Annotated in this window: 93 protein-coding genes, 1 tRNA gene and 2 pseudogenes (2 of these 96 only partly in view); 41 read left to right on the top strand and 55 right to left on the bottom strand. The window is 61.2% G+C overall.

Translation table 11 applies throughout. From position 1 onward, the window contains the following. The 8 genes from V9L13_RS18490 to betI all read right to left on the bottom strand — a co-directional run. A protein-coding gene (locus tag V9L13_RS18490; protein ID WP_226500930.1) for an NAD(P)/FAD-dependent oxidoreductase crosses the window boundary here: on the bottom strand, positions 1-337 show its 5' portion. It extends 842 nt beyond the left edge of the window; 337 of the gene's 1,179 nt are visible here — the first part of the coding sequence; it begins with the start codon at positions 335-337; its stop codon lies beyond the left edge, outside the window. Between the two features lie 152 nt (positions 338-489). Continuing rightward, positions 490-1,827, bottom strand: coding sequence for an ATP-dependent RNA helicase DbpA (gene dbpA / locus V9L13_RS18485; RefSeq protein ID WP_338802880.1), 1,338 nt, complete (start codon positions 1,825-1,827; stop codon positions 490-492). A gap of 281 nt (positions 1,828-2,108) precedes the next feature. Beyond that, the gene (gene mdtD / locus V9L13_RS18480) at positions 2,109-3,548 is read right to left on the bottom strand and encodes a multidrug transporter subunit MdtD (RefSeq protein ID WP_338800203.1); all 1,440 of its coding nucleotides are present in this window, start codon (positions 3,546-3,548) and stop codon (positions 2,109-2,111) included. 173 nt (positions 3,549-3,721) lie between these two features. Next, positions 3,722-5,059, bottom strand: a complete 1,338-nt coding sequence (locus V9L13_RS18475; RefSeq protein WP_103485212.1) for a TldD/PmbA family protein — start codon at positions 5,057-5,059, stop codon at positions 3,722-3,724. Further along, entirely contained in the window at positions 5,059-6,501 is a 1,443-nt protein-coding gene (locus V9L13_RS18470) for a TldD/PmbA family protein (protein ID WP_338800202.1), read from the bottom strand. Before V9L13_RS18470 ends, V9L13_RS18475 begins: the two co-directional genes overlap by 1 nt. Positions 6,502-6,772: 271 nt before the next feature. Beyond that, on the bottom strand, positions 6,773-8,476 hold the full coding sequence (betA, locus tag V9L13_RS18465) for a choline dehydrogenase (protein WP_338800201.1): 1,704 nt from the start codon (positions 8,474-8,476) through the stop codon (positions 6,773-6,775). Positions 8,477-8,654: 178 nt separating this feature from the next. After that, a complete protein-coding gene (gene betB / locus V9L13_RS18460; RefSeq protein WP_003228997.1) occupies positions 8,655-10,127 on the bottom strand; it encodes a betaine-aldehyde dehydrogenase in 1,473 nt (490 codons plus the stop codon). Between the two features lie 62 nt (positions 10,128-10,189). Next, the gene (gene betI / locus V9L13_RS18455) at positions 10,190-10,810 is read right to left on the bottom strand and encodes a transcriptional regulator BetI (RefSeq protein WP_007962648.1); all 621 of its coding nucleotides are present in this window, start codon (positions 10,808-10,810) and stop codon (positions 10,190-10,192) included. Between the two features lie 428 nt (positions 10,811-11,238). Here betI and betT point away from each other — a divergent pair, with 428 nt between their 5' ends. Then, a complete protein-coding gene (gene betT / locus V9L13_RS18450; RefSeq protein WP_338800200.1) occupies positions 11,239-13,236 on the top strand; it encodes a choline BCCT transporter BetT in 1,998 nt (665 codons plus the stop codon). Between the two features lie 202 nt (positions 13,237-13,438). On the opposite strand, the gene choV is transcribed toward betT, so the two are convergent. From choV to V9L13_RS18435, 3 genes are all read right to left on the bottom strand, one after another. After that, positions 13,439-14,617, bottom strand: a complete 1,179-nt coding sequence (choV, locus tag V9L13_RS18445; RefSeq protein ID WP_003228994.1) for a choline ABC transporter ATP-binding protein — start codon at positions 14,615-14,617, stop codon at positions 13,439-13,441. After that, positions 14,614-15,459 (bottom strand): choline ABC transporter permease subunit, encoded by an 846-nt coding sequence (gene choW / locus V9L13_RS18440; protein ID WP_003228993.1) that lies wholly within the window; start codon positions 15,457-15,459, stop codon positions 14,614-14,616. Before choW ends, choV begins: the two co-directional genes overlap by 4 nt. A 66-nt stretch (positions 15,460-15,525) precedes the next feature. After that, complete coding sequence (locus tag V9L13_RS18435; RefSeq protein ID WP_003228992.1) at positions 15,526-16,473, bottom strand: choline ABC transporter substrate-binding protein; 948 nt, start codon at positions 16,471-16,473, stop codon at positions 15,526-15,528. 434 nt (positions 16,474-16,907) lie between these two features. Here V9L13_RS18435 and V9L13_RS18430 point away from each other — a divergent pair, with 434 nt between their 5' ends. Together V9L13_RS18430 and V9L13_RS18425 are read left to right on the top strand one after the other, a co-directional pair. After that, on the top strand, positions 16,908-18,284 hold the full coding sequence (locus tag V9L13_RS18430) for an L-serine ammonia-lyase (protein WP_338800199.1): 1,377 nt from the start codon (positions 16,908-16,910) through the stop codon (positions 18,282-18,284). Positions 18,285-18,834: 550 nt separating this feature from the next. Further along, positions 18,835-19,938 carry a GlxA family transcriptional regulator gene (locus tag V9L13_RS18425; protein ID WP_201136384.1) on the top strand — a complete coding sequence of 368 codons (1,104 nt, stop codon included), beginning with the start codon at positions 18,835-18,837 and terminating at the stop codon, positions 19,936-19,938. A 153-nt stretch (positions 19,939-20,091) separates the two neighbouring features. Here V9L13_RS18425 and V9L13_RS18420 read toward each other — a convergent pair whose 3' ends face one another. The 6 genes from V9L13_RS18420 to V9L13_RS18395 form a co-directional block, all read right to left on the bottom strand. Beyond that, positions 20,092-20,355 (bottom strand): hypothetical protein, encoded by a 264-nt coding sequence (locus V9L13_RS18420; RefSeq protein ID WP_003228989.1) that lies wholly within the window; start codon positions 20,353-20,355, stop codon positions 20,092-20,094. Positions 20,356-20,695: 340 nt separating this feature from the next. Continuing rightward, complete coding sequence (locus V9L13_RS18415; protein WP_338800198.1) at positions 20,696-21,859, bottom strand: gamma-butyrobetaine dioxygenase; 1,164 nt, start codon at positions 21,857-21,859, stop codon at positions 20,696-20,698. A 23-nt stretch (positions 21,860-21,882) separates the two neighbouring features. Next, positions 21,883-22,359, bottom strand: coding sequence for a thioesterase family protein (locus V9L13_RS18410; protein ID WP_338800197.1), 477 nt, complete (start codon positions 22,357-22,359; stop codon positions 21,883-21,885). 223 nt (positions 22,360-22,582) lie between these two features. Next, positions 22,583-23,548, bottom strand: coding sequence for an L-carnitine dehydrogenase (locus tag V9L13_RS18405; RefSeq protein ID WP_338800196.1), 966 nt, complete (start codon positions 23,546-23,548; stop codon positions 22,583-22,585). A 226-nt stretch (positions 23,549-23,774) separates the two neighbouring features. Then, positions 23,775-24,662 carry a 3-keto-5-aminohexanoate cleavage protein gene (locus V9L13_RS18400; RefSeq protein ID WP_338800195.1) on the bottom strand — a complete coding sequence of 296 codons (888 nt, stop codon included), beginning with the start codon at positions 24,660-24,662 and terminating at the stop codon, positions 23,775-23,777. A 74-nt stretch (positions 24,663-24,736) separates the two neighbouring features. Further along, entirely contained in the window at positions 24,737-25,681 is a 945-nt protein-coding gene (locus V9L13_RS18395) for a choline ABC transporter substrate-binding protein (RefSeq protein WP_338800194.1), read from the bottom strand. 191 nt (positions 25,682-25,872) lie between these two features. Here V9L13_RS18395 and V9L13_RS18390 point away from each other — a divergent pair, with 191 nt between their 5' ends. Then, the gene (locus tag V9L13_RS18390; protein ID WP_103484865.1) at positions 25,873-26,817 is read left to right on the top strand and encodes a GlxA family transcriptional regulator; all 945 of its coding nucleotides are present in this window, start codon (positions 25,873-25,875) and stop codon (positions 26,815-26,817) included. Between the two features lie 136 nt (positions 26,818-26,953). On the opposite strand, the gene V9L13_RS18385 is transcribed toward V9L13_RS18390, so the two are convergent. From V9L13_RS18385 to V9L13_RS18375, 3 genes are all read right to left on the bottom strand, one after another. Continuing rightward, positions 26,954-27,370, bottom strand: a complete 417-nt coding sequence (locus V9L13_RS18385) for a DUF3010 family protein (protein ID WP_338800193.1) — start codon at positions 27,368-27,370, stop codon at positions 26,954-26,956. A 28-nt stretch (positions 27,371-27,398) separates the two neighbouring features. Then, positions 27,399-27,722 (bottom strand): helix-turn-helix domain-containing protein, encoded by a 324-nt coding sequence (locus tag V9L13_RS18380; protein ID WP_338800192.1) that lies wholly within the window; start codon positions 27,720-27,722, stop codon positions 27,399-27,401. A 103-nt stretch (positions 27,723-27,825) separates the two neighbouring features. Then, entirely contained in the window at positions 27,826-28,227 is a 402-nt protein-coding gene (locus V9L13_RS18375; protein ID WP_338800191.1) for a lysozyme inhibitor LprI family protein, read from the bottom strand. 234 nt (positions 28,228-28,461) lie between these two features. Between V9L13_RS18375 and V9L13_RS18370 the strand changes: the two genes are divergently transcribed. The 9 genes from V9L13_RS18370 (at position 28,462) to V9L13_RS18330 (ending at position 44,294) form a co-directional block, all read left to right on the top strand. Then, positions 28,462-29,439: a dipeptidase gene (locus tag V9L13_RS18370; RefSeq protein WP_338800190.1), complete on the top strand. Its 978-nt coding sequence runs from the start codon at positions 28,462-28,464 to the stop codon at positions 29,437-29,439. Positions 29,440-29,653: 214 nt separating this feature from the next. After that, a complete protein-coding gene (locus tag V9L13_RS18365) occupies positions 29,654-30,184 on the top strand; it encodes a DUF5943 domain-containing protein (protein WP_338800189.1) in 531 nt (176 codons plus the stop codon). A gap of 15 nt (positions 30,185-30,199) precedes the next feature. Beyond that, the gene (dgcA, locus tag V9L13_RS18360; protein WP_338800188.1) at positions 30,200-32,260 is read left to right on the top strand and encodes a dimethylglycine demethylation protein DgcA; all 2,061 of its coding nucleotides are present in this window, start codon (positions 30,200-30,202) and stop codon (positions 32,258-32,260) included. Positions 32,261-32,414: 154 nt separating this feature from the next. Then, positions 32,415-34,364 (top strand): dimethylglycine demethylation protein DgcB, encoded by a 1,950-nt coding sequence (gene dgcB, locus V9L13_RS18355; RefSeq protein WP_338800187.1) that lies wholly within the window; start codon positions 32,415-32,417, stop codon positions 34,362-34,364. Beyond that, complete coding sequence (locus V9L13_RS18350; RefSeq protein ID WP_338800186.1) at positions 34,364-35,584, top strand: electron transfer flavoprotein subunit alpha/FixB family protein; 1,221 nt, start codon at positions 34,364-34,366, stop codon at positions 35,582-35,584. Before dgcB ends, V9L13_RS18350 begins: the two co-directional genes overlap by 1 nt. A gap of 10 nt (positions 35,585-35,594) precedes the next feature. Next, the gene (locus V9L13_RS18345) at positions 35,595-36,365 is read left to right on the top strand and encodes an electron transfer flavoprotein subunit beta (protein WP_338800185.1); all 771 of its coding nucleotides are present in this window, start codon (positions 35,595-35,597) and stop codon (positions 36,363-36,365) included. Between the two features lie 1,128 nt (positions 36,366-37,493). After that, entirely contained in the window at positions 37,494-40,946 is a 3,453-nt protein-coding gene (locus V9L13_RS18340) for a GMC oxidoreductase (protein WP_338800184.1), read from the top strand. 209 nt (positions 40,947-41,155) lie between these two features. After that, positions 41,156-43,024, top strand: a complete 1,869-nt coding sequence (locus V9L13_RS18335) for a hypothetical protein (RefSeq protein ID WP_338800183.1) — start codon at positions 41,156-41,158, stop codon at positions 43,022-43,024. A 25-nt stretch (positions 43,025-43,049) separates the two neighbouring features. Continuing rightward, a complete protein-coding gene (locus V9L13_RS18330) occupies positions 43,050-44,294 on the top strand; it encodes a metallophosphoesterase (protein WP_338800182.1) in 1,245 nt (414 codons plus the stop codon). A 122-nt stretch (positions 44,295-44,416) separates the two neighbouring features. On the opposite strand, the gene gbcA is transcribed toward V9L13_RS18330, so the two are convergent. Beyond that, the gene (gbcA, locus tag V9L13_RS18325) at positions 44,417-45,712 is read right to left on the bottom strand and encodes a glycine-betaine demethylase subunit GbcA (RefSeq protein ID WP_122748161.1); all 1,296 of its coding nucleotides are present in this window, start codon (positions 45,710-45,712) and stop codon (positions 44,417-44,419) included. A 280-nt stretch (positions 45,713-45,992) separates the two neighbouring features. Between gbcA and gbcB the strand changes: the two genes are divergently transcribed. Both gbcB and V9L13_RS18315 read left to right on the top strand, forming a co-directional pair. Beyond that, a complete protein-coding gene (gene gbcB, locus V9L13_RS18320; RefSeq protein WP_103484824.1) occupies positions 45,993-47,093 on the top strand; it encodes a glycine-betaine demethylase subunit GbcB in 1,101 nt (366 codons plus the stop codon). A gap of 19 nt (positions 47,094-47,112) precedes the next feature. Further along, positions 47,113-47,202 (top strand): annotated as a pseudogene (locus V9L13_RS18315) (metal ABC transporter ATP-binding protein); the annotation flags it as partial. 12 nt (positions 47,203-47,214) lie between these two features. Here the strand turns inward: V9L13_RS18315 and V9L13_RS18310 are convergent. Continuing rightward, positions 47,215-48,039: an NAD(P)-dependent oxidoreductase gene (locus tag V9L13_RS18310; protein ID WP_338800181.1), complete on the bottom strand. Its 825-nt coding sequence runs from the start codon at positions 48,037-48,039 to the stop codon at positions 47,215-47,217. A gap of 262 nt (positions 48,040-48,301) precedes the next feature. Further along, positions 48,302-49,342 carry a low specificity L-threonine aldolase gene (locus V9L13_RS18305; protein WP_003228968.1) on the bottom strand — a complete coding sequence of 347 codons (1,041 nt, stop codon included), beginning with the start codon at positions 49,340-49,342 and terminating at the stop codon, positions 48,302-48,304. Between the two features lie 126 nt (positions 49,343-49,468). Between V9L13_RS18305 and V9L13_RS18300 the strand changes: the two genes are divergently transcribed. The 8 genes from V9L13_RS18300 to fdhA all read left to right on the top strand — a co-directional run bounded on the left by V9L13_RS18300 (position 49,469) and on the right by fdhA (position 59,645). Next, on the top strand, positions 49,469-50,179 hold the full coding sequence (locus V9L13_RS18300; RefSeq protein ID WP_338800180.1) for a TraX family protein: 711 nt from the start codon (positions 49,469-49,471) through the stop codon (positions 50,177-50,179). 272 nt (positions 50,180-50,451) lie between these two features. Further along, positions 50,452-51,705 carry a serine hydroxymethyltransferase gene (gene glyA, locus V9L13_RS18295; protein WP_003228965.1) on the top strand — a complete coding sequence of 418 codons (1,254 nt, stop codon included), beginning with the start codon at positions 50,452-50,454 and terminating at the stop codon, positions 51,703-51,705. A gap of 20 nt (positions 51,706-51,725) precedes the next feature. Then, positions 51,726-52,976, top strand: a complete 1,251-nt coding sequence (locus tag V9L13_RS18290) for a sarcosine oxidase subunit beta (protein ID WP_003206307.1) — start codon at positions 51,726-51,728, stop codon at positions 52,974-52,976. A 14-nt stretch (positions 52,977-52,990) separates the two neighbouring features. Continuing rightward, on the top strand, positions 52,991-53,320 hold the full coding sequence (locus tag V9L13_RS18285) for a sarcosine oxidase subunit delta (protein ID WP_003228964.1): 330 nt from the start codon (positions 52,991-52,993) through the stop codon (positions 53,318-53,320). Next, positions 53,317-56,334, top strand: coding sequence for a sarcosine oxidase subunit alpha (locus tag V9L13_RS18280; protein WP_338800179.1), 3,018 nt, complete (start codon positions 53,317-53,319; stop codon positions 56,332-56,334). Before V9L13_RS18285 ends, V9L13_RS18280 begins: the two co-directional genes overlap by 4 nt. Before the next feature lie 194 nt (positions 56,335-56,528). Next, positions 56,529-57,161: a sarcosine oxidase subunit gamma family protein gene (gene soxG, locus V9L13_RS18275; protein ID WP_034155013.1), complete on the top strand. Its 633-nt coding sequence runs from the start codon at positions 56,529-56,531 to the stop codon at positions 57,159-57,161. Between the two features lie 221 nt (positions 57,162-57,382). Then, complete coding sequence (purU, locus tag V9L13_RS18270; protein WP_003228959.1) at positions 57,383-58,240, top strand: formyltetrahydrofolate deformylase; 858 nt, start codon at positions 57,383-57,385, stop codon at positions 58,238-58,240. Between the two features lie 205 nt (positions 58,241-58,445). Next, complete coding sequence (gene fdhA, locus V9L13_RS18265; RefSeq protein WP_027610665.1) at positions 58,446-59,645, top strand: formaldehyde dehydrogenase, glutathione-independent; 1,200 nt, start codon at positions 58,446-58,448, stop codon at positions 59,643-59,645. Between the two features lie 215 nt (positions 59,646-59,860). Here fdhA and V9L13_RS18260 read toward each other — a convergent pair whose 3' ends face one another. Together V9L13_RS18260 and V9L13_RS18255 are read right to left on the bottom strand one after the other, a co-directional pair. Next, positions 59,861-60,535 (bottom strand): anti-sigma factor, encoded by a 675-nt coding sequence (locus V9L13_RS18260; protein ID WP_338800178.1) that lies wholly within the window; start codon positions 60,533-60,535, stop codon positions 59,861-59,863. Continuing rightward, positions 60,532-61,167, bottom strand: coding sequence for a sigma-70 family RNA polymerase sigma factor (locus V9L13_RS18255; protein WP_338800177.1), 636 nt, complete (start codon positions 61,165-61,167; stop codon positions 60,532-60,534). The genes V9L13_RS18260 and V9L13_RS18255 overlap by 4 nt, the downstream gene beginning before the upstream one ends. 148 nt (positions 61,168-61,315) lie before the next feature. On the opposite strand from V9L13_RS18255, the gene V9L13_RS18250 reads away from it, so the two are divergent. After that, positions 61,316-61,873 carry a DUF2780 domain-containing protein gene (locus V9L13_RS18250; protein WP_338800176.1) on the top strand — a complete coding sequence of 186 codons (558 nt, stop codon included), beginning with the start codon at positions 61,316-61,318 and terminating at the stop codon, positions 61,871-61,873. Between the two features lies 1 nt (position 61,874). Here V9L13_RS18250 and V9L13_RS18245 read toward each other — a convergent pair whose 3' ends face one another. Then, a complete protein-coding gene (locus V9L13_RS18245; RefSeq protein ID WP_338800175.1) occupies positions 61,875-62,762 on the bottom strand; it encodes an acyltransferase in 888 nt (295 codons plus the stop codon). Positions 62,763-63,072: 310 nt separating this feature from the next. Between V9L13_RS18245 and V9L13_RS18240 the strand changes: the two genes are divergently transcribed. The 4 genes from V9L13_RS18240 to creD all read left to right on the top strand — a co-directional run bounded on the left by V9L13_RS18240 (position 63,073) and on the right by creD (position 67,319). Next, positions 63,073-63,579 (top strand): ATP-dependent zinc protease, encoded by a 507-nt coding sequence (locus V9L13_RS18240; protein ID WP_103486433.1) that lies wholly within the window; start codon positions 63,073-63,075, stop codon positions 63,577-63,579. Positions 63,580-63,647: 68 nt separating this feature from the next. Then, positions 63,648-64,328 (top strand): two-component system response regulator CreB, encoded by a 681-nt coding sequence (creB, locus tag V9L13_RS18235; protein WP_338800174.1) that lies wholly within the window; start codon positions 63,648-63,650, stop codon positions 64,326-64,328. After that, the gene (gene creC, locus V9L13_RS18230) at positions 64,328-65,746 is read left to right on the top strand and encodes a two-component system sensor histidine kinase CreC (RefSeq protein WP_338800173.1); all 1,419 of its coding nucleotides are present in this window, start codon (positions 64,328-64,330) and stop codon (positions 65,744-65,746) included. The genes creB and creC overlap by 1 nt, the downstream gene beginning before the upstream one ends. Positions 65,747-65,948: 202 nt before the next feature. After that, on the top strand, positions 65,949-67,319 hold the full coding sequence (gene creD, locus V9L13_RS18225) for a cell envelope integrity protein CreD (RefSeq protein ID WP_338800172.1): 1,371 nt from the start codon (positions 65,949-65,951) through the stop codon (positions 67,317-67,319). Between the two features lie 172 nt (positions 67,320-67,491). On the opposite strand, the gene V9L13_RS18220 is transcribed toward creD, so the two are convergent. From V9L13_RS18220 to V9L13_RS18185, 8 genes are all read right to left on the bottom strand, one after another. After that, positions 67,492-68,121, bottom strand: a complete 630-nt coding sequence (locus V9L13_RS18220) for a glutathione S-transferase (protein WP_338800171.1) — start codon at positions 68,119-68,121, stop codon at positions 67,492-67,494. A gap of 193 nt (positions 68,122-68,314) precedes the next feature. Beyond that, positions 68,315-68,494, bottom strand: a complete 180-nt coding sequence (locus V9L13_RS18215; protein ID WP_338800170.1) for a hypothetical protein — start codon at positions 68,492-68,494, stop codon at positions 68,315-68,317. Then, the gene (locus V9L13_RS18210; protein WP_338800169.1) at positions 68,491-69,615 is read right to left on the bottom strand and encodes a PepSY domain-containing protein; all 1,125 of its coding nucleotides are present in this window, start codon (positions 69,613-69,615) and stop codon (positions 68,491-68,493) included. The genes V9L13_RS18215 and V9L13_RS18210 overlap by 4 nt, the downstream gene beginning before the upstream one ends. Before the next feature lie 75 nt (positions 69,616-69,690). After that, a complete protein-coding gene (locus V9L13_RS18205) occupies positions 69,691-72,117 on the bottom strand; it encodes a TonB-dependent siderophore receptor (RefSeq protein WP_338800168.1) in 2,427 nt (808 codons plus the stop codon). Positions 72,118-72,360: 243 nt separating this feature from the next. Further along, a complete protein-coding gene (locus tag V9L13_RS18200) occupies positions 72,361-73,332 on the bottom strand; it encodes a FecR family protein (protein ID WP_338800167.1) in 972 nt (323 codons plus the stop codon). Then, positions 73,329-73,847, bottom strand: coding sequence for an RNA polymerase sigma factor (locus tag V9L13_RS18195; protein WP_226500998.1), 519 nt, complete (start codon positions 73,845-73,847; stop codon positions 73,329-73,331). Before V9L13_RS18195 ends, V9L13_RS18200 begins: the two co-directional genes overlap by 4 nt. Positions 73,848-74,053: 206 nt before the next feature. Next, positions 74,054-74,761, bottom strand: coding sequence for a 3'-5' exonuclease (locus V9L13_RS18190; RefSeq protein WP_338800166.1), 708 nt, complete (start codon positions 74,759-74,761; stop codon positions 74,054-74,056). Further along, on the bottom strand, positions 74,758-76,692 hold the full coding sequence (locus tag V9L13_RS18185; protein WP_315975171.1) for a DUF294 nucleotidyltransferase-like domain-containing protein: 1,935 nt from the start codon (positions 76,690-76,692) through the stop codon (positions 74,758-74,760). Before V9L13_RS18185 ends, V9L13_RS18190 begins: the two co-directional genes overlap by 4 nt. Positions 76,693-76,951: 259 nt before the next feature. Between V9L13_RS18185 and V9L13_RS18180 the strand changes: the two genes are divergently transcribed. Then, positions 76,952-77,398: a response regulator gene (locus V9L13_RS18180; RefSeq protein ID WP_007966541.1), complete on the top strand. Its 447-nt coding sequence runs from the start codon at positions 76,952-76,954 to the stop codon at positions 77,396-77,398. 239 nt (positions 77,399-77,637) lie between these two features. Here the strand turns inward: V9L13_RS18180 and V9L13_RS18175 are convergent, their stop codons facing one another. Continuing rightward, positions 77,638-79,815, bottom strand: a complete 2,178-nt coding sequence (locus V9L13_RS18175; protein ID WP_338800165.1) for a malate synthase G — start codon at positions 79,813-79,815, stop codon at positions 77,638-77,640. Positions 79,816-80,421: 606 nt separating this feature from the next. Between V9L13_RS18175 and V9L13_RS18170 the strand changes: the two genes are divergently transcribed. Next, positions 80,422-80,940, top strand: coding sequence for a glycine cleavage system protein R (locus V9L13_RS18170; RefSeq protein WP_003228919.1), 519 nt, complete (start codon positions 80,422-80,424; stop codon positions 80,938-80,940). A 222-nt stretch (positions 80,941-81,162) separates the two neighbouring features. Here V9L13_RS18170 and rarD read toward each other — a convergent pair whose 3' ends face one another. The 5 genes from rarD to V9L13_RS18145 form a co-directional block, all read right to left on the bottom strand. Continuing rightward, entirely contained in the window at positions 81,163-82,050 is an 888-nt protein-coding gene (gene rarD, locus V9L13_RS18165; protein ID WP_003228916.1) for an EamA family transporter RarD, read from the bottom strand. A 192-nt stretch (positions 82,051-82,242) separates the two neighbouring features. After that, positions 82,243-83,217: a serine/threonine protein kinase gene (locus tag V9L13_RS18160; protein ID WP_027610685.1), complete on the bottom strand. Its 975-nt coding sequence runs from the start codon at positions 83,215-83,217 to the stop codon at positions 82,243-82,245. Between the two features lie 209 nt (positions 83,218-83,426). Then, entirely contained in the window at positions 83,427-85,328 is a 1,902-nt protein-coding gene (locus tag V9L13_RS18155) for a PhoX family phosphatase (RefSeq protein WP_338800164.1), read from the bottom strand. A 71-nt stretch (positions 85,329-85,399) separates the two neighbouring features. Then, positions 85,400-86,164 (bottom strand): TOBE domain-containing protein, encoded by a 765-nt coding sequence (locus tag V9L13_RS18150; protein ID WP_338800163.1) that lies wholly within the window; start codon positions 86,162-86,164, stop codon positions 85,400-85,402. 190 nt (positions 86,165-86,354) lie between these two features. Beyond that, a complete protein-coding gene (locus V9L13_RS18145) occupies positions 86,355-87,089 on the bottom strand; it encodes a ComF family protein (RefSeq protein ID WP_338800162.1) in 735 nt (244 codons plus the stop codon). Between the two features lie 91 nt (positions 87,090-87,180). Between V9L13_RS18145 and bioB the strand changes: the two genes are divergently transcribed. The 9 genes from bioB to V9L13_RS18100 all read left to right on the top strand — a co-directional run bounded on the left by bioB (position 87,181) and on the right by V9L13_RS18100 (position 97,704). After that, positions 87,181-88,236 carry a biotin synthase BioB gene (gene bioB, locus V9L13_RS18140; protein ID WP_103486447.1) on the top strand — a complete coding sequence of 352 codons (1,056 nt, stop codon included), beginning with the start codon at positions 87,181-87,183 and terminating at the stop codon, positions 88,234-88,236. 146 nt (positions 88,237-88,382) lie between these two features. After that, the gene (gene bioF, locus V9L13_RS18135) at positions 88,383-89,561 is read left to right on the top strand and encodes an 8-amino-7-oxononanoate synthase (protein ID WP_338800161.1); all 1,179 of its coding nucleotides are present in this window, start codon (positions 88,383-88,385) and stop codon (positions 89,559-89,561) included. Continuing rightward, positions 89,554-90,285 carry an alpha/beta fold hydrolase gene (locus V9L13_RS18130; protein WP_338800160.1) on the top strand — a complete coding sequence of 244 codons (732 nt, stop codon included), beginning with the start codon at positions 89,554-89,556 and terminating at the stop codon, positions 90,283-90,285. Before bioF ends, V9L13_RS18130 begins: the two co-directional genes overlap by 8 nt. After that, entirely contained in the window at positions 90,278-91,090 is an 813-nt protein-coding gene (gene bioC, locus V9L13_RS18125) for a malonyl-ACP O-methyltransferase BioC (RefSeq protein ID WP_338800159.1), read from the top strand. The genes V9L13_RS18130 and bioC overlap by 8 nt, the downstream gene beginning before the upstream one ends. Next, positions 91,087-91,767, top strand: a complete 681-nt coding sequence (gene bioD / locus V9L13_RS18120) for a dethiobiotin synthase (protein WP_003228900.1) — start codon at positions 91,087-91,089, stop codon at positions 91,765-91,767. The genes bioC and bioD overlap by 4 nt, the downstream gene beginning before the upstream one ends. A 109-nt stretch (positions 91,768-91,876) precedes the next feature. After that, positions 91,877-92,173: a hypothetical protein gene (locus V9L13_RS18115; RefSeq protein WP_041069983.1), complete on the top strand. Its 297-nt coding sequence runs from the start codon at positions 91,877-91,879 to the stop codon at positions 92,171-92,173. A gap of 276 nt (positions 92,174-92,449) precedes the next feature. Then, positions 92,450-94,255 carry a phenylacyl-CoA dehydrogenase gene (locus V9L13_RS18110; RefSeq protein WP_338800158.1) on the top strand — a complete coding sequence of 602 codons (1,806 nt, stop codon included), beginning with the start codon at positions 92,450-92,452 and terminating at the stop codon, positions 94,253-94,255. A 192-nt stretch (positions 94,256-94,447) separates the two neighbouring features. Further along, the gene (locus V9L13_RS18105; protein ID WP_338800157.1) at positions 94,448-95,737 is read left to right on the top strand and encodes a GGDEF domain-containing protein; all 1,290 of its coding nucleotides are present in this window, start codon (positions 94,448-94,450) and stop codon (positions 95,735-95,737) included. Between the two features lie 188 nt (positions 95,738-95,925). Continuing rightward, positions 95,926-97,704 carry an acyl-CoA dehydrogenase C-terminal domain-containing protein gene (locus V9L13_RS18100; RefSeq protein WP_027610696.1) on the top strand — a complete coding sequence of 593 codons (1,779 nt, stop codon included), beginning with the start codon at positions 95,926-95,928 and terminating at the stop codon, positions 97,702-97,704. A gap of 227 nt (positions 97,705-97,931) precedes the next feature. Here the strand turns inward: V9L13_RS18100 and V9L13_RS18095 are convergent, their stop codons facing one another. Continuing rightward, positions 97,932-98,861: a LysR family transcriptional regulator gene (locus V9L13_RS18095; protein WP_045122656.1), complete on the bottom strand. Its 930-nt coding sequence runs from the start codon at positions 98,859-98,861 to the stop codon at positions 97,932-97,934. Positions 98,862-99,030: 169 nt separating this feature from the next. Here V9L13_RS18095 and V9L13_RS18090 point away from each other — a divergent pair, with 169 nt between their 5' ends. Then, the gene (locus V9L13_RS18090; RefSeq protein ID WP_338800156.1) at positions 99,031-100,314 is read left to right on the top strand and encodes an aminotransferase class III-fold pyridoxal phosphate-dependent enzyme; all 1,284 of its coding nucleotides are present in this window, start codon (positions 99,031-99,033) and stop codon (positions 100,312-100,314) included. Between the two features lie 196 nt (positions 100,315-100,510). Further along, positions 100,511-100,669, top strand: a complete 159-nt coding sequence (locus V9L13_RS18085) for a YqaE/Pmp3 family membrane protein (protein ID WP_003228885.1) — start codon at positions 100,511-100,513, stop codon at positions 100,667-100,669. Between the two features lie 133 nt (positions 100,670-100,802). Here the strand turns inward: V9L13_RS18085 and V9L13_RS18080 are convergent, their stop codons facing one another. The 14 genes and pseudogenes from V9L13_RS18080 to V9L13_RS18015 all read right to left on the bottom strand — a co-directional run. Beyond that, positions 100,803-102,614, bottom strand: coding sequence for a S9 family peptidase (locus V9L13_RS18080; protein ID WP_338800155.1), 1,812 nt, complete (start codon positions 102,612-102,614; stop codon positions 100,803-100,805). Continuing rightward, complete coding sequence (gene pqqE / locus V9L13_RS18075; protein ID WP_134787479.1) at positions 102,580-103,752, bottom strand: pyrroloquinoline quinone biosynthesis protein PqqE; 1,173 nt, start codon at positions 103,750-103,752, stop codon at positions 102,580-102,582. Before pqqE ends, V9L13_RS18080 begins: the two co-directional genes overlap by 35 nt. Then, positions 103,724-103,999 (bottom strand): pyrroloquinoline quinone biosynthesis peptide chaperone PqqD, encoded by a 276-nt coding sequence (gene pqqD, locus V9L13_RS18070; protein WP_003228880.1) that lies wholly within the window; start codon positions 103,997-103,999, stop codon positions 103,724-103,726. The genes pqqE and pqqD overlap by 29 nt, the downstream gene beginning before the upstream one ends. Further along, on the bottom strand, positions 103,996-104,748 hold the full coding sequence (gene pqqC / locus V9L13_RS18065) for a pyrroloquinoline-quinone synthase PqqC (RefSeq protein ID WP_096796665.1): 753 nt from the start codon (positions 104,746-104,748) through the stop codon (positions 103,996-103,998). Before pqqC ends, pqqD begins: the two co-directional genes overlap by 4 nt. A gap of 136 nt (positions 104,749-104,884) precedes the next feature. Then, positions 104,885-105,796: a pyrroloquinoline quinone biosynthesis protein PqqB gene (gene pqqB / locus V9L13_RS18060; protein ID WP_103520389.1), complete on the bottom strand. Its 912-nt coding sequence runs from the start codon at positions 105,794-105,796 to the stop codon at positions 104,885-104,887. 81 nt (positions 105,797-105,877) lie between these two features. Then, the gene (gene pqqA, locus V9L13_RS18055; RefSeq protein ID WP_003422658.1) at positions 105,878-105,952 is read right to left on the bottom strand and encodes a pyrroloquinoline quinone precursor peptide PqqA; all 75 of its coding nucleotides are present in this window, start codon (positions 105,950-105,952) and stop codon (positions 105,878-105,880) included. 158 nt (positions 105,953-106,110) lie between these two features. Continuing rightward, complete coding sequence (pqqF, locus tag V9L13_RS18050; protein WP_338800154.1) at positions 106,111-108,528, bottom strand: pyrroloquinoline quinone biosynthesis protein PqqF; 2,418 nt, start codon at positions 108,526-108,528, stop codon at positions 106,111-106,113. A 48-nt stretch (positions 108,529-108,576) separates the two neighbouring features. Next, a complete protein-coding gene (locus V9L13_RS18045) occupies positions 108,577-109,371 on the bottom strand; it encodes a carbon-nitrogen hydrolase family protein (RefSeq protein ID WP_338800153.1) in 795 nt (264 codons plus the stop codon). A 12-nt stretch (positions 109,372-109,383) separates the two neighbouring features. Next, positions 109,384-111,066 carry an FAD-dependent oxidoreductase gene (locus tag V9L13_RS18040; RefSeq protein WP_338800152.1) on the bottom strand — a complete coding sequence of 561 codons (1,683 nt, stop codon included), beginning with the start codon at positions 111,064-111,066 and terminating at the stop codon, positions 109,384-109,386. Positions 111,067-111,409: 343 nt separating this feature from the next. Continuing rightward, positions 111,410-111,871 carry an Lrp/AsnC family transcriptional regulator gene (locus tag V9L13_RS18035; RefSeq protein ID WP_007966501.1) on the bottom strand — a complete coding sequence of 154 codons (462 nt, stop codon included), beginning with the start codon at positions 111,869-111,871 and terminating at the stop codon, positions 111,410-111,412. A 178-nt stretch (positions 111,872-112,049) separates the two neighbouring features. Further along, positions 112,050-112,461, bottom strand: a pseudogene (locus tag V9L13_RS18030) (hypothetical protein). After that, positions 112,448-113,053: a nucleotidyltransferase domain-containing protein gene (locus V9L13_RS18025; RefSeq protein ID WP_338800151.1), complete on the bottom strand. Its 606-nt coding sequence runs from the start codon at positions 113,051-113,053 to the stop codon at positions 112,448-112,450. The pseudogene V9L13_RS18030 and the gene V9L13_RS18025 overlap by 14 nt, the downstream one beginning before the upstream one ends. 310 nt (positions 113,054-113,363) lie before the next feature. Then, positions 113,364-113,440 (bottom strand) — tRNA-Ile (locus V9L13_RS18020). Between the two features lie 15 nt (positions 113,441-113,455). After that, on the bottom strand, positions 113,456-115,343 hold the 3' portion of the coding sequence (locus V9L13_RS18015) for an EAL domain-containing protein (protein ID WP_338800150.1). Its footprint extends 1,859 nt past the window's final position; the window shows 1,888 of its 3,747 coding nt (coding positions 1,860-3,747); its start codon lies beyond the right edge, outside the window — the gene reads right to left on this strand; it ends in the stop codon at positions 113,456-113,458.

Below are 115,343 nucleotides of genomic sequence, written 5' to 3'. Positions count from 1 at the left end.
TGCCGAGGATGTCGCTGGATTTGTTATCGCAGAACAGCTGGCCGAGTTTCTTCTCGTGGTACGGCACGCCGTGCTTGGCGACCATACCGATGAAATCCCACTGGGTGTAGCGCGCCAGTGCCGATTTGCAGAAATGCGGATTGTGCGAGAGGAAATTGCTCGGCTCGGTGTACATGTTGGTGAAATTGCAGCGGCCACCACCGGACATCAGGATTTTCTTGCCGGCCTTGTTCGCGTGGTCGAGCAGCAACACCTGACGCCCACGCCCGGCGGCGGTCAGTGCACACATCAACCCTGCGGCGCCAGCGCCAATGATCACGACTTCGGTAGAGCGCAAAACGGTGTCCTCTTGGTGGGTCGCTACAAAACAAACTGTGGGAGCGGACGTGCTCGCGAAAGCGGTGTGTCATTCAACCTGATGTCGACTGACAGATTGCATTCGCGAGCAAGCCCGCTCCCACAGGGGATCTTCTTTGGGTGGAAGATCGCTTACAAAACCCGCACGCGCAACGAACGGCCCTTGATCTTGCCGTTGTTCAAGCGCTGCAGTGCCTGCATGACCACGGTGCGTTCAACCGCCACATACGATTGGAAGTCGAAGATCGCGATCTTGCCCACTTGGGCGCCCGGGATGCCGGCGTCGCCGGTCAGTGCGCCGAGGATGTCGCCCGGCCGCACTTTGTCTTTACGCCCGCCGGCGATGCACAGCGTGCTCATCGGTGGCTGCAGCGGGGCGCCGCCCTGGGACTTGAGGTTGTCGACCTGATCCCAGTTCAACGGGGCTTTCTGCAGCTGTTCGATGGCTTGCGCGCGATGCGCTTCGGACGGCGCAACGAGGCTGACCGCGATGCCTTTCTCGCCGGCACGACCGGTACGGCCAACGCGGTGAATGTGGATTTCCGAGTCACGGGCCAGCTCGACGTTGATCACCATGTCCAGCGCATCGATGTCCAGACCACGGGCGGCCACGTCGGTGGCGACCAGGACCGACGTACTGCGGTTGGCGAACATCGCCAGCACCTGGTCGCGGTCACGCTGTTCCAGATCGCCATGCAGGCCGACGGCGGAGATGCCTTTGGCGGTCAGGTGATCGACGGTTTCCTGCACCTGCTGCTTGGTGAAGCAGAACGCCACGCAGGAGTCCGGGCGGAAGTGGTGCAGAACTTTGGTCACTGCGCTCATGCGCTCTTCCGGAGAAATTTCGTAGAAGCGCTGCTCGATCTGCGTGTCGTCATGGAACGCTTCGGCTTTCACCGTTTGCGGATCGCGCATGAATTTCGACGCCAGTTGCTTGATGCCCACCGGGTAGGTGGCGGAGAACAGCAGGGTCTGACGGCGTGCCGGAGTCTTTTCGATGATGTCTTCGATGGCGTCGTAGAAGCCCATGTCGAGCATGCGGTCGGCTTCGTCGAGGATCAGCGTGTTCAGACCGTCGAGCACCAGCGAACCCTTGCGCAGGTGCTGCTGGATACGTCCCGGGGTGCCGACGATGATGTGCGCGCCGTGCTCCAGCGAAGCGATCTGCGGGCCGAACGACACGCCGCCGCACAGGGTCAGGACCTTGATGTTGTCCTCGGCACGGGCCAGACGCCGGACTTCCTTGGCGACCTGGTCGGCCAGCTCACGGGTTGGGCAGATCACCAGCGCCTGGCAACCGAAGTAGCGCGGGTTGATCGGGTTTAGCAGGCCGATGCCGAACGCGGCGGTCTTGCCGCTGCCGGTCTTGGCCTGGGCGATCAGGTCCATCCCCTTGAGGATCACCGGCAAGCTCTGCGCCTGGATCGGCGTCATCTGGGCATAACCGAGGGATTCGAGGTTAGCCAGCATGGCGGCGGACAGCGGCAGAGTATTAAAAGCGGTGGCGATGGTGGTCACGGGACTGGCCTGCAAAACAAAATGTCGCGCAGTGTAGCAGCCCCGTGCCACTTTCCTCGAAAGTTCTGGACGAACAGTGACTAAAACCCGAGGCAAGGTGATTTATCTGTGGCGAGGGAGCTTGCTCCCGCTGGGGCGCGAAGCGGCCCCGCTCTTCAACTCAAAAAGCGGGGGGACTGCTGCGCAGTCCAGCGGGAGCAAGCTCCCTCGCCACAAAGGCCTTCGCTGTTTGGTCAGTGTTCGATGTGTTCATCCGGATGTTCATCCGGGCGTTTGACCCGGCGGCCGTCTTCTTTCGACAGTTGCGAGAAGATCGTCGCCGCCAGCATCGCCATCACTCCGACCGTGACAAACGTCAGCTGGAATGCGCCCAACACGGTTTCGACGCCGTCGTTGCCGATCTCCGCCGTGAAGCCGCCAAGCAGCGCACCGGCGCAGGCCACCCCCAGACTCAACGACAATTGCGCCACCACCGACAGCAAGCTGTTGCCGCTGCTGGCGCTGGCGTCGTCGAGGTCGATCAGGGTCACCGTGTTCATCGCGGTGAACTGCAGCGAGTTGATTGCGCCGAGAATCGCCAGCAGGCACAGCAGCAGCCAGTACGGCGTCTGCTCGCTGACCAGGCCCATGCTCGCCAGCATGATCCCCAGCGCCAGGGTGTTGCCGGTGAGCACGATGCGATAGCCAAGACGTTCGATCAACGGTCGCGCCACCCACTTGGCGATCATTGCCGCCGCCGCCAGTGGCAGCATGCTCATCCCGGCTTGCGCCGGTGAATAACCCAGCGCCACTTGCAGCAGCAACGGCACCAGAAACGGCAGGGCACCGCTGCCCAGACGGGCGAACAGGTTGCCGATGATCCCGACCGCAAAGGTCCGGGTCTTGAACAGCGTTGGCGAGAACAGTGGATTTTCGACACGCCCGGCACGCAGCCAGTAAGCCGCCAGACAGGCCAGCCCGCCGAACAGCAGCAACATCACCCGCAGGTGCGGCAAGTGCAGTTCGCCCAGGCCTTCCATGGCGATGGTGATCAGGATCATCGCCGCGCCGAACAGCAGGAAACCGAGGCTATCGAAACGCGTGCGCTCGGTGCCGCGCAGGTCGGGAATGAATTTCCACACCGCGTAGCAACCGATGAGGCCGACCGGCAGGTTGATCAGAAAGATCCAGTGCCACGTCAGGTATTGCACCATCCAGCCGCCCATGGTCGGGCCGATCAGCGGGCCGAGCAGGCCGGGAATGGTGATGAACCCCATGATCCGCACCAGTTCCGAACGCGGGTAGGCGCGCAGCACCACCAGCCGCCCGACGGGCAACATCAGCGCACCACCGAGGCCCTGAATGACCCGCGCGCCGACCAGCATGGTCAGGCTGCTCGATAACGCGCAGAGCAGTGAGCCGAAACTGAACAGCAGGATCGCGCCGAAGAAGATTTTCTTGGTGCCGAAGCGGTCGGCGATCCAGCCCGAGGCCGGAATCAGCAAGGCCACGGTGAGCATGTAGGCGATGACCACGCCTTGCATGCGCAACGGGTTTTCGGCCAGATCCTTGGCCATGGCCGGCAGGGCGGTGTTGAGGATGGTCCCGTCGAGGGACTGCATGAAGAACGCAATGGCGACGACCCACGGCAACCAGCGGGCGGTAATGGCGTCGAGAGGCGGGCGTGTGGGCATGGAACCTCTTGTGGTTGGGGTTAATGCACAAGTTTTTGGTGGGAGCGGGCTTGCTCGCGAATGCGGTGTGTCAGCCACCATAAGTGTTGAATGACACACCGCATTCGCGAGCAAGTCGAATCGTCGCACCGCCGCTCCCACAGTAGATCTCCATTGTTCTGGAGATCCTGGTCTTACAGGGTCAAGGTCAATCGGCTCACCAGCGCCCCCGGCAGCAGCGCCGACGAGGTATTGCGCTGGCTGTACGTGCTCGCCGACAGCAGCAACTCGCGCTCGGCGGTCAACGCTTCCAGCTGCGAACCCAGCAGGTTGTAGGCGCTGTCGTCGAAACGCATGGTGCTGACCGGCGCCTGAATCTCGCCGTTCTCGACCCAGAACGTGGCAAACCGGGTCATGCCGGTCAGGCGTGCCGCCGGTTGATCCGAGAAGTTCAGGTACCACAGGTTGCTGATGTACAACCCGGTGCCCAACTGCTTGAGAATCTCTGCCTGTGACAGATCACCGGCCGCCATGTTCAGTGCGCTCGGCGATTCGCCGCCGCTGGCACCGTTGGCGGTCAGGCCGTATTCGGCGGCACTGCGTGAACCGACCAATTGATCACCGGCCTTGCCTTCGACGATCAGCCGCAAATCGCTGCGCGGATAACCCTCGGCGGAAAACGCCGGACTCAACGATTCGCTGACTTTTTCATCCAGCGATACCAGTGGACTGAACGTCTGATCGCCGACATACAGCTTCTGCAGCGGGCTGCTCTTGCTGGCAATCGACTGCGCCGAGAAACCGCCCCAACTGAGCATGCCCATGATTTCTTCCAGCGCGGCCGGCGCCAGATAAGCCCGGTATTGCCCCGGTGCCAGAGTACGTAGCGGGCGACCGAGGAACGCCAGTTGCTCGCGGGCCTGCTGGAAGCGTCGGGCGAAGCCTTCGCTGCTCCAGTCGTGCCCGGCGTAGCTGGCCTTTACCGCTTCGCCATTTTCGTGGAACAGGCTGAAGTCGAAGTTGAAGCTGTTGGCCTGATGCCAGCCGAACGCTCCCGAGGAACTGGCGAAACCACGACTGATCGGGCCGGCAGCATAGAAACCGACCAGATCCAGACCTTCAGCAGCGGTGCAGATTTCCTCGACCACCTGCTCGGTGTCCGGCAACGGGTGTTCCTGCACGTTGTTGCTCTGCCAGCCGTTGTGATTGAGCAGCAGGTACGGATCCTGCGGCAGCAGCGGTAGGGTTTCGCGCAGTTGTTGCAGGCCTTCGGCGAGGCGTTGCAGATCGGCTTCCTGATCACCGGACAGGGTGATGTGCAGGTCAGCGTGGCGGCCGTCGTTGATCAGTTTCAGCCCGACGTCGGCTTGCTGCACCTGGCCGGCCTGACGCACCTTGGCGTGGTTGAAACGGACGAACGCCGACGATTCGGCGGCATAGCTGAGCGTGAACTGTTCCGGCTCGCGCACACTGTCGCGTAGCCAATTGACGATGACCTTGAAGGCGTCGGACTGACTCTTCGAAATGCTCATCAGGCGTCTCCCCCAAACACATCAACGTTGCTGAATACGCAGGCCGGCGAAGCGTGGCCGACGCGGATCACCTGGTTCGGCTCGCCCTTGCCGCAGTTTGGCGTGCCCAGCACCTTACGGGTGCCGGCGTCGCCGACCGCGCGCAGACTCTTCCAGAAGTGCGCGGATATGCCCCGGTAGTTCGGATTTTTCACCACACCTTTAAGTTCACCGTTCTCGATCAACTGACCCCACTCGCAACCGAACTGGAATTTGTTGCGCGCGTCGTCAATCGACCACGAACGGTTGGTGCTCATCAGAATGCCATGCTCGATGCCGCTGATCAGTTGCGTCAGCGACTGATCGCCCGGCTCGATGTTGAGGTTGGCCATGCGGTCGATCGGCGGCCGGTTCCAGCCGCAGGCGCGGCTGTTGGCAACGCCGTCGAGACCGGCGCGGAACTGCGACAGCGCGCCGCCCAGTGGCCGCAACAGCAAGCCTTCGCGAATCAGGAATTGTTTGCTGGCCTTGGTGCCGTCGTCATCGTGGCCGTAGCTGGCGAGTTCTTCGGGAATGTCCGGATCGAAGGTCACGTTGAGCAGCTTCGAGCCATATTGCAGGCTGCCGAAGTCACTGGTTTTGACGAAGCTGGTGCCGGCGTAGTTGCGTTCGTCACCGAGGATGCGGTCCAGCTCCAGCGGATGACCGATGGACTCGTGGATCTGCAGCATCATCTGGTCCGGCATCAGCAACAGATCGCGCGGGCCTTGCGGGGTGTTCGGCGCGAGCAGCAGTTGCAGGGCCTGATCGGCCACTTTCGGGCCGGCGCCGACCAGGCCGCAACGGCTGATCACGTCCGCGCCGCCCTGCTGGCCGAAGTTCTCGCGGCCGAGGGAGCGGGTCTGGCTGTCGTTGCCGTCATAAGCGGTGACGTCGAGGCTCGGGTAGACGAAGCGCTGGGCCTGGCGCAATTCGGCACCGGCGCTGCTCAGATAGATCTGTTCGACATGGGTGATGCCGATGCTCGCTTCCCAATTCACCAGGCGCTCATCCTTTGGCACCGAGGCGGATTCCGCGCCGAGCAGCTCGAAGCATTCGCTCATGGACGGGAAGGGTTGCTCGAGTTTGGGCGAAAAGTAATCAGCGCGGTCGCTTGATACAGGCTGGTCTCGCAGGTCGAGCAGGGCGTGGGGCTTCAGTCGCCGGGCCTGCTGTTCGGCGCGTTCCAGGGCGGCTTGCAGGCCTTGCTGCGACAGGTCGTTGGTCGCCGCGTAGGCCTCGACGCCGTTGACGCGCACGGTGAGCATCGCCCCTTCGTCACGGCTCAGGCTTGGTGGCTCGGCGACGTTCTTGCGCACCGATAGGTACTGGCCGGACTCGCGTACATACCGCAGGGAGAAAAACTCGGCGCCCGTGCGCAAGGCAGCGAAGCGCTGCTTGAGCTGGGGGTGGAAATCGAACATTCGGGAACCTCCTTGTTATGGAGTTGCGGGGTGAAGCGATTCGGCGGGGAGGGGTGAAACGGTTGCGCGAGGTCTAGAGTAGGCCTGCGTGGGGGTAGGATCAAGTGAAGAGGGGGTGTAGGAGGATTTACTGTGCAGCAGGGGAATTTGTGCTGAATGTGAGGGCCCCTTCGCGAGCAAGCTCGCTCCCACCTTTGAAATGCATTCCAATGTGGGAGCGAGCTTGTCTCCGGGCGGCGTTCCGACGAAGGTAGCGCCTCGGTATTACGTCTTACTGAGCAGCCGGGGTGATATCACGCATCGGCTTGCCTTTCACCGGCGCATTGCCAGCGACGTAGTACGCTGCGGTGCTGCGCGGCAGCGGTTTGCGGCCACGGATCTTGTCGGCGATTTTCTCGGCCATCATGATCGTCGGCGCGTTCAGGTTACCGGTGGTGATGATCGGCATGATCGAAGCATCGACCACACGCAGGCTCTGCATGCCGTGCACGCGACCTTCGCCATCCACTACGGCCATTTCGTCGGTGCCCATCTTGCACGAGCAGGACGGGTGGAACGCGGTTTCGGCGTGCTCGCGGATGAACTTGTCCAGCTGCTCATCGGTTTGCACGTCGATGCCCGGGCTGATTTCGCGGCCACGGAAGGCGTCCAGTGCCGGCTGTTGCATGATTTCGCGGGTCAGGCGGATGCCGTCACGGAATTCCTGCCAGTCCTGCTCGGTGGCCATGTAGTTGAACAGGATGCTCGGGTGCTGGCGCGGATCCTTGGATTTGACCTGGATGCGGCCACGGCTCGGCGAACGCATGGAACCCATGTGCGCCTGGAAACCGTGCTCTTTCACACCGTTGCTGCCGTTGTAGTTAATCGCCACCGGCAGGAAGTGGTACTGGATGTTCGGCCATTCGAACTCTTCGCGAGTACGGATGAAACCGCCGGCTTCGAACTGGTTGCTGGCGCCGATGCCGGTGCCGTTGAACAGCCACTCGGCACCGATGGCCGGCTGGTTGTACCAGAGCAGCGACGGGTACAGCGAGACCGGTTGGGTGCAGGCGTATTGCAGGTACAGCTCAAGGTGATCCTGCAGGTTTTCACCGACGCCCGGCAGGTCATGCACCACCGGGATGTCGAGGCTTTCCAGCAGTTTTGCCGGGCCGACACCGGAGCGCTGCAGAATCTGCGGCGAAGCGATGGCGCCGGAGCACAGCAGGACTTCCTTGCGTGCCTTGGCTTCAACGCGCTCTTCCGCCGAACCGACCAGGTAACGTACGCCGACCGCACGCTTGCCTTCGAACAGAATCTTGTCGGTCAGGGCGTGGGTGACGATGGTCAGGGTCGAGCGCTTTTTGGCGACGTCGAGGTAGCCACGGGCGGTGGAAGCACGACGGCCGTTCGGCGTCACGGTGCGGTCCATCGGGCCGAAGCCTTCCTGCTGGTAGCCGTTCAAATCTTCGGTGCGCGGGTAACCGGCCTGCACGCCGGCTTCAACCATAGCGTGGAACAGCGGGTTGTTGCCCGCCTTCGGCGTTGTCACGCTGACCGGGCCGTCGCCACCGTGGTAGTCGTTCGGGCCGATGTCGCGGGTTTCCGCTTTGCGGAAGTAGGGCAGGCAGTCGAGGTAGGTCCAGTCTTCCAGGCCTGGCAGTTTCGCCCAGCCGTCGTAGTCCATCGCGTTGCCACGGATGTAGCACATGCCGTTGATCAGCGAGGAACCGCCGAGGCCTTTGCCGCGACCGCATTCCATCCGGCGACCGTCCATATGTGGCTCCGGATCGGTTTCGTACGCCCAGTTGTAGCGACGACCCTGCAGCGGGAACGCCAGCGCGGCCGGCATTTGCGTGCGGAAGTCGAAACGGTAGTCCGGACCGCCTGCTTCGAGCAGCAGCACGGTGACGCCTTCGTCTTCAGTCAGACGGGTCGCCAGGGTGTTACCGGCCGAGCCGGCACCGATGATGATGTAATCGAATTCTTGGGACATTGAATGCACCCTCTTTAGATGTGGTCAGGTCTGACCTCGGCGAGTGCTGCGCACTCGAATCGCTGGCAAGCCAGCTCCCACAAGGATTGGGAGCTGCCACAGATTTGATGGACGACTCCAGACCTGTGGGAGCTGGCTTGCCAGCGAAGAGGCCTTCGCGGGCAATGCAAATCTCGGGTTAGAACACCGAAACGTAATCGCCCAGTTCGACCTGTACCGATTTGATGCGTGTGTAGTTGGTCAGCGAGCTGATGCCGTTTTCGCGGCCCACGCCCGACTGCTTGTAACCGCCCACCGGCATTTTTGCGTCGGACTCGCCCCAGGCGTTGATCCAGCAGATACCGGCTTCCAGTTGATGAATTACGCGGTGCGCGCGGTTCAGGTCTTTGGTGACGATACCGGCGGCCAGGCCGAAGTCGGTGTCGTTGGCGCGGCGGATCACTTCTTCTTCGGTCTCGTAGGAGAGGATCGCCATCACCGGGCCAAAGATTTCTTCACGGACGATGGTCATCTCGTCGGTGCAATCGGTGAACACGGTCGGCGCGACGAAGGCGCCTTTGGCGAATTCGCCGTCGGTCAGACGCTCGCCGCCGCACAGGACGCGGGCACCTTCTTCTTTACCCTTGGCGATGTAACCCAGCACGCTTTCCATGTGGGCGAAGCTGACCAGTGGGCCGAAGTTGGTGTTTTCGTCTTCCGGGTTGCCGATGCGGATGCGCGCTACGCGCTCGACGATCTTGGCTTCGAAAGCGGCTTTCAGGTGGCTCGGTACGAACACGCGAGTACCGTTGGTGCAAACCTGACCGGAGCTGTAGAAGTTGGCCATCATCGCGGTGTCGGCGGCGCGATCGAGGTCGGCGTCGTCGCAGATGATCAAAGGCGACTTGCCGCCCAGTTCCATGGTCACGTCTTTCAGCGACGAAGCCGAAGCGCTGGCCATGACTTTCTTGCCGGTGTCGGTGCCGCCGGTGAAGGAAACTTTCTCGATGCGCGGGTGCTCGGTCAGCCAGGTGCCGACTTCACGGCCGCTGCCGGTCAGGACGTTGAACACGCCGTTTGGCAGGCCGGCTTCGGTGTAGATCTCGGCCAGTTTCAGGGTGGTCAGCGAGGTGACTTCGCTTGGCTTGAAGATCATCGCGTTACCAGCGGCCAGGGCTGGTGCGGATTTCCACAGCGCGATCTGGATCGGGTAGTTCCACGCACCGATACCGGCGACCACGCCCAGCGGCTCGCGACGGGTGTAGACAAAGGAAGTGTCGCGCAGTGGAATCTGCTCGCCTTCGATTGCCGGCACCAGGCCTGCGTAGTATTCCAGCACGTCGGCGCCAGTGACGATGTCGACATATTTGGTTTCGGAGTAAGCCTTGCCGGTATCCAGGGTTTCCAGAGCAGCCAGTTCATCGTTGCGCTCGCGCAGGATGTCGACGGCGCGACGCAGGATGCGCGAACGCTCCATGGCGGTCATCGCGGCCCAGATTTTCTGGCCCTTTTCAGCGCTGACCACGGCGCGCTCGACGTCTTCCTTGGTCGCACGTTGCACTTGGGCGAGGACTTCACCGTTCGCCGGGTTGATGGCTTCGAAGGTGGCATCGCTGCCAGCGTCGGAGTACGCGCCATCGATGTAGAGTTTTTGCAGTTCGAAACGGGCCATAGTGTCCTCGCAAGTGCATTAGTGGTTGGCGTCGACCACCGCGCTGAAACTGCGGTGGCGGTTCAGGTGCCGAGCGTTTTCTGTGTGCTCTGGCTCACCTGCTTGGCCAATTGGAAATCCATGTATTCGTAAGCGATCTGTTGCGCCTGCGCCGTGTCGAAAGCGTCTCCCGACAGGGCGCCGCGCAACCACAAGCCGTCGATCAACGCTGCCAGTCCACGCGCTGCACTGCGCGCCTCTTCGAGCGGCAACACGCGGCGGAACTCGCAGCACAGGTTGGAATACAGACGGTGATCGTTGATCCGCTGCAACCTGTGCAAAGACGGCTGGTGCATGCTGGTGGCCCAGAAGGCCAGCCAGGTTTTCATTGCCGGGCCATTGACCTGGCTGGCGTCGAAGTTGCCTTCGATGATCACCTGCAGATGCGCCCGTGGGCTGCTGTCTGCCAGCGCCTGTCGGCGCGCGGTGACGCTCTCGCTGAGGGCGGTCATCAGATACCGCATCGTGGCGGCGATCAGGCCATTCTTGTCCTGAAAATAGTGACTGATGATGCCATTCGAGACACCGGCCAAACGGGCGATCAGCGCAATGCTGGCGTCCCCCATTCCGACCTGATCAACCGCTTGCAACGTGGCTTCGATCAGTTGTTGGCGGCGGATGGGTTGCATACCGACCTTGGGCATCTTGCACATCTCCTTAGGCCTTCCAACGGGCGATAAACGCCTATCGGATTGAGGGCCAGTCTATTTTGTTTTGATTGAACGTTCAATCAACAAAGAATAAGATCTGCGACAAATCGTCGCTGCCTACAGATTTTTTCTGCTTGTAAATGGCGATAAAACGACATCCGAAAATGCTTGAAACCTGCGTGGGGCATGGCGCGGTTCGCTATTCGATGGACGTGTTGAAAGGGCAAGACGCTCGGGGCCAGGTTTCGGATGAACGTCCGCACAGCTTTGGCCACGAAAGCGATTCGCAACGCCATTTCGGCAGGTTCGGGCTTTTTTCGGGGTGTCTTTATATCACCCGCCGGTCGGCTGCCAACTAACCGATTGGTCGGGTTCCGTGTTGCCTTGTGTTCTTCTCTCGCACTGCCTGGAGCATTTGTGCCATGAGTTCTGCCTCTCTTATAAAGACCCCGCCCGAGAAGGTGACGGTCAACGGTTGGGTGTTCTACACCTCTACCGCGTTGATTCTGTTGTTGACCGCCATTCTGATCATCGCCCCGCAAGAGGCCGGCAGAATGTTGGGTATCGCTCAGGCCTGGTTGTCGCGCAGCTTCGGCTGGTACTACATGGTGGTGATCGCCGCCTACCTGGTGTTTGTGGTGGGCCTGGCGTTTTCCTCCTACGGCAAACTCAAACTGGGCAGCAAGGACGACACCCCGGATTTCAGTTACGGCGCCTGGGCGGGGATGCTGTTCTCGTCGGGTATCGGTATTTCGCTGCTGTACTTCGGCGCCTCCGAGCCGCTGGACCACTACTTCAATCCGCCGGAAGGCGCCTCTGCCACCAACATGGCCGCGCGTCAAGCTGTACAGCTGACCTTCCTGCACTGGGGCCTGCACGGCTGGGCGATCTATGCACTGGTCGGTCTGGCCGTGGCGTACTTTGCCTACCGTCATAACCAGCCGCTGGCCTTGCGTTCGGCGCTGTATCCGCTGGTCGGCGAGCGTTGGGTCAAGGGCGCCGCCGGTCATGCAGTGGACGGCTTCGGCATGTTCGTGACCCTGCTGGGTCTGGTGACCAATCTGGGGATCGGTTCGCTGCAAGTGTCCTCCGGCCTGGAAAACCTGTTCGGCATGGAACACAGCAACACCAACCTTTTGATCGTGATCATCGTGATGAGCACCGTGGCGACCATCGCTGCCGTGTCCGGTGTGGAAAACGGCATTCGTCGTCTGTCCAACCTGAACATCGTGCTGTTCAGCGGTCTGCTGATTTTTGTCCTGCTGTTCGGCCCGACCCTGCACCTGCTCAACGGCTTCGTGCAGAACATCGGCGACTACCTCAACGGCGTGGTGCTGAAAACCTTCGACCTGTACGTCTATGAAGGCGACAGCGCCAAGTCCGACCGCTGGCTGGGCCTGTGGACCCTGTTCTACTGGGCCTGGTGGATTTCCTGGGCACCATTCGTCGGCATGTTCATCGCGCGTATTTCCCGTGGTCGTACCGTGCGTGAACTGGTGGCCGGCGTGCTGCTGATCCCGCTGGGCTTCACCTTGGCCTGGTTGTCGATCTTCGGTAACTCGGCGCTGGATCTGGTGATGAACCAGGGGGCGGTGGAACTCGGCAAGACGGCGCTGGAACAGCCGTCGATGGCGATCTACCAGTTGCTGGAACACTACCCGGCGTCGAAAGTCGTTATCGGTGTGTCGATCTTCGTCGGTTTCGTGCTGTTCCTGACCCCGGCCGACTCCGGCGCGGTGATGATGGCCAACCTGTCCTGCAAGGGCGGTAACGTTGATGAAGATGCGCCGCACTGGCTGCGGATCTTCTGGTCGGTGGTGATCACCCTGGTGACCATCGGTCTGCTGTTCGCCGGCAACTTCGAAGCCATGCAGACCATGGTGGTGCTGGCCGGTCTGCCGTTCTCGGTGGTGCTGGTGTTCTTCATGTTCGGCCTGCACAAGGCGATGCGTCAGGACGTGCAGATCGAACAGGAGCAGGCGCGACTGGCTGAACGCGGTCGTCGTGGTTTCAGCGAACGCCTGACTCAGCTGGACCTGCAACCGAGCCAATCGGTGGTGCAACGCTTCATGGATAAACATGTGACGCCGGCACTGGACGACGCTGCTGCGCAACTGCGTGCACAGGGTCTGGAAGTGCAGACGCTGCTGGGCAAATCCAAGCGCTGCATGGGCGTGCGCGTCGAGATGGAAGAGGGCAACCCTTTCGTCTACGAAGTGAGCCTGGACGGCTACCTGGCGACCCCGACCGAATCGGCCCAGTCCGATGAAGCGCGCCAGCGTTACTACCGCGCCGAGGTGTATCTGCACAACGGCAGCCAGGACTACGACCTGATGGGCTTCACGCAGGATCAGATCACACGCGATGTGCTCGATCAGTTTGAAAGCCATCGGCAGCTCCTTGGCCGGGTGTATAGCTAAGTTGTAGGTGGTGCGGTGTTTCTGTCTGAAGCACCGTGCCGCATTCTTCGCGAGCAAGCCCGCTCCCACATTGGAATGCATTTCAAATGTGGGAGCGGGCTTGCTCGCGAAGGGGCCATCAGCTCCAACGCTGAACGCCCTGTATTCCGATAAACAAAAACGCCGCGATCCTCTCGCGGCGTTTTTTGTGTCTGCGGGGTTCTTACCCCAGGTTCTTGCCCAGCAGCGCGTGATAAAGCTCGCTGTCGCCAAGAATCCCCACCACATGATTGTTGTCGTGCAGCACCAGTTTGTTGCCGGTCTGATAACGAATCTGCAGCGCGTCACGCATGCCGATATTCGAATCCACCAGTGTCGGCTTGCGCTCCAGCGCTTCCACCGCTTGCCCCGGTGCCCAGTTCTGCAGGTTCAGCACCGAACCGTTCTGCCGTGCACCCTTGATGGTGTTGCCTTCGGCCAGGTCCAGCCACGAATCGCCGCCCGGGTCGAGGCACACCGAACCGTTGATGCGTTTGCAGTTGTCCAGCGTGCGCATTAGGCTGCGGCCACACAGGACGTTGAGCGGGTTGGTGTGGGCCACGAAGGTGCGCACATAGTCGTCCGCCGGATTGAGCACGATCTCTTCCGGCACGCTGTACTGGATGATCCGGCCGTCCTTCATGATCGCGATGCGGCTGCCCAGTTTGAGCGCCTCGTCGAGGTCGTGACTGACAAACACGATGGTCTTGCTCAGCTTGCGTTGCAGTTCCAGCAGTTCATCCTGCAGACCCTGACGGATCAGCGGGTCGAGTGCCGAGAACGGTTCGTCCATCAGCAGAATATCGGCGTCCATCGCCAGCGCCCGCGCCAGTCCGACACGCTGCTGCATGCCGCCGGAGAGTTCATCGGGCTTCTTGTTGCGCCACTGGGTCAGGCCGACCAGTTCGAGCTTGTCGTCGACCAGCTTGCGCCGTTCCTTCTCCGGGCGACCCTGCATTTCCAGACCGAAGCTGATGTTCTCGCGCACGGTCAGCCACGGCATCAGGGCGAACTTCTGGAACACCATGGCGATGCGTTTGGTGCGCATCATCTTCAGTTCGGCCGGGGTGCAGGAGGCGATGTCGATCTGCTTGCCTTCGTGCTCGACGAACAGCTTGCCGCGACTCACGGTGTTCAGGCCGTTGATGCAGCGCAGCAGGCTCGACTTGCCGGAGCCGGACAGGCCCATCAGCACGCAGATCTCGCCCTTGTTGATATCCAGCGTGGCTTTTTCCACACCGACGATCTGTCCGGTCTTTTTCAGGATCTCGTTACGCGTCATGCCCTGATCCAGCAGCTTGAGCGCCTCGCGTGGATCCTTGGAGAAGATTACGTCGACGTCTTCGAAGCGAATTATGCTCATGCGTCACCCCCTGCTTTGGCGTCGGGTTGTTTGCAGATACGGTCGAGCATGATCGCCAGCAGTACGATCGCCAGGCCCGCTTCGAAGCCCAGGGCGATATCAGCAGTGTTCAGTGCGTTGACCACCGGTTTGCCGAGTCCGTCGGCGCCTACCAGTGCCGCGATCACCACCATCGACAGCGACAGCATGATGCACTGGGTGATGCCGGCAGCGATGCTCGGCATGGCGTGAGGCAGTTCGATCCGTGAGAGCAATTGGCGACGCGAGCAGCCGAAGGCCTTGCCGGCGTCCATCAGTTCTTGCGGGACATCGCGGATGCCCAGGTAGGTCAGGCGGATCGGCGCAGCGATGGCGAATACCACCGTGGAGATCAGGCCCGGCACCACGCCCAGCCCGAAGAGGGTCAGGGTCGGAATGAGGTAAACGAAGGTCGGTACGGTCTGCATCAGATCGAGTACCGGACGCATTAGTGTGTAGAACATCGGCTTGTGCGCGGCGACGATGCCCAACGGCACGCCGATGACCACGCAGACCAGGGTCGCGAACATGACCTGGGCGAGGGTTTCCATGGTTTCCTGCCAGTACCCCAGGTTGAGGATCAGCAGGAACGAGGCAATCACAAAAACAGTCAGCCCCCATTTGCGCTGGATGAAATGTGCGAGCAGGGCAATGAGGCCGATCAACACAAAAGGATTGAACCAGGTCAGCGCAAACGTCACGCCGTGGATCATCGTTTCCAGTGTCACGGCGATTGCGTCGAAGGTGCTGGCGCCGTGTTGCGTCAACCATTCAACGAAGCCCGCGATGTACTGGCCTAAAGGGATTTTCTGATCAATCAGCATGGTAGTGAACGTCCGCATGCAAGGAATAAACAGCCCGGGCGAGCGAACTCGCCCGGCGTAAGGCAATTACTGTGCGAGCTTGGCTTTCACGGCCTCCAGGCCTGGTTTACCGTCAATGGTGGTCACGCCAGCGAGCCAGGTATCGAGCACCTGTGGATTCTTTTTCAGCCAGGCCTTGGCGGCCGCGTCAGGCTTCATCTTGTCGTCGAGGATGTTGCCCATCAGTTCGCTTTCCATGTCGACGGTGAACTCCAGGTTTTTCAGCAGCTGACCGACGTTGCTGCATTCGGTGCTGTAGCCCTTGCGAGTGTTGGTCGCCACGGTGGCAGCACCGAAATCGGGGCCGAAGAAGTCATCGCCGCCGGTCAGGTATTGAATCTTGAAGCGCTTGTTCATCGGGTGCGGCGCCCAGCCGAGGAAGACCACGGCGGTGTCGCGTTTCTGCGCGCGGTCGACCTGCGAGAGCATGCCCGCTTCGGACGATTCGACGACCTTGAAGCCGGCGGTTTTCAAGCCGAAGGCGTCTTTGTCGATCATGCTCTGGATCAGGCGGTTGCCGTCGTTGCCAGGCTCGATGCCGTAGATCTTGCCATCGAGCTCTTTCTTGAATTTGGCGATGTCGGCGAAGTCATGCAGCCCTTTGTCATACAGCGCTTGCGGTACGGCGAGGGTGTACTTGGCGCCCTTGAGGTTGGTGCGCACGGTTTCCACGGTGCCGGCGTCACGGTAGGCCTTGATGTCGTTTTCCATGGTCGGCATCCAGTTACCGAGGAACACGTCCATGTTCTTACCGTCGGCCAGCGACTTGTAGGTCACGGGCACGGAAATCATGGTGGTCTTGGTCTTGTAGCCGAGCGCATCGAGCACCACCGAGGTGGTGGCGGTGGTGGCGGTGATGTCGGTCCAGCCGACATCGGAGAAGTTCACGGTACTGCACTGAGCGGGTTCTGCAGCTTGAGCCAGTAACGGCAGACTCAGCATGGCGGCCAACAACAACGACGGGGAACCTTTCATGGATGGACTCCTTGGTGTTTTTTTTGGCAGTGTTCCGACTGGACCACCGCACTTATAGGTTGCGGTTGGATGGCGTTCTGGAGACAGCTCTACCACGGCGCCTTGCAATCGAGTCATAACGATCATGTACCAGTGAAAATCTGACGCCTACAGGGTGGGTCGTATCCAGTACAGGGATGGTCGCATCCAGTGTCAGTGACGTCGTTTACAGCTTTTTTCTGCCCCGTCTGGCCATCTGAACCGCATAAAAACGGCGAAAACACGGGAGAAAACCGGCACGGCGTTGGTGGGCATGAGTGCGTCGGTGTCAGACGCCGAGCGACCCGGCAAAAGCCTGATGATGCGGGCATTCCGGCGGATCGCAGCTTGAGCGTAGCAGCTCCGCCAGCGGGCGCTTAATGCCCGGGAACGGCATCCTCAGGAGCTCTGCAGCAATGGCTATCAGCGTTTTCGACCTGTTCAAGATCGGCATTGGCCCGTCCAGTTCTCACACCGTCGGGCCGATGCGCGCCGCCGCCCTGTTTGTCGAGTCGTTGCGCGACAAATTCCTGCTGGAGCAGGTACGGCGTATAGAAGTGCAACTGTTCGGTTCGCTGTCGGCCACCGGTATCGGGCACGGCAGCGACAACGCAGTGATCATGGGCTTGATGGGCGAGTGGCCGGACGCAATCGACCCGTCGCAGATCGGCCCGCGGATTCAGGCGCTGCATGAAACTCACACACTTCTGTTGGATGGGCGCTTGTCGGTGCCGTTTGTCTGGGCTCGCGACATGCGTCTGATCGACGAGAACCTGCCGTTCCACCCCAATGCGATGACCCTGATTGCCGAAGGCGATCATGGAGAGATTCATCGCGACACCTACTATTCGGTCGGTGGCGGTTTTGTCGTGGATCAAGCGCAGGCATCCAGCGGCGTGGTCGATCTGGATCGCACCGAATTGCCTTATGACTTTTCCAGCGCGGTGGAGCTGCTGCAGCTGTGCCAAAAGAACAACCTGCGCGTCGCCGAATTGATGATGGCCAACGAAAAGGTCTGGCGCAGCGAAGAGGAAATCCGTGCCGGGCTGATGAAGTTGTGGCGGGCGATGCAGGATTGCGTCGAGCAGGGCCTCAAACACGAAGGCATCCTCCCCGGTGGCCTTAATGTGCGGCGCCGTGCTGCCAAGCTGCATCGCAGCCTGCAGGAATTGAACAAACCCAACGTGATCGGCTCGACCCTCAGTGCCATGGAGTGGGTCAATCTGTTTGCCCTCGCGGTCAACGAAGAAAACGCGGCGGGTGGGCGCATGGTCACCGCACCGACCAATGGTGCGGCGGGGATTATCCCGGCGGTGTTGCACTACTTCATGAAGTTCAGCGAAGCGGTCACCGACGCCAACGTGGTCGACTACTTTCTGGGGGCGGCGGCGGTGGGCATTCTGTGCAAGAAGAACGCTTCGATCTCCGGCGCCGAAGTCGGCTGCCAGGGCGAGGTCGGTTCGGCTTGTGCGATGGCGGCGGCGGGGCTGGCGGAGATTTTGGGCGCGACGCCGGAGCAACTGTGCAATGCGGCGGAAATCGGCCTGGAACACAACCTTGGTCTGACCTGCGATCCGGTCGGCGGCCTGGTGCAGGTGCCGTGCATTGAGCGCAACGCGATTGCCGCGGTGAAGGCGATCAACGCGGCGCAGATGGCCTTGCGTGGTGATGGTCAGCACTTCATCTCGCTGGACCGGGTGATCCGCACCATGCGTGATACCGGCGCGGATATGCATGACAAATATAAAGAGACTTCGCGCGGTGGGTTGGCGGTCAGTGCGGTTGAGTGCTGAATCAGCAATACCGAGTGGAATTCTTCGCGAGCAAGCCCGCTCCCACAGTGGATCTACAGTGAACACAGAATTTGTGAACACCCGGTTCCAATGTGGGAGCGGGCTTGCTCGCGAAGAGGCCAGACCAGTCAAAACTGCTCACCAAGTGCACACGCTAATCAAATCACGCCACCTTTTGGCGCGTCGCAATCAGATAAGAGTGTTTCCCACCCACAGTGCGCCATTCGCACCCCCTACCGTCCGTCACCCGTGCCTGCGGTGACACTCTGAAACAACCCCGCGCAGGCCTGTTCCCACAAGTGCTACCGATCTGCTCACAGGCAGCGGGGCAGGGCTTTCACCGCCGCTGATGGCACTTCGAAATACCTTTCGTCGGACGTCTTGAATAGACACGTCGCGACGTCGTTTTCAGGAGTTATTGAACAGCCATTCAATTTTAGGCATGGCAATTGCTCTGTCATAACAAAGCCCGTCTCCCACGCGAGAACGCTGGCAATAACAAGAGCCTCCGCCTGAGGCCATCACCCGCTTTGTGTGAGGAGATACCGCGATGACGTCGTTCAACTCCGGGGCCCAACCCCAGAACCGTGCGCCTCAATCCATCGGCTTTCTGCTGCTGGACAATTTCACGCTGATTTCTCTGGCCTCTGCGGTTGAACCGCTACGCATGGCCAACCAATTGTCCGGTCGTGAGCTGTATCGCTGGAGCACCCTCACTGTCGATGGCGGCCAGGTGTGGGCCAGTGACGGTCTGCAAATCACCCCCGATGCCTCCATGCACAAAGCCCCGCCCCTGGACACCGTGATCGTCTGCGGCGGCATCGGCATTCAACGCACCGTGACCCGTGAACACGTCTCTTGGCTGCAAAGCCAGGCCCGTCAGTCCAAACGTCTCGGCGCCGTCTGCACCGGCAGTTGGGCCCTGGCCTGCGCCGGTCTGCTCGACGGTTTCGATTGCAGTGTGCACTGGGAATGTCTGGCGGCGATGCAGGAAGCTTTCCCGCGCGTGGCGATGAGCACTCGTCTGTTCACCCTCGACCGTAACCGTTTCACCAGCTCCGGCGGCACCGCGCCGCTGGACATGATGCTGCACCTGATCAGCCGCGATCATGGTCGCGAACTGTCTGCCGCGATCTCGGAAATGTTTGTCTACGAGCGTATCCGCAACGAGCAGGATCACCAGCGTGTGCCGCTCAAGCACATGCTCGGCACCAACCAGCCGAAGCTGCAGGAAATCGTTGCGCTGATGGAAGCCAATCTGGAAGAGCCAATCGACCTCGACGAGCTGGCGGTGTACGTCGCCGTGTCGCGTCGACAGCTGGAGCGCCTGTTCCAGAAATACCTGCACTGCTCGCCGTCGCGCTACTACCTCAAGCTGCGCCTGATCCGTGCGCGGCAGTTGCTGAAGCAGACGCCGATGTCGATCATCGAAGTGGCGTCGGTGTGTGGGTTCGTCTCGACCCCGCACTTCTCCAAGTGCTACCGCGAATACTTCGGCATTCCACCGCGTGACGAACGCGTAGGCTCCAACACCACCCAGCAAGTGGCGATGCTGCCACTGCCGCAGGCAATCGTGATGTCGCCGCTGTCGGGGCCGCTGTCGGCGTTGAGTCAGGCGCGTAATGAGTCGACGTTTGCCAGCGTAAGGCTGTAGACCGGACAGTTTTTGTGGCGAGGGAGCTTGCTCCCGCTCGAGCGCGAAGCGCTCGTAAAATCTGCGAATGCGATTTATCTGGAACAGTCCATCTGCCGGTTTGGGGCCGCTTCGCGGCCCAGCGGGAGCAAGCTCCCTCGCCACAGTTGCTCGTCAGGCGCTGCGGGTCTGCTGGTACTGCGCCAGTGCTGGCAGTAATTGTTTATCAAAAGCCTCACGCACTGCCGGCAAAATAGTCGCGCTGCTGGTGTACATCTGCTTGACCATCGTACGCAACGTGTTCGCCCGAACGTCGTCCAGCCCCCGCACGGCGTATTCGCAGGCTTGCTCAGCGGTAGCGCCCGACGGCACTTCGAAACCCAATGCCTTGAGCTGGCCCAACAAATCTTCCTGATCGATCAAATCGGCGTACATCATGGCGCGCATCCTTCTTCGGTAACGGAGGTCGTGGTTCGATTCTGGTAGGCGCGGGAAGTGACGGCAAGGGCGATTTGTCGCAGTGGCTGCAACGGCTATGAACAGGTCGTTTTCGGCTAACTGACCGCCCAGGGGAGTGGGCACACTGGCCTCAGCTCGCTACACGACGGTTTGGTCACCCTCGACTGGCAGCTCCTCAACAGTACCCTCTGCCCCGATCCTGTCACGGCTTGTATCGGGGCTTTTTTTAATTTCATGGAAGTCAAAAGATCGCAGCCTGCGGCAGCTCCTACAGGGAAAAGCATTCCAATGTAGGAGCTGCCGAAGGCTGCGATCTTTTCTAGCGTTGCAACACCAGAATCCGCGACAACAACTCATCCCGATCAATGTAGCAACCCTGAAAATGCCGCGCCCCGGTGGCCGGGTCGAACGCATTGCGCGCATGCAGCGTGCGGCGGTTATCGAAGCACCACAGCTCGCCCGGATTGAGCCGCTGCATCATCCTGAACCTTGGCTCGCGGGTCATCGCAATCAGGCGTCGATAGGCGCGATACAGCAGCGGCATCTGCTCCACCGACGTATCGAATGCGCCGCGCAGAAAGTTCGCCATGCGAATCTCCGCAACCCGGCCCAGCGCATCCAGCGCAATGATCGGCGCCAGGCAGCGATAGTCGCTGTGGCGGTCCTTGTTGCGAAACTCCACGGGGATTTCGCACAGTGCCTGAAACAGCTCCGGTGCTTCCTGACGCAACGCGTCGGCAATTGCAAAACCGTCGACAAAAATACTCTCGCCACCTTCGGCATCATTCACCAGGCAATGCAGAAATTGCAGCCCTGGTTGCAGCTCGCGAGTCGGCAAGTCCGTGTGCAACGGCAGGTTGAAAGCGGTGTAGGCGTTGCTGTCGGCATCGGCCTTGGACTGCACGTTGAACAGCACGCCGAAGTTGCTCTCGCGGATGAACGAAATGCGCTGCGCGATCAGCTTCAGTGAGCCGGGTTCGGTGGGTACGCCGCGCACCTGAGTCAGGCCGATGTCGCGCACTGCGATCAACCATTGCAGCAGCGCGCCGTTGTCGTTCATCAGCGCTGAATATTCGAATACCGGTAGCTGCAAATTGCTGCGCCACAGGTAAGCCTTGGGTTTGGCCGCCAGACGTTCGGCGCGGGACTCGTCGTCATAGGCGTGCGCGCGCAGCCAGCCCGGATCGAAGCGACTGCGATGGCCGTCCTGCCAGTCGATCTGCAGACAGCCGTCGCTGTCGATGTGCGCGTTGGCGGGGACGAGATCCGGCGCAGCATCGACGATCTCGAATACCTGTTCGCGGGTGACGTTGTAGACGCATTGCGGGCACGGGCAGTTATCTCGCAGCCAGGCATGGTGGAACGGACTGACGCGGCCATCGGCCCAGTCAATCGATACGCGATCCGTCAGGTTCTGCACGCCGCTCAGCGCGCTGATCAACGGATAAGTACGGAAATCGGCAACAGCAGCAGCGGTGTGCATGGCGGCTCCTTGCGTGGGAGGGATTAACGGGCGGGTGGCAGGGCGATGACGCGGCCGATGTAAGCCGGGGCGGGCAGATCGACTTGCTCGGCGGCGATGGCTTGCAGGTGGCTCAAGGTGTCCGGGGTGAACGGCGCGGAACGTGGGCCGGCGAGGTCGACATGCAGCAGCATCTGTTCGTTGCCGGCCAGTTCTTTGTCGTCGCCGGCCAGGTGCAGGCTGTGATAGAGGTGGAGGCGCTTGCTGTCGTGACCGATGATCTGCGTGCGCACTTCGACCTCGGCGTCGAGCTTCACTTCGTGCAGATAATTGAGGTGCAGTTCGAGGGTGAACAGCGAGTGACCGCTGGCTTCGCGGTTGTTGCTGTCCATGCCGAGACGGTCCATCAGGGCGTCGGTGGCGTAGCTGAAAATCAGCAGATAGAAGGCGTCGCGCAGATGGCCGTTGTAGTCGACCCAGTCGGGGATTATGGTGGTTTGGTAGGTGGTGAGAGTGGGCATGATGTTGGTTCCGGCAGTTGAAGGGTCATCAAGATCAAAAGCCACCCCTCACCCCAGCCCTCTCCCCATAGGGGAGAGGGGGAAGGGAGCAGATCGGGGGCTTTTCAAAGCCTGTGTTCGGCTCGGTATTTCAAGTCGGTGTAACTCGCCCATTCACCTCGGTCAGTCCCCTCTCCCCCCGGGAGAGGGTTAGGGTGAGGGCAGCAGTTTCAAGCCAGACACATCACTCGCTGAAACTCATTCCATGCTTTTCCTTGGTGGTCTTCACCGCCTCCAGCACCGCCAGCAGGCAGTCATCACGATAGCGCTCCAGCGCCGAAATGCTGTGGCGGCCAAGCTGATCGCTGGTGCCATCAACGACATCGTCGATCAGCTTGTCGGTCAGTTCCGGTGCCGGCAGATAAGTCCAAGGCAACTGCAACGCCGGGCCGAACTGCGACATGAAGTGACGCATCCCCGCGTCACCGCCGGCCAGCGTATAGGTCAGGAACGTGCCCATGAACGACCAGCGCAGCCCGGCGCCAAAACGGATCGCATCGTCGATCTCGCCCGTGGTCGCCACGCCGTCGTTGACCAGGTGCAGCGCCTCACGCCATAGCGCTTCGAGCAGACGATCGGCGATGAATCCCGGCACTTCCTTGCGCACATGCAGCGGGCGCATGCCGAGGGATTCGTAGACTTTCATCGCCGCTTGCACGGCCTCGGGCGCAGTGTTCTTGCCGCCGACGACTTCCACCAGCGGCAACAGGTAAACCGGGTTGAACGGGTGACCGACCACGCAGCGTTCCGGGCGGGTCGAGCTCTCGTAGAACTCGCTCGGCAACAGGCCGGAAGTGCTCGATCCAATCAACGCATTGGGCTTGGCCGCTGCGCTGATTTTGCTGTGCAGATCGAGTTTCAGCTCGAGGCGTTCCGGGGCGCTTTCCTGAATGAAATCCGCCTCGCGCACGCACTCCTCGATGGTCGCGACAAAGCGCAAGCGATCCTGCGAGGCGCCGGGCGCCAGACCGTTTTTCTCCAGCGCGCCCCAGGCATTCGCCACGCGTTTGCGCAGCGCGGCTTCAGCGCCGGGCGCCGGGTCCCAGGCCACCACGTCGAGGCCATGGGCGAGGGCGCGCGCGACCCAGCCGCTGCCGATGACACCGCTGCCGAGGGCGGCGAAGGTTTTGATGTCGGTGATAAAGCTCATGGTGATTTCCTGAAAGAATTCGGTGGTCCCTGTGGAAACTCTGTCTTGTGGCGAGGGGATTTAGCGAAACGTCGCACCGCCCCGATCGGCTGCGAAGCAGTCGCAAAACCAGCACTCTCGGTCTATCTGATGCTCCGGGTTGTCAGGTTTTGGGGCGGCTTCGCCACCCATCGGGGATAAATCCCCTCTCCACAAAACTTATGTTCACAGGGGAGAAAGGTGAGATTTAGCCGCGCTGGGTCAGGCCCATCTTCTTGCGGCCCTCAGCCGGGGTCAGCACGCGGGCGCCGAGGCGACTAAGAATCTCGCTGGCGCGTTCGACCAGTTGGCCGTTGGTGGCCAGCACGCCCTTGTCCAGCCACAGGTTGTCTTCCAGACCAACCCGCACGTTGCCGCCGAGCAGCACCGCTTGCGCGGCCATCGGCATCTGCATGCGGCCAATGCCGAACCCGGCCCACACTGCATCGGCCGGCAGGTTGTCGACCATGGCTTTCATAGTGGTGGTGTCGGCCGGCGCACCCCACGGGATGCCCAGGCACAGCTGGAACAGCGGGTTGTCGAGCAGGCCTTCCTTGATCAGCTGCTTGGCGAACCACAGATGGCCGGTGTCGAAAATCTCCAGCTCGGCCTTAACCCCCAGCTCGGTGATGCGCTTGGCGCCGGCGCGCAGTTGCGCCGGGGTCGAGACGTAAATGGTGTCGCCGTCGCCGAAGTTCAGCGTGCCGCAATCGAGGGTGCAGATTTCCGGCAGCAGTTCTTCAACGTGGGCCAGACGGGTCAGCGGGCCGACCAGGTCGGTGTTCGGGCCGAACTCCATCGGGCGCTCGCCGGCACCGATTTCGAGGTCGCCGCCCATGCCGGCGGTGAGGTTGACGATGATGTCGACGTCGGCCTCACGGATGCGTCCCATCACTTCGCGGTACAACGCCACGTCACGGCTGAACTTGCCGGTCTGCGGGTCACGCACATGGCAATGCACAACGGTGGCGCCGGCCTTGGCCGCTTCTACCGCAGCCGCTGCAATCTGTTTCGGGGTGACCGGCACATGCGGGCTCTTGGCGGTCGTGTCGCCAGCACCGGTGAGTGCGCAGGTGATGATGACGTCGTGGTTCATGGTGCGGTTTCCTTCAGGCGTGATGGGTCTGTCCGCAGCCCTTTTCGGGCTGCGAAGCGTTGATTCGGGGTGATTTATTTGCTGGTCAGCTGCAGGTTTTCAGCGGCCGGTTTGCCGTCGAAAGTGGTCACACCGTCAAGCCAGCGCTGCTTGTCTTCGGGGTGATCCTTGAGCCACTGTTTGGCCGACTCGAAGGCGTCCTTGTGGTCGAGCAGCGGTTGCATCATCCGGCTCTCGTCTTCGGCGGTGAACGTCAGATTGCTCAGCAGGCGGCCGATGTTCGGGCACTGTTCGGCGTACTTCGGCGCGGTGACGGTCCATACCGTGGCCATGCCTTCGTTCGGGCCGAGGGCGTCTTCGCTGCCAGTGAGGTAAGTCATCTTGACGTTGACGTTCATCGGGTGCGGCGCCCAGCCGAAGAACACCACGGCCTCTTTGCGGCGCACGGCGCGGTCAACGGCGGCAAGCATCCCGGCTTCGCTGGACTCGACCAGCTGGAACTTGCCGAGGCCGAACTGGTTCTTGGCGATCATCGCCTTGATCTGCGTGTTGGCGCCCGAACCCGGCTCGATCCCGTAGATCTTGCCGCCCAGTTCTTTCTCGAACTTGGCAATGTCGGCGAAGGTTTTCAGGCCCTTGTCCGCCAGATAGGTTGGCACGGCGAGGGTGGCGCGGGCGTCCTTCAGACTTGGCGCCGGCAGGACTTTGACCTGATTGGCGTCGACGAACGGGGTGATGGTCTGGGTCATCAGCGGGTTCCAGTAGCCGAGGAACAGGTCCAGCCGCTGATCGCGGATCCCGGCGAAAATGATTTGCTGGGAGGCGCTGGTTTGTTTGGTGCTGTAGCCGAGGCCGTCGAGCAGCACTTGGGTCATGGCACTGGTGGCGATCACGTCGGTCCAGTTGACCACGCCCATGCGCACGTTCTGGCACGACGCGGGTTCGGCCGCCATGACGCTGGCGCTCAAGAAAGCGGTACCGCTGAGTGCAAGAACGCAGCTGCTGATCAGTCGTTTCATGTCGGGTTCCTCGGCAGGTCGTTATTGTGAGTTCCGGCATCTGGCGTGCCGGTGATGCAAAGTTACGCAGCAACGGCCCCGTGAAAGCGCACTGCGGCGACTGGCATTTGCACTGTAGCGACCTGTGCGCTTGAACGCCGCCGCCAAACGGCGTATCAACGATCCACGCTACCCGCTAACCGAGTGCGCACATGTCCCAGGATTTCTACTTTCTGCTGATGCCGGGGTTTTCCGCCATCGGTTTTATTTCCGCAATCGAACCGCTGCGGGTAGCCAACCGCTTTCGCGGCGAGCTGTACCGCTGGCACGTGCTCAGCGCCGATGGTGGGGCGGTGTTGGCGAGCAATGGCATGTCGGTCAATGCCGACGCGGCGCTGGAGCCGTTGAAGAAGGGCGCGACGCTGCTGGTGGTGGCCGGGTTCGAACCGCTGAAGTTCGCCACGCCAACCCTTGAGCACTGGCTGCGCCGGCTGGACAACGAAGGCGTGACCCTCGGCGCCATCGACACCGGAAGTTTCGTCCTCGCCGAAGCCGGCCTGCTCGACGGCCATCGCCTGACCCTGCACTGGGAGGCCATCGATGCGTTCAAGGAATCTTATCCACAGCTCAGCGTCACCCAGGAACTGTTCGAAATCGATCGGCGGCGCATCACCTCGGCGGGCGGCACGGCGTCCATCGATTTGATGCTCGACCTGATCGCCCAGGCCCACGGCCCGCAACTGGCGATTCAGGTCAGCGAGCAGTTTGTATTGGGGCGGATTCGCCCGCGCAAGGATCACCAGCGCATGGAAGTCGCCACGCGCTACGGCATCAGCAACAAGAAACTGGTGCAGGTGATTGGCGAGATGGAGCAACACAGCGAGCCGCCGCTGACTACGCTGCAACTGGCGGAATCGATCAAGGTGACGCGGCGACAGCTGGAGCGCTTGTTTCGGCTGCACCTGAACGACACGCCGAGCAATTTCTATCTGCGTCTGCGATTGGAAAAGGCCCGGCAGTTATTGCGCCAGACCGATATGAGTGTGCTCGAAGTCAGCATCGCCTGCGGCTTTGAATCTCCGTCGTATTTCACCCGCAGCTACCGGGCGAAGTTCGCACGCTGCCCTCGCGAAGACCGGCGTACCGTACAGGCTTGATGGGCGCACCAAAACCCAATGTGGGAGCGGGCTTGCTCGCGAATGCGGAGTGTCAGTCGAAACATGAGTTGACTGATCCACCGCATTCGCGAGCAAGCCCGCTCCCACATTGGTTTTATGTTGCCTGACAGGACGCTTACTTCTTCACCAACGCCGAACACGCCACCTTGTAAGCCTCATGCTGATACTTGTTCAACGTCCCCGGCAGCTCAAAGCTGTGCTTCTTGGCCTGCGCATTGATGGTCTGCGGCGACAACAACGTCACCTCACACCCCTCCAGCAACTGAAACACACCCTCGATCTTGAACGTGGTCGGCCCACCGGCAAACTCACCCTTCTTGCTGCGCTTCTTGATCGCAATCCGGTCAATCGAATGCTCGCGTACAAACGAAGCAACCTGCGCCGCGAAACGTTTGACGTTGGCCGCCTCGTCATCATCGTCGAGGGCGATTTTCTTGGTGTTGAGCGCCACATGGCTCAGCGTTGCCCCGTCAAGGGAGGCCACGGCGATGATCGCTTCGCTGCCTTTGATTTCGATGCCGCAGATGTTCATGGGAATTCCTTTGAATGAAGAGGGCAGCCTACAACTCGAGCTGATTGGCGGTGATGCCGAACGCTGCGGCAATTTTCTCGCGGGTTGCCTTGCGTGGCTTCGCTACCGTTTCCTGTTGAGCGAACGCCGGCTGGGAAATTCCCAGACGTTTCGCCGCTTCTTCCTGAGTCAGCTTCAGGTGTTCGCGCCAGGCACGGATCGGTGTCGCCCCGTCGACCATGCGACTCACCACCTCATGCGGGATCAGATCGGGCTGGATTTTCTGCGCGACGTATTGAGCGTAGGGTATGACTACGAAGGCCGGGTTGCCCTCGGCATCTTTGATGATCTGGATGTCGGCAGGTCGATTCATGGCGTTGGAAATATAAGTCTTTTATAAGATTTTCGAATCTTTACTTATATTTCCCAGTCGGCCAATCAACAACGTTTGTCGGCATGTTGCCGAACTTCCAGGATCACTCCTGCCCAATCGACTCCAAAAACTCCGACCGTTCGTCACTCATCCGCGCCACACAGTCATTCTGCGCAATCTTGAACGCCTTGCTGCCTTCGGTGGCGGGGAACGCTTCTACCGCGCAATCGGCATCGCGGGTTTTCAGCCATTGTTGCTGGGCGGTTTTGAGTTTTGCGGTGATGTCGGCCAGTTGCGCGGCGTTTTTGCCGTAGGTGGCCTGCATGCGTTCGTTGAGGCTGGCGTAGTTGTCCTTGAGCAGGTCTTCGGCGGTGGTGCGGCTGTAGATCGAGCATTCCAGGGTCTGGACGTCGTTTTCCACCGCGTCGCACGGGTTGTTGTCGGTGTCTTCGGCGGCGTGTACGCCGGTCGCAATCAGTGCCAAGGCCAGGAAGATCGATTTCATTGATGTCGCCGCTCTAATCCAGTGGTGTATCCAAGATGCGCCAGATTCTGGCTCAAGCTTGCGGGCTTGAACAGGTGGCTGGTCGGGTCGCCTGATGACGCTTTGTCGCGGATTGACGCTTTCGGCAATTCCCCTGTCGTTTTTGCACCCGGTCGCCCCGGCACCGAGGCATATGCTGGCCCCAAAGCGCCGGCAGACGATTCGGCGCATGAATCGCCAATAAGGGGACGCCTGATGAGCCCAGCCGAATTACACGCCGACAGCATCGTTATCGACGGTCTGATCATTGCCAAATGGAACCGCGAGCTGTTCGAAGACATGCGCAAGGGCGGTCTGACGGCGGCCAACTGCACCGTGTCGGTGTGGGAAGGCTTTCAGGCGACTGTGAACAATATTGCCGCCAGCCAGAAGCTGATCCGCGAAAACAGCGACCTGGTGATGCCGGTGCGCACCACCGCCGACATCCGTCGCGCCAAGGAGCAGGGCAAGACCGGCATCCTCTTCGGCTTCCAGAATGCCCACGCGTTCGAAGACCAGATCGGCTATGTCGAGGTGTTCAAGCAGCTCGGCGTCGGCATCGTGCAGATGTGCTACAACACCCAGAACCTGGTGGGCACCGGGTGCTACGAGCGTGATGGCGGCCTGTCGGGCTTCGGTCGCGAAATCGTCGCCGAGATGAACCGCGTCGGCGTCATGTGCGACCTGTCCCACGTCGGCTCCAAGACTTCGGAAGAAGTCATCCTCGAATCGAAAAAACCGGTCTGCTATTCCCACTGCCTGCCGTCGGGTCTGAAAGAGCACCCGCGCAACAAGTCCGATGCTGAACTGAAGTTCATCGCTGACCACGGCGGTTTTGTCGGCGTGACCATGTTCGCGCCGTTCCTCGCCAAGGGCATCGATTCGACCATCGACGATTACGCCGAAGCCATCGAATACACCATGAACATTGTCGGCGAAGACGCCATCGGCATCGGCACCGACTTCACCCAGGGTCACGGCCAGGACTTCTTCGAATACCTGACCCATGACAAGGGCTACGCCCGTCGTCTGACCAGCTTCGGCAAGATCATCAACCCGCTGGGCATCCGCACCGTCGGCGAGTTCCCGAACCTGACCGAAACCTTGCTCAAGCGCGGCCACTCCGAGCGCGTGGTGCGCAAGATCATGGGCGAAAACTGGGTCGATGTCCTAAAGGACGTCTGGGGCGAATGAATAACTCTGGAGCCTACTCCGCTCGCCGATAGCTGCGTCAGGTCCTCGCGCCAAACTCGCCGTACGTCCCGTACTGTCTCGCTTGTCGCTCCGGTCCTTCCTTGCTCTCGACGTGCTCGCTACGGCTCCAAAGTCATTCATACGGCTTTTTTATAAGAGCAAAGCAAAAGCTTTGCTCTGCACCGACCACGAATTTTTCTGGAGTTAAGTTTCCATGGCCAAGATCGCCCCGCAATTGCCAATCGAAGTCGACAGCGAGACCGGTGTCTGGACCTCCGACGCCCTGCCGATGCTCTATGTGCCACGGCATTTCTTCGTCAACAACCACATGGGTATCGAGGAAGTGCTGGGCGCCGAAGCCTATGCCGAAATCCTCTACAAGGCCGGCTACAAATCCGCCTGGCACTGGTGTGAAAAAGAAGCCGAGTGTCACGGCCTGGAAGGCGTCGCGGTGTTCGAGCACTACATGAAGCGTCTGTCGCAACGCGGCTGGGGCCTGTTCAAGATTCAGGACATCGACCTCGACCAAGGCACCGCCAGCGTCAAGCTCGAACACTCGGCATTCGTCTATGTGTACGGCAAGGTCGGGCGCAAGGTCGACTACATGTTCACCGGCTGGTTTGCCGGCGCCATGGATCAGATCCTCGCTGCACGTGGCAGCAAGATTCGTACGGTGGCCGAGCAAGTCTACGGTGGCTCCGAAGAAGGCCACGACGACGGCCTGTTTACCGTCAAGCCGTTGTAAGTCGAGGAACCCGCCATGGCTTTCGAAGCAATGTTCCAGCCGATCCAGATCGGCAAACTGACCATCCGCAACCGCGTGCTCAGCACCGCGCACGCCGAGGTCTACGCGACTGACGGCGGCATGACCACCGACCGTTACGTCAAATACTACGAAGAGAAAGCCAAGGGCGGCATCGGCCTGGCGATCTGTGGCGGTTCTTCCAGTGTGGCCATCGACAGCCCGCAAGGCTGGTGGAAATCGGTGAACCTGGCGGATGACCGGATCATCCCGCACTTCCAGAATCTGGCCGACGCCATGCACAAGCATGGCGCCAAGATCATGATCCAGATTACCCACATGGGCCGTCGCTCGCGCTGGGACGGCGAGCACTGGCCGACCCTGCTGTCGCCGTCGGGCATCCGCGAGCCGGTGCACCGTGCGACCTGCAAGACCATCGAGCCGGAAGAAATCTGGCGGGTGATCGGCAACTACGCCACTGCTGCGGCACGGGCCAAGGCCGGTGGCCTGGACGGCGTCGAATTGTCTGCCGTGCACCAGCACATGATTGACCAGTTCTGGAGCCCGCGCGTCAACAAGCGTACTGACGAGTGGGGCGGCAGCTTCGAGAACCGCATGCGTTTCGGCCTCGAAGTGATCAAGGCTGTGCGCAAGGCCGTCGGCGACGATTTTTGCGTCGGCATCCGTATCTGCGGTGACGAATTTCACCCTGACGGCCTGTCCCACGAGGACATGAAACAGATCGCCAAGTATTACGACGACACCGGCATGATCGATTTTATTGGTGTCGTGGGTTCAGGGTGCGACACCCACAACACCCTGGCCAACGTGATCCCCAACATGAGTTATCCACCGGAGCCGTTCCTGCACCTGGCGGCCGGGATCAAGGAAGTGGTGAAAGCGCCGGTGCTGCACGCGCAGAACATCAAGGACCCGAACCAGGCCACGCGCATCCTTGAGGGCGGTTACGTCGACATGGTCGGCATGACCCGCGCGCACATCGCCGACCCGCACCTGATCGCCAAGATCAAGATGGGTCAGGTCGACCAGATCAAACAGTGCGTCGGCGCCAACTATTGCATCGACCGTCAGTATCAAGGTCTGGACGTGCTGTGCATCCAGAACGCCGCGACGTCCCGTGAATACATGGGCGTGCCGCACATCATCGAGAAATCCACCGGGCCGAAACGCAAAGTGGTGGTGGTCGGTGCCGGCCCTGCCGGGATGGAAGCTGCGCGGGTGGCGGCCGAACGGGGCCACGACGTGACCCTGTTCGAGAAGAAAGAATTCATCGGTGGGCAGATCACTACCGCGTCGAAAGCGCCGCAGCGTGACCAGATCGCCGGCATCACCCGCTGGTTCCAGCTGGAGCTGGCGCGGCTGAAAGTCGACCTGCGTCTGGGTACAGCGGCAGATGCCGACACCATCATGGACTTGCGTCCGGACGTGGTAGTGCTGGCAGTCGGCGGGCATCCATTCCTTGAGCAGAACGAACACTGGGGCGCCGCCGAAGGGTTGGTGGTCAGCAGTTGGGACGTGCTCGACGGCAAGGTGGCGCCGGGCAAGAACGTGCTGGTCTACGACACCATTTGCGAGTTCACCGGCATGTCGGTCGCCGACTTCCTCGCCGACAAGGGCAGCCAGGTCGAGATCGTCACCGACGACATCAAGCCGGGTGTGGCCATTGGCGGGACATCGTTCCCGACTTACTACCGCAGCATGTACCCGAAAGAAGTGATCATGACCGGCGACATGATGCTGGAGAAGGTCTACCGCGAAGGCGACAAGCTGGTGGCGGTGCTGGAGAACGAATACACCGGCGCCAAAGAGGAGCGGGTGGTTGATCAGGTGGTGGTGGAAAACGGCGTGCGTCCGGATGAAGAGCTGTATTACGGACTCAAGGACGGTTCGCGCAACAAAGGGCAGATCGACATCGATGCCTTGTTCGCGATCAAGCCGCAGCCATCGCTGAGTACCACCGGCGACGGCTACTTGCTGTTCCGTATCGGCGACTGCGTGGCGCAGCGTAATACCCATGCTGCGATCTATGACGCCCTGCGGTTGTGCAAAGACTTCTAAGGACTTGCACATGACCCCTGTGGGAGCGGGCTTGCTCGCGAATGCATTCTGTCAGTTCTGCATGAGTTGACTGATCCAGCGCTTTCGCGAGCAAGCCCGCTCCCACAGTAATGCAGACCGTGTTTCTCCAGGCTGTACTGGTGGGAGCTTCACCATGTTGAACACCCTTCTTCCAATCCTGTTGTTCGCCGCCCTGGGCCTTGGTGTCCTCGGCGCGTTGCGGCGGGTGGCCATGTGGCGTCGGGGCCGGGCCTCGAAGGTCGATCTGCTCGGCGGCCTGTTCGCCATGCCCAAGCGCTACATGGTCGACTTGCACCACGTGGTGGCGCGGGACAAATACATCGCCAACACTCACGTCGCCACGGCCGGTGGTGCGGTGGCGTCGATCGTGCTGGCGATTCTGGTGCACGGTTTCGGACTGCATAACCGTATCCTCGGCTATGCGCTGCTGCTGATGACGGCAGTGATGTTCGTCGGGGCGATCTTCGTCTACCGGCGCCGGCTCAATCCGCCGGCACGCCTGTCGAAAGGCCCGTGGATGCGCCTGCCGAAAAGCCTGCTGGCGTTCTCCGCGTCGTTCTTCCTGGTGACCCTGCCGGTGGCCGGCATCCTCCCGGAGAACTTCGGCGGCTGGTTGCTCGCGGCGATTCTCGGGCTTGGCGTTTTGTGGGGCGTGTCGGAATTGTTCTTCGGCATGACCTGGGGCGGGCCGATGAAGCACGCGTTCGCCGGCGCGCTGCACCTGGCCTGGCACCGCCGCGCCGAACGCTTTGGCGGCGGTCGTTCCACCGGTTTGAAGCCGCTGGACCTCAACGATCCATCCGCACCGCTGGGCGTGGAAAAACCCAAGGATTTCACCTGGAACCAGTTGCTCGGTTTTGACGCCTGCGTGCAGTGCGGCAAGTGTGAAGCGGCGTGCCCGGCCTTCGCTGCCGGCCAGCCGCTGAACCCGAAAAAGTTGATTCAGGACATGGTCGTCGGCCTCGCTGGCGGCACCGATGCCAACTTCGCCGGCAGCCCGTATCCGGGCAAGCCAATTGGCGAACACAGCGGCAATCCGCATCAACCGATCGTCAACGGTCTGGTCGATGCCGAGACCCTGTGGTCGTGCACCACCTGCCGCGCCTGCGTCGAGGAGTGCCCGATGATGATTGAGCACGTCGATGCCATCGTCGACATGCGCCGCCACCTGACTCTGGAAAAAGGCGCGACCCCGAACAAGGGTGCCGAAGTTCTCGAGAACCTGATCGCCACCGACAACCCCGGCGGTTTCGCCCCGGGCGGGCGGATGAACTGGGCAGCGGATCTGAACCTCAATCTGCTCAGCGAAAAGAAATCCACCGACGTGCTGTTCTGGGTCGGCGACGGCGCCTTCGACATGCGTAACCAACGCACCTTGCGCGCGTTCGTCAAAGTGCTGAAAGCCGCGAAAGTCGACTTCGCCGTACTCGGCCTGGAGGAACGCGACAGCGGCGATGTGGCCCGTCGTCTGGGCGACGAAGCGACCTTTCAGTTGCTCGCCAAACGCAATATCCAGACCCTGTCCAAATACAGCTTCAACCGCATCGTCACCTGCGATCCGCACAGCTTCCATGTGCTGAAAAACGAGTACGGCGCCTTCGACGGCAACTACCTCGTCCAGCACCACAGCAGCTACATGGCGGAGATCATCCAGGCCGGTGCGCTGAATCTCGGTCAGCACAAAGGCAACAGCGTGACCTATCACGACCCGTGCTACCTCGGTCGCTACAACGGCGAGTACGAGGCGCCGCGTGAAGTGCTGCGCGCCCTCGGCATCGAGGTCAAAGAGATGCAACGTTCCGGCTTCCGCTCGCGCTGCTGCGGCGGCGGTGGCGGCGCGCCGATCACCGATATTCCGGGCAAGCAGCGGATTCCCGACATGCGCATGGACGACATCCGCGAGACCGGCGCCGAGCTGGTGGCCGTGGGTTGTCCACAGTGCACGGCGATGCTCGAAGGCGTGGTCGAACCGCGTCCGTTGATCAAGGACATCGCCGAGCTGGTGGCCGATGCGCTGCTCGAAGACGCCGCGCCAGGCAAGCCGACTGCACCGGCCAAACGTGAACCTGCGGAGGCCCACTGATGAGCGACATTATCCGCCGCGACCCACGCGCCGAATGGATTGCGCGTAACCGCCTGCACCCGTTGCACGCGGCGATGCAACCGGCGCAACACAGCTGGATGGGCCCCAATGGCGTCATCCGCAAGAACCTGCACGGCATCGGTTTCATCGGTCCCAACGGCATCAAACGGATCGACCGCAGCGGCGCGCAACAGGGCGGGGCGGTCAAACGCTCGGCCACGGTTGCAGTGCAATTGCCGCTGCATCAGGTACCGGCCCCGGCGTTCTACATCAGCGTGGTGCCGGACATGGTCGGCGGTCGCTTGAGCAGCCACGACCGCGACTTGCTCGGCCTCGCTCATCAATTGGCCGGCAACGACGGCGCGGTGCTGGCGGTGGTGTTTGGCGAACACAAAGAGAACGCCTTCGCCACGGCCGGCGTTGATCGCTTGCTGGTACTGGAGGGCGACCAATTCAGCGGTTATGCACCGGAGCAACGGGTGCAGGGCCTGCGGGCTGTGGATAACCAGTTCAACCCGCGCCACTGGCTGCTGCCGGACAGTCGCAGCGGTGGCGGTGAACTCGGTCGGCGTTTTGCCGCAGCACTGGGCGAACGCCCGGCGACGCGGGTGTGGCAGGTCAAGGATCAGCAATGCATCGGCCGCGCCGGCGCAGGCCTGCAAGACCTGGCGCGGCCGGTCGCACGCTTGATTCTGGCTTCCGCCGAATGCGCAGAGCCGGTCAGCGAAACCCGTCACGAAGCCCTGCCGGTGGAGTTATCCACAACGATTGCGCGCAGCCTGTCGCGGATCGAGGATCTTGGCGCGGTGGCGGTCGATCCGGCGGCGATTCCGATGGCCGAGGCCGAATTCATTTTCTCCGGCGGCAACGGGGTCAAGGACTGGGCGCTGTTCCACCAGACCGCAGCGGCGCTCGGCGCCACCGAAGGCGCCTCGCGGGTGGCGGTGGACGACGGCTTCATGGCGCGTGATCGGCAGGTCGGTGCGTCCGGTACCTGGGTCACCGCGCGTGTTTACGTGGCTGTGGGTATCTCCGGGGCGATCCAGCACCTGCAGGGCATTGGTGCCTGCGACAAGGTGGTGGCGATCAATCTCGACCCCGGTTGCGACATGATCAAACGCGCCGATCTTTCGGTGATTGGCGAAAGCGCAGAAATTCTTCAGGCGTTGATCGCGGCGGTAGCGGCTTACCGCAGCGAAGCCAAGCGCGATGCGGCTTAAGGAACGGGTTATGAGCACAAAGATCATCAGTCTGGTTTCCATCGGTGCGCACCCGACATCGGGCCGGCCACGCCGCGCCGAACAGGACGCCCGCGCCGTGGAACTGGGCCTGCAACTGGCTGGGGATAACCTGCAAGTGCTGCATGCCGGGGATGTCGCGGAACCGGCGCTGCGCGCCTATCTGGGCATGGGCCTGGAACAGCTGCATGTGCTGGAGCAACCCGCTGGCGCCGACGCCTTGCCGGCGCTGACCGCGTATCTGCGTGATGCCGGCGCCCAGGTGGTGCTGACCGGCACTCAGGCGGAAACCGGCGAAGGCTCGGGCATGTTGCCGTTCCTGCTCGCCGAAGGGCTGGGCTGGCCGCTGGTGGTGGGGCTGGCGCAGGTCGAGTCGATCACCGACGGTTCGGCGCTGGTGCTGCAAGCCTTGCCCCGTGGCCAGCGGCGGCGCTTGAAGGTGCGCCTGCCGTTTCTGGCGACTGTGGATAACGCCGCACCCAAGCCGCGGCAGAGTGCGTATGGCCCGGCGCAGCGTGGCGTGTTGAACGCCGACAACGTTGAAATCGTCGACGATGAATTGCTGGCCGTCGCGATGTTGCAACCGGCCAAGCCACGGCCGAAACGCCTGAAGGTGATCAAGGCCAAGAGCGGTGCGGACCGCATGAAAGCTGCCACCGCCAAAGCCAGTGGCGGCGGTGGACAAGTGCTCAAGGGTGTCACCGCGCAGGCCGGGGCGGAAGCGATCCTCAAACTACTGATCGAAGAAGGGGTTGTTCGCTGAAAAGCCCCTCACCCTAGCCCTCTCCCGGAGGGAGAGGGGATCGACCTAGTGGTATTGGCTAATTACATCGACCTGCGATTGCGCAGTGACCTTGGTCTGGCCAAGCCTGAGATCACAATGTTCGTTCAGGTCGGTGGAGTTTGAACAGGCGATGCGGTCGGCTCCCTCTCCCTTTGGGAGAGGGCTGGGGTGAGGGGTAGTGTTTACCCACAATCCCTGTTGGCGGAACTGTGGATAACGTGTTCGCCCATCCCTGCACCCCACGCCGATCAAGCCCTCCAAGCCTTAGCTCAAAAAACGACCAACCTAAGTCGCGGTTTTTCCGGGCTTTTTCTTCTGAATAACTTTGCAAGTTGCCCCCAATCTCTGTTGGCGCTTCTGTGGACAAGATGTTCGCTGTCCGCTGCAAGCCATATAAAACGTGGCCTGTAGAGATTTGTTCAATAAGTGATCAATTTGGCTTTTCAGGCTGATAATTCCTGCGCAAACCCCGATTTCACACAGCCCTCAGCGCTTTTCCACAGCATCCGCAAAGTTACCCCCGAAGTCTGTTGGCGCTTCTGTGGATAACGTGTTCGCCATCCTCTACAGGCCAAGTGAAACGTGGCTTGCAGGGTGTTGATTAAAAAACAGCCAATCCGGCGCGCAATCCGTCCTTCCGGATAAGTCACGATTTTTCTTCACAAATCAGTCAGTTATTTTTCCACTCATCCACAGTTCCCCCCATTTGCTGTGGGTGGCTATGTGGATAACTTGTTCGCCAAACCCTGCAGGCCCCGCCAGGCATAGTCCAAACAGCAATTGATCAGATTTCATACAGTTCTAAGGCGTTGCCTTGACTTGGATGCGGTGCCTGTCTTCACTGGACATTGCACAAGGATCGCTATCACTTATCCACATCTGGTTCTGGGAGAACGCATGATGGATAGCCGGCCACATCGCCCGACCCCCTCGCCACGCAAGCGCACGTTACGTCGCGCAACCAATCAACACGCTCGTCTGTAGCGTCGATTCCTGTTCATACCGCTGTGCTGTCGCCGGGTTTGCCCCGGAGGCCAGGTGCTCGTTCGCCCATTGATTGCAGGCAACCGCAGAGTTGCCCCATCAGCCTGAGAAAGGATCAGTCTCATGACACGCATCGCAACGCCCATCAGCGAGATCAAGGAACACTACGACGTCATTGTCATCGGCTCCGGTTATGGCGGCGGCATTGCTGCGTCGCGCCTGTCCAGGGCGGGTAAGCAGGTGTGCCTGCTGGAGCGGGGCCGGGAGATCCAGCCCGGCGAATACCCCAACACGATGATTGCCGCGACCGAAGAATTGCAGGTGCACGACCCCGACGGCCATATCGGTTCGCGCACCGGACTGTTCGACCTGCACGTGAATGCGCAGCAGAACGTGGTGGTCGGTTGCGGCCTCGGCGGCACATCGCTGATCAATGCCAACGTCGCGCTTGAACCCGAGCCCGGGGTATTTGATGACCCACGCTGGCCTCAAGCCGTGCGCGAACACCGCGACACCTTGCTCAAGGACGGTTACGCCCGCGCCCGGGAAATGCTCAAGCCCAATCCGTACCCGAACAACGCGCCGAACCTGCCCAAGCTCGACGCCAACAAAAAATCTGCGGACTACCTCAAGCAGGGCGCGCATTTCTACAAGCCGCCGATCAACGTGACCTTCGACAAACTGCCGAACAACCTCAACCACGTCGGCGTCGAACAGCTGCCGTGCAATCAGTGCGGCGACTGTGTCTCGGGCTGTAACAACAAGGCCAAGAACACCACGCTGATGAACTATCTGCCAGACGCCTGGAACCACGGCGCGGAGATTTTCTGTCAGGCCGAGGTGCGCTATCTGGAGCGCGATGGCGATGGCTGGATCGTGCACTTCCAGTATCTCGACAGCGGTCGCGAGAAATTCGACGCGCCAACTTTGTTTGTGAAGGCCGATATCGTCGTGGTCTCCGCCGGCACCCTCGGCTCCACCGAGATTCTTCTGCGCTCGCGGGACAAGGGCCTGGTGATGTCCGGTCAGCTCGGCGAGAACATGAGCGGCAACGGTGACATTCTCGGCTTCGGCCACAACTGCGAGCAGACCATCAACGGCATCGGTTTCGGCGCGCACTCGGCCAAGGAGCTGCAGCCGGTTGGCCCGTGCATCACTTCGATCATCGACATGCGCACCGAAGGTGACTGGCGCAGCCGCATGGTCATCGAGGAAGGTTCGATCCCCGGCGCCCTCGGCCGGCCGATGGTGCCGGCGATGGCCGGGTTTGCCGAGATGATCGGTGTGGCCACTGACGACAGTTTCAGCGGCAAGCTCGGCTACAAGGAGCGCGAGGCCGAGAGTTTCCTGCGCGGGCCTTATTACGGCGCGCTGCACAACATGCAGACCTACCTGATCATGAGCCACGACAGCGGCCAGGGCCGGATGCTTCTCGACAACAAGGACCAGTTGCGTATCGACTGGCCGGGCGTCGGCGAACAGGAAAACTTCAAGCTCGGCAACGAACGCCTGTACCAGAGCACCAAGGCGTTGGGCGGGGTCTGGGTCGAGAATCCGATCTGGACCAAACTGCTCAAGCACAGCATCGTCTCGGTGCATCCGCTGGGCGGTTGCGTGATGGGTGAGGACGCCGCGCAAGGCGTGGTCAATCACAAAGGCCAGGTGTTCAGTGGCGCGGCCGGCACCGATGTCTATGCCAGTCTGTACGTGACTGACGGCGCGGTGATTCCGACCTCGCTGGCGGTCAATCCGCTGCTGACCATCTCCGCCGTGAGTGAACGCAACATGGGCCTGCTGGCCGCCGACCGGGGTTGGAAGATCGACTACACGCTGCCGTCGGCACCGCGCAAACAGGTGGCACCACCGACTCTCGGCGTGCAGTTCACCGAGACCATGAAAGGCTATTTCTCCCGCGCCTTCACCGCCGCGCAAAGCACCGATCTGAAAGTCTACGAAGCGGCGGCCAAACGCGGCGAGGCGGACAATTCGCCGATCGACTTCACCCTGACCATCACCGCCAATGACCTGAACCGGATGATCAAGGAACCGGAACACGCCGCGACTATCGTCGGCACCGTGAATGCCCCGGCGCTGTCGCCACAGCCGCTGACCGCCAGCAATGGCGTGTTCAATTTGTTCGAGCAATTCGAGCAGCAGGTCGACACGCGGCACATGAAATACGACATGAAACTGACCGCCGAGGACGGTAACGACTATTTCTTCAGCGCCTTCAAAACCGTGCCGGAAGATAACGGCGTGCTGAACATCTGGCACGACACCAGCACCTTGTACGTGACCCTGTATCGCGGGCCGGACAAGAGCGGCGAGGTGATCGGCTCCGGGGTGATGCACATTCATCCGACCGATTTCGCCAAGCAGATGACCACCATGAAAGTGCTCAACGCGCGCAACGAGCGCGAGCGCATCGAAGGCCTGGCGCGCTTCGGCAAGTTCTTCGCCGGAATCCTCTGGGAGAGTTACGGCGGAGTGTTTGCCGGTGATGTCTACTTCAATCCCGACGCGCCGCCACGGTTGAAACGGCCGCTGGATGCGCCGACCCCGGCGGTGCATTTCTTCCCCACCGAGGACGGCGTCGAACTGCGCCTGACCCGATATCAGGCCGGCAGCAAAGGCCCGGTGATGCTGGTGCATGGCCTGGGGGTCGGGTCGAATATCTTTTCCACCGACACCATCCAGACCAACCTGCTGGAGTACCTGTGCAAGCACGACTACGACGTGTGGCTGCTGGATTTCCGCGTGAGCATTCTGCTGCCGGCGAGCAAGAAGGAATGGAACGGCGACCAGATCGCCCAGTACGACTTCAAGGCTGCCATTGCGCAGATTCAGCAGGAGACCCAGGCCAAAGACGTGCAATGCGTGGTGCATTGCTACGGCGCGACCACGTTCTTCATGTCGTTGCTGGCGGGGCTGCAGGGCGTGCGTTCGGTGGTCTGCTCGCAGATTGCCGCTGACACCGTGGTCGCCACGGCTACCGGGTTGAAGGCCGGTCTGCACCTGCCGGGCATGCTCGATGCGATCGGCATCAAGTCGATGACGGCTTACGCCGACAGCAAGGAGAACTGGTTCAACCGCCTCTACGACAAGGCCCTCAACGGCTACGCGCGGATCGAGGCGCAGGGCTATTGCACCAATCCGGTGTGCCACCGCATCACCTTCATGTACGCCTCGCTGTATCGCCACGACACCCTCAACGAAACCCTGCACGACAACCTGCACGAACTGTTCGGCGAGTCGAACATCGAGACCTTCGAGCACCTGGCGCTGATCGTGCGCAAAGGGCATCTGGTGGATTTCAAAGGCAACGATGTGTACATGCCGCACTTCGACCGGCTGAGCATGCCGATCTGCTTTATCAGCGGTGCGGAGAACCAGTGTTACCTGCCAGAAAGCACGCTGAAGACTTACCAGCGAGTCTGCGAAGTCCACGGGCCGGAGCGCTACAGCCGGCATGTGGTGCCGGGCTACGGCCACATCGACTGCATGTTCGGCAAGAACGCGGTGGTGGATGTGTATCCGATCATCCTTGAACACCTGGAGAAAACGGCCCTCGGTTGACACTTGCTACGGTTTGTTTGTGCTGAGGGGATTCTTTGTGGTGAGGGGATTCATCCCCGATCGGCTGCGCAGCAGTCGTAAAACCTGAGCGCGCGGTCATCAAGACAGACCGCGCTGGCAGGGTTTGGGGCCGCTTCGCGACCCATCGGGGATAAATCCCCTCACCACGAGGGACATCGCAGGTTGGTGGTCAGAAGGAAATGGATGACATGGATACCTGTATCCGCTGGTTTCAACGCTTCATCTGGATCGGCATTGCCATGAACATGGTGTTCGCCATCCCGGCGCTGTTTGCGCCGGGATTGCTGACATCGGTGGTCGGCCTGCCGCCGCAACTCTCCGACCCCTGGCTGGAAAACGCCGGGATGCTGCTGGTGGGCATCAGCGTGTTTTATATGCCGTCGGGTTTCAACGCGCCGCGCTACGTGGTGCATTCCTGGTTGTGCGTACTGACGCGGCTGATCGCCGTGGTGTTCTGGATTTACCTGATCAATACGAGCATTCAGGGTTCGGTGTTCGTGCCGATGCTGATGGGCGATCTGAGCTTCTTTCTGATCCTCGGCATTCTGCTGTACCTGGGCACCACGCCCGAGCACCGACCATGGGCGTTGCTCTGCGATGGCTGGCGCGAGTGGCGCGCGGCCTGGGCGCGGCAATGGCAGAGCCACGCCTTCAAGGTCGGCACCTTGATCGTGGTGGCGCTACTGGGTTTCATCGGTTACGAAACCTGGTACCAGATGCTGCGCGTGGTGCCGGAGCAGGAATACGCCTCCGACGAAGACCACTACAAATACGCCGCCATCGGCTTGGGCATCGAAGCGCGGATCCCGTATTACCTGTTCGCCGTGCTGCCGCAGATGTGCCCGGAAAAAATGCCCAAACCCGGCGGCTGGGAAGTGTTCGGCTTCCTCTATGAAAACGGCAAGGACCTGCCGATCGGCATGGCCAAGCGACAAATCGGTTACCCGACCGTAGAGCCGAACTGCGCGCTGTGCCACACCGGCTCCTACCGGGCCAATGCCAGCGACGTCGCGGTGAATGTGCCGAGCGCGCCGGCCAACACCCTGCAACTGCAAGCCTTCCAGTGGTACGCCTACGATTGCGCCAGCGATCCGAAATTCACCACCGACGCGGTGATGGCGGCGATCAACAGCAAGTTCCAGCTGGGCTTTTTCGAGAAGCTCTACAACCGCTACCTGATCATCCCGATGGCCAAGAGCGCGCTGCTCAAACAGAAACAGGCCTATGCCTGGCAGAAGTTGCGGCCCGCTCAGGGGCCGGGTCGCACCGACACCTTCAACCCGACGAAAATGGTGGTGTTCGGCTTCCCGGATGACTCGACCATCGGCACCGTCGACCTGCCGCAAGTGTGGAACCAGAAACCGCGGGAATCGATGTACCTGCACTGGGACGGCAATAACAACAAGATCCACGAACGCAACTACGCCGCCGCCATGGCCGTGGGCGCGACCCCGGAATCGGTGCTGCCGCCGAGCTTCAACCGGGTGACCAACTGGCTGCTCGGGCACAAGCCGCCGGCGTGGCCGTGGGCGCTGGATCAAGCGAAAGTCGCGCAGGGCAAACCGATCTGGGAAGCCAATTGCGCCGGTTGCCATGACTTCGGGCGTGCCGACACCGGGCAGGTCACCACCAACATCGATCAACTCGGCACCGATCCGCATCGGCTGGACTCGTTCACCACCGGTCTGGTGACGGCGTTCCACACCTTCAAGAAACCGCCGTTCGACTTCGGCGCCTATCGCAAGACCCAGAGCTACAGCAACACGCCGACCGACGGCATCTGGTTGCGCGCGCCGTATCTGCACAACGGTTCGGTACCGACCCTGTGGGATCTGCTGCAACCGCCGGAAAAACGTCCGGTGGTGTTCATCACCGGGTCCGACGTCTACGACCCGGTCAACGTCGGTTTCGTCACCAGCGGCGCCCAGGCCAAGGCCTCGGCGGACTTCAAATACGACACGCGGCTGGAGGGCAACCACAACACCGGTCACTTGTATGGCACGCAGCTTTCGGATGACGACAAGCGTGCGTTGATCGAATTCATGAAAACCCTGTGAGCCCTTACGGATAGAGGATTACGCCATGTCACTGGTCAGTCATTGGGAACACGAGTACGACAAGGTCAAACTGCGCCTTCACGGCTTGTTCACGCGCATGGAAATGGCCTGGATGAAGCTCATCAGCGAGCTGGAGCCGCAGGAGTTTCAGGCGATCATCAAGCTGTTGCAGCGCGGTCACGATCAGGCGCAATACGTGCTGAAAAACGGCGAGTTGCCGGGCGACGAACCGGCGGTGCCGTGGGAATTGTCCCATGGCCTGTCGATCCTGCGTATCGGCAACGCGATGCCGCTGCCGCAATCGTCGGATCAACTGCAAACCCGGGTGTTGAAGGACGGCAGCTTGTTGGGTTGTCGCAAGTGGGAACTGCTCGATCTGCTGTGGAGCGAGGCGCTGCTGAAGTGGATCGAAAACCTGCGTCACCACGCGACCTTCGGCACCGATCCGGCGGTGGTGCAGATGGAGCGCGACGTGACCCTGGCGATTGCCGGCGACTGGGGCACCGGCCCCTTTGACAGTCATGCGCCGGCGGTTTCAGTCGCCAACCAGATGCAACTGGCGCAAGCCGATTTCACCATCCATCTGGGTGACGTGTATTACGCCGGCAGCCACTCGCAGGAAGACGTCGACATGGCCGGTTGGCCGATGGGCAGCCACGGTTCCTTCACCCTTAATTCCAACCATGAGATGTACAGCGGCGCCCACGGCTATTTCAAGGAACTGGCCAAGCGCTTTCCGGGGCAGCAGGGCACCAGTTATTTCGCCTTGATCAATGACGATTGGCTGGTGGTCGGCCTCGATTCGGCCTACGCCTCGGATGCGATGAACCTGTACATGGATGGCACGCTGAATGAGCCGCAGATCGTCTGGATGAAAGGCCTGCCGAAACGCAAAAAAATCATGGTGCTCAGCCATCACCAGGGCTTCGACATTTCCGGGCACAACAAGACCGCGCTGTATCAACCGGTGTGCGATGCACTGGGGCGCGAGCCGGATTATTGGTATTGGGGGCATCTGCACAACGGCATCGTCTATGCGCAACAGGGCGGTTTGCATGCGCGCTGCGCCGGGCACGGGGCGATTCCGTACGGCAATGCCAGCGAGCTGGACGGGCATTCGCGGGTGTTGTGGTCGGAGACGCAGGATGCCAACGATCCGGCATATCCGCTGCGGGTGCTGAATGGCTACGCGAAAATCAGGCTGGTGGGGGAGGATATTTTCGAGGAGTTTATTGGGGAGGATGGCAGTGTGAGGTGGTCATCGAAGTGAGGCGGTGACCGGACCGGCCTCTTCGCGAGCAAGCTCGCTCCCACAGTGGTCGGCGGTGATAACAGAATTTGTGTACACCGCCAGTCCCTGTGGGAGCGAGCTTGCTCGCGAAGCTTTTGCTTTTAGCCTTGGACAGGCACCCCTTTAAGATACGGCGCCGGCTCGGCCCCAAGGTTGTTGAGCATCCGCTCGCTGTACCAATCCACGAAGTTGACCACGCCAAACTCATAGGTCTTCGAATACGGCCCAGGCTGGTAAGCGGTGGAGTTGATCCCGCGCTGGTTCTCTTCGGCCAGACGGCGGTCCTGATCGTTGGTCGCGTCCCACACCTGGCGCATGCGCTCGACGTCGTAATCCACGCCTTCGACCGCGTCCTTATGCACCAGCCATTTGGTGGTGACCATGGTTTCCTGGGCGCTGATCGGCCACACGGTGAAGACGATGATGTGGTCGCCCATGCAGTGGTTCCACGAGTGCGGCAGGTGCAGGATGCGCATCGAGCCGAGGTCGGGGTTCTTGATCCGGCCCATCAGTTTGGCGCAGCCCTGTTTGCCGTCCAGGGTCATCGACACGGTGCCCTTGAGCAGCGGCATGCGCACGATGCGGTTGCGCAGGCCGAAACTGGCGTGGGCGTAAGGGATCTTCTCGGCTTCCCACGCCGCGGCGGAGGCGGCGACGTGATCCTTGAATGCCTGATCGGCGCGCGGGTCGGTGACGTCGTCCCATTCCAGCAGGGTTTTCAGCAGTTCCGGGTGCGACGCGTTGCAGTGGTAGCATTCGCGGTTGTTTTCCAGCACCAGTTTCCAGTTGGCCTTTTCCATCAAGGTGGTGGTGATCGCCACCTTGGTGTTCTCCATGTCGTACGGTTCCATGTAGTGGTTCAGTGTCGACAGGAAGTCATCAATGGCCGGCGGATTCTCCGCCAGGCTGATGAAGATGTAGCCGCCGGCAGTCTTCACGTTCACCGGTTTGAGGCCGTACTGTTTCATGTCGAAGTCGGCGCCCATCTCGGTGCCGGCGAACAGCAGACGACCGTCCAGCTCATAGGTCCACTGGTGGTAGTGGCAGACCAGTTTGGCGACCTTGCCCTTGTCGCTGGTGCACAGGCGCGAGCCACGGTGGCGGCAAACGTTATGGAAAGCATGCACCACACCTTCAGCGCCACGAATGACGATGATCGGGTTCTTGCCGACCTGCAGGGTCAGGTAGTTGCCCTTGGCCGGGATCTCGCAGGTCATGCCAGCGATCAACCACTCTTTCTGGAAGATCTCCTGCATGTCGATATCGAACAGGCGCTCATCGCTGTAGAACGGTTGCGGCAGGGAAAAGGTGCGCTCGCGCTCTTGCAGCATCTGTGCGGTGGCCTTGCGTGCGGGTTCCAGCGGATCGCCCAGGCTGATTTTTGCGGTGACGTCCATCGATGTATTCCTCAAGGCCATCTGCGTGGCCGCGAAAGTGGCTGATCAGGGTTGCTACGCAAGGTGTAAAGAATCTGTTTGATGTGAGGCGAGTGTGGGGCCGGCGCTGGGCGGAACCTTATCCATGGGCGACATGGTGCAATCTGTTCCCGACGCGCAACCCCCGGTGGTTGGGGGCTGGTCGCGATAAGCATGCCGATGTCGCGGATAGGTAAACGGGCGGTCTGCGCTATACGCAGAATCGCCACATGAAGGCCGACAGTCGGCCGTGGAGAACAGCATGTCCAACAGCTTCCTGAATCCGGTCACCACCCAGACCTGGGCCAATGGCCGACACATCGTCCGTTGCGTCAAAGTCATCCAGGAAACCTGGGACGTGCGCACCTTCTGTTTCATGGCCGACCAGCCGATCCTGTTCTTCTTCAAGCCCGGACAGTTCGTGACCCTGGAGCTGGAAATCGACGGCCAGCCGATCATGCGTTCGTACACCATCTCCAGTTCGCCGTCGGTGCCGTACAGCTTCTCGGTGACGATCAAGCGCGTGCCGGGCGGCAAGGTCTCCAACTGGCTGCACGACACCCTGCATGAAGGCCAGGAGCTGGCGGTGCACGGCCCCGTCGGGCTGTTCAACGCCATCGACTTCCCGAGTCCGAAAGTGCTGTATCTCAGCGGCGGCGTGGGGATCACTCCGTGCATGTCGATGGCGCGCTGGTTCTACGACACCAACGCCAACGTCGACATGACCTTTATCCACAGCGCACGCTCGCCGAAAGACATCATTTATCACCGCGAACTGGAGCACATGGCGTCGCGGATCGACAACTTCAGCCTGCACCTGATCTGCGAGAAACACGGGCTGGGCGAGCCGTGGGCCGGCTATCGCGGCTACCTCAATCACAAGATGCTCGAACTGATGGTGCCGGACTTCCTCGAACGCGAAGTGTTCTGCTGCGGCCCGACGCCGTACATGACCGCGGTCAAGCGCTTGCTGGAAGCCGCCGGTTACGACATGTCGCGGTATCACGAGGAATCCTTCGGCGCCACACCACCCGAAGCCCGTGCCGACGCGGTGGAACAAGCCGAACAGGCGGCCGAGGCTCCGGAAATTGATGCGGCGGATCTGCATCAGGTCGAGTTCACCGCCTCCGGCAAGAGCATTCGCGTGGGCCCGGGCGAAACCGTGCACGCAGCCGCGGCCAAGCTTGGCCTGATGATCCCGAAAGCCTGCGGCATGGGGATCTGCGGCACGTGCAAGGTGCTCAAGCTCGGTGGCGAAGTGGAGATGGAGCACAACGGCGGGATAACCGAGGACGACGAGGCGGAAGGTTTCATCCTGTCGTGCTGCAGCGTGCCGAAGGGCGACGTGCGCATCGAGTTCTAAGGATCGATGCAAATCCCCTGTGGGAGCGGGCTTGCTCGCGAAAGCGTCGGATCAGTCGGCAAACGTGTTGAATGACACACCGCTTTCGCGAGCAAGCCCGCTCCCACAGGGGGATGTGTTTTCAATCGATGAACAGGTCGGGCATCAGTGTGGCGTCGCTGTCCGGCTCGAATCGGTATTGATCGAATTCGGTCACGCCGTTTTCTCGCAAAATCTCCTCATCAATCAACAGCCGACCGCTGATCTGCCGCCCGCTGCTGCTCAGGATCACATGCGCCGCATCCGCCATGATTGCTGGCGTGCGCGCATGCTTGAACGACTCTCTGTTGCCCAGCTGAAACTCGATCGCCGCCGTGGCAATCATGGTCTGCGGCCACAGCGAATTGACGCTGATCCCGTAATTGGCGAACTCCTCGCTCATGCCCACCGTCAGCATGCTCATGCCGTATTTGGTCACGGTGTAGGGGCTGTATTGGGCGAACCATTTGCTTGCCAGATTCAGCGGCGGCGACAGGTTGAGGATGTGGCCGGCGGATTTCTTCAAATAGGGCAGGGCGGCCTGGCTGCACAACAACACCGCGCGGGTGTTGATCTGGTGCATCAGGTCGAAACGCTTGAGTTCGATGTGTTGCACACCGGTGAGCTTGATCGCCCCGGCGTTATTGATCAGCGCATCGATGCCGCCGAAATGCTCGTTGGCCAGGGCCAGCGCACTGCTCACCGCCTCTTCATCACGCACATCGACTTGCAGCGCCAATGCCTTGCCGCCAGCGGCTTCGACTTCTGCAGCGACGCTGTGAATGGTGCCGGGCAATTTCGGATGAGCTTCGGCGCTCTTGGCCGCAATCACGATATTGGCCCCGTCCTTCGCGGCCCGCAGCGCAATCTCACGGCCGATGCCACGGCTGGCGCCGGTGATGAACAGGGTTTTGCCTTGTAGCGACATGCCGATGCTCCTGCTTGTTGTTATGTGAGCGGGGGGCTCGACAGACAATGTAGACCAAGCAGCTGGCGCGATAGGGGCGGCGAAGATGACTTGTGGTGAGGGGATTTATCCCCGATGGGTTGCGCAGCAGCCCCAAAACCTATGAACGCGATCTACCAGCAAGACCGCGTTTTCAGGATTTACGACTGCTGCGCAGCCGATCGGGGATAAATCCCCTCGCCACAGGGGATCAACTCGTTACAGGAGTTCATTTGCCAAGGAATCAGGCCGACATCACTTCGCGGATGTCACGAGCCAGTTCGCGTACGCGTTCTTCTTCGGTGTCCCACGAGCACATGAAGCGTGCGCCGCCCTTGCCGATGAAGGTGTAGAAACGCCAGTTCTTCGCGGTCAGCGCGGCGATGGCCGGTTCCGAGAGTTGCAGGAACACGCCGTTGGCCTGCACCGGGAACATCAGTTCCACGCCTGGAATGTCGCTGACCAGTTCGGCCAGCAATTGCGCGCAGTGGTTGGCGTGGCGGGCGTACTTGAGCCAGGCGTCGTTTTCGAGGATGCCGACCCACGGCGCTGACAGAAAACGCATTTTCGACGCCAGTTGCCCGGCCTGTTTGCAGCGGTAGTCGAAGTCTTCGGCCAGTTTGTGGTTGAAGAACAGAATCGCTTCACCCACGGCCATGCCGTTTTTCGTACCGCCGAAGCACAGCACGTCGACGCCGGCCTTCCAGGTCAGATCGGCCGGCGAGCAGCCGAGGAAGGCGCAGGCGTTGGAGAAACGCGCGCCGTCCATGTGCAGGTGCAGGCCCAGTTCCTTGCAGGTGGCGCTGATGGCGCGGACTTCTTCCGGGGTGTAGACGCTGCCGACTTCAGTGGCCTGAGTCAGGGTCACGACGCGCGGTTTCGGGTAGTGGATGTCCTGCCGCTTGAGCGCGACTTCGCGAATCGACTGCGGGGTGATCTTGCCGTTTTCGGTGCCGGCGATCAGCAGTTTCGAGCCGTTGGAGAAGAATTCCGGTGCGCCGCATTCGTCGGTTTCGACGTGGGCGGTTTCCGAGCAGATCACGCTGTGGTAACTCTGGCACAGCGACGACAGCGCCAGCGAGTTGGCGGCGGTGCCGTTGAAGGCGAAAAACACTTCGCAGTCGGTTTCGAACAATTTGCGGAAATAGTCCGAAGCGCGTGCGGTCCATTCATCGTCGCCATAAGCGCGCTGGTGGCCGTGGTTGGCCTGTTCCATGGCAGCCCAGGCTTCAGGGCAGATACCGGAGTAGTTGTCGCTGGCGAATTGTTGGCTCTTGTCGGTCATGGCCGGCTTCCGTGGTCGAGACTCTTGTGAAGGCTCGTGGTCAATGATGGTGCGCACTTTACCGAAGATCTTCCGGGGAGCACACGGGATGTCGCTGTCAGAAAATTACCAGTTTGTTGCCCGATTATGCACGTGACTAAACGCGACGGCGCGCTGGATTTGCTCAAGTGGCTGGCGCTGCTGAGCATGCTGCTCGATCACCTGCGATATGTCGGGATCAGCGCCGATTGGCTGTATGTGCCGGGGCGTCTGGCGTTCCCGTGGTTCTGTCTGGCGATGGCGGCGAACCTTGCCCGGACCGGTGCGCAGAAGACCGAGTGGCGCTATCTGGGCTGGTTGCTGCTGTTCAGCCTGATCAGCGAGATTCCCTACCGCTTGTACATTCCTGATCCCGACACCTTGAACGTGATGCCCACGCTGGCGCTCGGTTTGCTGGTGGCGCGAGGGTGGCAGGATCGAACCTTGCTATCGCGCCTGTTGGGCGTCGGTGCCTTGCTGCTGGCGGCGCTGTTTTCGCAGTGGCTGATGTTCGGCGTATTTGGCGTGTTGCTGCCGCTGGCGCTGCTGTGGGTGATCCGTCGCCCTTGGTACTTCGGCCTGCTGCCGGGGCTGGTGTGTCTGGCGGGGAATCAGTGGCAGGTGCTGTATGAGGCGGCGGAGTTTGGCAACTACGTGGCGGTGTTCGGCATCGCGGCATGCCTGATTGCGCCAATGCTCGGGCTGTTCTTGTTGCGACACTTCAGATCTATCCATCCGCTGCCCATGCGCCGTTGGGCGTACGCGCTCTATCCCCTGCATTTCCTCTTGCTGCTCGCCATTCGCACGGCCTGCACATAACCCCTGTGGGAGCGGGCTTGCTCGCGAAAGCGTTGTATCAGACGGCATAGATGTCGACTGACACACCGCTTTCGCGAGCAAGCCCGCTCCCACAAGGGATCTGCGTGGATTCATTCGGTCATTTCCCGCCATGTCGTAAACGCACCTTTGTGTGGCGTCCGTAGGCATCTGGGCTGTCTGCGCCGGCCATACCATCGCATCAAAGGGCACCGTCGCAAGCCGCGTGCCTGACCAAGACAAAATGGCGCACTGCCGCCGCTGGGAGAGACGCGATGTTCAGCAAGCAAGACCAGATCCAGGGTTATGACGATGCACTGCTGGCGGCGATGAATGCCGAGGAGCAGCGTCAGGAAGATCACATCGAGCTGATCGCGTCGGAAAACTACACCAGCAAACGCGTGATGGAAGCGCAAGGCAGCGGCCTGACCAACAAATACGCCGAAGGCTATCCGGGCAAGCGCTACTACGGCGGCTGCGAGCATGTGGATAAAGTCGAAGCGCTGGCCATCGAACGCGCCAAGCAGCTATTCGGCGCCGATTACGCCAACGTCCAGCCGCACTCCGGTTCCTCGGCCAACAGCGCTGTTTATCTAGCGCTGATCCAGCCGGGCGACACCATTCTGGGCATGAGCCTGGCCCACGGCGGCCACCTGACCCACGGCGCGAAAGTGTCGTCCTCGGGCAAGCTGTACAACGCGGTGCAGTACGGGATCAACACCGATACCGGGCTGATCGATTACGACGAAGTCGAGCGTCTGGCCGTCGAGTGCAAGCCGAAAATGATCGTTGCCGGTTTCTCCGCTTATTCGAAGACCCTGGATTTCCCGCGCTTCCGGCAGATCGCCGACAAGGTCGGTGCGCTGCTGTTCGTCGACATGGCCCACGTCGCCGGTCTGGTCGCTGCTGGCCTGTACCCGAACCCGCTGCCGTACGCCGACGTGGTCACCACCACCACGCACAAGACCCTGCGCGGTCCGCGTGGCGGGCTGATCCTGGCCAAGTCCAACGAAGAGATCGAGAAGAAGCTCAACGCCGCGGTATTCCCCGGCGCTCAGGGCGGCCCGCTGATGCACGTCATCGCCGGTAAAGCGGTGTGCTTCAAGGAAGCGCTGGAGCCAGGCTTCAAGGCCTATCAGCAGCAAGTGATCGACAACGCCAAGGCCATGGCCAGCGTGTTTATCAAACGTGGCTACGATGTAGTGTCCGGCGGTACCGACAACCACCTGTTCCTGGTCAGCCTGATCCGTCAGGGCCTGACCGGCAAGGATGCTGACGCCGCCCTTGGCCGTGCGCACATCACCGTCAACAAGAATGCCGTGCCGAACGACCCGCAATCGCCGTTCGTGACCTCGGGCCTGCGCATCGGCACCCCGGCCGTCACCACCCGCGGCTTCAAGGTCGCCCAGTGCGAAGTGCTGGCCGGCTGGATCTGCGACATCCTCGACAACCTCGGTGACGCCGACGTTGAAGCGAATGTGGCCAAGAACGTCGCGGCACTGTGCGCCGACTACCCGGTTTATCGCTGAGCGGTTTGGAGTAAATGACTATGCAACGCTATTCGGGCTTCGGCCTCTTCAAACACTCCCTCAGCCACCACGAAAACTGGCAGCGCATGTGGCGCACGCCGACGCCGAAGAAGGTCTACGACGTGGTCATCGTTGGCGGCGGCGGGCACGGTCTGGCGACTGCCTACTATCTGGCGAAAGAGCACGGCATCACCAACGTCGCCGTGGTCGAGAAGGGCTGGCTGGGCGGCGGCAACACTGCGCGCAACACCACCATCGTGCGTTCCAACTACCTGTGGGACGAGTCGGCGCACCTGTACGAGCACGCGATGAAATTGTGGGAAGGCCTGTCGCAGGACCTGAACTACAACGTGATGTTCTCCCAGCGTGGCGTCTACAACCTGTGCCACACCCTGCAGGACATCCGTGATTCCGAGCGCCGGGTCAGCGCCAACCGCCTCAACGGCGTTGACGGCGAACTGCTCAACGCCAAGCAAGTGGCGGACGAGATTCCGTACCTCGACTGCTCGAAAAACACCCGCTACCCGGTGATGGGCGCGACCGTTCAGCGTCGCGGCGGCGTCGCCCGTCACGATGCCGTGGCCTGGGGCTTTGCCCGCGCGGCGGATGCCCTCGGCGTGGACTTGATCCAGCAGACCGAAGTCATCGGTTTTCGCAAGGAAAACGGCGTGTGCATCGGCGTTGAAACCAACAAGGGCTTCATCGGCGCCAAGCGCGTCGGCGTGGTCACTGCCGGCAACTCCGGGCACATGGCCAAGCTCGCCGGTTTCCGTCTGCCGATCGAATCCCACCCGCTGCAAGCGCTGGTGTCCGAGCCGATCAAGCCAATTATTGACAGCGTGATCATGTCCAACGCCGTGCACGGTTACATCAGCCAGTCGGACAAGGGCGACCTGGTGATCGGCGCCGGTATCGACGGCTACAACGGCTACGGCCAGCGCGGTTCGTACCCGGTGATCGAGCACACCATCCAGGCCATCGTCGAGATGTTCCCGGTGCTGTCGCGGGTGCGCATGAACCGTCAGTGGGGCGGCATCGTCGACACCACACCGGACGCCTGCCCGATCATTTCGAAAACCCCGGTACCGAACATGTTCTTCAACTGCGGTTGGGGCACCGGTGGCTTCAAGGCGACTCCCGGCTCGGGCAACGTGTTTGCCGCCAGCCTCGCCAAGGGTGAAATGCACCCGTTGGCGGCACCGTTTTCCATCGACCGTTTCCACAACGGCGCACTCATCGACGAACACGGCGCTGCTGCCGTCGCCCACTAACAGGAGAAATCCCCATGTTGCATATCTTCTGTCCTCACTGCGGCGAACTGCGCTCCGAAGAGGAATTCCACGCATCCGGCCAGGCGCACATCCCGCGTCCGCTGGATCCGAACGCCTGCACCGATGAAGAGTGGGGCGACTACATGTTCTTCCGCGACAACCCGCGTGGTCTGCACCACGAACTGTGGGATCACGTCGCCGGTTGCCGCCAGTACTTCAACGTCACCCGCGACACCGTGACCTACGAGATTCTCGAAACCTACAAGATCGGCACCAAGCCGCAATTCACCGACAAGGCTGATACGGCGAAAACAGCCACGACGGCGCTGGGAGAGAAGGTATGAGCCAGACCAATCGCCTGTCCAACGGTGGACGGATCGACCGTAACAAAGTGCTGAGCTTCACCTTCAACGGTCAGAGCTACAAAGGCTTCGAGGGCGACTCGCTGGCCTCGGCACTGATCGCCAACGGCGTCGACATCATCGGCCGCAGCTTCAAGTATTCGCGTCCACGCGGAATCTTCGCCGCCGGTGCCGAAGAGCCGAACGCGGTGCTGCAGATCGGGGCCACCGAAGCCACGCAGATTCCCAACGTGCGCGCCACGCAACAGGCGCTGTACCAAGGCCTGGTCGCCACCAGCACCAACGGCTGGCCGAGCGTCAACAACGACATGATGGGCATTCTCGGCAAGGTCGGCGGCAAGCTGATGCCGCCGGGTTTCTACTACAAAACCTTCATGTACCCGCAATCGTTCTGGATGACGTACGAGAAGTACATTCGCAAGGCTGCCGGTTTGGGCCGTTCGCCGACCGAAGTCGATCCGGACACCTACGACTACATGAACCAGCACTGCGACGTGCTGATCGTCGGCGCCGGCCCGGCCGGGCTCGCCGCGGCCCTGGCGGCTGCGCGCAGCGGTGCGCGGGTGATCCTCGCCGATGAGCAGGAAGAGTTCGGCGGCAGCCTGCTCGATTCCCGCGAAAGCCTCGACGGCAAACCGGCGATCGAGTGGGTGGCCAGCGTCATTGCTGAACTGAAGAACACTCCGGACGTGCTGCTGTTGCCGCGCGCCACCGTTAACGGCTATCACGACCACAACTTCCTGACCATTCACGAACGCCTCACCGATCACCTTGGTGACCGTGCGCCAATCGGTCAGGTGCGTCAGCGCATCCACCGCGTCCGCGCCAAGCGTGTCGTGCTGGCGACCGGTGCCCACGAGCGTCCGCTGGTCTACGGCAACAACGACGTGCCGGGCAACATGCTTGCCGGTGCGGTCTCGACTTACGTGCGCCGTTACGGCGTGGCACCGGGCAAGAAGCTGGTGCTGAGCACCAACAACGATCACGCCTACCGCGTGGCGCTGGACTGGCTCGACGCCAGCCTGCAAGTGGTGGCCATCGCCGATGCGCGGAGCAATCCGCGGGGTGCGCTGGTGGAAGAAGCCCGCGCCAAAGGCATTCGTATCCTCACCGGCAGCGCCGTGATCGAGGCCCGTGGCAGCAAGCGCGTGACCGCTGCCCGCGTCGCTGCGATCGACGTCAAAGCCCACGCGGTGACCAGCCCGGGCGAATGGCTCGACTGCGACGTGATTGCCAGTTCCGGCGGTTACAGCCCGGTTGTGCACCTGGCTTCGCACCTCGGTGGCAAGCCGATCTGGCGTGAAGACATCCTCGGTTTCGTACCGGGCGAAGCACCGCAGAAGCGTGTGTGCGTCGGCGGCATCAACGGTGTTTACGGCCTCGGTGATTCGCTGGCCGATGGTTTCGAAGGGGGCGCTCGCGCTGCCAGTGAAGCCGGTTTCGGTGTGGTCGAAGGCACGCTGCCCAAGGCCCTGAGCCGTCTCGAAGAAGCAACGCTGGCGCTGTTCCAGGTGCCACATGAGAAGGGCACCGCGCGGGCGCCGAAGCAATTCGTCGACCTGCAGAACGACGTCACCGCCGCTGCCATCGAACTGGCGACCCGCGAAGGTTTCGAGTCGGTCGAGCACGTCAAACGCTACACCGCGCTGGGTTTCGGCACCGATCAGGGCAAGCTCGGCAACGTCAACGGTCTGGCCATCGCCGCCCGTTCGCTGAACGTGACCATCCCGCAGATGGGCACCACGATGTTCCGTCCCAACTACACGCCGGTAACGTTCGGCGCCGTAGCGGGTCGTCACTGTGGGCACATTTTCGAACCGGTGCGCTACACCGCGCTGCATGCCTGGCATGTGAAGAACGGCGCCGAGTTTGAAGACGTCGGCCAGTGGAAACGTCCATGGTACTTCCCGAAAAACGGTGAAGACATGCACGCCGCGGTGAAGCGCGAATGTAAAGCCGTGCGCGACAGCGTCGGCCTGCTCGACGCCTCGACCCTCGGCAAGATCGACATTCAAGGCCCGGATGCCCGCGAGTTCCTCAACCGCGTGTACACCAACGCCTGGACCAAGCTCGACGTGGGCAAGGCCCGTTACGGCCTGATGTGCAAAGAAGACGGCATGGTCTTCGACGACGGGGTAACGGCCTGCCTGGCCGACAACCATTTCGTCATGACCACCACCACGGGCGGCGCGGCTCGCGTGCTGCAATGGCTGGAGCTGTACCACCAGACCGAATGGCCGGAGATGAAGGTGTACTTCACTTCCGTCACCGACCACTGGGCGACCATGACCCTGTCCGGGCCGAACAGCCGCAAGCTGCTCAGCGCCGTGACCGACATTGATCTGAGCAACGAAGCCTTCCCGTTCATGACCTGGAAAGAAGGCCTGGTCGGCGGCGTGCCGGCGCGGGTGTTCCGCATCTCGTTCACCGGTGAGCTGTCGTACGAAGTCAACGTGCAGGCCGACTACGCGATGGGCGTGCTGGAGAAAATCGTCGAGGCCGGCAAGCAGTACAACCTGACGCCGTACGGCACTGAGACCATGCACGTTCTGCGCGCCGAGAAAGGTTTCATCATCGTCGGTCAGGACACCGACGGCTCGATGACTCCGGACGACCTGAACATGGGCTGGTGCGTCGGTCGTACCAAACCGTTCTCGTGGATCGGTCAGCGCGGCATGAACCGTGAAGACTGTGTGAAGGATCAGCGTAAGCAACTGGTGGGCCTGAAGCCGATCGATCCGAATGTCTGGCTGCCGGAAGGTGCGCAACTGGTGTTCAACACCAAGCAGGCGATCCCGATGACCATGGTCGGCCACGTGACCTCCAGCTACGCGCACAACTCCCTCGGTTATTCGTTTGCCATGGGCGTGGTCAAGGGCGGTCTCAAGCGCATGGGCGAGCGGGTGTTTGCACCGCTGGCCGATGGCAGCGTGATCGAGGCGGAGATTGTGTCTTCGGTGTTCTTCGATCCGAAGGGGGATCGGCAGAACATCTGATTGCTCGGGGGACGGTGGGGTGTCAGTGGGTGCGAGTCGTCTGATCGATTCGCGAGCAAGCCCGCTCCCACAGGTTCCGGGTCGTTAATGGAATTTGTGTCAGGCATCAGTCCCCTGTGGGAGCGAGCTTGCTCGCGAAGGCGGCAGTACAGCCACCACAAGGACCGGACCAACAGAATTGAGATAGGTGCTTTATGACCACAGCCAACGTGTACCAACAACGCCCGACCACCGGGGCCCGTGCCGAGTCGTCGCTGCACCATGCCGACCTCGCCAGCCTGGTCGGCAAGGGTCGCAAGAACGCCGGCGTCATCGTGCGTGAAAAGAAACTCCTCGGTCACCTGACCATTCGTGGCGATGGCCACGATGCAGCCTTCGCCGCCGGTGTGCACAAGGCCCTCGGCATCGAATTGCCGGGCGCTCTGAGCGTGATCGTCAAAGGTGAAACCAGCCTGCAGTGGATGGGCCCGGACGAGTGGCTGCTGATCGTGCCAAGCGGTGAAGAGTTCGCCGCCGAGCAGAAACTGCGCGAGGCGCTGGGCGATCTGCACATCGCGATCGTCAACGTCAGCGGCGGCCAGCAAGTGCTCGAACTGAGCGGGCCGAACGTGCGTCAGGTGCTGATGAAATCCACCAGCTACGATGTGCACCCGAACAACTTCCCGGTCGGCAAAGCGGTGGGCACGGTGTTCGCCAAATCGCAGCTGATGATTCGCCACACCGCCGAAGACACCTGGGAACTGCTGATCCGTCGCAGCTTCTCGGATTACTGGTGGTTGTGGTTGCAGGATGCTTCGGCCGAGTACGGCCTCAGCGTTCAGGCGTAACACTAAGTGGTTGCCGCGATTGCTTCTTGTGGCGAGGGAGCTTGCTCCCGCTCGGCTGCGAAGCAGTCGCAAAAACCTGCGAGCGCATTCTTTCTGGAAGAACGCGGTTGCTGATCTTGGGGTTGCTTCGCAACCCAGCGGGAGCAAGCTCCCTCGCCACAGAACGCCCTCGCCACAGAGTTCACTCTGCTCACAGATGTTGAAACAGGAGTCACCGCACCATGAGCCGCGCCCCAGACACATGGATTCTGACCGCCGACTGCCCCAGCGTGCTCGGCACGGTGGACGCGGTGACGCGTTTTCTGTTCGAGCAGGGTTGCTACGTCACCGAGCACCATTCGTTCGATGACCGGCTCTCGGGCCGTTTCTTCATTCGCGTGGAATTCCGTCAGCCCGACGGCTTCGACGAGCAGTCCTTCCGCGCCGGCCTCGCCGAGCGTGGTCAGGCGTTCGGCATGGTCTTCGAGCTGACCGCGCCGAACTACCGGCCAAAAGTGGTGATCATGGTTTCCAAGGCCGATCACTGCCTCAACGACTTGCTCTACCGCCAGCGCATCGGCCAGTTGTCGATGGACGTCGCGGCGGTGGTGTCCAACCATCCGGATCTCAAGCCTTTGGCCGACTGGCACCAGATTCCCTACTACCATTTCCCCCTCGACCCCAACGACAAGCCGGCGCAGGAGCGTCAGGTGTGGCAGGTGATCGAAGAGTCCGGCGCCGAACTGGTGATCCTCGCCCGCTACATGCAGGTGCTGTCGCCGGAGCTGTGCCGCAAGCTCGATGGCAAGGCGATCAACATCCATCACTCGCTGCTGCCGGGGTTCAAGGGTGCCAAGCCGTATCACCAGGCCTACAACAAGGGCGTGAAGCTGGTCGGCGCGACGGCGCATTACATCAACAACGACCTCGATGAAGGGCCGATCATTGCCCAGGGCGTCGAGGCGGTGGATCACAGTCATTACCCCGAGGATCTGATTGCCAAGGGGCGCGATATCGAGGGCCTGACCCTGGCCCGGGCGGTGGGTTATCACATCGAAAGAAGGGTGTTTTTGAACGCCAATCGCACGGTCGTTCTCTAGATCGCTTTCGCGAGCAAGCCCGCTCCCACAGGGGATTTGTGTTGAAACACAAGTCTCTGTCACACAAAAGATCAACTGTGGGAGCGGGCTTGCTCGCGAAGGGGCCATAACTGACAACGCAAGACCAACAAGCAATAACCCGAGCACTTAACGCGCTGCCTGCCTGGGCAACGCGGTTCCATAAAAACAACAGCGAGGTGAAAGCATGTCTGGCAATCGTGGTGTGGTGTATCTCGGCGCTGGCAAGGTCGAAGTGCAGAAAATCGACTATCCGAAAATGCAGGACCCGCGCGGCAGGAAGATCGAGCACGGGGTGATCCTGCGTGTGGTATCCACCAACATTTGTGGCTCCGACCAGCATATGGTGCGCGGCCGTACGACGGCGCAGACCGGTCTGGTGCTGGGCCATGAAATCACCGGCGAAGTGATCGAAAAAGGTTCCGACGTCGAGAACCTGAAAATCGGCGACCTGGTCTCCGTACCGTTCAACGTAGCTTGCGGGCGCTGCCGTTCCTGCAAGGAGCAACACACCGGTGTCTGCCTGACCGTCAACCCGGCGCGTGCCGGCGGTGCTTACGGTTATGTCGACATGGGCGACTGGACTGGCGGTCAGGCCGAGTACGTGCTGGTGCCGTACGCCGACTTCAACCTGCTGAAACTGCCGGATCGCGACAAGGCCATGGAGAAAATCCGCGACCTGACCTGCCTCTCCGACATTCTGCCGACCGGCTATCACGGTGCGGTGACGGCGGGCGTTGGCCCGGGCAGCACCGTTTATATCGCGGGCGCCGGCCCGGTCGGTCTGGCCGCGGCTGCCTCGGCGCGTTTGTTGGGGGCGGCGGTGGTGATCATCGGCGACGTCAACACCATCCGCCTGGCGCACGCCAAGGCTCAGGGCTTTGAAGTGGTCGACCTGTCCAAGGACACGCCGCTGCACGAGCAGATCGCCGCGCTGCTGGGCGAACCGGAAGTCGATTGCGCGGTGGACTGCGTGGGCTTCGAAGCCCGTGGTCATGGCCATGACGGGGTGAAAGCCGAAGCACCGGCCACTGTGCTCAACTCGCTAATGGGCGTGGTGCGTGTGGCCGGCAAGATCGGTATTCCGGGCCTGTACGTGACCGAAGATCCGGGTGCCGTGGACGCCGCCGCGAAAATGGGCAGCCTGAGCATCCGCTTCGGTCTGGGCTGGGCCAAATCCCACAGCTTCCACACCGGCCAGACCCCGGTGATGAAGTACAACCGCCAACTGATGCAGGCGATCATGTGGGACCGCATCAACATCGCCGAAGTGGTGGGCGTGCAAGTCATCAGCCTCGATCAGGCGCCGGAAGGTTACGGCGAGTTCGATGCCGGTGTGCCGAAGAAGTTTGTGATTGATCCGCATCGGTTGTTCAGTGCGGCGTAAGCTTCAGGCAGTGCAGAACGGCGACCTCAAGGTCGCCGTTTTTTATTGGGATGAGCATTAAACCTGTGGCGAGGGAGCTTGCTCCCGCTCGGCGGCGAAGCCGTCGTAAAATCCACACATGCGCCGTCTCAGGAAAATTACCCACACAAGATTTGGGCCGCTTCGCAGCCCAGCGGGAGCAAGCTCCCTTGCCACAGAGGTTTGTCGTGCCAGAGTCAGAGAGCCGCTAAGGCGCCTTGGTAAAGCACCGGCCCGGTCGGCTGCCCGGTCGGCGAGCCACCCTTCGGCTCCAGACTCACCGCCAGCGCAATCGGCTGGCCGATCAAGACTTTCTGCGCCGCGCTCAATTCAACCTTGCCCTTGCCCCCCGCCGGAATCACCCCCAGCGAAATCGGCTTGCCATCCGCTGGAATCGCCCACAATTCCAGGCTGCGATCAGGCCCGACTGCCGCCAATGTCAGCGGCTCGACTTGCAGATAATCGGCATGCGCCTCGACCTTCAGTGCCGGCTGCGCGTCGGCGGTCAGCAGGGTGGCGCGGTAGCGGGCGTCATCGCGGTTGTACAGCGAGCCGAGGAATACCAGGATCACGATCGAACACAGCGCGGCGGTGACCCGTAGCCAGTTCCAGAACGGACGTTTTTCCGGGACGTGCAGCACTTGCGGATCGATCCGCGCGGTGATGCCTTGCCACACCCGATCCGGCACCGGTTGCTCCGGCAGCGTTTCGGTAAGGCTGGCAAGGCTCTCCTGCCACTGCGCCAACTCGCTTCGCAGTGCTGCGTCATCCAGCAGCAATTGTTCAAAGCGCCTGCGCGCTGCCGCAGACATCAGGCCAATGGCGTAATCGGCAGCGAGGGCGCGGCGCAGGGCGGGGGTCTGGTAGTTCATGATTCAAGGCACCTGCGCAGACGCTCCATGCCACGACGAATCCACGACTTCACCGAGCCCAGCGGTGCGGCCAGGTGTTCGGCCAGTTCCGAGCAGGAAAGGCCCTGGAAGTAGGCGACGCTGATCGACTGGCGCTGCATGCCGTCGAGGGTGTCCAGGCAGCGATGCAGCGCGCTGGCTTCGCGGCTGCTGTTCAACAGGTCGTGGGCTGAAGGGCCATCGTCCGGCAGGGTGTCCTGTTCGAAGTCGGTCAGCGGCCGTTCGCGCTGTTTGCGTAATTGGTCGATGGCCTGATTGCGAGTGATGTTGATCATCCAGGTCAGCGGCGCCGACAAGTGGGCTTCGTAGCGCGAGGCGTTGTTCCAGATGCGCACGAAGCTTTCCTGCAACACGTCCTCGGCCAGATCCGCCCGGCCCATGACGCGCAGGGCCACGCCGTGCAGACGCGGGCCAACGCTGCGATAGAGCGTTTCGAACGCAGTACGGTCACCCAGTGAGCACTGGGCCAGCAGCTGGCGCAACTGATCAGGGTCGGCGATGGAAATGACGGCTCTCCAGGCAATGGGCGGGCGACGAGGGCGGTGCTCGGGCTGTTCACAGGCTAGTTCAGGGACAGCGCTTGTGCCATTCATCTCGGGTTATCCGCGGTTTCACGTTTTATATACGTGGGCATGCTGAAAATGGATGCGCCGGCGAGGAACATGCTGGCTGAAACCCGGTCAAATCGGCAGTTTTGCCGCCCATTGAGGGGCGGTCACCACAGCGCAAGAGGATGTCTGAATGAAGATTTCACGCGGTATTGCCTTGGCTTCACTGATGACCCTTGCGGCTGGCCCGGTGTTTGCCGGCTTCAGTCTGGACGATGTGACAAAAGCGGCTGCAAGCATGCAGGGTGGCAACGCTGCCACCGCCGCCGCGCCGACCTCGGAAACGGCTGGTTTGCTGAAAGCAGTCACCGATCTCGGCGTTACGCCGCAGCAAGCCGTCGGTGGCACCAGCGCCATGCTTGGCCTGGCCAAGAACCAATTGAGCAGCACCGATTATTCGCAGTTGGCCAAAGAAGTGCCGGGCATCGACAAACTGTCGGGCGGTAGCGGCAACCTGGCGGCGTTGAGCGGGTTGCTCGGCTCGTCGGGCAAATCCGCCGGGCTGGAAAACGCGCTGGGTAACGTCAAGAACACCAGCGACCTGAACAATGCCTTCGGCGCGTTGGGCATGGACAGCGGCATGGTCGGCCAGTTTGCCCCGGTGCTGCTCAAGTACTTGGGTGACCAAGGCGTCGGCGGCCCGCTGCTGCAGAGCCTGGGCAGCATCTGGGGCGCCGGCACCGGTAGCTGATTCAGGCGCGCTCGCCGCGCAGTTGGCTGATGCGCTGATCCTTCTCGGTCCAGAGCTGGTTGACCCAGTTCTGGACCTGCTGGCGAAACAGCGGATCATTCTCGTAATCGCCCTGCGACAGCGCCGGGTCGAGTTCGCGGGTCTGGATGTCGACGATCACCCGCGGCACGCTGCCGCTGATCAAATCCCAGAACCCCGGAATCTTCTGCTGTGGATAGACCACGGTCACGTCGAGCAGCGCATCCAGCTGTTCGCCCATCGCCGCCAGAACAAATGCCACGCCACCCGCCTTGGGTTTGAGCAGGTGCTTGAACGGTGATTGCTGCTGCGCGCTTTTCGCCGCGGTGTAGCGAGTACCTTCCAGATAATTCACCACCGTTACCGGCTGGCGCTTGAACAGCTCGCAGGCCTGTCGGGTGATTTCCAGATCCTTGCCGGCCAGCTCCGGGTGCCTGGCGAGGAACGCCTTGCTGTAGCGCTTCATGAACGGGTAATCCAGCGCCCACCACGCCAGACCGAGGAGCGGCACCCAGATCAGTTCTTTCTTGAGGAAGAACTTGAAGAACGGCGTGCGCCGGTTGAGGGTCTGGATCAGCGCTGGAATGTCGACCCACGACTGGTGGTTGCTGACCACCAGATACGAGGTGTCACCGCGCAGGTCTGCGCCGCCACGAATGTCCCATTGGGTGGGGATGCACAGGCGAAAGATCAGCTTGTCGATTTCCGCCCAGGTCTCGGCAATCCACATCACCGTCCACGAGGCGTAATCGCGCCAGCGCCCCGGCGCAATCAGTTTGAGCAGGGCAAAGACCAGCAATGGCCCGATCAGAATCAGGGTGTTGAGCAACAGCAGCAGGGTGACGAAACAGCCGGTGAGCAGGCGGCGCATAAGCAACTCTATGAAGGCGGATGGGCGCGCCATGATAAGTGGCTTCGGGCGACAGGCCAAATTGATGGTGACGAATGTTTCACTTTTGGCTGGCTATGCTGGAGCTGATTACTGTGCTGGCAGGGCTGGCCTCTTCGCGAGCAAGCCCGCTCCCACAGTGGATCTTCAGTGTGCATGCCATCTTCAACAGATCCCCGATCCCCTGTGGGAGCGGGCTTGCTCGCGAAGGCGGATTCAGGGCGAACGAATTGCCCAATGGCTGTCTAAAATCTCGCGTCTGACGCCCTCATTTTCCAAGGAAGCCCTCTACGTGAAATCCCTCCTTGCACTGTTTGCCCTCGTCGCCCTGCCGGTCATGGCCGCCGAGCCGACCCTGTACGGGCGTTACGAATACATCGCGCTGCCGGAAATTGGTGGTGAGGTGCTCAAGGCCAAGATGGACACCGGCGCACTGACCGCTTCGCTGTCGGCCAAGGACATCGAGACCTTCACCCGTGATGGCGAAGACTGGGTGCGTTTTCGCCTCGCTACCAAGGATGCCGATAACAAGGTCTACGAGCACAAGGTCGCGCGGATCAGCAAGATCAAGAGTCGCTCCGACGAGGACGATGAAGATCGCGACGTCACCGAAGTCGCCAAGCGTCCGGTGGTCGATCTGGAGCTGTGCCTGGGCAACGTCAAGCGCACCGTTGAGGTCAACCTGACCGACCGCAGTCACTTCAACTATCCCCTGCTGATCGGCGCCAAGGCCCTGCGCGAGTTCGGCGCGGCAGTGAACCCGGCACGACGTTTCACCGCCGACAAGCCGGACTGTTAAGTGGTCTCATTGACGTAAGGTCAGGCTTGGGGCACCGTTCGCGCACTTAACCCATGGGCTCGGACGCCATGCCTCATATCCTGATTGTCGAAGACGAAGCGGCGATTGCCGACACGCTGATTTTTGCCCTGCAGGGCGAGGGGTTTGCCACCACGTGGCTGAGCCTCGGCGCGGCGGCGCTGGAGCATCAACGGCAGACCCCGGCTGACTTGATCATTCTCGACATCGGCCTGCCGGACATCAGCGGTTTCGAAACCTGCAAACAGCTGCGGCGCTTCAGTGAAGTGCCGGTGCTGTTCCTCAGCGCCCGGGACGCCGAGATCGACCGGGTGGTGGGGCTGGAGATCGGCGCCGACGATTACGTGGTCAAGCCGTTCAGCCCGCGTGAGGTCGCCGCGCGGGTCCGGGCGATTCTCAAGCGCATGGCGCCGCGTCCCGTGGTTGAAACCTCCTCGGCGCTGTTTCGCATCGATCCCGAGCGCGTGCAGATCGTCTACCGGGGCCAGCCGCTGAATCTGACCCGCCACGAATTCCGCCTGTTGCAATGCCTGCTCGAACAACCGCAGCGAGTGTTCAGCCGCGAGCAATTGCTCGACGCGCTGGGGGTTGCCGCCGACGCCGTCTACGAGCGCAGCATCGACAGCCACATCAAGAGCGTGCGCGCCAAACTGCGTCTGGTGCGGGCCGACGCCGAGCCGATCCAGACCCATCGCGGCCTCGGCTACAGCTACAGCCCGGGACACAGCTGATGTCGCTGGGGCTGCGGATTTTTCTGGTGTATGTGCTGTTTGTCGGCCTGACCGGTTATTTCGTGCTCAACACGGTGATGGAAGAAATCCGCCCGGGTGTGCGCCAGTCCACCGAAGAAACCCTGGTCGACACCGCCAACCTGATGGCGGAAATTCTCCGTGATGATTTCAAGGCCGGCACGCTCAGCGAGAACCGCTGGCCCGAATTGCTGCGCGCCTACGGTGAGCGCCAGCCACAGGCGACGATCTGGGGCCTGCCGAAAAACCAGGTCAACCACCGCATCTACGTCACCGACGCCAAAGGCATCGTGGTGCTGGATTCCAGCGGCGTGGCGGTCGGGCAGGATTACTCGCGCTGGAACGACGTCTACCTGACCCTGCGCGGCGAATACGGCGCGCGCTCGACCCGCAGCGATCCGAACGACCCGGCGTCCTCGGTGATGCACGTCGGTGCGCCAATCCGCGACAACGGGCGGATCATCGGCGTGGTCACCGTGGCCAAACCCAACAGCTCATTGCAGCCTTATGTTGATCGTACCGAGCGGCGCTTGTTGTTTTACGGTGCCGGGCTGATCGGCCTCGGCCTGCTGTTCGGCGCCTTGCTGTCGTGGTGGCTGAGCCGCGCGCTGCACCGTTTGACCGGCTACGCCAAAGCGGTGAGTGAAGGGCGCCGGGTTGAAGTGCCGCATTATCGTGGCGGCGAGCTGGAACAACTGGCCACGGCGCTGGAGCAGATGCGTACCCAGCTCGAAGGCAAGGCTTACGTCGAACGCTACGTGCACACCCTGACCCATGAATTGAAAAGTCCGCTGGCGGCGATTCGCGGTGCGGCGGAGTTGCTGCAGGATGAGATGCCAGCGATTCAGCGCCTGCGTTTTGTCGGCAACATCGACAGCGAAAGCGCGCGGATGCAGCAGTTGATCGAGCGCCTGTTGAACCTCGCGCAAGTCGAGCAGCGGCAGGGGCTTGAGGAGCGGGTGGCGGTGCCGCTGGCAGGACTGGTCGACGAGTTGTTGCAGGCGCAGGCAGCGCGGATCGAAGGCCGGCGGCTCAAGGTCGAGCAGACGATTGCGTCGGATCTGTTGCTGATCGGCGAGCCGTTTCTGCTGCGTCAGGCGTTGGGCAATCTGCTGGAGAATGCGCTGGATTTCACCCCGATCGGCGGGTTGCTGCGTTTCAGTGCCGAGCGTGTTGGAGAGCAGGTCGAGTTGCGCTTGTTCAACGAAGCGGCGGCGATTCCCGAGTACGCCTTACCGCGTTTGAGTGAACGGTTTTATTCATTGCCGCGTCCGGACAGTGGGCGCAAGAGCACCGGTTTGGGGCTGAACTTCGTTGAAGAGGTGATGAAGTTGCATGGTGGGTCGATGCAGATCCGCAACGTCGAGAATGGCGTGGAACTGACTTTGCGCTTGCCTTGAAACCGCGTCGCTGCCTTCGCGAGCAAGCCCGCTCCCACAGGGGGGGTGTTGAAACACAGGTCTCTGTCACACCAAAGATCAACTGTGGGAGCGGGCTTGCTCGCGAAGGGGCCGGTGCAGTCTCCACACAATCTCCATATTCCCCCCACATTCCCCTCATACATCAACACCAGACTCTGCCCATCCAAACAGGGAGAGTCCCATGAACAAGAATCTGACCATAAAGCTCGGGGCGATTGCCCTGTTGATCCTGCTGTTGCTGATACCGCTGCTGATGATCGACGGCATCATCGATGACCGCCAGCAACGGCGCGATGGCGTGCTTGAAGACATTGCCCGCAGCTCCAGTAACAGCCAGCAACTGAGCGGGCCGGTGATGGTGGTGCCGTATCGCAAAGTGATTCATAACTGGAAGCTCAACGACAAAACCAACCAGCGCTACGACGAGCCAAGTGAAGAACGCGGTCGTCTGTATTTTTTGCCGGAGCGCTTCGAACTCGATGGCCAGGTGCAGACCGAGTTGCGCAATCGCGGTATTTACGAAGCGCGACTGTTCCACGTCGACAATCGCATCAATGGGCATTTCTCGTTGCCGGCGCAGTTGGGGATCCAGGAAGATTTTGCCGACTACCAGTTCGATGCGCCGTTTCTGGCGGTGGGCATCAGCGATATTCGCGGCATCGAAAACGCGCTGAAACTGGAAGTCGACGGCCAACGTCTGGACTTCGTGCCCGGCACCCAGGTCGGCTGGCTCGGCGAAGGGGTGCGGGTCACGTTGCCGGCGCTGGACACCCGTAACGCCACGGAGCTGACCTTCGGTTTCGACCTGCGTCTGCAAGGCACCGGTTCATTGCAGGTGCTGCCGGTGGGCAAGACCAGCCACGTCAGTCTTGCCGCCAACTGGCCGCATCCAAGCTTTGTCGGCAACTTCTTGCCGGGCAAACGCGAGATCAGCGATCAGGGTTTCAGCGCGGATTGGCAGACCACGTTCTTCTCCACCAACCTGCAAGAAGCCATGAGCCGGTGCGTCATGGGCAATGACTGCGAGGCGTTCAACGGGCGCAGTTTTGGTGTGAGCTTCATCGATCCGGTGGATCAGTACCTGAAGAGTGATCGGGCGATCAAATATGCGCTGTTGTTCATCGTCCTGACGTTCGCCGGTTTCTTCCTGTTCGAAGTGCTCAAGAGTCTGGCGGTGCACCCGGTGCAATACGCGTTGGTCGGGGTGGCGCTGGCGTTCTTCTACCTGTTGCTGCTGTCGTTGTCGGAGCACATCGGCTTTGCCCTGGCGTATCTGCTGTCGGCCAGTGGCTGTGTGTTGTTGATCGGGTTTTATGTTTGCCACGTGCTGCACAGCGTGCGTCATGGCCTGAGCTTTTCTGTGGGATTGGCGGCGTTGTATGGCCTGCTGTATGGCCTGCTGAGCGCCGAGGATTACGCGCTGCTGATGGGCTCGCTGCTGTTGTTCGGCCTGCTCGGGGTGTTCATGGTGCTGACGCGCAAACTCGACTGGTACGGGATCGGGCAGAAACCGGCCAAGCCGCTGGAGTTTGATGTGGAGGCGATGCAATGAGCGGGTTGCGTGAGGATCAGCGCTGGAAGGAAGAGTTGGTGACGCGGATTGTCGGGTTTCTGCCTGTGGAAACGAGTTGGTGCCTTCGCGAGCAAGCCCGCTCCCACAGGAGTACGCATTCCAATGTGGGAGCGGGCTTGCTCGCGAAGAGGCCGGAACAGGCGCCGCAGCCTTAAGGCTTGGGCATCGTGGCAACCATGGACGGTCGCTGGCTCACGTCGAAATACCAGTTGGCCAGTTGCGGATTGGCGCTGCGCCAGTCCAGATCCGGATGACGCAGATCGATGTAACCCAGTGCACAAGCGACGCTGATCGCCGCCACGTCGAAGTGGCTGGTCAGCTCGGCGATGGCGTCACTTTCCAGATAGGCCAGGGCGCGACGAATCTTGTCGCGCTGGGCGTCGAGCCATTCATCCCAATGCTTTTCCGGGGCGCGCAGCACCAGTTCGTAACGCACCATCACCGAGGCGTCCATGATCCCGTCAGCCATCGACGCCAGGGTCAGACGCCGCCAGCGGGCCGCACCTTCGCGGGGGATCAGCGGATTGCCGACGTGCTGCTGGTCGAGGTATTCGAGGATCACGCGGCTGTCATGGATGACGCTGCCGTCGGACAGACGCAGGGCCGGAATCTTGCCCAGCGGGTTGTCGGCGTTGAGCGTAGCGTCCGGGCTGACCGGGGTGAGGACGCAGTCTTGCAGAGCGACGCGATCCTGCTGGCCGGTCTCGTGCAGCAGCACCATCACTTTGCGCACGAACGGGGAAAGCGTGTTGTGGAACAGGGTCATGCTGGGGGCGGACATTGGCAAACCTCGGTGGTCATCGAAGAGCAGGAGGTTAGCCTAGTCAGATACAGAGCGGCTGGCGAGGGATTTGCTGGTGTTCATCAGGCCGCCTTCGCGAGCAAGCCCGCTCCCACACTGGATCTGTTTCGTTCACAAATCCCCTGTGGGAGCGGGCTTGCTCGCGAAGAGGCCCTGTCAGGCAGCACAAAAATCACCCACGCTGCAGCAAGCCTCTTACGGCCAGAAACGCCGGCACACCCAGCCCGACCCAGCTCAACGCATCCCAGATTCCATCCCCCAACAACGCCGCGAACAACCCCGCCGCACTCAGCAGCGCAATCACCAGCGGGGTGCTGAACACTTTCCAGAAATTCGTCTGACGCGGCTTCATGCAGCAGCCTCCGTCGTCAGCGGTTTCGCCGCTTTACGCCGCGCCACCCAGAGGTACACGCCGCTGCCGAGGACGATGATGGTCAGCACGTCGAGGGTCGCCCAGAGGATTTTCATCGGCATGCCGCCGTAGTCGCCGAAGTGCAGCGGCTGTGACATGCCCATGGCGTCCATGTACCACGGGCGTTCACCGACGGCGGTGACTTGCAGGGTGCTGGCATCGATCAGTACCGGCGTCAGCAGGTGCGAGGTCAGGTGCGTGCCGCCCTTCATGAAGACTGAATAATGGTGCTCGCTGGAAAACCGCGTGCCGGGGAAAGCGATGAAATCCGGGTTCATGCCCGGCGCCACGTCGCGGGCGATGTCCAGCAGGCGGGTGGCCGGGGCCAGTCGGGTCAGCGGCGGGGCATCGCGGTAGGGCGCGACCATGGCGGTCAGCGTGTCATTGCGCCACGCGGCGATGATCAGGTCGGCGCAGGCGCTGATCACTCCGGTGACGCCCACCACCAGCGCCCAGGTCAGGGTGACGATGCCGATCAGGTTGTGCAGATCGAGCCAGCGTAGGCGGGTGGACTTGTCCTGACGCACGGTGCCGAACTGCAAACGGCGCATGAATGGCAGATACAGCACAGTGCCGGAAATGATCGCGACCACAAACAGCACGCCCATGAATGCCAGCAGCAACTTGCCTGGCAACCCGGCGAACATGTCGACGTGCAGGCGCAGGATGAACAGCATCAGGCCGCCATTGGCCGACGGGGTTTCCAGCGCTTCACCGGTACGCGCATCGAGCATGAAGGTGTGCGAAGAGTTCGGTTCGGTGCCGGCGGTTTTCGCCATGATCGTCAGCACGGCGTTGGGCTCGTCGTCTTCGAAACCGAAGTACTGCACCACTTCACCGGGGCGATGTTTTTCTGCGGCGTCGACCAGTTGCGCCAGATTCAGGCGCGGCGTGTCGGCGGGCATCTCGCGCACTTGCGGCGCATCGCCGAGCAAATGCTCGATCTCGTGATGGAAAATCAGCGGCAGGCCGGTCAATGCCAACAGCAGCAGAAACACGGTGCAGATCAGGCTGGTCCAGGTGTGGATGAACGACCAGCGGCGGATGGTTTTACTTTTCATTTCGTGACCTTCAAAAACACCAAAGCCGTCCCCGCAGGGACGGCCTGATGACAGGACCGGTTGGCACTCAGTCGCTTACCACTTGTAGGTGGCGCTGGCGACGACGCTGCGCTGGTCGCCGTAGTAGCAGTAGAAGCCGTCGCAGGTGGAGATGTAGTCCTTGTCGAACAGGTTGGTCGCGTTGACCGCGACCGACGCACCTTTGAGGCTGTTGTCCAGACGCCCGAGGTCGTAATGCACGGAGGCATCGAACACGGTGTAGGCATTGGCCTTGCCCAGCCAGGTGTTGCCCTGATCGCCATAGGTGTTGCCGGTATAACGCACGCCACCGCCGATACCGAAGCCGTCGAGCACGCCGCTGTGCCAGGTGTAATCAGTCCACAGCGATGCTTGCTGGTTCGGCATCAGTTGCAGGCGGTTGCCTTTGTAGTCGCCTTTCTGCACTTCGGACTTGGCCAGGGTGTAGGCGGCAATTACCTTCAGGTTATCGGTGACGTCCGAGGTCGCCTCCAGTTCCAGGCCTTTGACTTTCACTTCGCCGGTCTGGCTGGTGATCGGGGTGTTGCCGACGGTGGTGGTGACCGCGACGTTTTTCTGCGTCAGGTCATACACGGCGGCGGTCAGCAGGGTCTTGCTGCCCGGTGGCTGGTACTTGACGCCCATTTCCCATTGCTTGCCTTCGGTCGGTTTCAGCGAACCGGTGGAGGAGGCGTCGGCGCCGGTGGTTGGCTGGAAGGATTCGGCGTAGGAAATGTACGGGACGAAGCCCGAGTCGAACACGTAGCTGAGCGCTGCGTTACCGCTGAAGTTCTTGTCGCGCTGGGTGTTGGTCGCGTCGGCCTTGTTGAAGAACGTGGTGCCGGTGTGGACCCAGTCTTCACGACCGCCCAGCGTCAGGCGCCATTGGTCGAGGGCCATCTGATCCTGCACGTAGAGGCCGGTCTGGTAGGTCTTCTGGTCGTAGTCGTAATACGCCGTCGAGCGATCCGGACGAACGATCGGCTGGCCGTAGATCGGGTTCAGCACGTTGGTTTTCAGGCCGTCACCGTAGATCGACAGGTAGTTGGTGTTGCTGCGCTGGTGATCCAGCCCCAACAGCACGGTGTGGCGAATGTCACCGGTGGCGAAGTCGGCCTGGAAGTTGTTGTCCACCGCGAACTGGCTGATGTCTTCATCAACGCTGGTGCTGGTGCGCCCGACGTTACCTTGATCGTCCACCATGGTGTACGGGTAAGAACCGACGGTCAGGGCCTGGAACGACAGGTCCGACTTGGTGTAACGCAGGTTCTGCTTGAACTGCCAGACATCGTTCAGCCGGTGTTCGAAGGCATAACCGAGCGCGTAGTAAGTGCGGTCGTAGTATTCCCAATCCGGATCGCCGAGATTTTTGTGGTGCGAGACGCTACCGAACGGCATGTCGATCTTGGTGCCCTGCACCGGCAGGAACTGGCTGGTAATACCGGTATCGTCGCGGGTGAATTGGCTCAGCAGGGTGAACTTGGTGTCGTCGTCGATGTTCCAGGTCAGGCTCGGCGCGATGTTGTAGCGCTTGTTGTCGATGTGGTCGATCTGGGTGCCGCTGTCACGCACCACGCCGCTGATGCCGTAGAGGAACTGGCCGGCGTCGTCGATCTTGCCGGTGCTGGCGAAGTTGATCTGACGGTGGTTGTCGCTGCCGTACTGCAACTGGATTTCGCTGCTGGCGTCGCTGCTCGGGCGCCGGCTGACCATGTCCAGCAGGCCGCCCGGCGGGGTCTGGCCGTAGACGGAAGAGGCCGGGCCACGCAGCAGGGCAAGGCGATCGAGGTTCCAGGTTTCCTGTTTCGGGTTGGCGTACACGCCTTTTGGCAAGGGCAGGCCGTCGAGGAACTGGGTCGGCTCGAAACCGCGCACGCGCAGCCAGTCGGCGCGGGTGTCGCTGCCGTAGCTGCTGGCGGTGATGCCTGGCATGTAGCGCACGGCGTCATCGAGGCTGTGCACGCTGCGGTCGTCCATCTGCTGACGGGTGGCGACCGAGATCGAGCGCGGTGCTTCGACCAGCGCGGTGTCGGTCTTGGTGCCAGCGGCGGTGCGGGTGGCGGTGTAGCCTTCGACCGGGCCCCAGGCGGTTTCCAGGTTTTCCACGCCGATGACTGCGGTTTCCGGCAGCGCCAGTGTCCCTTCCGGCACCGCCACCAGGGTGTAAGTGCCGGTGCTGCTTTGTTCCAGTTGCAGACCGGTGCCACGCAGGGCAGCACGCAGCGCACCGGCGGCATCGTATTGGCCGCTGACCGGCGCGGAGGTCTTGCCCGCCGCCAGCGACGGATTCAGTGACAGCGCGAGGCCGCCCTGGCTGGCGATCTGGTTCAGGGTGGTCGACAGCGGCGCCGCCGGGAGGTTGTAGGCGCGTACGCTGGAGGCCTGTTCGGCAGCGAGCAACGGGCTGCCGATCAGCGGCGCGCTGAGGGCGATGGCGACGGCCAGCAGACTGGGGCGCAGCAAGGTGTCTAGCGAACGGGACATGCGAAGGCTCCTGAATGGAAATATTTCTCAATTGCCTGTGTGCCGGACGAGAATTGAAAAGTGATAGGGCTGGATGAAAATAATTTCGATTAACTGGGAGTGGGGCTGCTGAAGGAGTGGGCAGAGCCTTTTCCAGGGTGCTACCGATGGCCCATTCGCGAGCAGGCTCGCTCCCACAGGTGAACGCATTCCAATGTGGGAGCGAGCCTGCTCGCGAAAGCAATTTGTCAGGCACTCGATAATTCAGGGCTTGGTATCAGCCTTCGCCACCGTGACCCAATACGGCGTGTGCTGCTCGATCTGCACCGGCAGGGTCGGCAGCAGGGCGCTCAGGGCCTTGTCGGTGTCGTGCAGCGGGAAGCTGCCGGTAATGCGCAGGTCAGCGACTTCCGGCGCCACGCCCAGATATCCGCGGCGATAACGAGCCAGTTCATGCACCAGGTCTGCGAGCCGCGCGTTGTCTACCACGAGCATGCCGCGGGTCCAGGCATCGGCGCCGGGCGTGAGCGCAGCGACCGTGTCGAGGCCGTCGTTGCGAATCAGCACTTGCTGGCCTTCGCGCAGGATCTGCTCTTCGGGGTGACTTTGCGGATGCACGGCCACCGCCGATTGCAGGACGCTCAGGCGCGTGCCTTGGTCTTCACGCTTGACCAGAAACCGCGTGCCCAGCGCGCGCATGCTGCCTTCGCGGGTTTCGACGATGAACGGTCGCGTATCGCCGTGACCGGTCTCGACCATGATCTCGCCTTCCTGCAACACGATCAGCCGCTGCCTGGCATCGAAACGCACATCCACCGCGCTGTGGGTGTTGAGGTTGAGCACGGTGCCATCGGCCAGCCGCACCGTACGCTGCTCGCCGGTGGCGGTGCGTTGATCGGCGAGCCAGTAATCCAGCGGCAAGTAGCGATCACCGGCAAACAACGCCAGACCGACGAGCGCCACCACGCTGGCCAATCCGCTGCCGAGCTTGCGCACGCGCCGCCGAATGCCTTCGCGCGATTGCAGCAGGGCCGCGCGGGCCGGGCCATTGGCGACGCTGAAGCGCTGATCGAGCATGCCCAACTGCCGCCAGGCGCGGGCGTGTTCTTCATTCGCTGCATGCCATTTGGCGAACTCCTCGCGCTCCAGCGGACTGCCGGAATCCAGCGACAACTGCCAGGCAATCGCCGCATCCAGCACCTGCGCGGAGACCGGTTTGGAGCTGGCCGGGCTCATGTCGGCTCACCGTACAGGGCGATGTAGCACTGGCGGATGCCCTGCGCGAGGTACTGCCGCACACGCGGCACGGAGACGCCAAGCTTCGCGGCGATTTCAGCATGGCCGAGGCCGTCGAGGCGGTTATAAAGGAAGGCGGCGCGGGCCTTGGTCGACAGCTTGCCGAGCAAGCGGTCGATAGCCTTGAGGTCTTCGAGGATCAGTTGCTGCTCTTCGACCGAGGGTTGTTCGCCTTCGGGGATCAGCATCAGCTCGGCGAGGTAGGCCTGCTCCAGTGCGGCGCGGCGGAAGTAGTCGAACAGCAGGCCCTTGGCGATCGCCACCAGAAACGCCCGGGGTTCGCGCGGCGTCAGCAACTCATCGCGACCGAGCAGACGGACGAAGGTGTCCTGACTCAGGTCTTCGGCCCGTTGCGGGCAAGCCACATTGCGCCGCAGCCAGCTCAGCAGCCAACCGCGATGGTCACGATACAACGCACCGACGAGTTCACTGTGAGGGCTTGGGACTGACGACACCAGACGCACCGATTGGGAAATGTTAACCAACGAGAATTGTTCGCGATTCTCGCAGAGGTGGGAATGGTTAGCAATTGGCCACTGGTCGGGTGGTATCAGCAGGACCGCGTCATCGTTCTTCGCGAGCAAGCCCGCTCCCACAGGGGAATGCGTTCCAGGGTGGGAGCGGGCTTGCTCGCGAAGGGGCCGGAACAGGCGCCGAAAATCTACAAGGAAGGCGCCTGCTGTCGGCGCTTCCACTGACTCAAGCGTTGCTGCAGATTCAGCGGACTATGAATCTGCTGCTGTCGCGCGCGGCTGAACAGAATCAACGCCAGCTCTGCCGTGGCCAGCGCATCGGCACTCGCGTTGTGCCGCTCGAACACCTCCAGCCTGAACCAGTCGATCCATTCGTCCAGCCCGGCCTCGCGGATATTCGCCTGCGGACACAGCAGCGGCGCCATGTCCGCGACATCCAGAAACACATTCTGCAGCTTGTAACCCAGGTGTTCCCGCAGCGCGCGCCCAAGCATGTGCTGATCGAAGGGCGCATGAAACGCCAGCACCGGGCTGTCATCGATAAATTCCATAAGCTCCAGCAACGCCTCGGCCGGGTCGCTGCCGGCGGCAATCGCGTTCGGCCCCAAGCCATGGATCAACACGCTCGGGCTGAGCTTCAGCTCCCGACATTGCAGAGTGCGCTCGAACTGCTGACTGAAGTCGATCGCGCCGTCTTCGATGACCACCGCGCCGATCGACAGCACGCGATCCTTGTTCAGGTTCAGCCCGGTAGTTTCCAGATCGAGCACCACCCAGCGCTGTTCGCGCAGGCTGCATTCTTTCAGTTCGCTGATCGCCGGCAGTTTTGCCAGACGTTGTTGCAGGTCTGCCGACAGCAGGGGGCTGGCCGGCCGCAGCCACGAGAACAGGCTCATAGCTGATACCGCAGGGCCAGGCTGCTTTGCAGGCGCTGCGCCTGGCGCAGGGATTCACGCAGGATGCGCCGGTCCAGATGATTGAGGCTGTCGGGATCGACCCGGTTCGACCATGGCAGATTTTCCCGCGTCTGGATCTGGTGTTGCTGCATGCGCGTCTGCTGGATGAAATGATAGGCCTCTTCATACGCGGCGCCGTCGAGACGTTCGATCACCTCTTTTTCAACCAGTTGGCGCAAGCGTTCGAGGGTGTTGTTGGTTTCGATGCCATTGGCCAGGGCCAACAGGCGTGCGCCGTCGACGAAGGGCGTCAGGCCCTGAACCTTGAGGTCTAGGGTGGCTTTCTCGCCGTTTTTGCGCGCCAGCACAAACTCGCGGAAACGCCCCACTGGCGGACGATTACGCAGGGCATTCTCGGCCAGCATGCGCTGGAACAGACGGTTGTCGCCGACCTGATCGAGAATCCCCCGGCGCAGTTGCGCGCAGCCTTTTTCGTCACCCCAGACCACTCGCAGGTCGAAATAGATGCTCGAACCGAGCAGGTTCTCCGGCGTTGCCTCGCGGATGAACGCCGCAAAGCGCCGCGCCCATTCCGCCCGCGACAGACACAGTTCGGGGTTGCCGGCCATGATGTTGCCCTTGCACAGACTGAAGCCGCACTGCGCCAGGCTCTGGTTGATCTGCTGGGCGATTGGCAGCAGCTTGCCGCGAATCTCCGCCGCGTGTGCCGCGTCCCGCGCTTCGAACAGAATGCCGTTGTCCTGATCGGTGTGCAGCGTCTGTTCGCGCCGGCCTTCGCTGCCGAAACACAGCCAACTGAACGGCACGCCGGGGTCGCCTTTTTCGGCGAGGGTCAGTTCGATCACCCGGCACACGGTGTGGTCGTTGAGCAGGGTGATGATGTGGGTGATCTGCGTCGAAGACGCACCGTGGGCGAGCATGCGTTCGACCAGTTGGCCGATCTCGCCGCGCAGGCTCACCAGTTGCTCGATGCGCTGGGCACTGCGGATGGTCCGGGCCAGGTGCACCAGGTCGACCCGTTGCAGCGAGAACAGGTCGCGCTCGGAAACCACGCCACACAGACGCTGATCCTTGACCAGACAAACGTGGGCGATGTGCCGTTCGGTCATGGCAATCGCCGCGTCGAATGCGCTGTGATCGGGCGACAGAAAGAACGGCGAACAGGTCATGTGTCGCTCGATGGTTTCGCTGAAATCACCACTGCCATTGGCGACCACTTCGCGCAGATCGCGCAGGGTGAAAATCCCCAGCGGCGCCTTGTGTTCATCCACCGCGACGATGCTGCCGACCTGTTGCTCGTGCATCAGCTTCACCGCTTCGCGCAGTGGCGTGTCCAGGCTGCAGGTCACCGGATGGCGCATCGCCAATTCGCCGAGGCGGGTGTTCAGCGAGTACTGGGTGCCGAGGGTTTCCACGGCTTTCTGCTGGACTTGCTGGTTGACCTGATCGAGCAGGCTGCTGACCCCGCGCAAAGCGAAATCACGGAAGCTGTTGGACAGGGCGAACAGTTTGATGAACGCCGGTTTGTTCAGTTGCAGGCAGAAGGTGTCTTCGCTGGCCAGATGCTCGGTGCGGGTCGCCCGTTCGCCAATCAGCGCGGCCAGCGGGAAGCATTCCCCGGTGGTGATCTCGAAGGTGGTTTCGGTGCCGGGCCGGGTGATGTGCTGGCGTTCGCCGACCACGCGACCCTGTTTGACGATGTAGAAATATTCGACCGGCCCGTCGGCGGGTTTGATGATGCTCTCACCCTGGCCATAGAAACGCAGCTGACATTGTTCCACCAGATAAGCCAGGTGCGCGTGTTCCATCTGATTGAAGGGCGGGAAGCGCTGAAGGAATTGCAGGGTGCCCTGAATGTTCTGCAACACCGCGGTTTTCCCTGCCTGGGTGAAGGCGTCCGCTTTACTCATAACCATTACCGCAGTCTTTTTTGAATTGTTGTTGTCGGATCGTTGCAGCCATGGTCGGCCCCTGCGCGCGGGGTGCCCATTGGACGTAAGTCTAGGTTTGCGCTGCCGTTCGGCACATTTGGGAAGTGCCCTACAAAAACAGTCGGAAATTCTCCCGCCAGCCTCTTGGAAAAAAATCCGACGAAGTGCACATTGAAGCTCTGCTTAGCGATGTCTGACGACTGTGCCAGGTGACTGAATTGAAAACGTAGAGAATCCCATGTCCGACCACGATATTTTGAGCGACGCCGAGCGTGAAGCGCTCAGTGCTGTAATGCTCGAACCCGATCTGCCGCCGCAGCGTGTACTGATCGTCGATGACGACAAGGACGCCCGGGAGCTTTTGTCGGAGATACTCGCGTTGGATGGCATTCATTGCATGACCGCCGCCAGCGGCGAAACCGCGCTGAAGATGCTCGCGGAAAAACCCTCGATTGGCCTGGTGATCACTGATTTGCGCATGGGCAACGTCGGTGGTCTGGACTTGATTCGGCAGGTGCGCGAGTCGGTAAGGGCAGCGATGCCGATCATCATTGTTTCCGGCGACGCGGATGTGAAGGACGCCATCGCGGCGATGCATTTGAGCGTGGTGGATTTTCTGCTCAAGCCGATTGATACGGCGAAGTTGCTTGGCTTGGTCAAACACGAATTGGGCATTGATCCGTAATCGTGTTTAGCCGCTACCCTTGTGGCGAGAGCTTGCTCCCGCTGGGCTGCGAAGCGGCCCCAAATCCTGCATCCACATTAATCCTGACACATCGCCTTCGCTGAATTTACGACGGCTGCGCCGCCGAGCGGGAGCAAGCTCCCTCGCCACAGGGATTACTGCCTGCCTGGGAGTTCAGTCCAAACGAAAAAGCCCTGATCGCAAGATCAGGGCTTTTTCATGTCCGGCTTCAGCGCTAGTTACAGGCCGTTGGCCTTCTTGAACTCGCGACGACGACGGTGCAGTACCGGCTCGGTGTAGCCGTTCGGCTGTTTGGTGCCTTCGATCACCAGTTCGACCGCCGCCTGGAAGGCGATGTTGCTGTCGAAGTTCGGTGCCAGCGGACGGTACAGCGGGTCGTTGGCGTTCTGACGGTCGACCACCGGCGCCATGCGCTTGAGGCTTTCCATCACTTGCGCTTCGGTGACGATACCGTGGCGCAGCCAGTTGGCGATGTGCTGGCTGGAGATCCGCAGCGTTGCACGGTCTTCCATCAGGCCGACGTCATTGATGTCCGGCACCTTCGAACAACCCACGCCCTGGTCGATCCAGCGCACCACGTAACCGAGAATGCCCTGGGCGTTGTTGTCCAGTTCGTTCTTGATCTGTTCCGGCGTCCAGCTTGGGTTGACCGCCAGCGGAATGGTCAGGATGTCGTCCACCGAAGCACGGGCACGCTTGGCCAGTTCGGCCTGACGGGCGAACACGTCGACCTTGTGGTAATGCAGCGCGTGCAGCGCAGCCGCGGTCGGCGATGGCACCCAGGCGGTGTTGGCACCGGCCAGCGGGTGAGCGATTTTCTGTTCGAGCATCGCCGCCATCAGATCGGGCATCGCCCACATGCCTTTACCGATTTGCGCACGACCTTGCAGGCCGGTGCTCAGACCGATATCGACGTTCCAGTTTTCGTAGGCGCCGATCCACTTCTCGGCCTTCATGTCGGCTTTGCGCACCATCGGGCCGGCTTCCATGGAAGTGTGGATTTCGTCGCCGGTACGGTCGAGGAAACCGGTGTTGATGAACACCACGCGCTCGCTGGCAGCCTTGATGCAGGCCTTGAGGTTGACCGTGGTGCGGCGCTCCTCGTCCATGATCCCGACTTTCAGGGTGTTGCGCTTGAGGCCCAGCACATCTTCGATGCGACCGAACAACTCGTTGGTGAACGCCGCTTCTTCCGGGCCGTGCATCTTCGGTTTGACGATGTAGACCGAGCCGGTGCGGGTGTTCTTGCGCGAGGTGTTGCCGTTGAGGTTGTGCATCGCCGCCAGGCACGTCACCAGACCGTCGAGGATGCCTTCCGGCACTTCGTTGCCGTCCTTGTCCAGGATGGCGTCGATGGTCATCAGGTGACCGACGTTACGCACGAACAGCAGCGAGCGACCGTGCAGGGTCAGTTCACTGCCATCGACCTTGGTGTAGGTGCGATCCGGGTTCATGGTGCGGGTGAAGGTCTGGCCGCCCTTGGCGACTTCTTCGGACAGGTCGCCCTTCATCAGGCCGAGCCAGTTGCGGTAGATCACCACTTTGTCGTCGGCATCGACGGCGGCCACGGAGTCTTCGCAGTCCATGATGGTGGTCAGTGCCGCTTCCATCAGGATGTCTTTGACGCCGGCGGCATCGGTCTGGCCGACCGGGGTGCTGGCGTCGATCTGGATTTCGAAATGCAGGCCGTGGTTCTTCAGCAGGATCGCGATCGGGGCATTGGCATCGCCCTGGAAGCCGATCAGTTGTGCATCGTTGCGCAGGCCAGTGTTGCTGCCGCCCTTGAGGGTGACCAGCAGTTTGCCGTCAACGATCTTGTAAGCCGTCGAATCGACGTGGGAACCGGCAGCCAGGGGCGCCGCTTCGTCGAGGAACGCACGGGCGAAGGCGATGACTTTATCGCCACGCACCTTGTTGTAGCCTTTGCCTTTTTCCGCACCACCTTCTTCGCTGATTGCGTCGGTGCCGTAGAGGGCGTCGTACAGCGAACCCCAGCGGGCGTTCGAGGCGTTGAGGGCAAAGCGGGCGTTCATCACCGGCACCACGAGTTGCGGGCCGGCGGTACGGGCGATTTCATCATCGACATTTTGCGTCGTTGCCTGGAAATCAGCCGCTTCTGGCAGCAGATAACCGATTTCTTGCAGGAAGGCTTTGTAAGCCACGGCGTCGTGCGCCTGGCCGGCATGTTCCTGGTGCCAGGCATCAAGGCGAGCCTGGAAGTCATCGCGTTTGGCGAGTAGGGCTTTGTTCTTCGGCGCCAGGTCATGAATGACCTTGTCGGCACCTTCCCAGAATTTTTCGGCGGTGAGGCCGGTACCGGGAATGGCTTCGTTGTTCACGAAGTCGAACAGGACTTTGGCGACCTGCAGGCCACCGACTTGAACGTGTTCAGTCATTGCTTGCCTCACTCTGCTCAGCTATTTCGCTTTTCAGCTCTTCAATTTGACAATGAAGCCTCTGGCCATTTAAACCACAAACCTTCCGACCAGTACATGCCATTGCTGGCGGCTGGGCTGGGACCAATCAACGGCTTGGGGGCCTTGCTGACGGGGCTTTCAAGGTTGCGAACGTGCCTTGGGCAGACATCGATCCAGCGTTATGTAGTGCGCGCCGAGGCATACTACATGATGCGTTGCGCTTGTGAAAATCAGACTAATTACGTCGTTCTGCGACCTCATGACGCATTGCGGTCACGTCGCGGAACGGGATGTTCTCAAAAAACCATCGGATTGTTCCAGCTAAATATAAAAAGTTGTACACATAAATCCTGTGTGGCTTCCATTCAGCTTCGCTGAGCCTGCATTTGTGGCGAGGGAGCTTGCTCCCGCTCGGGTGCGATGCACCCGCAAAAGCTATTACTGACTGGAGAGGGCGTCCTGCGGCCGCCAGCGGGAGCAAGCTCCCTCGCCACAGGTGTTGTTCACTTGAGCATGGCGGCTGAATGTCGGTGCTTGCCTATACTTGCCTTTCTATAACAAAAGTCATGACAAGAGGGCGGCGCCATGGACCATCTCGTACTCACTGTGTTTGCCCCGGACAAGCCCGGGCAGGTCGAGCGCATCGCCCAATGCATCGCCGAGCACGGCGGCAACTGGCTGGAAAGCCGCATGTCACGGATGGCCGGGCAGTTCGCCGGGATTCTGCGGGTGGGCGTACCGGCGGAGGCTTACGACGAATTAGTCGATGCCTTACAAGCACTGGCGGCACAGGGCATTCGCGTGCTGATCGCCGAGAGTGGCATCGAGCAGTCCTGCACCTGGAAACCGATCGCCATGGAGCTGGTGGGCAATGACCGCCCGGGCATCGTGCGCGACATCACCCGGTTGCTCAGCGAGCAGGGGGTGAACCTCGAACGGCTGGTGACCGAAGTGCGCCCGGCACCGATGAGCAGCGAGCCTTTGTTTCACGCCGAAGCGATTTTGGCGGTGCCGCTGACCCTGTCGCTGGACGTGCTGCAATCGCGGCTGGAAACCCTGGCCGATGATCTGATGGTCGAACTGGTGTTACGCACAGACCTTTAAGCGCCGCCGGGTTATCCAGTTTTAACGTGCACCTGCCTGTGGATAACCTGTAGAGACCGGGCGCAACGCCACGTCGGTCGTGGCTTGCCGGGAACTGATCAAAAAACCGCCAGCATTCAGTGACTTGCGCACAAACGGCGGGGATCACGCTGTGGATAACCTTGGGAAGGAACGTTGCAGGCCACGAGAACCGTGGCCTGCGAAGCTTTGTGCGTTTTTTGATCAGCTGCGTCGGCGCAAACTGATCACCGCATCGACGCTGTAAACGGCCAGACCGGCCCAGATGAAGATGAACGCGATCAGCGTGCTCGACGACAAATGCTCACCAAACAGCAGCACCGCCTGCAGCAGTACCAGCGTTGGCGCCAGGTATTGCAGGAAGCCGATGGTGGTGTAGGGCAAGTGCCGGGTAGCGGCGTTGAAGCACACCAGCGGCACCAGCGTGACCGGGCCGGCAGCCACCAGCCACCAGGCTTGGGAGGTGGTCCAGAATTCCGGTTGTGCGCTGGTCGCGGTCTGGTTGAACAGTAACCAGGCGAAGGCGATCGGCACCAGCATCCACGTTTCCACCACCAGCCCCGGCAAGGCCTTGACTGGCGCCTGTTTGCGGATCAAACCGTAGAAACCGAAGGTCAGCGCCAGCACCAGCGACACCCACGGCAGGCTGCCGACCTGCCACACCTGCTGCGCCACGCCGATGGCCGCCAGGCCCACCGCGACCCACTGCATGCGCCGCAGACGTTCACCGAGAATCAGCATCCCCAGCAGCACGTTGACCAGCGGGTTGATGTAGTAACCGAGGCTCGCCTCGAGCATGCGTCCGTTGTTCACCGACCACACGTATGTCAGCCAGTTGGCCGCAATCAAGGTGCCACTCAAGGCCAGAATCGCCAGACGTTTCGGGTTGTCGAGCAACTCACGCAACCAACCGGGATGCTTCCACACCATCAGCAGCAAGGCGCCGAACAGCGCCGACCACAGCACGCGGTGAATGATGATCTCGACAGCGGGAACTTCGGCGATGGCTTTGAAGTAGATCGGGAACAGGCCCCAGATGATGTAGGCACTCAGGCCCAGAATGTACCCGCGACGCGGGTTGGCGGCTTGCATGCAGAATCCTTGCTTAGGCAGCTGACAAAGCAGGGATTGTAAGGAGATTTGGTGGCGAATGAGTTTTGAATTTGTGAACACTGGCCAAATGTGGGAGCGGGCTTGCTCGCGAATGCGGTGTATCAGCAGCAGAATAATTGCCTGACACACCGCCTTCGGGAGCAAGCCCCTCCCACAATGGTTTGTGGTGAATCAGAACAGTTTCAGGGGTTCTTCATTCAGCGCCGAAAGCTGTTCGCGCAACGCCAACACCTGATCGCCCCAATAACGTTCGGTGCCGAACCACGGAAAGCTGTGCGGGAACGCCGGGTCGTCCCAGCGCCGCGCCAGCCAGGCGCTGTAGTGCATCAGGCGCAGGGCGCGCAGCGGTTCGATCAGCGCCAGTTCGCGCGGATCGAAGTCGTGGAATTCGTTGTAGCCGTCCATCAGTTCCGACAGTTGCCCGAGGCATTCCTGACGGTCGCCGGCGAGCATCATCCAGATGTCCTGCACGGCCGGGCCCATGCGGCAGTCGTCGAGGTCGACGATGTGGAACATTTCATCGCGGCACATCATGTTGCCGGGGTGGCAGTCGCCGTGCATGCGGATGTTCTGGTGCGGCGTGGCGGCGTAGACGTCTTCGACACGCTTGAGCAAGTCGCGGGCCACGGACTCGTAGGCTGGCAGCAGGCTCTTGGGGATGAAGTTGCCTTCAAGCAACGTCGCCAGCGAGGCATGGCCGAAGTTCTGCACGCCGAGTGCTTCACGGTGTTCGAACGGCTTGGTCGCGCCGACCGCATGAATGCGCCCGAGCAACTGGCCGAGGCGGTATAGCTGATCAAGGTTGCCCGGCTCCGGCGCGCGACCGCCACGACGGGGGAACAGGGTGAAGCGGAAACCCGCGTGTTCGTGCAGGGTCTGGCCGTTGTGGATCAGCGGCGCCACCACCGGGATTTCGACGTCGGCCAGTTCGAAGGTGAACTGGTGTTCTTCGAGGATGGCTTCGTTGGTCCAGCGCTGCGGACGATAGAACTTGGCGATCAGCGGTTCGGAGTCTTCGATACCGACCTGGTAGACGCGGTTCTCATAGCTGTTGAGCGCGAGGATGCGCGCATCACTGAGAAACCCGATGCTTTCAACGGCATCGAGTACAAGGTCGGGGGTGAGGGTTTCAAACGGGTGGGCCATGCTGACTCCTGCGCGCAGCAGGCTGCCGCGTCCGGCCCAGCATGGTAGCGCAGACTGTGGAGGTTGAGGGTTTTGCCTTGAATAGTGGGCTGCCTGGAAGGGCCTCTTCGGGAGCAAGCCCCCTCCCACAGTGGAACTCCGGTGTGCCGACCATCTCATGCACTCAGCCGATCCAATGTGGGAGCGGGCTTGCTCGCGAAAGCGATTTATCAGGCGCCGACGATCCCGCCATCCTCACGGGTAATTGCCATCACCGAAGACCGCGGCTTGCCATTCGGCAGATGCTCGGGGAAGGTCGAACCGCCGTTTTCGCCCGGGTGCTGAATCCCGACAAACAGGGTTTTCTGATCCGGCGAGAAGCTGATCCCGGTGACTTCGCAACCAATCGGCCCGACCATGAACCGGCGAATCTCGCCGGTCTTGGGATCGGCACAGAGCATCTGGTTGTTGCCCATCCCGGCAAAGTCCCCGGCGTTGCTCGAGTCGCCGTCAGTCAGAATCCACAAGCGCCCGGCCTTGTCGAAGCCCAGACCGTCCGGGCTGTTGAACATGTTCTGCGGGGTGATGTTCGACGAGCCGCCCTTCGGCGTGCCGGCATGCACACCCGGGTTGCCGGCGACCACGAACAGATCCCAGGCAAACGTCTTCGACGCGTGATCGTCGCGGTCGGTGCGCCAGCGCAGGATCTGCCCGTAGACGTTCTTCGCGCGCGGGTTCGGCCCGCCCACTGGCTGCCCGTCTTCGCCGCGCTTGGCGTTGTTGGTCAGGGTGCAATAAACCTGGCCGTCCTTCGGGCTGACCACGATCCACTCCGGGCGGTCCATGCGCGTGGCGCCGACCACACTGGCGGCGAGGCGGGCGTGGATCAGCACTTCGGCCTGATCGGCGAAACCGCTGCTGGCGTCGATGCCGTTCTTGCCGTGGGTCAGTTCGATCCACTGGCCCTGGCCCTTCGGGTGGTCCGGGTTGCCGTCACCGGCGTCGAACTTGGCCACGTACAGCGTGCCGTGGTCGAGAATGTCGCGGTTGGCTTTCGGGTTGCGATGGTTGATGCGGTCGCGGCTGACGAATTTGTAGATGAACTCGCCGCGTTCGTCGTCGCCCATGTACACCACGGCGCGACCATCATCGGTCTCGGCCAGCGCGGCGTTTTCATGTTTGAAGCGACCCAGCGCCGTACGCTTGACCGGGGTCGATTGCGGATCGAACGGATCGATTTCGACCACCCAGCCGTGACGGTTGAGTTCGTTGGGATTCTTCGCCATGTCGAACCGCGGGTCGAACGGGTGCCAGTTGATCTCGCGGCTGGCGGCCGACACGCCGTAGCGCTTTTGCGCCGGATCGAACTGCTGCTGCGCGTTGCTGCTGCCGAAGCAGTCGGTGAAGTTCTCTTCGCAGGTCAGGTAGGTGCCCCACGGCGTCTTGCCGTTGGCGCAGTTCTGGAAGGTGCCGAGGACTTTCTTGCCGTGCTTGTCGGCGGCCGTCTTCATCAGCTCATGACCGGCCGCCGGGCCGCTGATGCGCAGCGGCGAGTTGCCATGGATGCGGCGGTTGTAGCGCGAGCCCTGGACGAACTGCCACTGACCATTTTTGCGCTGCACTTCGATCACCGACACCCCTTCACAGGCCAGCGCCTTGCGCACGTCTTCGGCCGATTGCGGCATGCCGCCGTGCGGGTAGAGGTAGCGGTAGTTGGTGTATTCGTTGTTGATCGCCATCAACGCACGGTTTCGGTCGTCGGGGAATTCGAACAGGCTCATGCCGTCGTTGTTGTCGCCGAACTGCACTTCCTGGGCGGCGGCGGTGCCATTGCCGCTCGGGTCGAATGCCGGGCCGTTCTTGTGCAATGGCTGACCCCAACTGATCAGCACCGAGGACTTGTAGCCCTTGGGCAGGCTGATGACGTCGGTGGTCGCGGCGGGAATGCTCTCGAAACCGAGCAGGCGGCTATTGCCGGCGCTGATGCCGGTGGCCAGCGCGCTGCGGCTCAGCAGGTTGCCGCCGAGGAACATGGCGGCGCCGCACAGTGCCCCGGCACTGATGAAACCGCGACGGCTGAGGCCGACCATTTTTTCCAGATCAGTCGATTGGTTTTCTTCTAATAGGCTCACATCAGGCTCCCTGCTTGGTTTTGGCAGCAACCTTAATGGGGGGCGATGAAGCTTTTGTTGCAGAAAGTCCGTTACAGCGGCGTGCCGATCAGCACATTGGACGGCGAAAATTGCACTTGCACCGGTTGCTCGACACTCAGCTTGCGGGTGCGAAGCTGCAGCGGCTCCGCCAGAGCGCAGAGCGTCTGGCCGTTGGGCAGGGTGATGCGCACTTCGCTGGGGCCGTCCTCGGCATCGAGAATGGCTTCAATGGTGCCCTGCAGAAGATTGTGTCCAGATGTTGCAACTTGCTCCGGGGCCAGCACTTCAAGCCAGCCGGCCTTGATCAGTGCCACCACTTCGGTGCCCGGTTGCAGTTCCAGGTGCACGGTGCTGTCGTGGGTGATCTGCGCGTTGATCCACAGGCCTTCGGCCAGTTCGAGGCGAATCAGGTCGTTGCGGCCCTGACCTTCGATGGCGACGACTTTGCCGTGCAACTGGTTGCGCGCGCTGGTGCGCAGCATCAGGCGCCCGAGCAGATCCAGATCGCTGGCGTCTTCGGCGGCTTCCAGCACCTGCGCCTGCAACGCCTGCAACTTTTGATAAAGACGCAACACCCGTTCGCCTTCGCTGGACAGTTTGGCGCCACCGCCGCCCTTGCCACCGACCGCACGTTCCACCAGCGGTTTCTGCGCCAGGTTGTTCAACTCATCGATTGCATCCCAGGCGGCTTTGTAACTCAGCCCGGCGCTTTTCGCGGCGCGGGTGATCGAGCCCTGTTCGGCAATGTGTTGCAGCAGGGCGATGCGCTGCGGACGGCGGACGATGTGCTGGGACAACAGGGTGGGCAAGGACATGAATTGGGTGCTTTTTACGGTGGCGGTGGGAAGTGAAGTTGGCGGCTTGCATCACAAGAGTCAAGCCACATGCTGTCCCCCCGGTGGGAGCGGGCTTGCTCGCGAAGGCGGTGTGTCAGTCGCCGTAGGTGCTGAATGTGCAGGCCTCTTCGCGAGCAAGCCCGCTCCCACAATGGGATTGTGCCGATTCTCAAGTCCCCGGTTTTGGTGTGCGCGCCAGGCAATACACGTCAACCCGTGCTGCACCGGCATCTTTTAACAGTCGCGCCAGTGCCTGGGCCGTGGCGCCGGTGGTCAGCACGTCATCGATCAATGCGAAGTGCCGACCTTTCACCTCTGCGTCCGGGGCCAGGGCGAAGGCGTGACGCAAGTTGCGCTTGCGCGCCTTGGCGTCGAGATCCTGCTGGGCGCTGGTGTCGTGAATCCGCCGTAGAGCCTGTTCCTCAAAAGGCAGATCCAGCTGTTGGCTTAACCATCGCCCCAGCATTGCCGCTTGATTGAACCCACGTTGACGCAGACGTTTGCTCGCCAGTGGCACCGGCACCAACAGGTCAGGTCGCGGCAAACCTTCATCGAAGCGATGTTGCAGGTATTGACCGGCAACGTCGGCGAGCAGGTGACCAAACGGCCATTTCGCGTTGTGTTTAAAGCGCGTAATCAGACTGTCCACCGGGAAGTCATAGCGCCAAGGCACCACCACCTGTTCGAACGCCGGCGGCTCTAGCAGGCATCCGCCGCAAGTCAGTCCAGCGGCGGGCAGCGGCAAGGCGCAGGTCTGGCAGTGGTCGCCGAGCCAGGGCAGATCGGTTTCGCAGGCGACGCAGATTGGCATTTCTGCTTCTGCGGGTTCATCGCACAGCAAGCAGCTCTGTACGTTTTTTAAACAGATGTAAACCTGTTGTTCGTGTCGTGGTTGACAGCGCATGACTCTTCCTTAAATATGCCGAACATCCGTGTCGCGCCTGTGGGTATTCCGTTCCCGCAGCCGCCAGCCAAGCATAACCAAGGAACTGCCCATGAGCGCCAGCACCTCTGCCACCCTGCGTCACGACTGGTCTTTAGCCGAAGTCAAAGCGCTCTTCGTACAGCCATTCAACGACTTGCTGTTCCAGGCGCAGACGGTGCACCGCGCCCATTTCAACGCTAACCGCGTGCAGGTTTCCACCCTGCTGTCGATCAAGACCGGTGCCTGCCCGGAAGACTGCAAGTACTGCCCGCAGTCCGGTCACTACAACACCGGCCTGGAAAAAGAAAAGCTGATGGAAGTGCAGAAAGTCCTCGAAGAGGCTGCCCGCGCCAAAGCCATCGGCTCGACCCGTTTCTGCATGGGCGCGGCGTGGAAGCACCCGTCGGCCAAAGACATGCCGTATGTGCTGAAGATGGTCGAAGGCGTGAAAGCCATGGGCCTGGAAACCTGCATGACCCTCGGTCGTCTCGATCAGGAACAGACCGAGGCGCTGGCCAAGGCTGGCCTCGATTACTACAACCACAACCTCGATACTTCGCCTGAGTTCTACGGCAGCATCATCACCACCCGCACCTACAGCGAACGCTTGCAGACGCTGGCCTACGTGCGTGAGTCGGGGATGAAGATCTGCTCCGGCGGCATTCTCGGCATGGGCGAGTCGCTGGACGACCGCGCCAACCTGCTGATCCAGTTGGCCAACCTGCCGGAGCATCCGGAGTCGGTGCCGATCAACATGCTGGTGAAAGTCGCCGGCACGCCGCTGGAAAACGCCGATGACGTCGACCCGTTCGACTTCATCCGCATGCTCGCCGTGGCGCGCATTCTCATGCCGCAATCCCACGTGCGCCTGTCCGCCGGCCGCGAGGCGATGAATGAGCAAATGCAGGCGTTGGCATTCCTTGCCGGTGCCAACTCGATTTTCTACGGCGACAAACTGCTGACCACCGCCAACCCGCAGGCCGACAAGGACATGCAACTGTTCGCGCGCCTGGGCATTCAACCGGAAGCGCGCGAAGAGCATTCCGACGAGGTGCATCAGGCCGCGATCGAGCAGGCGTTGGTGGAGCAGAAGAGCAGCGAGCAGTTCTATAACGCTGCGGTCTGATCTTCGCTCGAAACGCAAAACCCTGTAGGAGTGAGCCTGCTCGCGATAGCGGTCTGACATTCACCAATAATGTCGACTGATACACCGCCATCGCGAGCAGGCTCACTCCTACAGGAGATCTGTGTCACTTGAAAGTCGAGGCCTGCATGTCTTTCGATCTCGCCGCACGCCTTGCTGCCCGCCGTGCCGAAAATCTCTATCGTCAGCGCCCGCTGCTCGAGTCCCCGCAGGGGCCTGAAGTGGTGGTCGACGGCCAGCCGTTGCTGGCGTTCTGTAACAACGATTACCTTGGCCTGGCCAATCATCCGCAGGTGATCGAAGCCTGGCGCGACGGTGCCGAGCGCTGGGGCGTGGGCGGCGGCGCGTCGCATCTGGTGATCGGTCACAGCGGCCCGCATCACGCACTGGAAGAAGCCCTCGCCGATCTCACCGGCCGGCCCCGTGCGTTGCTGTTCACCACCGGCTACATGGCCAACCTCGGTGCGGTCACGGCGCTGGTCGGGCAGGGCGATACGGTGCTGGAAGACCGGCTCAACCACGCGTCGTTGCTGGATGCCGGTCTGTTGTCCGGCGCGCGGTTCAATCGTTACCTGCACAACGACGCCGACAGCCTGGCCAAGCGGCTGGAGAAAGCCACCGGCAATACGCTGGTGGTGACTGACGGAGTGTTCAGCATGGACGGCGATCTCGCCGATCTGCCGGCGCTGGCGCGTGAGGCCAAGGCCAAAGGCGCGTGGTTGATGGTCGACGATGCCCATGGCTTCGGCCCGCTCGGCGCCAATGGCGGCGGGATCGTCGAGCATTTTGGTCTGAGTCAGGAGGATGTGCCGGTGCTGGTCGGCACCCTTGGCAAGGCGTTCGGTACTGCTGGCGCTTTTGTCGCTGGCAGTGAAGAACTGATCGAAAGCCTGATCCAGTTCGCCCGGCCCTACATCTACACCACCAGCCAGCCGCCGGCGCTAGCCTGCGCGACCCTGAAAAGTCTGGAATTACTGCGCACCGAGCATTGGCGGCGTGAGCACCTTAACCTGCTGATCCGCCAATTTCGTCGAGGGGCCGAGCAGATCGGTCTGCAACTGATGGACAGCTTCACCCCGATCCAGCCGATTCTGATCGGCGATGCCGGTCGCGCCGTGCGCCTGTCGCGGATGCTGCGCGAGCGCGGCTTGATGGTCAGCGCAATCCGTCCGCCTACCGTCCCGGCGGGAAGTGCACGCCTGCGCGTGACCCTGACCGCCGCCCACAGCGAGGCGCAGGTGCAGCTATTGTTAGAAGGACTGGCCGATTGCTTTGCCCAACTGTCGTCGGAGCCAAGCCATGCGTAATCGCCTGATTCTGCTGCCCGGCTGGGGCCTCGGCGTTTCGCCGCTGGAGCCCTTGGCCGCGGCATTGCAAGGGCTCGACGAGCACCTGCATGTCGAGATCGAGCCGTTGCCGGAACTCGATTCTTGCGACTTGCAGAATTGGCTCGACGAACTCGATGAGCGGATCCCTCAGGACGTGTGGCTGGGCGGTTGGTCGCTCGGCGGCATGCTTGCCGGCGAGTTGGCGGCGCGGCGTGGAGAACATTGCTGCGGGCTGCTGACACTGGCGAGCAATCCTTCGTTTGTCGCCCATGAGCAATGGCCGAGCGCGATGGCGGCTGAGACGTTCGACGCTTTTTTGGCCGGTTGCAGCGCCGACCCGCGCATGACCCTCAAACGTTTCTCGCTGCTGTGTGCCCAAGGCGCGCAAGATCCGCGCGGCTTGTCGCGGCTGATGCTCGGCGGGGCGCCGAATGCAGCCCCCGAGACCTTGATGGCCGGCCTGGAATTGCTCGCACAACTGGATACCCGTGAAGCGTTGCAGGCCTTTCGCGGCCCACAGTTGCACCTGTTCGCCGGGCAGGACGGCCTGGTGCCGGCGGAAGCGGCGGGGGCGTTGTTCGCGTTGTTGCCGGATATCGAAATTGGTCTGATCGAACAGGCCAGTCATGCATTTCTTCTGGAAGACCCCCATGGCGTGGCGGGTGCGATCCAGGCTTTTCTACACGAGTGCGGTGATGACTGATTTGTCTCTTGTTGCGCTGCCTGGCGGCTTGCCTGACAAGCGCCAGGTCGCGGCGTCTTTCTCACGTGCGGCGGCCAGCTACGACAGCGTTGCCGAGCTGCAGCGTGATGTCGGTTCGCAGTTGCTCGCACGCTTGCCAGCGGGTTTTGTGCCGGCGCGCTGGCTGGATCTGGGCTGCGGCACCGGGTATTTCACTCGCGCAATGGCCGAGCGATTTGTCGAGGGTCATGGTCTGGCACTGGATATCGCCGAGGGCATGCTCAATCACGCCCGTCCTTTGGGGGGGGCGCAGCATTTCATCGCTGGCGATGCGGAACGTCTGCCGTTGCAGGATTCGACCTGTGAGCTGATCTTTTCCAGCCTTGCGGTGCAGTGGTGCGCGGACTTCGAATCGGTGCTCAGTGAGGCTTTTCGCGTACTGAAACCCGGTGGGATTTTTACGTTTGCTAGTCTTTGTGTAGGGACGTTGTACGAGTTGCGGGACAGCTGGCGGCAGGTCGATGGTCTGGTGCACGTCAACCGCTTCCGCGAGTTCGCCCGGTATGAGCAGTTGTGTGCCGCCAGTGGCTTGCGTACGGTGAGTCTGCAGAATCAGGCGCATGTGCTGCACTACCCGGATGTACGCAGCCTGACCCACGAACTCAAGGCGCTCGGCGCGCACAATCTGAACCCTGGTCGGCCGGGTGGTTTGACCGGGCGCGCGCGGATTCTCGGCTTGATCGAGGCTTACGAGCAGTTCCGTGAGGCGCAGGGATTGCCGGCGACTTACCAGGTGGTCTACGCCGTTTTGGAGAAACCCTTATGAGCGCAGCCTATTTCATCACCGGGACTGACACCGATGTCGGCAAGACCACCGTGGCTGCCGGGTTGCTGCATGCTGCGCGCTCGGCAGGGCTGAGTACGGCGGCGGGGAAACCGGTTGCTTCGGGCTGCGAGGTCACCCCCAAGGGTTTGCGCAATGCCGATGCGCTGGCGCTGCTGGCTGAATGTTCGGTGCCGCTGACTTATCAACAGGTCAATCCGGTGGCATTCGAACCGGCCATCGCGCCGCATCTGGCAGCGCGTGAGGCCGGCGTCGCGCTGACCGTGCAATCGTTGCTGGCGCCGATGCGCGAAATTCTGGCGCTGAATGCCGATTTCACGTTGATCGAAGGGGCGGGTGGCTGGCGGGTGCCGTTGGCCGATCAGGACAATCTGTCGGATCTGGCCATCGCGTTGAAGCTGCCGGTGATTCTGGTGGTGGGTGTGCGTCTGGGCTGCATCAGCCATGCGTTGCTGACGGCCGAGGCAATTGCTCGCGATGGCCTGCAACTGGCGGGTTGGGTGGCGAATATCATCGATCCGAAGACGTCGCGGCTGGAGGAGAATCTGGCGACGTTGGCCGAGCGGCTTCCGGCGCCCTGTCTGGGGCGGGTACCGAAACTGAAATCGCTCAGCGCCGAGGCTGTGGCCGATCATCTGCAACTCGATCTGCTGGATTAATGCTTTTGGCTATGACAGGGCACTGTGCCATCAGTATTTTTGACGGGTGTTTTTCTGGCGCCTCTGCTTCAATGGCAGCCATTGATCCTTCCCAAGGATGAGAACTCCCATGGAAATCACCGGTAACACAGCTTTTTATGCGGGTTTGAGCACCATTCAGACCGGGCAGAATCGTGTTGATCAGGCGGCCAGCCAGATCGCCAACAACACCATCGAACGTTCGGTCACCAGCCAGTCTTCGGAGGCTCAGGTGGATCGTCTGCGTGGTATTGACCGCAGCCAGCAAATGGATCCGGGCAGCGCCATGGCCGAAATGGCCCAGGGCAAGTTTCAGGTAGAGCTGGGCACCAAGGTCGCCAAGGCTTCCGATGAAATGCTCGGGACGATCATCGATACGTTTGCCTGAGTTTTCTCGTCTCTCGCTTGCTGAACGCCGCGCCTTGTCGCGGCGTTTTTCGTTGTAAGTCCTTCTCCCTCAACTAATCTTTTTTCATTGCCCGTGGCGCTTTGCAGTCCGTGGCGGTTTGCTGTGTCCGGCGTTTGAAAAAAGTGATGACGAACGGCAAAAGATCGACGCTTGACAAGATTTCGGCGTAAACGTATGTTTCAAACAACTGTTTGACCGTCACAACAAATCAATGCGGTCGTTCATTCCCGGTTACATCAGCAGAGGTTTATCGCTATGCCTGACTACAAGGCCCCCTTGCGTGATATTCGCTTCGTTCGTGACGAACTGCTCGGCTACGAAGCGCACTATCAGAGCCTTCCAGCTTGCTCCGAAGCAACGCCGGACATGGTTGACGCCATTCTTGAAGAAGGCGCCAAGTTTTGTGAGCAGGTACTGGCACCGCTGAACCGCGTGGGCGACCTCGAAGGCTGCACCTGGAGCGAGTCCGGCGTGAAAACCCCGACTGGTTTCAAAGAAGCCTACAAGCAATTCGTCGAAGGCGGCTGGCCAAGCCTGGCCCATGACGTCGAGCACGGCGGTCAAGGCCTGCCGGAGTCGCTGGGTCTGGCCGTCAGCGAAATGGTCGGTGAAGCCAACTGGTCGTGGGGCATGTACCCAGGCCTGTCGCACGGCGCGATGAACACCATCTCCGAGCACGGCACCCCTGAGCAGCAAGAAGCCTATTTGACCAAACTGGTTTCCGGCGAGTGGACCGGCACCATGTGCCTGACCGAACCGCACTGCGGCACCGACCTGGGCATGCTGCGCACCAAGGCCGAACCTCAGGCTGATGGCTCCTACAAGGTTTCCGGCACCAAGATCTTCATCTCGGCCGGTGAACACGACATGGCCGACAACATTGTCCACATCGTACTGGCCCGCCTGCCGGACGCACCGGCTGGCACTAAAGGCATTTCTCTGTTCATCGTTCCAAAATTCCTGCCGAACGCCGATGGCACCATCGGTGCGCGCAACGCAGTGAGCTGCGGTTCGCTGGAACACAAGATGGGCATCCACGGCAACGCCACCTGCGTGATGAACTTCGACGGTGCCACCGGTTTCCTGATCGGCCCGGCGAACAAAGGCCTGAACTGCATGTTCACCTTCATGAACACCGCACGTCTGGGTACCGCGCTGCAAGGTCTGGCCCACGCCGAAATCGGCTTCCAGGGTGGCCTGAAATACGCTCGCGATCGTCTGCAAATGCGCTCCCTGACTGGCCCGAAAGCGCCGGACAAGGCTGCTGACCCGATCATCGTGCACCCTGACGTACGTCGCATGCTGTTGACCATGAAGGCCTTCGCCGAAGGCAACCGCGCGATGGTGTACTTCACCGCCAAGCAGGTCGACATCGTCAAATACGGCGTCGACGAAGAAGAGAAGAAGAAGGCCGACGCACTGCTGGCGTTCATGACGCCGATCGCCAAAGCGTTCATGACCGAAGTCGGTTTCGAAGCCGCCAACCACGGCGTGCAGATCTACGGTGGCCACGGTTTCATCGCCGAGTGGGGCATGGAGCAGAACGTTCGCGACAGCCGTATTTCGATGCTGTACGAAGGCACCACCGGCATCCAGGCACTCGACCTGCTGGGCCGTAAAGTGCTGATGACCCAAGGCGAGGCTCTGAAAGGCTTCACCAAGATCGTCCACAAGTTCTGCCAGAACAACGAAGGCAACGAAGCCGTCAAAGAATTCGTTGCACCGCTGGCAGCACTGAACAAGGAATGGGGCGAGCTGACCATGAAGGTCGGTATGGCCGCCATGAAAGATCGCGAAGAAGTCGGCGCGGCCTCCGTGGACTACCTGATGTACTCCGGTTACGCCTGCCTGGCCTACTTCTGGGCCGACATGGCACGTGTGGCGGCCGAGAAGCTGGCAGAAGGCACCGGCGACGCAGCGTTCTACACCGCCAAGCTGCAAACCGCGCGCTTCTACTTCCAGCGCATCCTGCCACGTACCCGTAGTCACGTGGCCACCATGCTGTCGGGCGCCAACAACCTGATGGACATGAAAGAAGAAGACTTCGCACTGGGCTACTAAGCCTCAACGCGGTCTGACGAAAACCGCTGCTCCCATGGGGCAGCGGTTTTTTTTGTTTCTGAATCGCTCAGAAACCCGAGTTTTCTGCCGTTAAAGAGACTGCGTGTGATCTGGATCACATTGTGTGTGCTTAACTGGCCACATTGCAGGCACAATGCCATCTCTTTGATATGACGGGTCGGAGCTTTACCCTTGCCGCGTTCTTCTGCTGTACGTTTCAGCCATTTCCTACCTTCACTGCTGTTGTTACTTGCGGGGTTGGCGGCTGCGTACGTCAAAGACCTCAACGTATTCTTCACTTCGCTGTTCAACGTGTTGCCGACCCTGGTGTTGCTGTTGGGCGGCGCTTACTGTGCGGTTTACCGACGTCAGCGCGAACTGTTTCTGATGCTCACGGTGTACATCGCCTACTTTTTGCTCGACACCCAGACCGACTATTACCGCGACAATGGCAAAGTGCGCGAAGACGCCGCCGTAGTATTCCACCTTGTCTGTCTGCTGTTGCCGCTGCTGTTCGGGCTGTTCGCCGCGTGGCAGGAACGTACCCATCTGTTTCAGGACATGGTGGCGCGATTCGCCGTGTTGCTGGCCTTCGGCAGCGTCGCCCTCGGCCTTGAGCAGAGTTATCCCCAGGCTCTGCTCATGTGGCTCTCGGAAATCCGCTGGCCGGCGCTGCATGGCGCCTGGATGAGCCTGATCCAGATGTCCTATCCGGTATTCCTCTCGGCGTTCCTGCTGCTGGCCTGGCAGTACTGGCGCAACCCGCGCCCGCTGCATGCGGCGCAACTGGTCGGCTTGCTCGGTTTGTTCTGGATGCTGCCGAAAACCTTCATCCTGCCATTCACCCTGAACATCATGTGCAGTCAGGTGATGCTGATGGTTGCGGCTGCCGTGGCGCATGAGGCCTATCAAATGGCCTTCCGCGATGAACTCACCGGTCTGCCGGGGCGCCGCGCGCTCAATGAGCGGATGCAGCGCCTGGGGCGCAACTATGTGCTGGCGATGAGCGACGTTGATCACTTCAAGAAATTCAACGACACCCACGGTCACGATGTTGGTGACCAAGTGCTGCGACTGGTCGCCAGCAAACTGTCGAAAATCAGCGGCGGCGGTAGGGCATATCGCTATGGTGGTGAGGAATTCGCCCTGGTGTTTGCGGGCAAAACCCTCGAGGAATGCATGCCGCACCTGGAAGTGATCCGCGAGTCGATTGCCTCCTACAACATCCAGTTGCGCAATCAAGAGAACCGCCCGCAGGACGACCAGCAAGGTCGCCAGCGCCGTAGCGGCAGCGGTGCTTCCAGTGTCTCGGTCACGGTCAGTATCGGCGTTGCCGAACGCGTCGAGCAGCGCACCCCGGAAGAAGTCCTCAAGTCCGCCGACCAGGCGTTGTACAGCGCCAAGGGCGCCGGGCGTAACTGCGTCATGGCGTTCGGACAGAGCCGTCGCGGCGCGGTGCGCATGGACAGCGCCGCTGGCTGAATCAAGCCACAACCATCACTAAAAAGCCCGCTGATTGCGGGCTTTGTTTTATCGCTGAATGCTGGTGACCAAAAATAACAAATCAGTCACCAGCTGACCCTATGTGTCACAAAAGTTGTTGAGGTACACTCGGCCTCAACGAGAACACTCTTCCACGAATCACCTGTTTAGATCTTGCGAGGTTTGCCATGGCTGACTACAAAGCGCCGCTGCGCGATATGCGCTTCGTCCTCAATGAAGTATTCGAAGTCGCCAAACTCTGGGCCGAACTGCCGGCCTTGGCCGAGACCGTCGATGCAGAAACCGTAGAAGCCATTCTCGAAGAAGCCGGCAAGGTCACCAGCAAAAGCATTGCACCCCTGAGCCGCGCAGCCGACGAAGAAGGCTGCCACTGGAAGGATGGCGCCGTCAGCACTCCGGCCGGTTTCCCACAGGCCTATCAGACTTACGCTGAAGGCGGTTGGGTCGGCGTCGGTGGCGATCCGGCCTACGGCGGCATGGGCATGCCCAAGGCTGTCTCGGCGCAGGTCGAAGAAATGGTCAACTCCGCCAGCCTGTCGTTCGGTCTGTACCCGATGCTGACCGCCGGCGCCTGCCTGTCGATCAACGCCCACGCCAGCGAGGAGCTGAAGGCCGCGTACCTGCCGAACATGTACGCCGGCATCTGGGCCGGTTCCATGTGCCTGACCGAGCCGCACGCCGGCACCGACCTGGGCATCATTCGCACCAAGGCCGAACCGCAGGCCGACGGTTCCTACAAGGTCAGCGGCACCAAGATCTTCATCACCGGCGGTGAGCACGACCTGACCGAGAACATCATTCACCTGGTGCTGGCGAAACTGCCGGACGCCCCGGCCGGCCCGAAAGGCATTTCGCTGTTCCTGGTACCGAAGTTCATGGTCAATGCCGATGGCAGTCTGGGCGCGCGCAACCCGGCGAACTGCGGTTCGATCGAGCACAAGATGGGCATCCAGGCGTCCGCGACCTGCGTGATGAACTTCGACGAAGCCGTGGGTTATCTGGTCGGCGAGCCGAACAAGGGTCTGGCGGCGATGTTCACCATGATGAACTACGAGCGTCTGGGCGTCGGCATTCAAGGCCTGGCCAGCGGCGAGCGCTCTTATCAGAACGCTGTCGAATATGCGCGTGATCGTCTGCAGAGCCGTTCGCCGACCGGCGCGCAGAACAAGGACAAGGTTGCCGACCCGATCATCGTCCACCCGGACGTGCGTCGCATGCTGCTGACCATGAAAGCCTCGAACGAGGGCGGTCGCGCCTTCTCCACTTATGTGGCGATGCAACTCGACACCGCCAAGTTCAGCGAAGACGCGACCACCCGCAAGCGCGCAGAAGACCTGGTCGCGTTGCTGACTCCGGTGGCCAAGGCATTCCTCACGGACCTGGGCCTGGAAACCACCGTGCACGGCCAGCAGATTTTCGGCGGCCACGGCTACATCCGCGAGTGGGGACAGGAGCAACTGGTGCGTGACGTGCGCATCACCCAGATCTACGAAGGCACCAACGGCATTCAGGCGCTGGACCTGGTCGGGCGCAAGATCGTCGGCAGTGGCGGCGCGTTCTACAAGCTGTTCGCTGACGAGATTCGCCACTTCACCGCAACTGCCAGCGCTGACCTCGGCGAATTCACCAAGCCGCTGAACGATGCCGTCAGCACCCTCGATGAACTGACTGCGTGGCTGCTGGATCGGGCGAAAACCAATCCGAACGAAATCGGCGCAGCCTCGGTCGAATATTTGCAAGCGTTTGGCTACACCGCTTATGCCTACATGTGGGCACTGATGGCGAAAGCCGCGCTGGGCAAAGAAGCCCAGGACGATTTCTACGCCAGCAAGCTGGGCACCGCGCGCTTCTATTTCGCCCGTCTGCTGCCGCGTATCCACTCACTGAGTGCATCGGTGAAGGCTGGCAGCGAGTCGTTGTTCCTGCTGAACGCTGAGCAGTTCTGATGATGTAACGTCATGTAAGCATTCTCTTACATGACGTGCTGCTGTTCTCCCATAGGCGTGGATTGGATCCACAGCTAATCTACAACTCATGGACGTCGCGCAGGAAGCGCAAAGCAACAACACGGACACGTAGGATTCTGCCAGGGTGGCGGAGTGAAATGGATGTCAGGGAAACAGTCTGCAAAGCCCCGCTTCGGCGGGGTTTTCTTTTGCCTGCAGAAAAGTTTTCAGGCCAGCGGATCCAGTGGCGGCGCAGCTTTAAGCGGTTTGTCCTCACGCTGAATCACCTCTTCCAGCAACGTACGCAGCAACGCCAAAGACGCCTGCTGGCGTTGCACGTCGCGGCATACCAGCCCAACCTTCAGCGGCACCCGTGGTTCGCTCAACGGCTTCCACAGCAGATCCTGTTCGTCGTATTCCCTCTGTGAGCGACCGGGCAACACCGTCGCCAGTTTGGTGTGCGGCAGACTGTCGAGAATCCCCAGCATATTGTTCAGCTCGGCCTGTACTTGCGGGCGCCGCCCCAGGCTGGTCAGTTGCGCCTGCCAGATCTGCCGGATCTGAAACTCCTCGCCCAGCAGCAGCATCGGCAATTCCGCAGCCTGGCGCATCGAGACTTTCTTGAATTCACGCAGCGGGTGATCCGCCGGGATGACCAGCGTCAGCTCGTCTTCGTACAGCAGCACGCCATGCAGCCCCGGTTGGCGCGGCGGCAGATAGCTGATGCCGATGTCCAGCGAGCCGTTGAGCAAACGGCGCTCGATCTCCAGCCCCGTCAGTTCATAGATCTGCACCACAAGATGCGGCTGCGCCTTGCGCACCCGTTCGAGCATTTGCGGCACAAGGCTGGTGTGCACGGTTTGCAGTACGCCGATCGCCAGCGTGCGCAGGGCCTGTCCCTTGAAGTTGCCCAGCGCTTCCCGCGCCCGCTGCAGACCGTCGAGCAGCGGCAGGGCGTGGTTGTATAGCGTATGTGCGGCGAGTGTCGGCAACAGGCGTTTGCTGCTGCGTTCGAACAGGGTGACGTCGAGGTTCTGTTCGAGCTGGCGAATCTGCTGCGACAGCGCCGGTTGCGAGATCGACAGGCGTTCGGCAGCGCGGCCGACATGGCCCTCTTCGTAGACCGCGACGAAATAACGCAGTTGTTTGAAATCCATAAGTAGCGCTTATCGAAAATGCTGGTAAATCGAAATGGCCCGAAGCCGTCAGTGAGCCTAGTCTAACCGCAATCACAAGGCTTACAGGGCCAGAGAGCGCGATGAATAGCGTTTGCTTCGACAGTGTTTGCATAGGCAGTTCAAAAAACCTCAAACGAGGTTTGTTTCAATGAATCTTTTCAGTTTGCGGCGCCAAGCGCCGAGTCTTGATGACCTCGCTTTCGAGGCCGCTTCACCCCAGGCAGGCAACAGCCTGAATGCCGAGCGCCTGATGCCCAGTGTCGAACGGCCGCAGCAGGTGTTCGTTCGCGGTCAGGGCTCATGGCTGTGGGACAGCAACGACCGCGCTTATCTCGACTTCTCCCAGGCCGGCGGCGCCAACAGCCTCGGCCACAGCCCTTCGGCGCTGGTCAAAGCCATCGCCAGTCAGGCCCAGGCGTTGATCAATCCCGGTTTCAATCTGCACAACCGCGGCATGCTCAGCCTCGCCGAGCGCCTGTGCGCCAGCACCTCCAGCGATCAGGCTTACCTGCTCAACAGCGGCAGCGAGGCCTGTGAAGCGGCGATCAAACTGGCGCGCAAATGGGGCCAACTGCATCGTGGCGGCGCCTCGCGGATCATTGTTGCCAGACAAGGCTGTCACGGCCGTAGTCTGGCGACGATTTCCGCGTCGGACAGTTGCAACCTGTACAACCGTTTCGCACCTTTGTTGCCGGGTTTCGATCGGGTGCCCTTCAACGATTTGCCGGCGCTGCATGCCGCCGTCGATGCGCAAACCGTGGCGATCATGCTCGAACCGATCCAGAGCGATGCCGGGGTGATTCCGGCCACCGAGCATTACCTCAAGGGTGTCGAGCGCCTGTGCCGCGAGCTGGGCATTCTGCTGATCCTCGACGAAGTGCAGACCGGCATCGGCCGCTGCGGCACTTTGCTCGCGGAAGAGTCCTACGGTGTCCGCGCCGACATCGTCGTACTCGGCAAGGGCCTTGGTGGCGGCGTTCCTCTGGCGGCGTTATTGGCCCGAGGCAAGGCCTGCTGCTTTGATGCGGGGGAACTGGGCGGCACTCATCACGGCAATGCACTGATGACCGCGGCCGGTCTGGTGGTGCTCGACAGCGTGCAGGACCGGGCATTTCTCGAGCAGATCAAAGACCACGGCCAGCACTTGCGCGAGGGACTCTCGCGATTGGCGCACCGTTACGGACATGGCGAGTTGCGCGGGCAAGGCCTGTTCTGGGGACTGAGCCTGTCAGAGGGTTCCGCCGATGCCGTAGTCAAAGCCGCCTTGCATGAAGGCCTGCTGCTCAACGCGCCGCAAGCCAACTGCCTGCGTTTCACCCCGGCACTCACCGTCAGCAAGGCCAACATCGACGAAATGCTCCTGCGCCTGGCTCGCGCCTTCTCGCGAGTGCGTACTGCGCAACTGCAATGCCGCAAGGGGATTGCCGTCTGAGCTGAAGTTTCCTGCCCGATTTGAAGAACCGTCTCGCGGTATAACGCACGCCTCACGCCTGATTCTTTTGGCGTGGGGCGTTTTTTTGTACCCGATGGTGGCGATCAAATGGCGTTTACAGTGAACCCTGACGAACGGTGCAGGTCGATTAGCTTGTATGGCTCATGTGAGCCAACCCCCATTCAGGAGCTGACCCATGGACTTCATTCGTATCATCATCGCTATTCTGTTGCCGCCATTGGGTGTGTTTCTGCAGGTCGGGTTCGGCGGGGCGTTCTGGCTGAACATTTTGCTGACGCTGTGCGGCTACATTCCCGGGATCGTGCATGCGGTGTACATCATCGCCAAGCGCTGAGTATTGCCGAGTCAGATAAAAAGCCATCGCGAACAGGCTCACTCCTACAGGAGATTTGTGTTGTGAACACGGTCAACTGTAGGAGTGAGCCTGCTCGCGATAGAGGCACCGATATTTTGAATTATGGCGGTGCTCAGTCCGCCAACCCCATCACCCGCCGATAAAACTTCCACTCCTGCTCCAGCGCATGCGCCTGATTCACCGCGCGGCGGAAGCCATGGCGTTCCTCGGCGTAGTAATGCGCCTCGACCGGGATGCCGTTGTGCTCCAGCGCCGCGACCATGTCGCGCGTCTGTTGCGGCACTACCACCGCATCCAGTTCACCCTGGAAGAAAATCACCGGCACCCGGATGTTGCTCGCATGCAGTAGCGGCGTGCGGGCAGCGTAGCGCTCGGCATCCTGTTCGGGATCGCCGATCAGCCAGTCGAGATAATCACCTTCGAATTTGTGGGTTGCCCGGGCCAGTGCCACCGGGTCGCTGACGCCATAGAGGCTGGCGCCGGCGCGGAACACTTGCTGAAACGCCAGCGCGCACAGCGTGGTGTAACCCCCGGCGCTGCCACCACGGATAAATGCCCGCTCGCCGTCGATCAGACCTTGTTCAGCCAGATACGCCACCACCGCGCAGGCGTCCTCGACATCCACCTCACCCCAACTCAGATGCAACGCCTGACGGTATTCGCGACCATAACCGCTGCTGCCGCGATAGTTGAGGTCGGCGACGGCGAAACCACGCTGCGTCCAGTACTGAATGCGCGGGTCGAGCATCGGGTAGCAGGCCGAGGTCGGGCCGCCGTGGATGAACACCACCAGTGGCGGTCGCGCTTCGTCGTTCATCGCCGGATAAAAGAAGCCGTGAGCCTCACCGCTGCCACTCGGGTAGCGCAAAGTCTGCGGACGGCTGATGCGCTCCGCCGGCAAAGGCGCCACACCGCCGGCCAGCACATTCACTTCGCGGGTAGCGCGATCAATGGCGATCACCGCCGAAGGGCTGATCGGCGAAGCGGCGATGCAGTAGATGAACTGCTGATCCAGCGCCAGATGCCGGAAGCGGCTGTAGTCGCCAGTAAAGTCCTCGCCGTCGAGCGCCAGACGACCAAAACCGCCTTCGCTCCAGCTAGCCAAAAACGAATCGCCCACCGGCAACCAGGTGCAGCCACCCATCTGCCACGGGGCGGGCGCATGATCGGCCTCGGCACAGGGCAGTCGATGCAAGCCGTCGGACGTTTCGCCCCACGGCTGCCAGAAACCGCCGCGATCAGTCAGGCACAACAAGCGTCCTTGCGCGTCGAACCGCGGTTGCTGGATTGATTCTTCAAGGTCAGCCCCCGCCACGCAACGCGGTGCGCCAAAGCCACCCTCAGCCAGACGCTCGGCCACCGTCAATCGCGTGGAGGTCCACGGCTGATGCGGCCGACTCCACTCGATCCACGCTAACCGCGAACCGTCCGGGCTGATCACCGGTGCTGCATAGAAATCTGCACCTTCAGCCAGCAAATGCCGGGTGCCGTCGGCCAGATCAATTGCTACCAGTCGATGCTGGTCGCGCAGCTCCTCAACCGTCAGCACCTGGCCGAAAGCAAAATGCAGATCGCCATAACGACACTCGCCAGACGTCAGCGCTTCAGGCGCGCCATCAAGCGCTTGCCGATATAACTGCTGATCCGCCTCATTGACGAAAACCACTCCGTCCGGCGTCAGACAAAACGCGCCACCGCCATATTCGTACACCCGGCTACGCACGCTGAAACCGTTCGGCGTCAGACATTTCGCCACGCCGTCGCGCCACTGCCAGATTCGGCACGCGGCGTCTTGCGGGCGATATTCATTCCAGAACAAACCGTGGGCGCCGAGTTGCAGCTCGGCGAAATCCATTCCGGCGGCGACGGCCTGAGCGGCGCTGAAAGGCTCAGCCCTTGGCGATGAGGCGTGAGTTTCGTTCATTACGGAAGGCCAGTTGTTCGATGGTCTGGGTGGCGGTCTCGGCTTCTTCGCGGGCCTTGAGAATCACGCCGTGATGTTCAGACTTGCTGCACACCGGGTCGGCATTGCTCGCGTCCCCCGTGAGCATGAATGCCTGACAGCGGCAGCCGCCGAAGTCCTGTTCCTTCTCGTCGCACGAGCGACACGGCTCGGGCATCCAGTCGTAACCGCGAAAGCGGTTGAAACCGAACGAGTCGTACCAGATGTGCTGCATGCTGTGGTCGCGCACGTTGGGAAATTGTACCGGCAGCTGTCGGGCGCCATGACAGGGCAGGGCAGTGCCGTCCGGAGTCACCGTCAGAAAGATGCTGCCCCAGCCGTTCATGCAGGCTTTCGGGCGTTCTTCGTAGTAGTCCGGGGTGACGAATATCAGCTTGCACGGATGCCCTTCGGCTTCCAGTTTGGCGCGGTATTCGTTGGTGATGCGTTCGGCACGCACCAGCTGTTCCTTGGTCGGTAACAGGCCGACACGGTTGAGCTGTGCCCAGCCGTAGAACTGGCAGGTGGCGAGTTCGACGAAGTCTGCTTCGAGCGCAATACACAGCTCGATGATGCGGTCGATCTTGTCGATGTTGTGCCTGTGGGTGACGAAGTTCAGCACCATCGGATAGCCGTGGGCCTTCACCGCACGAGCCATTTCCAGTTTCTGCGCGAAGGCCTTTTTCGAGCCGGCGAGCAGGTTGTTCACTTGCTCGTCACTGGCCTGGAAACTGATCTGGATGTGATCGAGACCAGCCTTCTTGAAGTCGCTGATCTTCTGCTCGGTGAGGCCGATGCCGGAGGTGATCAGGTTGGTGTAGAACCCCAATTGCCGCGCTTCATGGATCAGCTCGGCGAGGTCTTGACGTACCAGCGGTTCGCCACCGGAAAAGCCCAGTTGCGCCGCGCCCATCTCCCGCGCTTCGCGGAACACCTTGATCCACTGCTCGGTGCTCAGCTCTTTGCCCTGCTCGGCGAAGTCCAGCGGATTGGAGCAGTACGGGCATTGCAGCGGGCAGCGGTAGGTCAGCTCGGCGAGCAACCACAGCGGCAGGCCGACTTCAGGTTTTGGCGGTACTTGCACCGATGCCTCAGGCAAGTTCGATCCAGTGCTGCGCACGGGCAACCTCCATGAATTGCTCGATGTCTTCACCGAGCTCAGGCACGCCGGGGAACTGCTCGTCGAGTTTGGCGATGATCGCCGCGACATCGCGTTCACCGTCGATCAAGCCGCCGATCAGCGCGGCGCTGTCGTTGAGCTTGATCATGCCCTCGGGGTAGAGCAGCACGTGGCCTTTTTGCGCCGGTTCATACTGAAAACGGTAGCCGGGACGCCAGGTCGGGATCTTGCTGCGATCAAAACTCATAGGGTGATTCCTTTGTGCCAGACCCGCTGCTCGGTGACGCTGTGATAGGGCGGGCGGTTCAGTTCGTAAGCCATGCTCATGGCATCGAGCATGCTCCAAAGAATGTCCAGTTTGAACTGGAGAATTTCCAGCATGCGCTCCTGACCCTCGCGGGTCTTGTAGTGCTCGAGCGTGATCGCCAGACCATGCTCGACATCGCGCCGCGCCTGACCGAGGCGGGTGCGGAAATATTCGTAACCGGCCGGGTCGATCCACGGGTAATGCTGCGGCCAGCTGTCGAGGCGCGACTGGTGGATCTGCGGCGCGAACAGTTCGGTCAACGAGCTGCTGGCGGCTTCCTGCCAACTGGCACGGCGGGCGAAGTTGACGTAGGCGTCGACGGCGAAACGCACGCCGGGCAGCACCAGTTCCTGGGAGCGCAGTTGATCCGGGTCGAGGCCGACCGCTTGACCGAGCCGCAGCCAGGCTTCAATGCCGCCGTCTTCACCGGGGGCGCCATCGTGGTCGAGCAGGCGTTGAATCCACTCCCGGCGAATCTCGCGATCCGGGCAATTGGCGAGGATCGCCGCGTCTTTCAGGGGGATGTTCACCTGATAGTAGAAGCGGTTAGCGACCCAGCCCTGAATCTGCTCGCGGGTGGCACGGCCTTCGTACATCGCCACGTGATATGGGTGGTAGATGTGGTAGTAGGCGCCTTTGGCGCGCAGGGCGGCTTCGAATTCGCTGGGGGACAGGGGGGTGTCGGTCATTGCGGTTCTCCGGGGAACAACCGTTGGAATACTGGGTGTCTGTTCGGACGTCTTCGCGAGCAAGCTCGCTCCCACAGGGTTTGTGAACGCCACAGATCCAATGTGGGAGCGGGCTTGCTCGCGAAGAGGCCATCCGCTACAGCACAATACTCATGCCATCAAACGCCACTTCAACATTACGCCGCGCCAGCTCCGCACGCTCCGGCGAATCTTCATCGAGAATCGGGTTGGTGTTGTTGATGTGGATAAGCACCTTGCGCTGCTCGGGCAGCTGCTCCAGCACTTCGAGCATGCCGCCGGGGCCGTTCTGTGCCAAATGGCCCATCTCGCGACCGGTGCGGGTGCCGACGCCACGGCGCTGCATTTCATCGTCATCCCACATTGTGCCGTCAACCAGCAGGCAATCGCTGCCGGCCATGATCTCCAGCAGCGGCGCGTCAACCTTGCCCAGCCCAGGGGCGTAAAACAGTTTGCCGCCGGTGTTGAGGTCTTCGACGATCAGGCCAATGTTGTCGCCCGGGTGCGGGTCGAAACGGTGCGGCGAATACGGTGGCGCGGCGCTGCGCAACGGCAGCGGGGTGAAGCGCAGGTTCGGGCAGGCTGCAACGGTGAAGCTCTGGTCGAGCTCGATGCGGTTCCAGTTCAGTCCGCCGTTCCAGTGGGTCAGCATCTTGAACAGCGGGAAACCGGTGCTCAGGTCTTCGTGAACCATGTCCGTGCACCAGACCTGATGCGGGCAGCCTTCGCGCAGGCTGAGCAGGCCGGTGGTGTGGTCGATCTGGCTGTCCATCAGGATGATCGCGCTGATGCCGGTGTCGCGCAGGGCTCGGCCCGGTTGCATCGGGGCGAAGCTCTGCAGTTGCGCGCGGATGTCCGGCGAAGCGTTGCACAGCACCCAGTTCACACCGTCATCGGAAATCGCGATGGACGATTGGGTGCGGGCCTTGGCATTCAGGCTGCCGTCGCGAAAGCCTGCGCAATTGACGCAGTTGCAGTTCCACTGCGGAAATCCGCCACCGGCGGCCGAACCCAGAATCTGGACGAACATGAACGCTCCCATCTTTCAACGCTGAAAATAAAACGCCCCGGCGAGCCGAGGCGTTGCACTGCAAGTCTGCGTAGGCAGAACTCAGCGGCTGGCGAAGTACATGGTGACTTCGAAGCCGATACGCAGGTCGGTGTAAGCCGGTTTTGTCCAGGACATAAGGTGACTCCTCATTGGGTGGGTGGGATAGCGCTATCCATAGGTATAGTCCATGGCCGCGCAGGGATGTTCCAAATAGTTAGGCTGCTATGTTACTCAAAATTTCAACGGTATTGCCCGTGAATCTTTGAGAAAGCTCCTTGCAGCCTGGGTAATGATCATTTTGTCGCTTGCCACGGCGCGCCGGGTGACGATTCGCTGGCCAGGCAGCGCCAGCCGCCCTTGGCGTTGAGCAAGCGCTGCGCTGCCGCCAGCAATGTTGAGCGTTCCAGTTGACCAATGGCTGTGTGCAGTTGCGCAAGATAATCCGACGAGTGGCCGGCGAGCTTGGCCTGCCACAGCAACTCGGCGGCGTCTTTGCCGGACAGATGACTCTCATCGAACTGATCCGCGAGTGACTGGCGTTGCTGGTTGAAGTCCTCTTCATCGAGGTTTTCGATCAGCGCAGGAATGCCCTCGAGGAACTGCTGGATATGCCCAAGCAGTTCAACTGGCGCAGTATTTGGCGACTGCACACCGAACAGCAATCCACTCTGGCCATGCATCTGCCGCAGGGCGCTGAACACCGCGTAGCCCAATTGCAATTCGACCCGCAGACGCTGATAGAACGGGGTCTGGCACAGTTGCGCGAGCAGTCGCCACGCGGCCTCATCGGCAATCTCGTGGCTGGCGGTCGGGCAGAACAGCAGCAAGGCGTGTTCGCTGGACGCGGTGTCGATGTGGCTCCATAGATGTTGCGTGTTGATCGCAGGCGTTGCCGGCAATTGATTGTCCGGTGTGCCAGGGATGCGGCTCAGGGCCAGGCCCATGGACGATTGCGTCTGCGCGTTGAGGCCAAGAGCCAGTCCGTCCCAGCGCGAACTTGTCCACAGCAGTTTGGCGTCGTTCGACTCAACGGCTGATGGCAGACAGCGTTCAGGCAATGCCTTGAGCAAATGGCGGATCGGTATCAGCGGTGGTTCTGGCTCTGCGTTGGCGGAATCGACGTCAATTTGCGTCAGGCATTTCAGCGCGTGTTCGAGGACACTGGGCATCGGCTCCTGCAGGCCGGTCAGTTTCAGTAACCACTGCGTACCGGTGGCACTGAACGCCAACTCGACGCCGGCCTGCCGCGCATCTTCCTGCGTTTCCCGCAGACTGCGTTGCAGCTTGGCTTGCAGATTTACACTGGCCACCGCTTCGGTTTGCCAGCGCAGGTAAATCGCGCCGAGATCACTGTTGTCCGGCAACGCCTGGCTGAATTGCATCGGTGAACGCTCACGCCGCCCGCGGGAGCGATCCTGAGCGAAAGTCCGCAAACCACGGTGAGCGCTGGTCTGGCCGCGAATCAGGCCGGCGTTGGCCAGCGGCTCGTTGGAGCCCAAGAAAGGGTTGTCGGCAGGCAGATGCCAATGGTCGCTGAAGTTATCCACAACACCGAGGTCGCGCAGGATCTGTTTAAGCGCAACGACGCCGTTTTCCGACAGACCGCTTTCGCGTTGTTCACTGTCGAGCCGCGCCAGTGGCAGAGCACCGCTGATTTGCTGCTGACGCTCAAGCAACTTGATGTACTCCTCGCGCAACGCTGCCCAGTCCTGTTGCGCGGCGAAGAAACTCAACCAGTCCAGCAGCTGTTCGCGAATGGCGCTGAGGGATTCGGCGGAACCGGTGAATTGCAGATGCAGCAGCGCTTGCCCGGCGAACTGATACAGCGGCACGGCTTTCAAACCGTCCGCGAGGCTTTGTTGTTGCAGATGGGCGAACAGCCCGCCGGGCTTGGCGCTGTTCAGCCAATGGCAGAGAAACGCCAGTGCTTCGGCGGATGAGTCGGGCAGTGCTTCGAAAGCGAACAACAGATTGCTGCTTCGCTCGCCGAACTGTTGATAACTGTTCACCGTCAATGGCAGCGGCGCTGCCTGCTGGACTTTATCCCCAACCGGCAGCGCCACGGCGAACTGCTGTGCCAGTACGCTCAACTCCTCAATGCTCTGCGGCCCGACCAGGCTCAGCGTCATTTGCCCGGTGCGATAAAACTGCTGATGGAAATCCTTCAGTGCCTGCTGAAACGCTGGTAACTCAACTTTCAGGCTATCGCGATTCCCCGCATGAAACCCGCGCAACGGATGTGTGGCCCGCAAGCCCTCGTACAGCGCCAGTTCCTGCTGAGCCGTCGGATCTTGCGACCACGCGACGAATTCCGCGTCCAGCACTTCCCGTTCGCGCAATTGATCGTGCGGATTCATACGCGGGTGGGTGAGCATGTCTGACAGACGCTCAAGCCCGGCGCTGAAGGCCGAGGTCGGCAATTCGAAGAAGAAGTCGGTGCTGCGTTCACGGGTACTGGCATTTACTTGCCCACCGTGACTTTGCACGTAGGCCATCAGCGCCTGACTCGCAGGAAAACGCTCAGTGCCGAGAAACAGCAGATGCTCAAGGAAATGCGCCAGCCCCGGCCACTCCAGTGGCACATCATGGCTACCGGCCGCCACCCGCAACGCAGCGGCGCTACGCTTCAAGCCGGGCACCTGACGCAGGGTCACGCGCAAGCCGTTGGCCAGGGTTTCAGTGTGGGGGCGAGGGGGAGTTGGCGCAGGCATGGGCACTTCCAGAACAGTGAAGTGCCAATGCTAGCGGATTGCGTGGGGTCAGCGCTTGTTCAACGCGTGGTAAAGCTCGGGACGACGGTCGTTGAGGTAGCGATTGGCGGCGCGGGAGTCGGCCATCAACTGGCGATCCAGCTCACCGACGATCAATGCTTCATCGAGGCCAGCCTGGGCGATACGGCTGCCGTCCGGCGCGGCGATGCTGCTTTGCCCGCAATAGTGGATCTCGCCTTCATGCCCGCAATAGTTGGCGTACGCCACGTAGCACTGGTTTTCGAAGGCGCGGGAGCGCACGGTGACATCAGCGACGAAATCGAACGGAATCATGTTTGCCGTCGGCACCAGAATCAGCTCGGCACCGGCCAGCGCCAGACGCCGCGCGTTCTCGGGAAACTCCAGGTCGTAGCAGATCAGGAAACCGAGCTTCCAGCCGTTGAGTTCAACAACCGGAAAATCATCTTCGCCGGGGCTGAACATTGACCGATCAAGATCGCCGAACAGATGGGTCTTGCGGTAATTGCACAGGCGCTCGCCGTGCGCGTCGATCAACTGCACGGCGTTGTAGATCTGCCCGTCGGCCGTGCGCTCGGGGTACCCGTAAGCAATTGCCAGCCCGGCGGCTTTGGCGATTCGACCGATCTGTTGCGCCCATTCGCCGTTGTAGACCTCGGCCAAGGTGCTGACCGCTTCCTTGCCGATGTTGTAGCCGGTCAGAAACATTTCCGGCAGCACCAGCAGGTCGGCACCCTTGGCCTCCATCGCCAGTTGCTGCAGGCGATGCAGGTTTGCGGCGGGGTCCAGTGGCAGCGGTGGGCATTGGTAAAGGGCTACACGCATCGGGGAATCCTCTTACTCGGGCAGGGCGATAGGGCCGATGTCTTTGAACACATCACCCGGGCCCGGGTTCGCTTTATGTGTCGACCCGCCGAAGTGTTTCATGATGCCCCACACCGCGTTGAGCGAGGTCTGCACCGCGCCTTCGACCCATGCCGGCGTCCACGATACGTCATCGCCGGCGATGAAAATCCCGCGCTGTTCGGCTGGCATGTCGTCCTGCATGAAGTGCGCGTACATCCGCTGGTTGTAGCGATAGTGGCCGGGCAGGGCGCCTTTGAATGCACCGAGGAAGTGCGGGTCGGCTTCCCACGACACGGTGATCGGATCGCCGATGATCCGCGCGGCGATGTCGACTTTCGGGTAGATCTTCTTCAGCGCGTTCAATGCCAGTTCCACGCGTTTCTCGACCGGGTGCGGCAGCATCTTCAGCGCGTCGCTCATCCACGAGTACGACAGGCAGATCACGCCCGGCTTGTCGTCACCGTTATCGAACAGATAGGTGCCACGGGTCAGGCGATCGGTGAGGGTCATGCTCATCAGGTCGCGACCGGTTTCCGGATCCTTGTCCTTCCAGAATGGCCGGTCGACCATCACGAAGGTCTTCGACGACTGCATGTAGCGCGTGCGGTCCAGCGCCATCCACATCTTCTGCGAGAACAGGGTTTCGTCGCATTCGATCTGGGTGGTCAGCAGCCAGCTCTGGCAGGTGGTCAGCACGGCGGCGTATTCGCGGGTGTCGCCGTTGTTGTCGGTGACGGCGAAACGGCCGTCCGGCGCGTGGGCGATTTTCTTCACCCCGGAACGCGGCGCGCCACGGTGCAGGGATTTCAGGCTGGTGCCTTCCGGCCAGTGCACGCAGCGCTCCGGCACATGCCGCCAGATGCCTTGCGGCACTTGCTCCACACCGCCAACCACCAGATGCTGGTGATCATCGCAGTTGGTCATCACCACGCGGAAGATTTCCAGCATCGAGTTGGGGAAGTCCGAGTCCCAGCCGCCAGTACCGAAACCGACCTGACCGAACACTTCGCGGTGATGAAACGAGAGTTTGGCGAAGGCTTTGGAAGTGGCAACGAAATCGTAGAACGTGCGGTCGTCCCACAGCGGAACGAGTTTGTTCCACAGTTCTTTGAGGCGTGGTACGTCGCGGTCACGGATCGCTTGCTGGATATCGGCGAACTGCGAGCCAGCCTCCAGTGCATCCGCCCAGGCGTCAGCCACTTCCTGGAACAGTGCAGGAAGATCCGCCAGTTTCTGTGCGTAATGGGTTTTGCCTTCGAGATCGATCACCGTGCTGCCGGAGGCCGGCGTCAGTGGGTTCGGGAAGGGTTTGGTCTCGAGACCGAGCTTGTCTACATAGTGGTAGAACGCAGTTGAGGACACGGGGAAACGCATGCCGCCCAGTTCCGCAACGATGCCATCGGTGCCGTTGAACGCTTGCGAACGCAGACGGCCACCCAGTTTCGAGGCCTCGTACACCACCGGTTTCAAACCGAGCTTCATCAGTTCGTAAGCGGCCACCAGACCCGCGATACCCGCGCCGACAATCGCCACTTCAGCGCCATGGTGCTGTTCAGGAATGCTGCCGAGACCGGCAGGGTGTTCGATCCAGTCATCGAAGGCGAACGGGAAATCCGGGCCGAAAATGGTGACTGGTTTCTTACCGTCTGCAGGATGGCGATTGTTCTTGTTCATGGCTGACCTTGCTGGCGACCCGACGCAGGATGCGCGTCTGAGTATAGGAAAAGATGCCAGCCATTCTAGGGAGCGTAGAACACGTTAATAAGACGCAAAGTGTCGTCGTTTTGCCATTCTATTGATCAAAGTGACAATCTCCGACTTCACTTCGATCATTGTGGGAGCGAAGGCTATATTCCTTCCACTAAAGAAGGCGGCTGACAGACCGCTTTCGCGAGCAAGCCCGCTCCCACAGTGGATTTGTGTCTGGCGCAGATTCTGCGCTCAACCCGGTCAAATGTGGGAGCGGGCTTGCTCGCGAAGAGGCCCTATTTGCCAACCGAAAGGTTATTGCCATTACTCAAACCGGCTGTCCTCGATCAATCTTGCTACTCAAAATGATCGAAGTCGTGGTCTTCTCCACCCCGTCCACACTGCCGATCTGATCCAGCAATTGATCCAGTTGCTCCGGCGAGTCCGTGCGCAGCCACGCCACATAATCAAATTCGCCACTCACCGCACACAACTGCTGCACCTGCGCCATCGCACTCAAGCGACGCAGCACTTCCTTGCCAGAACGCGGCTGCACCTTGATCCCGACATAAGCCTGCAACCCGCCATCGACCACGCGCTGACCCAGACGCACGCCGTATCCGGTGATTACCTTGGCCTTCTCCAGCCGCGCCAACCGCGATGTGACGGTGGTCCGCGCAATGCCCAACTGCCGGGCAAGCATGGCCACGCTTTCGCGGGCGTTGATTTGCAGGGCGGCGATCAGTTGGCGGTCGATTTCGTCGAGTGCGGGGGGGCGGGTGTCGGGCAACGGTTGGCTCCAGAGGTGCGGGTCAATGGTTCTGCATGTTACAGGCTCGTTTGACCGGACGCTTGTGGCGAGAGAGGGGCAGATGTCGAAGTGTTTGCGGGTCGTGCAGGCATTCCTTCGTTACGTGGCTGGATGTTTCACTGTAATGATGCTGTTCACTGCTGAACGGGGCAGCGCATTATTTGCACGCAAGCATCGCGTCTTGCACCAAAGGTAACAGGGCATCAGTCGTCGCTAACAGCTCAGCCAGAAGCGTCTCGTCCACGTCCATATACCCTTCGTACTCGGCCAGATTACGCCGCTCGTGACAAAGTGCGAACAGACGAACCTGGACTTTGTTCAGGCCGAGAGTGTGCACAAGGCACTGAAAAACCAGATAGCGACGGTCGGAGCGAAAACCTTTCAGACGCATGGCAGTCAGTGCCAAGGCATGTGCGGCGTTGTAGGCGAGGTCGAAGCGACTCGCTGTGTGCATCTTTCAAACGATCTGTGGCTGATTGCAGCAGCCCTTCACATTCCTTGCGATCTGGTGGCTCGTCTTTGAGGCAGCCGCTGCGCACCAAGTTTTCCAGACTGTCATTGCTGCCCATCGGTAATCTCCGCTGGGTTGCGGCCAATCAAATCAATTTTGTCTTGTTGTTCAACTCGCACTACAAAGCTGTTGTCAGCCGCTCTCCTGGCCTGCCAGTCGACCAATGTAAAGAGCGTAGGGTTGATGGTGCGGCCAAGGTATTCCTCTACGGGAAGTAGTCGTTCCATCAAGTCGCTGTAACTGAGGTTTTCGCCAATCAGCATCAGGTCGATGTCACTGCCGGCATGCTCGCTACCCTTGGCGACGGAACCGTAGATAAATGCCCATACCAATTGATCGCTCACTGGAGCCAACGCCGCACGTAACTGCTCTGCAATACCAAAAGTCTTGCGCACGATCCCCAGCAGTTCTGTATAGATGGGGCATTCGGGGTTGGCTTGATAGTGCGTCTGGTTACCCCGGCGACTCATGGTAAGAATGCCTGCACCGTGCATACGCTCCAGTTCACGCATCAGGCTGCCCTTGCCCACCTGGGCCCAGCGGGATATTTCATTGGCGTAGAAGCTCTGATCCGGTTTGCCATACAACATGGCCAACACCTTCTGCTGGGTCGCGGTAAAGAGTGCATCGCTGAGTGGTATAACCGGCATGGTTGACTCTGGAAGTGTCCCAAAAAGGGAGCGATAGGTCCCTTTTTGGGAATTTTCAACTCTGCTTATTAGACTGTAGATGGATTTGCTTCCTTTTTCGTGAGTCGCTTAGCCCGACCGCTGATAAGCAGCGACGCCTCGAGGGTATCCCGTCAAAGAAAAGCCCAACAGACACCAAAGCGCTTCAAATCACAGCTTCGGAACTTGCCTGCAGCCTTCGGGGAGGTCTTCCGAACATTGCGCTCGCAAAGATTCTCCCCTCAACCGATCGCCCAAGAAAAAGCCGCGCATATAGCGCGGCTCTCAAATGTGGTGGGCCCACACGGACTTGAACCGTGGACCAAAGGATTATGAGTCCTCTGCTCTAACCAACTGAGCTATAGGCCCTCAGTAGGCCGCGGATTATAGCGACGGTTTGGCGGCTGTGCTATCCGAATAATCCGATACGGTTACACGAAGAAACGTTGCGGCGAATTCATCCGGGGGCAGTGGCAGGCTGACGATGTAGCCCTGAATCTGTTCGCAGCCTTCGGCGGCGAGGAATTGTTGCTGGGCCTGGGTTTCCACGCCTTCGGCAATCACGGTGAATTGCATGCTCCGGCCCAGAGCGATGATCGCGCGGACAATCGCCGCATCGTGCGGGTCATCGGGCAGTCCGCGGACAAATGACTGGTCAATCTTGAGGATGTCCAGCGGCAGGCGTTTCAGGTAACTGAGCGAAGAATAACCGGTGCCGAAGTCGTCGATCGCCAGTTGAACGCCCAGATGTTTGAGCTGGTGCAGCACCGCCAGTGCTTCTTCGGCCTGGCTCATGATGAAGTTTTCGGTAATTTCCAGTTGCAGTAAATCCGGCTGCAGACGGTTGTCCCGGAGCAGTTGTTCGATGCGCCCGAGCAGATTCGGCTGCCGCAGTTGTGCGCCGGCCAGGTTGACCGACAGCGGGCCAAGGCTGTCGTAGATCTGATTCCACTCGAACATCTGCCGGCAGGCGGTCTCGAGCACCCAATCGCCGATCTGCAGGATCATGCCGTTCTCTTCGGCCAACGGGATGAAGTGCTCCGGCGGCACCTCGCCGAAGGTCGGGTGGCGCCAGCGGATCAGCGCTTCGGCACCGACCAGGCGATGGTCGTCGAGGCTGATTTTCGGTTGGTAGTAAAGGAACAACTCTTCGCGCTCGATGGCCCGGCGCAGTTCGTGTTCCAGTGCCACACGCTCGCTGGCCTGGGCGGTGAGGTCACGGGTGTAGCTTTCGACGCGGTTGCGGCCCTTGGCCTTGGAGCGGTACATCGCCGCGTCGGCGTTTTTCACCAGGGTGGCGACATCACAGCCGTCCCGTGGATACAGGCTGGTGCCGATGCTGGCGCTGATAAAAAACTCGTGCTCACCAGCCTGAAACGGTGCGCCAAAGCAGTTGAGCAGTTTGATTGCGATGTTGTCGGCATCGCTGACTTGTTGCAGGCCCGGCAGCAGGATGATGAACTCGTCGCCCCCCAGCCGCGCGACGGTGTCGATATCGCGCAGTTGTTCTTTCAGGCGCACGGCAATGCCCTTGAGCAGCAGGTCGCCGACCGGGTGGCCGAGGCTGTCGTTGATGTGTTTGAAACGGTCGAGATCAAGGAACAGCACGGCGCCCTGACCACCGTTTTCCTGCTGACTGTTCAGCGCGGTCAGCAGGCGGCTTTCGAACAGCGTGCGATTCGGCAGGCCGGTGAGCGGGTCATGGTGCGCTTGATAGTCGAGCTTGGCTTGCGCGTGTTTCAGGCTGGAGATGTCAGCAAATACCGCGACGAAGTGGGTGATGAACTTGTCGCGGTTGCGCACGGCGCTGATGGTCAGCCAGCTCGGGTACAGTTCGCCGTTCTTGCGCCGGTTGGAAATCTCGCCCTGCCAGTGTCCCTCGTCGGTCAACTGGTGCCACATCGCTGCGTAGAACGCGCTGTCGTGCAGGCCGGAGGCGAGCAGACGCGGGGTGTGGCCGAGGGCTTCACTTTCGCTATAACCGGTGATTTCGGTGAACGCGCGGTTGACCGCGCTGATGTGCTGCTGAGTGTCAGTGATCAGTACACCTTCGGCAGTGCTCTCGAATACGGTGGCGGCCTGCTGCAGTTTTTCCTGCATCAGATGGCGCTCGGTGATGTCCCGGGCGATGGTCAGCATGCAGTCTTCGTCGCCGATCGGCAGGGGGCGGCTGGACACTTCGCACAGACGGATCTGCCCGTCGCTGCGACGGATATGGCAGGTAAAGTCGCGTACGAAGCCGTCGCGGTGCAGCAGATCGAGCATCTGCTTG

It is taken from the genome of Pseudomonas sp. RSB 5.4 (assembly GCF_037126175.1).
GTDB lineage: Bacteria > Pseudomonadota > Gammaproteobacteria > Pseudomonadales > Pseudomonadaceae > Aquipseudomonas > Aquipseudomonas fluorescens_H.
The sequence above is the reverse complement of the archived record's forward strand: the minus strand, read 5'-3'. Positions and strand labels throughout refer to the sequence as shown.

Bases quoted from the DNA above. Each gene is read 5' to 3' on its own strand.
- V9L13_RS18185 (WP_315975171.1), bottom strand. From the start codon at position 76,692: ATGAGTAAAGCGGACGCCTTCACCCAGGCAGGGAAAACCGCGGTGTTG.
- V9L13_RS18255 (WP_338800177.1), bottom strand. From the start codon at position 61,167: ATGAATGGCACAAGCGCTGTCCCTGAACTAGCCTGTGAACAGCCCGAG.
- V9L13_RS18150 (WP_338800163.1), bottom strand. From the start codon at position 86,164: ATGTCCTTGCCCACCCTGTTGTCCCAGCACATCGTCCGCCGTCCGCAG.
- V9L13_RS18375 (WP_338800191.1), bottom strand. From the start codon at position 28,227: ATGAAATCGATCTTCCTGGCCTTGGCACTGATTGCGACCGGCGTACAC.
- V9L13_RS18110 (WP_338800158.1), top strand. From the start codon at position 92,450: ATGCCTGACTACAAGGCCCCCTTGCGTGATATTCGCTTCGTTCGTGAC.
- dgcA (WP_338800188.1), top strand. From the start codon at position 30,200: ATGGCTTTCGAAGCAATGTTCCAGCCGATCCAGATCGGCAAACTGACC.
- V9L13_RS18250 (WP_338800176.1), top strand. From the start codon at position 61,316: ATGAAGATTTCACGCGGTATTGCCTTGGCTTCACTGATGACCCTTGCG.
- V9L13_RS18385 (WP_338800193.1), bottom strand. From the start codon at position 27,370: ATGAACATCTGCGGCATCGAAATCAAAGGCAGCGAAGCGATCATCGCC.
- creD (WP_338800172.1), top strand. From the start codon at position 65,949: ATGAACAAGAATCTGACCATAAAGCTCGGGGCGATTGCCCTGTTGATC.
- V9L13_RS18180 (WP_007966541.1), top strand. From the start codon at position 76,952: ATGTCCGACCACGATATTTTGAGCGACGCCGAGCGTGAAGCGCTCAGT.
- bioD (WP_003228900.1), top strand. From the start codon at position 91,087: ATGAGCGCAGCCTATTTCATCACCGGGACTGACACCGATGTCGGCAAG.
- V9L13_RS18090 (WP_338800156.1), top strand. From the start codon at position 99,031: ATGAATCTTTTCAGTTTGCGGCGCCAAGCGCCGAGTCTTGATGACCTC.
- V9L13_RS18145 (WP_338800162.1), bottom strand. From the start codon at position 87,089: ATGCGCTGTCAACCACGACACGAACAACAGGTTTACATCTGTTTAAAA.
- V9L13_RS18080 (WP_338800155.1), bottom strand. From the start codon at position 102,614: ATGAACGAAACTCACGCCTCATCGCCAAGGGCTGAGCCTTTCAGCGCC.
- V9L13_RS18305 (WP_003228968.1), bottom strand. From the start codon at position 49,342: ATGACCGACAAGAGCCAACAATTCGCCAGCGACAACTACTCCGGTATC.
- V9L13_RS18040 (WP_338800152.1), bottom strand. From the start codon at position 111,066: ATGAACAAGAACAATCGCCATCCTGCAGACGGTAAGAAACCAGTCACC.
- V9L13_RS18470 (WP_338800202.1), bottom strand. From the start codon at position 6,501: ATGTTCGATTTCCACCCCCAGCTCAAGCAGCGCTTCGCTGCCTTGCGC.
- choV (WP_003228994.1), bottom strand. From the start codon at position 14,617: ATGAGCATAATTCGCTTCGAAGACGTCGACGTAATCTTCTCCAAGGAT.
- V9L13_RS18130 (WP_338800160.1), top strand. From the start codon at position 89,554: ATGCGTAATCGCCTGATTCTGCTGCCCGGCTGGGGCCTCGGCGTTTCG.
- V9L13_RS18390 (WP_103484865.1), top strand. From the start codon at position 25,873: ATGTCCCAGGATTTCTACTTTCTGCTGATGCCGGGGTTTTCCGCCATC.
- choW (WP_003228993.1), bottom strand. From the start codon at position 15,459: ATGCTGATTGATCAGAAAATCCCTTTAGGCCAGTACATCGCGGGCTTC.
- V9L13_RS18475 (WP_103485212.1), bottom strand. From the start codon at position 5,059: ATGAGCATTTCGAAGAGTCAGTCCGACGCCTTCAAGGTCATCGTCAAT.
- gbcA (WP_122748161.1), bottom strand. From the start codon at position 45,712: ATGGACGTCACCGCAAAAATCAGCCTGGGCGATCCGCTGGAACCCGCA.
- V9L13_RS18425 (WP_201136384.1), top strand. From the start codon at position 18,835: ATGACGTCGTTCAACTCCGGGGCCCAACCCCAGAACCGTGCGCCTCAA.
- V9L13_RS18285 (WP_003228964.1), top strand. From the start codon at position 52,991: ATGTTGCATATCTTCTGTCCTCACTGCGGCGAACTGCGCTCCGAAGAG.
- V9L13_RS18340 (WP_338800184.1), top strand. From the start codon at position 37,494: ATGACACGCATCGCAACGCCCATCAGCGAGATCAAGGAACACTACGAC.
- dbpA (WP_338802880.1), bottom strand. From the start codon at position 1,827: ATGCTGGCTAACCTCGAATCCCTCGGTTATGCCCAGATGACGCCGATC.
- V9L13_RS18380 (WP_338800192.1), bottom strand. From the start codon at position 27,722: ATGAATCGACCTGCCGACATCCAGATCATCAAAGATGCCGAGGGCAAC.
- V9L13_RS18430 (WP_338800199.1), top strand. From the start codon at position 16,908: ATGGCTATCAGCGTTTTCGACCTGTTCAAGATCGGCATTGGCCCGTCC.
- V9L13_RS18095 (WP_045122656.1), bottom strand. From the start codon at position 98,861: ATGGATTTCAAACAACTGCGTTATTTCGTCGCGGTCTACGAAGAGGGC.
- pqqB (WP_103520389.1), bottom strand. From the start codon at position 105,796: ATGTTCGTCCAGATTCTGGGTTCGGCCGCCGGTGGCGGATTTCCGCAG.
- betT (WP_338800200.1), top strand. From the start codon at position 11,239: ATGAGTTCTGCCTCTCTTATAAAGACCCCGCCCGAGAAGGTGACGGTC.
- V9L13_RS18330 (WP_338800182.1), top strand. From the start codon at position 43,050: ATGTCACTGGTCAGTCATTGGGAACACGAGTACGACAAGGTCAAACTG.
- creC (WP_338800173.1), top strand. From the start codon at position 64,328: ATGTCGCTGGGGCTGCGGATTTTTCTGGTGTATGTGCTGTTTGTCGGC.
- soxG (WP_034155013.1), top strand. From the start codon at position 56,529: ATGACCACAGCCAACGTGTACCAACAACGCCCGACCACCGGGGCCCGT.
- V9L13_RS18100 (WP_027610696.1), top strand. From the start codon at position 95,926: ATGGCTGACTACAAAGCGCCGCTGCGCGATATGCGCTTCGTCCTCAAT.
- V9L13_RS18200 (WP_338800167.1), bottom strand. From the start codon at position 73,332: ATGAGCCCGGCCAGCTCCAAACCGGTCTCCGCGCAGGTGCTGGATGCG.
- V9L13_RS18335 (WP_338800183.1), top strand. From the start codon at position 41,156: ATGGATACCTGTATCCGCTGGTTTCAACGCTTCATCTGGATCGGCATT.
- V9L13_RS18220 (WP_338800171.1), bottom strand. From the start codon at position 68,121: ATGTCCGCCCCCAGCATGACCCTGTTCCACAACACGCTTTCCCCGTTC.
- V9L13_RS18370 (WP_338800190.1), top strand. From the start codon at position 28,462: ATGAGCCCAGCCGAATTACACGCCGACAGCATCGTTATCGACGGTCTG.
- V9L13_RS18210 (WP_338800169.1), bottom strand. From the start codon at position 69,615: ATGAAAAGTAAAACCATCCGCCGCTGGTCGTTCATCCACACCTGGACC.
- pqqC (WP_096796665.1), bottom strand. From the start codon at position 104,748: ATGACCGACACCCCCCTGTCCCCCAGCGAATTCGAAGCCGCCCTGCGC.
- V9L13_RS18190 (WP_338800166.1), bottom strand. From the start codon at position 74,761: ATGAGCCTGTTCTCGTGGCTGCGGCCGGCCAGCCCCCTGCTGTCGGCA.
- V9L13_RS18395 (WP_338800194.1), bottom strand. From the start codon at position 25,681: ATGAAACGACTGATCAGCAGCTGCGTTCTTGCACTCAGCGGTACCGCT.
- V9L13_RS18405 (WP_338800196.1), bottom strand. From the start codon at position 23,548: ATGAGCTTTATCACCGACATCAAAACCTTCGCCGCCCTCGGCAGCGGT.
- bioB (WP_103486447.1), top strand. From the start codon at position 87,181: ATGAGCGCCAGCACCTCTGCCACCCTGCGTCACGACTGGTCTTTAGCC.
- pqqF (WP_338800154.1), bottom strand. From the start codon at position 108,528: ATGCCTGCGCCAACTCCCCCTCGCCCCCACACTGAAACCCTGGCCAAC.
- rarD (WP_003228916.1), bottom strand. From the start codon at position 82,050: ATGCAAGCCGCCAACCCGCGTCGCGGGTACATTCTGGGCCTGAGTGCC.
- bioF (WP_338800161.1), top strand. From the start codon at position 88,383: ATGTCTTTCGATCTCGCCGCACGCCTTGCTGCCCGCCGTGCCGAAAAT.
- V9L13_RS18435 (WP_003228992.1), bottom strand. From the start codon at position 16,473: ATGAAAGGTTCCCCGTCGTTGTTGTTGGCCGCCATGCTGAGTCTGCCG.
- betB (WP_003228997.1), bottom strand. From the start codon at position 10,127: ATGGCCCGTTTCGAACTGCAAAAACTCTACATCGATGGCGCGTACTCC.
- V9L13_RS18280 (WP_338800179.1), top strand. From the start codon at position 53,317: ATGAGCCAGACCAATCGCCTGTCCAACGGTGGACGGATCGACCGTAAC.
- V9L13_RS18345 (WP_338800185.1), top strand. From the start codon at position 35,595: ATGAGCACAAAGATCATCAGTCTGGTTTCCATCGGTGCGCACCCGACA.
- V9L13_RS18205 (WP_338800168.1), bottom strand. From the start codon at position 72,117: ATGTCCCGTTCGCTAGACACCTTGCTGCGCCCCAGTCTGCTGGCCGTC.
- glyA (WP_003228965.1), top strand. From the start codon at position 50,452: ATGTTCAGCAAGCAAGACCAGATCCAGGGTTATGACGATGCACTGCTG.
- V9L13_RS18415 (WP_338800198.1), bottom strand. From the start codon at position 21,859: ATGCACACCGCTGCTGCTGTTGCCGATTTCCGTACTTATCCGTTGATC.
- V9L13_RS18400 (WP_338800195.1), bottom strand. From the start codon at position 24,662: ATGAACCACGACGTCATCATCACCTGCGCACTCACCGGTGCTGGCGAC.
- V9L13_RS18170 (WP_003228919.1), top strand. From the start codon at position 80,422: ATGGACCATCTCGTACTCACTGTGTTTGCCCCGGACAAGCCCGGGCAG.
- fdhA (WP_027610665.1), top strand. From the start codon at position 58,446: ATGTCTGGCAATCGTGGTGTGGTGTATCTCGGCGCTGGCAAGGTCGAA.
- V9L13_RS18260 (WP_338800178.1), bottom strand. From the start codon at position 60,535: ATGAACTACCAGACCCCCGCCCTGCGCCGCGCCCTCGCTGCCGATTAC.
- V9L13_RS18175 (WP_338800165.1), bottom strand. From the start codon at position 79,815: ATGACTGAACACGTTCAAGTCGGTGGCCTGCAGGTCGCCAAAGTCCTG.
- V9L13_RS18350 (WP_338800186.1), top strand. From the start codon at position 34,364: ATGAGCGACATTATCCGCCGCGACCCACGCGCCGAATGGATTGCGCGT.
- V9L13_RS18410 (WP_338800197.1), bottom strand. From the start codon at position 22,359: ATGCCCACTCTCACCACCTACCAAACCACCATAATCCCCGACTGGGTC.
- V9L13_RS18160 (WP_027610685.1), bottom strand. From the start codon at position 83,217: ATGGCCCACCCGTTTGAAACCCTCACCCCCGACCTTGTACTCGATGCC.
- bioC (WP_338800159.1), top strand. From the start codon at position 90,278: ATGACTGATTTGTCTCTTGTTGCGCTGCCTGGCGGCTTGCCTGACAAG.
- V9L13_RS18310 (WP_338800181.1), bottom strand. From the start codon at position 48,039: ATGTCGCTACAAGGCAAAACCCTGTTCATCACCGGCGCCAGCCGTGGC.
- V9L13_RS18085 (WP_003228885.1), top strand. From the start codon at position 100,511: ATGGACTTCATTCGTATCATCATCGCTATTCTGTTGCCGCCATTGGGT.
- pqqD (WP_003228880.1), bottom strand. From the start codon at position 103,999: ATGAGTTTTGATCGCAGCAAGATCCCGACCTGGCGTCCCGGCTACCGT.
- creB (WP_338800174.1), top strand. From the start codon at position 63,648: ATGCCTCATATCCTGATTGTCGAAGACGAAGCGGCGATTGCCGACACG.
- V9L13_RS18365 (WP_338800189.1), top strand. From the start codon at position 29,654: ATGGCCAAGATCGCCCCGCAATTGCCAATCGAAGTCGACAGCGAGACC.
- V9L13_RS18245 (WP_338800175.1), bottom strand. From the start codon at position 62,762: ATGCGCCGCCTGCTCACCGGCTGTTTCGTCACCCTGCTGCTGTTGCTC.
- betA (WP_338800201.1), bottom strand. From the start codon at position 8,476: ATGTCCCAAGAATTCGATTACATCATCATCGGTGCCGGCTCGGCCGGT.
- V9L13_RS18025 (WP_338800151.1), bottom strand. From the start codon at position 113,053: ATGCCGGTTATACCACTCAGCGATGCACTCTTTACCGCGACCCAGCAG.
- V9L13_RS18300 (WP_338800180.1), top strand. From the start codon at position 49,469: ATGCACGTGACTAAACGCGACGGCGCGCTGGATTTGCTCAAGTGGCTG.
- V9L13_RS18115 (WP_041069983.1), top strand. From the start codon at position 91,877: ATGGAAATCACCGGTAACACAGCTTTTTATGCGGGTTTGAGCACCATT.
- mdtD (WP_338800203.1), bottom strand. From the start codon at position 3,548: ATGCCCACACGCCCGCCTCTCGACGCCATTACCGCCCGCTGGTTGCCG.
- purU (WP_003228959.1), top strand. From the start codon at position 57,383: ATGAGCCGCGCCCCAGACACATGGATTCTGACCGCCGACTGCCCCAGC.
- V9L13_RS18215 (WP_338800170.1), bottom strand. From the start codon at position 68,494: ATGAAGCCGCGTCAGACGAATTTCTGGAAAGTGTTCAGCACCCCGCTG.
- gbcB (WP_103484824.1), top strand. From the start codon at position 45,993: ATGTCCAACAGCTTCCTGAATCCGGTCACCACCCAGACCTGGGCCAAT.
- betI (WP_007962648.1), bottom strand. From the start codon at position 10,810: ATGCCCAAGGTCGGTATGCAACCCATCCGCCGCCAACAACTGATCGAA.
- V9L13_RS18420 (WP_003228989.1), bottom strand. From the start codon at position 20,355: ATGATGTACGCCGATTTGATCGATCAGGAAGATTTGTTGGGCCAGCTC.
- V9L13_RS18290 (WP_003206307.1), top strand. From the start codon at position 51,726: ATGCAACGCTATTCGGGCTTCGGCCTCTTCAAACACTCCCTCAGCCAC.
- V9L13_RS18045 (WP_338800153.1), bottom strand. From the start codon at position 109,371: ATGCGTGTAGCCCTTTACCAATGCCCACCGCTGCCACTGGACCCCGCC.
- dgcB (WP_338800187.1), top strand. From the start codon at position 32,415: ATGTTGAACACCCTTCTTCCAATCCTGTTGTTCGCCGCCCTGGGCCTT.